Annotated in this window: 92 protein-coding genes, 9 tRNA genes, 1 other RNA gene, 1 pseudogene and 1 other annotated feature (2 of these 104 only partly in view); of the genes and pseudogenes, 26 read left to right on the top strand and 77 right to left on the bottom strand. The window is 45.4% G+C overall.

Annotation, left to right across the window (positions count from 1 at the left end):
- Positions 1 to 353: the 5' portion of a PTS transporter subunit IIBC gene (locus tag ACQQ6X_RS23590; protein ID WP_305167293.1), read on the bottom strand. The gene continues 1,312 nt to the left of window position 1, outside the view; only the first 353 of its 1,665 coding nucleotides appear in the window; the start codon lies at positions 351 to 353; its stop codon lies beyond the left edge, outside the window.
- Between the two features lie 242 nt (positions 354 to 595).
- Between ACQQ6X_RS23590 and ACQQ6X_RS23585 the strand changes: the two genes are divergently transcribed.
- From ACQQ6X_RS23585 to ACQQ6X_RS23540, 10 genes are all read left to right on the top strand, one after another.
- Complete coding sequence (locus tag ACQQ6X_RS23585; protein ID WP_305167292.1) at positions 596 to 1,603, top strand: LacI family DNA-binding transcriptional regulator; 1,008 nt, start codon at positions 596 to 598, stop codon at positions 1,601 to 1,603.
- 154 nt (positions 1,604 to 1,757) lie between these two features.
- Entirely contained in the window at positions 1,758 to 4,040 is a 2,283-nt protein-coding gene (locus ACQQ6X_RS23580) for a glycoside hydrolase family 65 protein (RefSeq protein WP_305167291.1), read from the top strand.
- A gap of 25 nt (positions 4,041 to 4,065) precedes the next feature.
- Positions 4,066 to 4,731 carry a beta-phosphoglucomutase gene (gene pgmB / locus ACQQ6X_RS23575; RefSeq protein ID WP_305167290.1) on the top strand — a complete coding sequence of 222 codons (666 nt, stop codon included), beginning with the start codon at positions 4,066 to 4,068 and terminating at the stop codon, positions 4,729 to 4,731.
- A gap of 164 nt (positions 4,732 to 4,895) precedes the next feature.
- Positions 4,896 to 6,374, top strand: a complete 1,479-nt coding sequence (locus ACQQ6X_RS23570) for a spore germination protein (RefSeq protein ID WP_305167289.1) — start codon at positions 4,896 to 4,898, stop codon at positions 6,372 to 6,374.
- Between the two features lie 4 nt (positions 6,375 to 6,378).
- Positions 6,379 to 7,533 (top strand): Ger(x)C family spore germination protein, encoded by a 1,155-nt coding sequence (locus ACQQ6X_RS23565; protein WP_305167288.1) that lies wholly within the window; start codon positions 6,379 to 6,381, stop codon positions 7,531 to 7,533.
- Between the two features lie 18 nt (positions 7,534 to 7,551).
- Positions 7,552 to 8,652 (top strand): GerAB/ArcD/ProY family transporter, encoded by a 1,101-nt coding sequence (locus tag ACQQ6X_RS23560; protein ID WP_305167287.1) that lies wholly within the window; start codon positions 7,552 to 7,554, stop codon positions 8,650 to 8,652.
- Positions 8,653 to 8,844: 192 nt separating this feature from the next.
- Positions 8,845 to 10,500, top strand: a complete 1,656-nt coding sequence (locus ACQQ6X_RS23555) for an SWIM zinc finger family protein (RefSeq protein WP_305167286.1) — start codon at positions 8,845 to 8,847, stop codon at positions 10,498 to 10,500.
- On the top strand, positions 10,497 to 13,460 hold the full coding sequence (locus tag ACQQ6X_RS23550; protein ID WP_305167285.1) for a DEAD/DEAH box helicase: 2,964 nt from the start codon (positions 10,497 to 10,499) through the stop codon (positions 13,458 to 13,460). The genes ACQQ6X_RS23555 and ACQQ6X_RS23550 overlap by 4 nt, the downstream gene beginning before the upstream one ends.
- A gap of 146 nt (positions 13,461 to 13,606) precedes the next feature.
- Complete coding sequence (locus ACQQ6X_RS23545; protein ID WP_305167284.1) at positions 13,607 to 13,951, top strand: hypothetical protein; 345 nt, start codon at positions 13,607 to 13,609, stop codon at positions 13,949 to 13,951.
- 702 nt (positions 13,952 to 14,653) lie between these two features.
- Positions 14,654 to 15,589, top strand: coding sequence for a bifunctional helix-turn-helix transcriptional regulator/GNAT family N-acetyltransferase (locus ACQQ6X_RS23540; RefSeq protein ID WP_305167282.1), 936 nt, complete (start codon positions 14,654 to 14,656; stop codon positions 15,587 to 15,589).
- Positions 15,590 to 15,711: 122 nt separating this feature from the next.
- Here ACQQ6X_RS23540 and ACQQ6X_RS23535 read toward each other — a convergent pair.
- Both ACQQ6X_RS23535 and ACQQ6X_RS23530 read right to left on the bottom strand, forming a co-directional pair.
- A pseudogene (locus ACQQ6X_RS23535) lies at positions 15,712 to 16,177 on the bottom strand (transposase); the annotation flags it as partial.
- A 23-nt stretch (positions 16,178 to 16,200) separates the two neighbouring features.
- Positions 16,201 to 17,082 (bottom strand): LysR family transcriptional regulator, encoded by an 882-nt coding sequence (locus ACQQ6X_RS23530; protein ID WP_305167281.1) that lies wholly within the window; start codon positions 17,080 to 17,082, stop codon positions 16,201 to 16,203.
- A 122-nt stretch (positions 17,083 to 17,204) separates the two neighbouring features.
- Between ACQQ6X_RS23530 and ACQQ6X_RS23525 the strand changes: the two genes are divergently transcribed.
- The 9 genes from ACQQ6X_RS23525 (at position 17,205) to ACQQ6X_RS23485 (ending at position 29,798) form a co-directional block, all read left to right on the top strand.
- Positions 17,205 to 18,164 (top strand): NmrA family NAD(P)-binding protein, encoded by a 960-nt coding sequence (locus ACQQ6X_RS23525; RefSeq protein ID WP_305167280.1) that lies wholly within the window; start codon positions 17,205 to 17,207, stop codon positions 18,162 to 18,164.
- A gap of 200 nt (positions 18,165 to 18,364) precedes the next feature.
- Positions 18,365 to 18,886 (top strand): ClbS/DfsB family four-helix bundle protein, encoded by a 522-nt coding sequence (locus ACQQ6X_RS23520; RefSeq protein WP_305167279.1) that lies wholly within the window; start codon positions 18,365 to 18,367, stop codon positions 18,884 to 18,886.
- Between the two features lie 75 nt (positions 18,887 to 18,961).
- Complete coding sequence (gene udk, locus ACQQ6X_RS23515) at positions 18,962 to 19,597, top strand: uridine kinase (protein WP_013368919.1); 636 nt, start codon at positions 18,962 to 18,964, stop codon at positions 19,595 to 19,597.
- A 234-nt stretch (positions 19,598 to 19,831) separates the two neighbouring features.
- The gene (locus ACQQ6X_RS23510) at positions 19,832 to 21,397 is read left to right on the top strand and encodes a response regulator transcription factor (protein WP_305167278.1); all 1,566 of its coding nucleotides are present in this window, start codon (positions 19,832 to 19,834) and stop codon (positions 21,395 to 21,397) included.
- Positions 21,398 to 21,440: 43 nt separating this feature from the next.
- The gene (locus ACQQ6X_RS23505) at positions 21,441 to 23,255 is read left to right on the top strand and encodes a cache domain-containing sensor histidine kinase (RefSeq protein ID WP_305167277.1); all 1,815 of its coding nucleotides are present in this window, start codon (positions 21,441 to 21,443) and stop codon (positions 23,253 to 23,255) included.
- Positions 23,256 to 23,589: 334 nt separating this feature from the next.
- Complete coding sequence (locus ACQQ6X_RS23500) at positions 23,590 to 24,882, top strand: ABC transporter substrate-binding protein (protein WP_305167276.1); 1,293 nt, start codon at positions 23,590 to 23,592, stop codon at positions 24,880 to 24,882.
- 101 nt (positions 24,883 to 24,983) lie between these two features.
- Positions 24,984 to 25,880: a carbohydrate ABC transporter permease gene (locus tag ACQQ6X_RS23495; RefSeq protein WP_013368915.1), complete on the top strand. Its 897-nt coding sequence runs from the start codon at positions 24,984 to 24,986 to the stop codon at positions 25,878 to 25,880.
- Positions 25,877 to 26,701, top strand: coding sequence for a carbohydrate ABC transporter permease (locus ACQQ6X_RS23490; protein ID WP_305167275.1), 825 nt, complete (start codon positions 25,877 to 25,879; stop codon positions 26,699 to 26,701). The genes ACQQ6X_RS23495 and ACQQ6X_RS23490 overlap by 4 nt, the downstream gene beginning before the upstream one ends.
- 52 nt (positions 26,702 to 26,753) lie before the next feature.
- On the top strand, positions 26,754 to 29,798 hold the full coding sequence (locus tag ACQQ6X_RS23485) for a glycoside hydrolase family 2 TIM barrel-domain containing protein (protein ID WP_305167274.1): 3,045 nt from the start codon (positions 26,754 to 26,756) through the stop codon (positions 29,796 to 29,798).
- A gap of 161 nt (positions 29,799 to 29,959) precedes the next feature.
- Here the strand turns inward: ACQQ6X_RS23485 and ACQQ6X_RS23480 are convergent, their stop codons facing one another.
- The 3 genes from ACQQ6X_RS23480 to ACQQ6X_RS23470 all read right to left on the bottom strand — a co-directional run bounded on the left by ACQQ6X_RS23480 (position 29,960) and on the right by ACQQ6X_RS23470 (position 32,961).
- On the bottom strand, positions 29,960 to 30,847 hold the full coding sequence (locus tag ACQQ6X_RS23480) for a GNAT family N-acetyltransferase (protein WP_305167273.1): 888 nt from the start codon (positions 30,845 to 30,847) through the stop codon (positions 29,960 to 29,962).
- Between the two features lie 164 nt (positions 30,848 to 31,011).
- On the bottom strand, positions 31,012 to 31,950 hold the full coding sequence (locus ACQQ6X_RS23475) for a YwqG family protein (RefSeq protein ID WP_305167272.1): 939 nt from the start codon (positions 31,948 to 31,950) through the stop codon (positions 31,012 to 31,014).
- A gap of 117 nt (positions 31,951 to 32,067) precedes the next feature.
- Positions 32,068 to 32,961, bottom strand: coding sequence for an AraC family transcriptional regulator (locus tag ACQQ6X_RS23470; protein ID WP_305167271.1), 894 nt, complete (start codon positions 32,959 to 32,961; stop codon positions 32,068 to 32,070).
- 129 nt (positions 32,962 to 33,090) lie between these two features.
- Between ACQQ6X_RS23470 and ACQQ6X_RS23465 the strand changes: the two genes are divergently transcribed.
- Complete coding sequence (locus tag ACQQ6X_RS23465; RefSeq protein ID WP_305167270.1) at positions 33,091 to 35,349, top strand: glycoside hydrolase family 127 protein; 2,259 nt, start codon at positions 33,091 to 33,093, stop codon at positions 35,347 to 35,349.
- Between the two features lie 115 nt (positions 35,350 to 35,464).
- Here the strand turns inward: ACQQ6X_RS23465 and ACQQ6X_RS23460 are convergent, their stop codons facing one another.
- Both ACQQ6X_RS23460 and ACQQ6X_RS23455 read right to left on the bottom strand, forming a co-directional pair.
- Complete coding sequence (locus tag ACQQ6X_RS23460) at positions 35,465 to 36,568, bottom strand: RDD family protein (RefSeq protein ID WP_305167268.1); 1,104 nt, start codon at positions 36,566 to 36,568, stop codon at positions 35,465 to 35,467.
- A 22-nt stretch (positions 36,569 to 36,590) separates the two neighbouring features.
- Entirely contained in the window at positions 36,591 to 37,463 is an 873-nt protein-coding gene (locus tag ACQQ6X_RS23455; protein ID WP_305167267.1) for a LysR family transcriptional regulator, read from the bottom strand.
- A gap of 135 nt (positions 37,464 to 37,598) precedes the next feature.
- Between ACQQ6X_RS23455 and ACQQ6X_RS23450 the strand changes: the two genes are divergently transcribed.
- On the top strand, positions 37,599 to 38,588 hold the full coding sequence (locus tag ACQQ6X_RS23450) for a zinc-binding dehydrogenase (protein WP_305167266.1): 990 nt from the start codon (positions 37,599 to 37,601) through the stop codon (positions 38,586 to 38,588).
- An 86-nt stretch (positions 38,589 to 38,674) separates the two neighbouring features.
- On the opposite strand, the gene ACQQ6X_RS23445 is transcribed toward ACQQ6X_RS23450, so the two are convergent.
- From ACQQ6X_RS23445 to ACQQ6X_RS23435, 3 genes are all read right to left on the bottom strand, one after another.
- The gene (locus ACQQ6X_RS23445; protein WP_305167265.1) at positions 38,675 to 40,066 is read right to left on the bottom strand and encodes an MATE family efflux transporter; all 1,392 of its coding nucleotides are present in this window, start codon (positions 40,064 to 40,066) and stop codon (positions 38,675 to 38,677) included.
- Between the two features lie 276 nt (positions 40,067 to 40,342).
- Positions 40,343 to 41,713: an MFS transporter gene (locus ACQQ6X_RS23440; protein ID WP_305167263.1), complete on the bottom strand. Its 1,371-nt coding sequence runs from the start codon at positions 41,711 to 41,713 to the stop codon at positions 40,343 to 40,345.
- Between the two features lie 27 nt (positions 41,714 to 41,740).
- A complete protein-coding gene (locus ACQQ6X_RS23435) occupies positions 41,741 to 43,684 on the bottom strand; it encodes a glycoside hydrolase family 127 protein (protein WP_305167262.1) in 1,944 nt (647 codons plus the stop codon).
- 193 nt (positions 43,685 to 43,877) lie between these two features.
- Here ACQQ6X_RS23435 and ACQQ6X_RS23430 point away from each other — a divergent pair, with 193 nt between their 5' ends.
- Positions 43,878 to 44,753 (top strand): helix-turn-helix transcriptional regulator, encoded by an 876-nt coding sequence (locus tag ACQQ6X_RS23430; protein ID WP_305167261.1) that lies wholly within the window; start codon positions 43,878 to 43,880, stop codon positions 44,751 to 44,753.
- A gap of 99 nt (positions 44,754 to 44,852) precedes the next feature.
- A complete protein-coding gene (locus tag ACQQ6X_RS23425; RefSeq protein WP_305167260.1) occupies positions 44,853 to 46,250 on the top strand; it encodes a phytase in 1,398 nt (465 codons plus the stop codon).
- A gap of 139 nt (positions 46,251 to 46,389) precedes the next feature.
- On the opposite strand, the gene ACQQ6X_RS23420 is transcribed toward ACQQ6X_RS23425, so the two are convergent.
- The 7 genes from ACQQ6X_RS23420 to ACQQ6X_RS23390 all read right to left on the bottom strand — a co-directional run bounded on the left by ACQQ6X_RS23420 (position 46,390) and on the right by ACQQ6X_RS23390 (position 57,966).
- The gene (locus tag ACQQ6X_RS23420; protein ID WP_305167259.1) at positions 46,390 to 50,130 is read right to left on the bottom strand and encodes an alpha-L-arabinofuranosidase C-terminal domain-containing protein; all 3,741 of its coding nucleotides are present in this window, start codon (positions 50,128 to 50,130) and stop codon (positions 46,390 to 46,392) included.
- A gap of 260 nt (positions 50,131 to 50,390) precedes the next feature.
- Entirely contained in the window at positions 50,391 to 51,383 is a 993-nt protein-coding gene (locus ACQQ6X_RS23415) for an SPFH domain-containing protein (RefSeq protein WP_305167258.1), read from the bottom strand.
- Between the two features lie 21 nt (positions 51,384 to 51,404).
- Positions 51,405 to 52,199, bottom strand: a complete 795-nt coding sequence (locus ACQQ6X_RS23410; protein ID WP_305167257.1) for a TPM domain-containing protein — start codon at positions 52,197 to 52,199, stop codon at positions 51,405 to 51,407.
- Positions 52,196 to 53,230, bottom strand: coding sequence for a TFIIB-type zinc ribbon-containing protein (locus ACQQ6X_RS23405; protein ID WP_305167256.1), 1,035 nt, complete (start codon positions 53,228 to 53,230; stop codon positions 52,196 to 52,198). The genes ACQQ6X_RS23410 and ACQQ6X_RS23405 overlap by 4 nt, the downstream gene beginning before the upstream one ends.
- Positions 53,231 to 53,255: 25 nt before the next feature.
- On the bottom strand, positions 53,256 to 53,915 hold the full coding sequence (locus tag ACQQ6X_RS23400; protein ID WP_305167255.1) for a PspA/IM30 family protein: 660 nt from the start codon (positions 53,913 to 53,915) through the stop codon (positions 53,256 to 53,258).
- A gap of 570 nt (positions 53,916 to 54,485) precedes the next feature.
- The gene (locus tag ACQQ6X_RS23395; RefSeq protein ID WP_305167254.1) at positions 54,486 to 56,870 is read right to left on the bottom strand and encodes a phosphoketolase family protein; all 2,385 of its coding nucleotides are present in this window, start codon (positions 56,868 to 56,870) and stop codon (positions 54,486 to 54,488) included.
- Positions 56,871 to 57,174: 304 nt separating this feature from the next.
- Complete coding sequence (locus ACQQ6X_RS23390) at positions 57,175 to 57,966, bottom strand: GntR family transcriptional regulator (protein WP_305167253.1); 792 nt, start codon at positions 57,964 to 57,966, stop codon at positions 57,175 to 57,177.
- 247 nt (positions 57,967 to 58,213) lie between these two features.
- Here ACQQ6X_RS23390 and ACQQ6X_RS23385 point away from each other — a divergent pair, with 247 nt between their 5' ends.
- Entirely contained in the window at positions 58,214 to 59,365 is a 1,152-nt protein-coding gene (locus ACQQ6X_RS23385) for a glycosyltransferase (protein ID WP_305167252.1), read from the top strand.
- 217 nt (positions 59,366 to 59,582) lie between these two features.
- Here the strand turns inward: ACQQ6X_RS23385 and ACQQ6X_RS23380 are convergent, their stop codons facing one another.
- The 26 genes from ACQQ6X_RS23380 to ACQQ6X_RS23255 form a co-directional block, all read right to left on the bottom strand.
- On the bottom strand, positions 59,583 to 60,533 hold the full coding sequence (locus ACQQ6X_RS23380) for a ring-cleaving dioxygenase (protein WP_305167251.1): 951 nt from the start codon (positions 60,531 to 60,533) through the stop codon (positions 59,583 to 59,585).
- Between the two features lie 73 nt (positions 60,534 to 60,606).
- Positions 60,607 to 61,005 (bottom strand): DoxX family protein, encoded by a 399-nt coding sequence (locus ACQQ6X_RS23375; protein ID WP_305167250.1) that lies wholly within the window; start codon positions 61,003 to 61,005, stop codon positions 60,607 to 60,609.
- Between the two features lie 69 nt (positions 61,006 to 61,074).
- On the bottom strand, positions 61,075 to 61,302 hold the full coding sequence (locus ACQQ6X_RS23370; protein WP_305167249.1) for a DUF896 domain-containing protein: 228 nt from the start codon (positions 61,300 to 61,302) through the stop codon (positions 61,075 to 61,077).
- A gap of 227 nt (positions 61,303 to 61,529) precedes the next feature.
- Positions 61,530 to 62,246, bottom strand: coding sequence for an SMI1/KNR4 family protein (locus ACQQ6X_RS23365; protein ID WP_305167248.1), 717 nt, complete (start codon positions 62,244 to 62,246; stop codon positions 61,530 to 61,532).
- A gap of 155 nt (positions 62,247 to 62,401) precedes the next feature.
- Positions 62,402 to 62,818 (bottom strand): DUF4280 domain-containing protein, encoded by a 417-nt coding sequence (locus ACQQ6X_RS23360; RefSeq protein WP_305167247.1) that lies wholly within the window; start codon positions 62,816 to 62,818, stop codon positions 62,402 to 62,404.
- Positions 62,819 to 63,340, bottom strand: a complete 522-nt coding sequence (locus ACQQ6X_RS23355) for a hypothetical protein (RefSeq protein WP_305167370.1) — start codon at positions 63,338 to 63,340, stop codon at positions 62,819 to 62,821.
- 14 nt (positions 63,341 to 63,354) lie between these two features.
- Complete coding sequence (locus ACQQ6X_RS23350) at positions 63,355 to 64,605, bottom strand: pentapeptide repeat-containing protein (RefSeq protein ID WP_305167246.1); 1,251 nt, start codon at positions 64,603 to 64,605, stop codon at positions 63,355 to 63,357.
- 77 nt (positions 64,606 to 64,682) lie between these two features.
- Positions 64,683 to 66,098, bottom strand: coding sequence for a contractile injection system protein, VgrG/Pvc8 family (locus ACQQ6X_RS23345; protein ID WP_305167245.1), 1,416 nt, complete (start codon positions 66,096 to 66,098; stop codon positions 64,683 to 64,685).
- Positions 66,095 to 66,769, bottom strand: coding sequence for a hypothetical protein (locus ACQQ6X_RS23340; RefSeq protein WP_305167244.1), 675 nt, complete (start codon positions 66,767 to 66,769; stop codon positions 66,095 to 66,097). Before ACQQ6X_RS23340 ends, ACQQ6X_RS23345 begins: the two co-directional genes overlap by 4 nt.
- Before the next feature lie 685 nt (positions 66,770 to 67,454).
- A complete protein-coding gene (locus tag ACQQ6X_RS23335; protein ID WP_305167243.1) occupies positions 67,455 to 67,865 on the bottom strand; it encodes an exosporium protein C in 411 nt (136 codons plus the stop codon).
- A gap of 428 nt (positions 67,866 to 68,293) precedes the next feature.
- Positions 68,294 to 68,524, bottom strand: a complete 231-nt coding sequence (locus ACQQ6X_RS23330) for a hypothetical protein (RefSeq protein ID WP_305167242.1) — start codon at positions 68,522 to 68,524, stop codon at positions 68,294 to 68,296.
- On the bottom strand, positions 68,524 to 68,874 hold the full coding sequence (locus ACQQ6X_RS23325) for an NAD(P)/FAD-dependent oxidoreductase (RefSeq protein WP_305167241.1): 351 nt from the start codon (positions 68,872 to 68,874) through the stop codon (positions 68,524 to 68,526). Before ACQQ6X_RS23325 ends, ACQQ6X_RS23330 begins: the two co-directional genes overlap by 1 nt.
- Positions 68,875 to 68,959: 85 nt before the next feature.
- Positions 68,960 to 69,265 (bottom strand): NAD(P)/FAD-dependent oxidoreductase, encoded by a 306-nt coding sequence (locus ACQQ6X_RS23320; RefSeq protein ID WP_305167240.1) that lies wholly within the window; start codon positions 69,263 to 69,265, stop codon positions 68,960 to 68,962.
- A gap of 247 nt (positions 69,266 to 69,512) precedes the next feature.
- Complete coding sequence (locus tag ACQQ6X_RS23315; RefSeq protein WP_305167239.1) at positions 69,513 to 72,851, bottom strand: DEAD/DEAH box helicase family protein; 3,339 nt, start codon at positions 72,849 to 72,851, stop codon at positions 69,513 to 69,515.
- 24 nt (positions 72,852 to 72,875) lie between these two features.
- Positions 72,876 to 74,087, bottom strand: a complete 1,212-nt coding sequence (locus ACQQ6X_RS23310; protein ID WP_305167238.1) for a restriction endonuclease subunit S — start codon at positions 74,085 to 74,087, stop codon at positions 72,876 to 72,878.
- Complete coding sequence (locus ACQQ6X_RS23305) at positions 74,080 to 75,573, bottom strand: type I restriction-modification system subunit M (protein ID WP_305167237.1); 1,494 nt, start codon at positions 75,571 to 75,573, stop codon at positions 74,080 to 74,082. Before ACQQ6X_RS23305 ends, ACQQ6X_RS23310 begins: the two co-directional genes overlap by 8 nt.
- Before the next feature lie 254 nt (positions 75,574 to 75,827).
- Positions 75,828 to 76,192: a transfer-messenger RNA gene (gene ssrA, locus ACQQ6X_RS23300) on the bottom strand.
- A gap of 258 nt (positions 76,193 to 76,450) precedes the next feature.
- Positions 76,451 to 76,930 (bottom strand): SsrA-binding protein SmpB, encoded by a 480-nt coding sequence (gene smpB, locus ACQQ6X_RS23295; protein ID WP_305167236.1) that lies wholly within the window; start codon positions 76,928 to 76,930, stop codon positions 76,451 to 76,453.
- Positions 76,931 to 77,190: 260 nt separating this feature from the next.
- Positions 77,191 to 79,797, bottom strand: coding sequence for a ribonuclease R (gene rnr, locus ACQQ6X_RS23290; protein WP_305167235.1), 2,607 nt, complete (start codon positions 79,795 to 79,797; stop codon positions 77,191 to 77,193).
- A gap of 189 nt (positions 79,798 to 79,986) precedes the next feature.
- Positions 79,987 to 80,220 (bottom strand): preprotein translocase subunit SecG, encoded by a 234-nt coding sequence (gene secG / locus ACQQ6X_RS23285; RefSeq protein WP_063212525.1) that lies wholly within the window; start codon positions 80,218 to 80,220, stop codon positions 79,987 to 79,989.
- A 329-nt stretch (positions 80,221 to 80,549) separates the two neighbouring features.
- Positions 80,550 to 81,836, bottom strand: coding sequence for a phosphopyruvate hydratase (gene eno, locus ACQQ6X_RS23280; protein WP_063212524.1), 1,287 nt, complete (start codon positions 81,834 to 81,836; stop codon positions 80,550 to 80,552).
- 63 nt (positions 81,837 to 81,899) lie between these two features.
- Positions 81,900 to 83,444 (bottom strand): 2,3-bisphosphoglycerate-independent phosphoglycerate mutase, encoded by a 1,545-nt coding sequence (gpmI, locus tag ACQQ6X_RS23275; protein WP_305167234.1) that lies wholly within the window; start codon positions 83,442 to 83,444, stop codon positions 81,900 to 81,902.
- Position 83,445: 1 nt separating this feature from the next.
- Positions 83,446 to 84,198, bottom strand: a complete 753-nt coding sequence (gene tpiA, locus ACQQ6X_RS23270) for a triose-phosphate isomerase (RefSeq protein WP_063212522.1) — start codon at positions 84,196 to 84,198, stop codon at positions 83,446 to 83,448.
- A 59-nt stretch (positions 84,199 to 84,257) separates the two neighbouring features.
- A complete protein-coding gene (locus ACQQ6X_RS23265) occupies positions 84,258 to 85,439 on the bottom strand; it encodes a phosphoglycerate kinase (RefSeq protein ID WP_064797356.1) in 1,182 nt (393 codons plus the stop codon).
- Positions 85,440 to 85,562: 123 nt separating this feature from the next.
- Positions 85,563 to 86,573, bottom strand: a complete 1,011-nt coding sequence (gap, locus tag ACQQ6X_RS23260) for a type I glyceraldehyde-3-phosphate dehydrogenase (protein WP_149035007.1) — start codon at positions 86,571 to 86,573, stop codon at positions 85,563 to 85,565.
- Positions 86,574 to 86,665: 92 nt separating this feature from the next.
- The gene (locus ACQQ6X_RS23255) at positions 86,666 to 87,703 is read right to left on the bottom strand and encodes a sugar-binding transcriptional regulator (protein WP_063212519.1); all 1,038 of its coding nucleotides are present in this window, start codon (positions 87,701 to 87,703) and stop codon (positions 86,666 to 86,668) included.
- A gap of 260 nt (positions 87,704 to 87,963) precedes the next feature.
- Here ACQQ6X_RS23255 and ACQQ6X_RS23250 point away from each other — a divergent pair.
- Together ACQQ6X_RS23250 and clpP are read left to right on the top strand one after the other, a co-directional pair.
- Positions 87,964 to 88,038, top strand: a tRNA-Arg gene (locus ACQQ6X_RS23250).
- A 209-nt stretch (positions 88,039 to 88,247) separates the two neighbouring features.
- Positions 88,248 to 88,844 (top strand): ATP-dependent Clp endopeptidase proteolytic subunit ClpP, encoded by a 597-nt coding sequence (clpP, locus tag ACQQ6X_RS23245; protein ID WP_013368815.1) that lies wholly within the window; start codon positions 88,248 to 88,250, stop codon positions 88,842 to 88,844.
- 111 nt (positions 88,845 to 88,955) lie between these two features.
- Here clpP and ACQQ6X_RS23240 read toward each other — a convergent pair whose 3' ends face one another.
- From ACQQ6X_RS23240 to ACQQ6X_RS23080, 33 genes are all read right to left on the bottom strand, one after another.
- The gene (locus tag ACQQ6X_RS23240; protein ID WP_305167233.1) at positions 88,956 to 90,062 is read right to left on the bottom strand and encodes a PdaC/SigV domain-containing protein; all 1,107 of its coding nucleotides are present in this window, start codon (positions 90,060 to 90,062) and stop codon (positions 88,956 to 88,958) included.
- A 237-nt stretch (positions 90,063 to 90,299) separates the two neighbouring features.
- Positions 90,300 to 91,055, bottom strand: a complete 756-nt coding sequence (locus ACQQ6X_RS23235; protein ID WP_305167232.1) for an SIMPL domain-containing protein — start codon at positions 91,053 to 91,055, stop codon at positions 90,300 to 90,302.
- A 277-nt stretch (positions 91,056 to 91,332) separates the two neighbouring features.
- Positions 91,333 to 91,602, bottom strand: a complete 270-nt coding sequence (locus ACQQ6X_RS23230; protein ID WP_013368811.1) for an HPr family phosphocarrier protein — start codon at positions 91,600 to 91,602, stop codon at positions 91,333 to 91,335.
- Between the two features lie 136 nt (positions 91,603 to 91,738).
- Entirely contained in the window at positions 91,739 to 92,683 is a 945-nt protein-coding gene (whiA, locus tag ACQQ6X_RS23225) for a DNA-binding protein WhiA (RefSeq protein WP_013368810.1), read from the bottom strand.
- A 5-nt stretch (positions 92,684 to 92,688) separates the two neighbouring features.
- Positions 92,689 to 93,675 carry a gluconeogenesis factor YvcK family protein gene (locus ACQQ6X_RS23220; RefSeq protein WP_149035003.1) on the bottom strand — a complete coding sequence of 329 codons (987 nt, stop codon included), beginning with the start codon at positions 93,673 to 93,675 and terminating at the stop codon, positions 92,689 to 92,691.
- A 12-nt stretch (positions 93,676 to 93,687) separates the two neighbouring features.
- Entirely contained in the window at positions 93,688 to 94,587 is a 900-nt protein-coding gene (gene rapZ / locus ACQQ6X_RS23215) for an RNase adapter RapZ (protein WP_305167231.1), read from the bottom strand.
- A gap of 62 nt (positions 94,588 to 94,649) precedes the next feature.
- Entirely contained in the window at positions 94,650 to 95,600 is a 951-nt protein-coding gene (locus tag ACQQ6X_RS23210; RefSeq protein ID WP_063212512.1) for an ROK family glucokinase, read from the bottom strand.
- A gap of 405 nt (positions 95,601 to 96,005) precedes the next feature.
- Complete coding sequence (gene trxB / locus ACQQ6X_RS23205; protein WP_063212511.1) at positions 96,006 to 96,959, bottom strand: thioredoxin-disulfide reductase; 954 nt, start codon at positions 96,957 to 96,959, stop codon at positions 96,006 to 96,008.
- Between the two features lie 39 nt (positions 96,960 to 96,998).
- Positions 96,999 to 98,768, bottom strand: coding sequence for a tetratricopeptide repeat protein (locus ACQQ6X_RS23200; RefSeq protein ID WP_305167230.1), 1,770 nt, complete (start codon positions 98,766 to 98,768; stop codon positions 96,999 to 97,001).
- Between the two features lie 224 nt (positions 98,769 to 98,992).
- The gene (gene hisJ / locus ACQQ6X_RS23195; RefSeq protein ID WP_305167229.1) at positions 98,993 to 99,817 is read right to left on the bottom strand and encodes a histidinol-phosphatase HisJ; all 825 of its coding nucleotides are present in this window, start codon (positions 99,815 to 99,817) and stop codon (positions 98,993 to 98,995) included.
- 35 nt (positions 99,818 to 99,852) lie between these two features.
- Positions 99,853 to 100,590, bottom strand: a complete 738-nt coding sequence (hisIE, locus tag ACQQ6X_RS23190) for a bifunctional phosphoribosyl-AMP cyclohydrolase/phosphoribosyl-ATP diphosphatase HisIE (protein ID WP_064797359.1) — start codon at positions 100,588 to 100,590, stop codon at positions 99,853 to 99,855.
- The gene (hisF, locus tag ACQQ6X_RS23185; protein WP_149034997.1) at positions 100,587 to 101,345 is read right to left on the bottom strand and encodes an imidazole glycerol phosphate synthase subunit HisF; all 759 of its coding nucleotides are present in this window, start codon (positions 101,343 to 101,345) and stop codon (positions 100,587 to 100,589) included. Before hisF ends, hisIE begins: the two co-directional genes overlap by 4 nt.
- Positions 101,346 to 101,356: 11 nt before the next feature.
- A complete protein-coding gene (hisA, locus tag ACQQ6X_RS23180) occupies positions 101,357 to 102,088 on the bottom strand; it encodes a 1-(5-phosphoribosyl)-5-[(5-phosphoribosylamino)methylideneamino]imidazole-4-carboxamide isomerase (RefSeq protein WP_064797361.1) in 732 nt (243 codons plus the stop codon).
- 93 nt (positions 102,089 to 102,181) lie between these two features.
- Positions 102,182 to 102,811: an imidazole glycerol phosphate synthase subunit HisH gene (hisH, locus tag ACQQ6X_RS23175; protein ID WP_305167228.1), complete on the bottom strand. Its 630-nt coding sequence runs from the start codon at positions 102,809 to 102,811 to the stop codon at positions 102,182 to 102,184.
- Between the two features lie 3 nt (positions 102,812 to 102,814).
- Positions 102,815 to 103,423: an imidazoleglycerol-phosphate dehydratase HisB gene (gene hisB, locus ACQQ6X_RS23170; protein ID WP_013368799.1), complete on the bottom strand. Its 609-nt coding sequence runs from the start codon at positions 103,421 to 103,423 to the stop codon at positions 102,815 to 102,817.
- Positions 103,407 to 104,720 carry a histidinol dehydrogenase gene (hisD, locus tag ACQQ6X_RS23165; protein ID WP_305167227.1) on the bottom strand — a complete coding sequence of 438 codons (1,314 nt, stop codon included), beginning with the start codon at positions 104,718 to 104,720 and terminating at the stop codon, positions 103,407 to 103,409. Before hisD ends, hisB begins: the two co-directional genes overlap by 17 nt.
- A gap of 63 nt (positions 104,721 to 104,783) precedes the next feature.
- Positions 104,784 to 105,428 carry an ATP phosphoribosyltransferase gene (gene hisG / locus ACQQ6X_RS23160; RefSeq protein ID WP_305167226.1) on the bottom strand — a complete coding sequence of 215 codons (645 nt, stop codon included), beginning with the start codon at positions 105,426 to 105,428 and terminating at the stop codon, positions 104,784 to 104,786.
- On the bottom strand, positions 105,425 to 106,630 hold the full coding sequence (locus tag ACQQ6X_RS23155; RefSeq protein WP_305167225.1) for an ATP phosphoribosyltransferase regulatory subunit: 1,206 nt from the start codon (positions 106,628 to 106,630) through the stop codon (positions 105,425 to 105,427). Before ACQQ6X_RS23155 ends, hisG begins: the two co-directional genes overlap by 4 nt.
- A 227-nt stretch (positions 106,631 to 106,857) precedes the next feature.
- Positions 106,858 to 108,009, bottom strand: a complete 1,152-nt coding sequence (locus ACQQ6X_RS23150; RefSeq protein WP_305167224.1) for an acyltransferase — start codon at positions 108,007 to 108,009, stop codon at positions 106,858 to 106,860.
- A 147-nt stretch (positions 108,010 to 108,156) separates the two neighbouring features.
- Positions 108,157 to 108,651, bottom strand: a complete 495-nt coding sequence (locus tag ACQQ6X_RS23145) for an acyltransferase (RefSeq protein WP_305167223.1) — start codon at positions 108,649 to 108,651, stop codon at positions 108,157 to 108,159.
- Positions 108,648 to 109,301 (bottom strand): pyrophosphatase PpaX, encoded by a 654-nt coding sequence (gene ppaX, locus ACQQ6X_RS23140; RefSeq protein WP_305167222.1) that lies wholly within the window; start codon positions 109,299 to 109,301, stop codon positions 108,648 to 108,650. The genes ACQQ6X_RS23145 and ppaX overlap by 4 nt, the downstream gene beginning before the upstream one ends.
- Positions 109,298 to 110,353 (bottom strand): prolipoprotein diacylglyceryl transferase, encoded by a 1,056-nt coding sequence (lgt, locus tag ACQQ6X_RS23135; protein WP_305167221.1) that lies wholly within the window; start codon positions 110,351 to 110,353, stop codon positions 109,298 to 109,300. Before lgt ends, ppaX begins: the two co-directional genes overlap by 4 nt.
- A 43-nt stretch (positions 110,354 to 110,396) precedes the next feature.
- Positions 110,397 to 111,335, bottom strand: a complete 939-nt coding sequence (gene hprK / locus ACQQ6X_RS23130) for an HPr(Ser) kinase/phosphatase (protein ID WP_063212498.1) — start codon at positions 111,333 to 111,335, stop codon at positions 110,397 to 110,399.
- Between the two features lie 336 nt (positions 111,336 to 111,671).
- A complete protein-coding gene (locus ACQQ6X_RS23125) occupies positions 111,672 to 112,796 on the bottom strand; it encodes an ABC transporter ATP-binding protein (protein WP_019685783.1) in 1,125 nt (374 codons plus the stop codon).
- Between the two features lie 103 nt (positions 112,797 to 112,899).
- Positions 112,900 to 114,042: a PucR family transcriptional regulator gene (locus ACQQ6X_RS23120; protein ID WP_305167220.1), complete on the bottom strand. Its 1,143-nt coding sequence runs from the start codon at positions 114,040 to 114,042 to the stop codon at positions 112,900 to 112,902.
- A 156-nt stretch (positions 114,043 to 114,198) separates the two neighbouring features.
- Positions 114,199 to 114,271: transfer RNA gene (locus ACQQ6X_RS23115), tRNA-Lys, on the bottom strand.
- A 7-nt stretch (positions 114,272 to 114,278) separates the two neighbouring features.
- Positions 114,279 to 114,364, bottom strand: a tRNA-Tyr gene (locus ACQQ6X_RS23110).
- A 9-nt stretch (positions 114,365 to 114,373) separates the two neighbouring features.
- A tRNA-Phe gene (locus ACQQ6X_RS23105) sits at positions 114,374 to 114,446 on the bottom strand.
- A gap of 77 nt (positions 114,447 to 114,523) precedes the next feature.
- Positions 114,524 to 114,600 (bottom strand) — tRNA-Asp (locus ACQQ6X_RS23100).
- A gap of 18 nt (positions 114,601 to 114,618) precedes the next feature.
- Positions 114,619 to 114,694, bottom strand: a tRNA-Thr gene (locus tag ACQQ6X_RS23095).
- A 4-nt stretch (positions 114,695 to 114,698) separates the two neighbouring features.
- Positions 114,699 to 114,774: transfer RNA gene (locus ACQQ6X_RS23090), tRNA-Val, on the bottom strand.
- A 10-nt stretch (positions 114,775 to 114,784) separates the two neighbouring features.
- Positions 114,785 to 114,861, bottom strand: a tRNA-Met gene (locus ACQQ6X_RS23085).
- A 31-nt stretch (positions 114,862 to 114,892) separates the two neighbouring features.
- A tRNA-Ser gene (locus tag ACQQ6X_RS23080) sits at positions 114,893 to 114,984 on the bottom strand.
- Between the two features lie 143 nt (positions 114,985 to 115,127).
- Positions 115,128 to 115,343 (bottom strand) — a sequence feature (23S ribosomal RNA rRNA prediction is too short); it runs 27 nt beyond the window's last position.

Below are 115,343 nucleotides of genomic sequence, written 5' to 3'. Positions count from 1 at the left end.
TGGGTAGTTGCTCCCTCTTGGGTTAGCATCTTCGACGATACGCCCAAAATCGTTCCTGTTGAAATATTGATGAGAACAAAGGCAATTAAAGCCGCAAAAGCTCCGCCCGCTCGTTCCTTAGCCCAAGAGCCACCAATCGCCACGGCAAATAGAATGTGTAAATTGTTGATAATACCCCAACCCAGATTCTCCATGACCCCGCCGACAGTCACCCAGAAATGAATATCGCCAGCCAACATCGCCACTACTTTACCCAGTGAAATCATAATCCCGGCTGCTGGCATGACAGCAACAACCACAAGAAGTGCCTTCCCAAGCTTTTGCCAAAAGTCAAATGATAGAAGTTTTTTCATGCTCGTTCATTCTCCATCCCTTATAGTATGTATAGCATGGGTAATACTCAATAAATATTATGCAATCGGTTGCACAATTATTATAATGATATCGCTTTCTATTAGCAATACCCTGTTTGCAACTTCTTGGCTAATTACGATGGAAAAACTCGAAAAAAACCTCGAATTTGTTGATTTTCGAGCAATATCGTATGATAGAACATAATATTTTCTGCTTGAGATAGCAAAAGGAGACGAAGACGATGGCAGTAACCATCAAAGATGTCGCAAAACGTGCTAAAGTTGCTACTTCCACCGTATCCCGTGTCATTCAAGACAGCCCCAAAATCAGCGAAGCCACCAAGGCACGCGTCCGCAAAGAAATGAAGGCGCTTGGCTATGAACCCAACTACTCAGCTCAAAGCCTGGCTAACCGTGTCACACAGTCGATAGGCATTATTATGCCTGAATCGGATGTGGCGATCTTTCAGAATCCTTTCTTTCCGGAAAGCCTGCGCGGGATCAGCGAATGGGTAAACGAGCACAACTATACACTGTCGATTGTCACAGGCAAAACGAGTGATGAATTGCTATCCCGCGTAAAGCTGATGACACGAACCGGACGCGTTGACGGCTACATTGTCCTGTACTCCAAGCAAAAGGATAGCATCGTGGAGTATCTTCACAAAGAAAAAATCCCCTATACCGTCATCGGCAAGCCTCAGCAGTTTGTCAGTGAAACCACCCATGTAGATAACGATAACTACCAGGCTGCCAAGGATGTGGTCACGTATTTGACGGGGCTGAATCATGAGCGCATTGCTTATGTTGGCGGTGACCAGGAACACGTCGTGAATCTTGAAAGACTTCGAGGCTACCAAGATGCGCTACGAGAGGCGGGCTTGCCTCTACCAGAAGAATACGTGGTCAGGGAGCCTTTTAATCTGGACGATATGCGCACGCTATTGCAGGCTACCCCGCCGCCTACGGCGATGATCGTTAGCGACGACCTTGTAGCCATGGCCGTACAGAAAATGCTTGCTCAGTTAGGCGTATCCATGCCAGAGCAGCTGTCCATGGTGAGCTTTAATAACCTGATGCTGGCTGAGCTGATGAATCCCCCTCTTACTTCCGTGGATATTGATATCTTCAGCCTTGGTTATCAGGCTGCCAAAAGTCTGATCGAAAAAATTGAAGACCCGAAAGAATTGACCAAGCACATCATTGTCCCCCACCGAATTGTAGAGCGCAAATCAAGCCAGACACTATGAATCTCTAAGAAATGAACAAGAACTGATTTTGTGGATATCCATAAAATCAGTTTTTTTGCGTTGACAGGGCAAACGGTTGCACTATATACTGAACTCGCTCATATATTGGTTCCGTTCAAACAACGATCTCATTTTCCGAGAGGGGTACGCAATCATGGTTTACAACCGATTATTTGACGTAGATAGTTGGAAGCTGACAACACACACTCTACATAGCACACACATGCGATTACAGGAAAGCTTAACGTCCATAGGCAATGGCTATATGGGCATGCGCGGCAATTTTGAAGAAGCTTATTCAGGGGATCATCATCAAGGGACGTATATCTCCGGTATTTGGTTCCCTGACAAAACCAAGGTAGGCTGGTGGAAGAACGGCTATCCTGAATATTTCGGCAAGGTCATCAATGCCATGAACTTCATTGGCATCCGTCTGATTGTAAACCAAGAGGAAGTAGACTTATTTACGGCACACATCAGCGATTTTGTGCAGGAGCTGGACATGAAGCAAGGAATCCTGCGGCGCGCCTGTACTGTGAACGATCAGGTTCGTATCACTACAGAGCGTTTTCTGAGCATTACCACACGTGAATTATGCCTGATTGATTATCAGGTCGAAAATATAAGCGATCAGCCTTTAAGCATCGAGCTTGTTCCTTATTTGGATGGCAATACGAAAAATGAGGACACCAACTATGACGAGGTATTTTGGCTGGAAGAAGCCCGTGAGGTTCAAGAGCAGTTCATCAGCCTGTCCGCAACGACGATAGATAATCCCTTCGGTATTCCGCGCTTTACCGTAAACGCTACCATGGGTATTGTCACCGAAGGACAGGATGAGCAGACGACGGAAGAGGGCTTTTTATATGCTGCACGCCACTATCAATACAACGTCTCGCCAGGCGATCGCATCCAACTGCAAAAAATTGTGGCCGTCACCACTTCACGCGATATGGAAAAGGATGCATTGATTCCGCAAGGTGAGCGCATCGCTGTGGAAGCTGTGAACAAAGGCTACACCTCTCTTAAACAAGAGCATATCGACGCTTGGGCCAGACGCTGGGACAAGGCAGATGTTGAAATTGAGGGGGATACGGAGGCCCAACAGGGAATACGTTTTAACATTTTCCAGCTGTTCTCTACGTACTACGGTGAAGATGCCCGTCTGAATATCGGACCGAAGGGCTTTACGGGCGAAAAATATGGCGGTGCCACCTATTGGGATACAGAGGCATATGCCGTACCTATGTATCTGGCGCTTGCCGATCCGGAGGTAACGCGAAATCTGCTGCTGTACCGTCATCAACATCTGGAGGGTGCCAAGCATAACGCAGCCCAGCAAGGGCTTCGCGGGGCACTGTATCCTATGGTCACTTTTACAGGCGTGGAATGCCATAACGAATGGGAAATTACCTTCGAAGAAATCCATCGTAACGGTGCAATTGCCTATGCCATTTACAATTACACCAATTATACGGGGGACTTGACCTATCTGCATGACTACGGAATCGATGTACTGGTCGAAATTAGCCGCTTCTGGGCCGATCGGGTTCATTTCTCCAAGAGCCGTCAGCAGTACATGATCCACGGGGTTACCGGGCCAAATGAATACGAAAATAACGTTAATAACAACTGGTATACCAATACGCTGGCTGCATGGGTTCTAAAATATACGTTGTCTGTCTTGCCTCAAATCTCGACTGAGAAATCGCAGCGCCTGGCAGTTACAGCCGATGAGCGTGCACATTGGCAAGATATCATCAACAACATGTATTATCCTTATGATGAAGAGCGGGGCGTCTTCGTACAGCACGATACCTTTATGGATAAGGATTTGCAGCCTGTATCCGCTTTGCATCCTAGCAATCTGCCACTTAATCAGAAATGGTCATGGGATAAAATCCTGCGTTCCTGCTTCATTAAGCAAGCGGATGTACTGCAAGGGCTCTATTTCTTTGGAGACCAGTTCACGCTGGAGGAAAAAGCGCGCAATTTTGCATTTTACGAGCCAATGACCGTTCATGAATCCAGTCTGTCTCCTTCGATTCATGCCGTGCTTGCCGCTGAACTCAAAATGGAGGATAAGGCAGTCGAAATGTATAAACGGACGGCTCGTCTGGATCTGGATAACTATAATAATGACACCGAAGACGGACTTCATATCACTTCCATGACAGGAAGTTGGCTGGCGATTGTACAGGGATTTGCCGGGATGAGAACCTATAATGAAACACTCAGCTTTTCCCCTTTTCTGCCGAAGGACTGGAACAAATATACGTTTAAAATCAATTATCGCGGCCGCTTGCTAAGTATTCTCGTACAGGAGAGTGAAGTAGTCATTACCCTGCTGGACGGAGAACCGCTGACACTGGAATTGTATGGACAGCCGACGCACATTACCAGCGGGCAGCCGTTAATGGCGAGCAGTGCTTCATAAATGAACCAACCAGGGAGGTAAGCAAATGAAGGCAGTCATTTTCGACTTGGACGGAGTCATTACAGACACCGCTGAATACCATTTTCAGGCATGGGGCAGCTTGGCGGAAGCGCTCAGCATCCCTTTTGATCGGGAATTTAATGAACAGTTAAAGGGAATCAGCCGTGCGGAATCGCTCGACAAAATTCTGGCACGTGGTAACCTGTCCAATACGTTTTCAGAAGAAGGCAAGCAAGACCTGGCCGTACGAAAGAACACCGAGTATCAGCGGCTCATCTCGGCTTTAACTCCCGCAGATGTCCTGCCGGGCATTCAGGCACTTCTGAAGGAGCTTCGTGAAGCAAAAATTGGCATCGCGCTGGCCTCTGCGAGCAAAAACGCAGCGTTTATACTGGATCGGCTGGAGCTGGCACACTATTTTGATAGTGTGGTGGATGTCACAGCCATTCGGAATGGAAAGCCTGACCCGGAAATTTTCCTCGCCGGAGCTGCCAATCTGGGTGTTCGACCTGCCGACTGTATCGGCATAGAAGACGCACAGGCTGGCATTCAGGCGATCAAGAGCGCCGGGATGTTCGCGGTCGGTGTAGGCACGCCTTCGCAAATGCAAGAAGCCGATATCGTAGTAGCGACTACAGCCGAGCTTTCTTTGAGCATGCTGGAGGACCATTTTTACGAGTTTAAAAAGTGATCTCATTCTGAATTAAGTTTATATAGCGTTAGGTATGACTAGAGACGAACACCATGAGGTGTTCGTTTTTGCTTTTGCTGAAAAAGGGCTGATGAATATTTATCACTATTTTACACATATTACATGCATATCATGCTTTAGGCTTTTTGAAGGGGGAAGCGTCAGTGGCAAGATCACTCGAGGCAAAATTAGATTATCTTGAAAAGACTCTGGGTCATCTTCCTGATATCGTCTTCAAAAAAATGAATGTGGGCCAAACGGGAATTCATGTCATTATGATCTATCTCTCTGGTATTGCGGATATAAGTCTGATTAACGAACAAATCGTCAAGCCGCTCATTTTAACTGGAGTCCGTGAAAGCCACTCCCAAGTGAATCCTGACAAAATAAAGGAAGAATTAATACAGCAGACAGCATTTACGATCGATATGAAAGAAGGGACAGACCTTGAGACGTGTGTAAGCAAAGTGTTATCGGGCAATACTTGTCTGCTGATCGAAGGAACGGATGATGTTTTTTTTGCTTCTACAGGCAAATTCCCTTCGCGAAGTGTTGATGAACCCAGCACCGAAACTTTGGTAAGAGGGCCAAGGCAGGGATTTATTGAGGATTTGGAAAGCAACCTGGCCATGGTCAGACGACACATCAAAGATCTCAGTTTTAAAATAGATAAAATAACTATAGGGAGGAGATCTTCTCGGACATTAGCAATCCTGTACATATCAGATATCGCAAATCCGGAGCTAGTGCAAGAAGTTAAACGAAGAGTTGAAACGATTGATGTGGACGATGTTTCTGATACCGGGGTTATTGAGCAATGGATCGAGGAAAGTTCATTGTCTCCGTTCCCACAGATTCAAGCCTCTGAACGCTCGGATAAAGCTATAACGGCTTTAATGGCAGGGAGAGTTGTCATTATGCTAGATGGCACCCCTTTTGTCTTAATTGCTCCCATGACCTTCTGGATGCTGGCTCAATCCCCAGAGGATTATTATGAGCGGTTTCCCTTAGGGACATTTTTCCGCATGCTTCGTTTAACGGCTTTGTTCATTGCAACATTCCTGCCTTCGTTGTACGTTGCACTCATTTCTTTCCATCCTGGGTTAATCCCGCCTGAGCTGGTCATATCTATTGTTGCGGCAAGGGAGGGGATCCCCTTTCCCGTTTTTGTGGAAGCTTTAATTATGGAGGCATCATTGGAAGTATTACGTGAGGCAAGTCTGCGTCTACCTAAAGGGATAGGGCAGGTCATTGGGATTGTAGGTGGTCTTGTTATTGGACAAGCAGCTGTTGAGGCGGCGGTCGTAAGTCCTATCCTGATCATTATCGTTGGTCTTACGGCCATCGCGTCCTTTGCGAGCCCACAGTACAGCGGCACTATCGGAATCCGGCTCCTTCGTTTCCCCATTATGATGATGGCAGGGGTTTATGGGCTATATGGAGTCATTTTAGCCTTTATTTGTTTAGGCGTACACATGGTTCAGATCAAAAGCTTTGGCGTTCCTTACATGTCACCGCTAGCCCCAGTTCGACTAAGAGATCAACAGGACACCTTGGTTCGGGTTCCTTTTAAATACCTAAGAAAACGTCCTATCATGCTAAAAACACAGGACGAAACACACTCTAACAGGAAAAGGAAGTAAGCCTATGATCTCTTCCCCCTTTCTGCTTCGTCGAACCCTATGGGTACAAAAATGCTTTGCCGCATGGATCGCATGTGCTCTTCTCGCCGGCTGTTGGGATAGTAAAGAGATCGATACCTTGAGTATTATCCAGGGTGTCGCCATTGATACGGATCAGCAGGACAAGCTGGAACTTACCTACCAGCACTTAATAGCGCAGAAATCCAGAAGAAATATGTACACCAACGTAACCACTTTAGACAAGGATTCCATTCAGTCTGCTTCCAGGGAACAGGCCAAGCAGGTATCCCGTGCTCCTTTATATAGTTTTATTCGCTTGATTTTAATTAGTGACGAAGCTATACAAAAAAGAAGAATCGACCAATTGTTGGATACGTTTACTCAATCCTATAAACCAAGTCGAAAATCACTTGTTATGATCATAAAAGGCAATGCAAAAGAAGCGCTCAATAAGATCGGCAAGCATCAAGAGATCCCTTCTATTGACCTTGAGGCATTAGCTAAAAATAGCGATTTAAACTCAAAAATACCTTCTAGAATAACATTAGGGGAAATTTCTACTAAAATCTCACAAGGAGCTGACTTTCTCATCCAATACATAGAAACCGATGGAGGCAACCACTTTTCAGGAGCAGCTCTGATCAGCGGCAAAACGAAGAAGTTTGCCTATAGGGTAGACGAAGAGGATGTCAGCGGAATTAACTGGCTGCTTGGAAAAACAAAAGATTCCATTATTAAAACAGAGATGTCCAAGTCAAACCAGTCGATGGTGTTTGACGTTGAGGATGTCCACACAAAACTTATTCCCCACTTGAATGGGCAGGATCTCTCATTCACAGTTCGTATTCAAGCCGATACCAAACTTAATGAAAGCACGGTTAATTCTGTAGACTTCCTGAAGGAGTCCTTCATCCAAACTGCCAAAGAAGCGGTGCAGGATCAAATCAAACAGACCGTATCCCATTCACTAAATACTCTCCAGAAAGAAATGAAAGCAGATGTAGTCGGTTTTGGTACAAAGGTAAAAGTAAATTATCCCGCTTACTGGGAGCGGGTAAAGGAAAATTGGCAAGATACATTCAGTCAAATACCGATCGATGTTAAGGCTAAAGTACAGATCAAGCGAACTGGTGCTTATACAAAAGAAGAGGGTGAGTAAATGTCTAACATACCTTCCATGAAAAAGGAAAAAATATCTACCCTGCAAGCCTTATTCACCGTCACCTCCACTGTATATGCTGTGGGTATTGTCAGCTTACCAAGAACCATCGCGGAAAAGACGAAAACGCCCGACGTGTGGCAGGGACTTTTGCTGGCAACTCTACTTGGGATCGTCGTTATTTTTATCCACGTTAAATTATGTCATCGATTTCCAGGAAAAACGTTCTATGAGTTCAATCCTGTGATTGCAGGTAAACTCCTCGGCTTTCTGATCAATATCGCATTTATTGTATTCTGCATGATGATCTGCTCTCTTGTATGTAGAATGATGGCGGAGTTCCTCAAAGGTCTTGCGCTGGAGAGAACGCCAATAAGCATGATTCTCTTGCCGTTTCTTCTGCTAATTGGTTATTTAACCTGGGGCGGTCTCCATGCAATGGTTCGATTGATCGAGCTTTTTTTCCCTTTAACCTTTATTGTTTTTCTATTGTTGATCGTTTTTAATATCAACCATTTTAATCTTGATAATTTGCGACCGGTTTTCCATAAAGGATGGCGTCCGATCTTTGAGTCACTTAAAGTTATCCCTTTCTCTACAATGGGTTTTGAATCCATCCTTATCTTAACTAATGTGATGGCCAATCCACAAAAAGCATGGAAGGCTGGTTGGATCGGCTACTCGATTGCAATGGGTTTGTATATTTTGATGGTAACGATGGTTGTTGGCTGTATGGGGGTTGAAGAAGTTTCCCGATTGCAGTGGCCGGTCGTTTCTTTTGCACAGCAAATTGAATTCCCCGGCGCGTTTCTGGAACGATTTGAAATATTATTTATCATTTTGTGGACGATCAAAATTTTTATGACGGCCTCAAATTATTATTTCTATATTGTTACCGGGATCAGCCAGCTCACCCAAAAGTGGAACGGGTATATCTGTTATCTCCCGTTAATTATATTATTTTGCCTGAGCATATATCCCCAAAATTTCATTGAAATAGGCAACTTCGATAAAATAATCGGTTATTTTGGAATTGTTATAAACGCAGCAGTACCCTTGGTGCTTCTCGTCATCTCTATGGTTTTCCATCGAACAGAAAAAACGGATGAGAAACAGTAAAAGATATCTCCTCGTTCTTCCCAATGGCTCCTCCCCTTATGCTAAAGCGTAAGGGGTTTTACTTTTTAACCAGCGGTAATTCTACGAAATTTTCCAACTGCCTCCTCCACTCAAATTTACATTCGTGAACTGATATAATGGAAGAGTTAAGCTATTTCCAGATCAACTATACTCTCTTAGGAGACTAATCATATGAAACCAGCCTATCTTATGGATGATATACAGTGGCAGCAGCTTATTCAGAACGTGGCTGACCATTTTAATGATGTGACAATCAAACGAGGTTTCCAGTATTTCAAGCAGGGAAGGGTAAAAGAATTTGCAATGCCTGATGCCGACCATATCGCGGCTGTCGTGGATGGGAATGAGCTCTACGAGGTGGACCTCCACTTGAATGCTTTTGCAGCCAGCAGATGTACATGCCCTGTTCACACCAACTGCAAGCATATGATCGCCGTATTGCTGAATTACGCGAATGAACAGGAACGTTCTGTACATGCATTAGTGAATGCCCATTCGGCTGGATTCACACGGTTGGCTGCCAAAGCAGACACCCGTACCCCACCTGCTTCCCGGTCGAACCTTTCGCTAGAGCACAACGAAGCAACAAGAGATGCTCTCAGTAAAAAAGCAAGCAACATACCGGACATGCCCATTTCGGAATGGCATGATGTGTTCGATCAGTGTATCGCCCTGAATCATGTGCACACCCAAAATTCTCAATATGTTCAAAGCGCTCTAGCTTCGATCTATGCGGTGAAGCCACCGCTGTCAACTGGCATGCAGCAGCTATATGGACTGCATGCTCATCTGCGTGTACTGGAAAAGCTGGTGCCTCAGGCCCCCATGACGGGTTATCCTACTCATACCTATATGGGCTACTACACCCAAATCGCCGCAGATGAGCTTAAGGAGGCGATCGAGCGTGATTTTGAAAGTCCACTGGAGCCGACCGATGAACCGATGCACGAAGCCCGTATGGCAGAAACCTTAGCCTATTTGCGCCGAAAAATGCTGACAGAGTCGCGAAACGGTACTTATTTTTCGGACGCATATTATCAATTTTGGCTGTACTGGGTGCATCCTGTAAGGCAGGATTCTAGCATATATACAGAGGAGCTACAGCATTTACATGCAGCTGAGGAAGACCTTAGTGCAACGCTGGCACGGCTTCCATGGATGCTGGCTCAGAGCTGGATGTATGTATACCAAGCGCAGGATCAAAAAGCCTGGGAACTGCTACAGGAGGCAGAACGAGCTTTTCCACTAAAAATCTCCTCTGGCCAATTGCTGTTGTTCTTATACGCGTTGCGACAGGCTGAAGATTGGGTACGTCTCAAAAACGGACTGCGGCATATCGGTCCCCTGCTCCACAGTCATCGGGATGATCATTTACAGGATTATATGCATTATTGGGAGCTGGTTTTGCAGCACCTTCCAGATGCAGAAGAGGACATGTGGGATACGCTGATGGGTATGCTTCCATTTGCCGGGGGGATGTATGAAGAGGCCCTGCTTGCTCATGAAAAATGGCGACAATGGATCGACTATCAGCTAAGTATACGCAGTGAACCTTTAAGTTTTCGGGTGAGCGTGCTGCAACCGATTGAAAAGAATGCACCCGAGTTGCTGCTGCCCTTTTACCATCAAGCGGTAGAACGTTATGTGCTGGAAAAAAACAGATCCAGCTATAAAGCAGCAGTTAAGCTGTTAAAGCGATTGTTCAAGCTGTACAAAAAAATGAAGCAAGAAACACGCTGGGAGCTGTTCTTCACGACCTTTACCAGCCGTCACAGCCGCCTGCGGGCGCTACAGGAGGAATTGCGGAAAGGGAAATTGTTATCATGAGCCAATATACCGAATCAATTACGGTGCATATCCAATTAACTACCTATGGGGATGCGCTAATCTATGGTGATTCCTCCATGAACTATGGCATTTCCGGCCAAATGTTGAAGCAACGTTTGTTTGCTTGGCATGAGGCTTCATTTTACGGCACCGAACTGGAGATTCAGCATGTTCAAGACACCGATATTATCGTGCTGCCCTCGGAGCAAGTGATTCCTTTTCTGTCTGAGCAGGAGCTGCTGAAGCATATCGAATGGATCTGGGACGAGGCCAATGCCCCGTGGCTTCGGCTGATCCCTCTATTGGCTCACTGCATTGAGGCAAAAGCCTATGTACCCAGCTTTACGTCGTCTCAGGCGGGAAAGCTGCAATGGGAATGGGATACAGATGCCTTGGCAAATATCCAACCGGCAGAGCTGGCTTTGCTGGACCGATTGGATCAGAACGAGCGCGCTGGGTTGATAGCGGCGTTCTCAGCCGCTATATTTCAGCGCTGGTACGGCACCGAAGCGGAAGCCGCTGACCTGCGAAGAGAATATCCGATTCTCTTCGCCTCTAATCGCCAGGTCGCGGCCGGTCTGGACGCTCAGGCATGGCTGATCGCCATTGGCTGGAAGGCTGATACCGCGCCTTTCCGCCCGCTTCTGCAACTACTGGAGCCAGAGCTGGAGGACGACGAGCCGGCCTGGCAGCTCAAGCTTGTGTTGCAGGACAAGCAGGACCCGGCCTTGCTGGTGCCTGTACAGCTTGCCGATGATGGTTACGCATCCGGTTCATGGCCTGATGCGTGGACGGCACATGTGCGTGAGCGCTCAGGCGGATGGCTGGAACGCTTGACCGCCATGTTGCCCGCAGGGCAGCGTGCCGGAAGCCGCGGCGATATACTGAGTCGCCCGCTCACCGACGAAGCAGCGTGGCAATTCCTGACGACCGACAGCCAGCGTCTGCTGGAAAGCGGTTGGCAGGTACTACTGCCGGCCTGGTGGGAGGCAGCCACCCGCAAGAAGCCAAAGCTGCGGGCCAAGGTTCGCCCAGGCGAAGGGGCGGAAGCGCGTGCGAAGGGCGGCTCGCTGTTCGGACTGGACTCGATTGTCCAGTTCGATTGGCGTGTGGCCATCGGCGATGCCGATCTGAGCGAGTCGGAATTCGCCGCGCTCGTGGCTCGCAACGAGCGCTTGGTACGCTTCCGCGGCCAATGGATCGCGCTCGACCCTGCGCTGCTGGCGCAAATCCGCCGCGCCATGGACGGGATCGACAGCGCTCAGGGATTGTCCTTTCAGGACATCCTGCAGCTGCATCTGCTCGGCAACACTGACGAGCCTGAAGGCGACGCCTCGGGCGAGCAGCCGGAGGACCCGGCACGCTTCCGGCTGGAGGTCGAGCTGAACGCTCATCTACTGAAGCTGATCAGCCAGCTCGGACGGCAATCGGAATGGCCCGCTCTGGATGTACCGGACGGGCTGCAAGCCGAGCTGCGGACGTATCAGCAGGACGGGTACGCATGGCTTGCCTTTTTGCGGCGCTTTGGATTGGGCGCCTGCCTGGCCGATGATATGGGACTTGGCAAAACGGTGCAGTTTATTACTTATTTACTGCACCTACAGGAAATTGCCACCGAGACGGGTGTGCGCTCCAGTTCCCTATTGATTTGCCCGACTTCGGTGTTGGGCAACTGGCAGAAGGAGCTCAGCCGCTTCGCTCCTTCCTTGAAGGTCATGCTGCACTATGGAAGCAAACGAGAACAGGGAGATCAGTTCCGCGAAAAAGTCGAGCAAGCTGATGTTATCCTGACTTCTTTTGCTACAGCAGCTTTGGATCAAGAGCTGCTGCAAAGCATGACCTGGGATTCGCTCTGCCTGGATGAAGCGCAAAACATTAAAAATGCACAAACCAAGCAATCCACTGCTGTTCGCAGCTTCCCTGCACGTCATCGTATCGCGTTGACAGGAACACCTATTGAAAATCGGTTGTCCGAGCTATGGTCCATTTATGATTTTATCAATCCAGGTTATCTGGGCAGTTCACGCGCTTTTAGCAATCGTTTTATGAATGCTATTGAGAAAGAACATAACGAGCAGCGCACGATGGATTTGCAAAAGCTGGTTCAGCCTTTCATGCTGCGGCGCAAAAAGAAAGACCCTGCGATACAACTCGATTTGCCCGACAAGAACGAGATGAAAACATACATTCACCTCACCTCTGAGCAGGGCGCGCTCTATGATCAGATTGTTAAAGAGTTGATGGAACGGATGCAAAAGCTGGAGGGAATCGAGCGCAAAGGAGCTATTTTATCAGCTCTGACCCAGTTGAAGCAGCTTTGTGACCACCCTGCTCTCTTGACCAAGGAGGCGCTACCGGATGCAACAGCTTCTGGTTATAGTCAATCCGATCTTGAAGCGATCATTAGTCGATCATCCAAGCTGGAGCGCATTCTTGCTATGGTCAAGGAGCTGCGGGAGGAGGGCGAGCGCTGTCTTATTTTTACGCAGTATATTGGTATGGGGCAGATGCTTCAGCAGGTACTCTCTCTGGAGCTTCAAGAACCCGTGCTTTATCTGAACGGCAGTACATCCAAATCTGCACGTGACCGAATGATTGAGCAATTCCAATCTCACACGCTTCCTCCTGACGAGCAACCGTCCGTGTTTATTTTATCGCTCAAAGCCGGGGGCGTGGGCCTCAATCTGACAGCTGCCAACCATGTCTTTCACTTTGATCGCTGGTGGAATCCGGCTGTTGAAAATCAGGCTACAGACCGAGCCTACCGGATGGGACAAACCAAAGATGTGCAGGTCCATAAATTCATCTCGCTCGGCACGCTGGAGGAACGCATTGACGAAATGCTGGAGAGCAAGCAGCAGCTCAGTGACCAAATCATCACCAGTACCGAGGGCTGGATTACAGAACTGTCTACAGAAGCGTTAAAAGATCTCTTCACGTTACGACGCGATTGGGCATAATGAGGATCCAAATCGAGCTATAAGGTATAGGGAGTACCCGTTTGAGTTCGTTATATGCCTATTTTAAGGTAGAGTAGTTTATAGCACGGTCCAACACTCCTTTGTGTGCATTTAATATCTCATCACAACAAAGGAGTTGATTTTTAGTGGCTATTCGTCCTCCAAAAACGCTGAAATCTACGGGCAGAAAAGTTCCTATTACGAGATATCGCAATGTGAGCCCAACACAAACCCTTACTCGATTTACGGTTATCTGGGCTAACAATGATGGTGTACCTTTTAATACAACCGGATTTTTCGCTACACTTCGCCGTTTAGATGGAACTTTCGTCCAGGCTGCAGGCTTTGACAGTTTTGGTACTGCTCGATTCAGCAGGGTCCGCACACCTACGAACCAAGCTTATGTTCTGCGCACCTTTAGAGACGACGGAACGCTGTTCCGGGTTAGATCCGTCCCTGCTGGCGTATCCTCATTTGTCGTTATCGGTTAAGGTCGTACCGAACGCAAGCCTAGACGTAATTAAAAAAAGAAGCCAGCAACAGAGCATATCTGTACTGACTTCTTTTTTTGTTTACTACCTATATCTGAACTCCAACGAATTGCTGAGGAATAGTACTATTGACGAATGGATGCGGTTCTGATAATCGGCTCCGTAGACAGCAGCTCTCTTGAGGCGGACCCGGTCAGTTCCAAGGCTGGAATGAGGCCCAGCGGCTCCAATCGGGGATTTTGGAAAGCATTTAGCTCTTGAGCTTTTAAAAAGAGGCGCGAAAGCCTATATGTGGGCAAGAAATCCTGATTTTGTAGCAGCTACAGCAGAGGTTGCGAAAAAATATAAGAAGCCTGAGAAACAACCTGCTTTCAAAAGATCGTTTCTCAGGCTTTTATCATTCTGTGAACAATGGACTGACGTACTCGGATGCCTGACCAGATGTTGTCCTTTTCGTCAGTGATATGAATAAAACTGGAAGAATGCTTTTCTCGCTGAACAGACAGCGGGCTTATACTGTCGAATTGTTCAGAAGCGTCACGTACATATAAAGCTCTTTAGTAGTTCCGATCTCATGATGATTTTTTGGAAGGGCAGGAGTGGAGCGAATTAAACACCTGACTAAGTCAGATAAAATAATTGACTTTGTCAGACATCTCCATTATCATAATATTCCAAATAGTAATTTCAGGAGGTATCCTTATGAATTCAACCTACACGTCAATAGTTCATTCCATTCGAAAATTCAATCGTTTTTATACAAATGTTCTTGGACTGTTAGAGCAGTATTTGCTGGATAGTGAATTTTCTCTATCTGAAGCTCGTGTATTATACGAACTGAATAATATCGAGAATTGTACGTCGAAAAAGTTGATCGAAGCCCTAAGAATGGATTCAGGCTATTTAAGCAGGATGATGAAACGATTTGAGGCGTTTAACCTGACTTACAAAGTGCGGTCTGCTGAGGATGGGCGATTATATTTTCTCTATCTCACCGATAAAGGACGGGAGACGCTTGCCAGACTGGACGCGCTTTCCGACCAACAAATTTCCCAAATGGTTGACAAACTGCAAGTACATAACCAAAAAAAGTTGGTGGAGGGCATGGAGATGATCGAAAGTGCTCTAACTGACAACCCTGTTTCCACAGAAGAAAAAGTTAGCATACGTTCAGAGATTAGAGCTGGAGATATTGGTTATCTGATTTACCTGCACGGCAGGATATATGCCAAAGAATGCGGATACAATCATGTATTTGAAGGATATGTCTGCAAAACCTTTTATGAGTTCTTGGAGAACTATAGTCCGGAAAAAGACAGGATATGGCTTGCTGAAGCAAACGGAATAATAATTGGCGCTATTGCGATTGTCGGCCATACATCAGAAAAAGCTCAATTGAGATGGTTTATTTTACATCCTGACTTTAGAGGAATGGGGCTTGGGAAAAGGCTGCTGAGTCAAGCGACACAGTATTGCAGGGAAAAAGGTTATCGGCAAGTTTATCTGGAAACAACGGAAGACCAAAAACATGCGATTCATATGTATACACAAGCAGGTTTCAGATTTAAGAAGGAATACCGCAGCAGTGCATGGGGCGTTGACCATGTTGAGCTTACATATGAGTGGAATTTGTCATAATCATTTGCGAGAGCTTAAAATAAAAACACCGCTTTGGTATTATCCCTTTCAAGTAGACAAGATAAAAAACATCTGGTTGTTGGTCATCCCCCTGTCAAGTAGACAGGACTAAAAAGACACTTTTAAGCAGCCGTTTCTCGGTAGTCAACCGGGGAACGGTTGTTTAATTTTTTCTGGAATCTACTTTGGTTATAAAATGAGATATATTCACATACCTGTTGTTCTGCCTCAGCAAAGGTTTCGGGTTTGCTTAAATAAATCTTTTCTGTTTTCAGGTGAGAAAAGAAGGACTCTATGCAGGCATTGTCTAGACAGTTTCCTCTCCTGGAATGGCTTCCAAGGATTCCGAGCTTTTAAGCTTGCGGTTAAACGGTTTCGAGGTATACTGAAAACCCTGGTCTGAATGGAGAATAACCCCCTCTAGCCGACTGAATTCCCCATTTTCTCATGAGTCGGTATACCTTTTTTGTGGTTGACCAAGAAGCCTTCCTTACGTAAAGCGGCTGTCATACGCAGATAACCAAAATAGGGATGAAGACGGTGGATAGACAACATACGAGACTCCGGAAGTTCTTCCTTTTCTTTACGCTATTGTGAGCGAAGAACTGGGTTCAGGTGAGTAATTCTTTTAAAGTTGAAATCCATCGTTTTACTTCTAAGCGCTCTTCACCTCGAAGACAAGCAACACCATAAATCACTTCTTCAGTGTAGCTTAAAGGAACAAACGAGATCTCGTTATCCTCAACAACCACGAAATTCGGCAGAACCGAAACACCAAGATCACTTTTTATCATGGTGTTTATTGTATTTATGGTATCCCCGTAGGTAAAACTTGAATCAGGACAATTCTCAATAATTTTCCTGTGCATGCTTTTTAGTGTTGGAGGGGATTGGTGCTCGTTAAATAAAATGATCGATTTATGATTTAATTGTTCGAAGTTTAGTTCACGTTCATTCGCAAGAGGATGATTTTGGGGCAAAACACAAACATACGAGCCTTTAAGAACGGGGTAAAAGCAAAAATCAATGTCCTTTCCTAAATTATCTTCTGTAGTAAATATAATATCAAACTTTTGGTTTAATAAGTCATCTTTTTCTCTAGTCAAATTGGATTTTTTTAACTGAATTTGAATCTGTGGATATTTTTCCTTAAATCGCTTAATAATATCCGGCAAAACTTTCTTCTCAAAAACAGTCTCCGTGTAGCCAATGATTAAGGTACTATCATATTTTTCCGAAAGTCGTTTTGCTTTCTTTATGGATTGGTCTAATCTAAATAGAAGCCCTTCAATATCTTCATAAAAACTATTGCCGGCTACAGTCAAATTGACAGTTCTTTTGTTCCGAACAACTAAAACGATTCCCAATTCATTTTCTAAGCTTTTGATGTTGTGACTCACAGCAGGTTGTGTCAAATTTAATTTATTCGCAGTTGTTGAAAAGTTAAGTGTCTCAGCAAGAGAAACAAAGCATTTTAGTTGTTGAATATTCATTTGAAACACCCTTTTAGTAATAAATGTTTTTTATAAATCATAACATAAGGTAATTACACACTTGCGTCAACCTATGATATTCTTTCCTTGTGAAAATTATCACTAGGGAAGAAGGTATAAAAATGCGTTATATTATTACAGGAGTAGATGGTCAATTAGCAAGTCGCGTAGCAGAAACTGTTCTTGAAGAAGTAGATGGTCACAATCTAACTTTCACTTGCATGAAAAAAGATAGAATTCCCAAAGCTAGGGTTCAACGATGGGAAAATGCAGGAGTGAAAATCTTTGAAATCAATTATGATGACATTCCATCAATGGATCGAGCATTCAAAAATGGTGATCGTATCTATATTGTCTCGGGCCTTGAAGTAGGCAAAAGAGTACAACAACACAAAAATGCGATTGATACGGCAATTAAAGCAGGAATCTCTCACATCACATATAGTTCTTTTATTGGTGCAACGGATCCAAAATATGCTCACGTTTTTGTAACTCCAGACCATACAGCGACTGAAAATTATTTAAAGTCAACAGGTATTACCTATAATGCAATGAGAAATAATTTATATTTAGAGAACTATCTGACCATGTATCCTATGTTAGCACTAATGTCTGATAATAAATGGTTAAGCACTGCTGGTGAAGGCCGAGCCACTTTAGTTCACAAAGATGACTGTGCAAGAGCCGCAGCCGCAGCTCTCCTGGGAAAAGGCGAAGACAACAAGGCTTATAACATTGTAGGGTCAGAGTCTGTTTCTGTAAGAGATCTTTGTAACCTAATTAAAGAAATTTCTTGTAAAAATCTTGAGTACATTCCTGTTAATCCAGAGCAATATTATGAATACCTGAAAAAGTTACACATTCCCAAAGAGATTACGGGCGATTTCTCTCAATCACCTGTTCCATTTTGTGGCGAAGATCTCATGACAACTGATGCTAGCATTAAAGAAGGTCTTTTAAACGTCGAGTCTAATGCAATTGAATTATTGACTGGACAAAAACCAAAGACAGCTAAAGATATTGTCGAAAAATATAAATATATTTGGGAAGAAAATATCCAAAACTGGCGAGACATGAAATAAAATCTTTAAACACCATCAACGCCGTTCTGCGCCAAGTAACGGTGCATTCTCTCTGTGCAAATCAATTGTAAATGCCAGGTATGAGCCCGCACAATGCGGGCTCAATATTTTTATTTCTGAATAAGACATACGGTTGTCATATTGAGAATGGTACATATAAAGGAGTTAGTATCACCCATATCATGTAAAGGAGCGATTAGATGTCTAGCTACGATTACGCTTCCAAATTGGAGTTAAAAGAAGCCATTCATGCGTCTTACTTATTGTTCGACAATGAGTTCCAAGAGATCGACGAATCCCTCAAGGATACTCGAATAGCCGAAGTAGATAAAACACCTGCCGAAATGATTGCCTACCAGCTCGGATGGCTTGATCTTGTCATGAGCTGGGACAGAGACGAACGGGAGGGAAAAACCGTTATCATGCCCGCCCCGAATTACAAGTGGAATAGACTAGGCGAACTATACCAAGCATTCTACAAGACCTATTCCCATCACTCTCTATATGAATTACGCAATATGCTCAAGCTGGCTGAGCAGACATGGCTGGATTGGGTGGACACACTCAGTCATGAAGAGCTGTTCACCCAGGGCATTCACAAGTGGACAGGGACTAATCCAAATTGGCCTATGGCGAGGTGGATTCATATCAATTCCGTGGCACCGTTCAAAACATTCAGGGCCAAGATCCGGAAATGGAAGAAATACAACGTGCAACATTGATGAAAAAAAGCGTGCATTGTGCTACAATACTTGAGTTGTATCGGGATACATTTAGGGAAGGGTAAGTGAAACGCCATGCTAATTATTGGTATTGCCGGCGGTACAGGTTCCGGTAAATCGACGGTCGCACGCGCCGTCGTTGAGCGTCTGGGATCTAATAAAGTGACTTTCATATCTCAGGATAACTACTATAAAGACCATTCACATCTGAGTTATGACGAACGTGCTTTGGTCAACTATGATCATCCGTTTGCCTTTGACAACGACTTGCTGATTGAGCATCTCCAATGTCTGAAAAAAGGACAAGCGACTCAAGCGCCCGTATATGACTTTACGGTTCATGCCCGCTCCACGGACGAGACGGTAGAGCTTCTGCCCAATCATATCGTTATGTTGGAAGGTCTGCACGTACTGTCAGACGAAAAGCTCCGCAGCCTGCTTGATATTAAGGTATTTGTGGATACGGATCCTGATGTGCGCATTCTGCGTCGGGTTCTTCGCGATATTGAGGAACGTGGGCGCACCATCCATTCGATCCATGATCACTATTTGACGACGGTTAAGCCAATGCACGAAGCATTTATTGAGCCTTCCAAGAAATACGCCGACCTGATCCTGCCTGAGGGCGGACACAACGAGGTTGGCATTCAACTGCTGTCTATTTTGACTGAAAAATATTTGGCAGGAGATCGGACCTGGGGTACTGTATAAATAATCCCGGTTGTCCAGGCTGTCGAGATCTTCTCGACAGCTTTTTTGGTCTTTTATAAACCATTGGAACTAAATTATCTTTGGAATCGCCGTGTCGTTTATGTTAGCATGTAAAGATTGAATGCTTTGATTTTAGCTAAAGTTGGAAGCGTTATCAAATGTGTCTGTCAGATGATCAGGCCCTCGCCTTAATGGCGTCTTTTTTGAATAGATATAATTATGGAGAGTGCTGCCATGAATGAGCTATGCAACATTTTGATTGTAGATGATGAGATATTGGTACGGCAAGGGATCAAACATCATTTGTCGTGGGAGCAATACGGATTTCGAATTGTAGGTGAAGCCTCCAATGGGAAAGAAGCCCTGGAGCTGATTGAAGCCTTGCGTCCTCATATTGTCATTACAGATATCGTAATGCCGATCATGGACGGCGAAGAGCTGACACGCATCGTCAGACAGAACTATCCAGATATCGAAGTCATTGTGCTCAGCAGTTACGGCGAGTTTAACTACGTGCGCTCCACCTTTCAGCAAGGAGTGGCTGACTATATTTTGAAGCCCAAGCTGGACACAGATGAGCTGCTTCAGGTGCTCCAGCGAACGGCCCGCAAAATTCCATCCATTCAGTATCAGGAAGATGCTGGTGGTAATCAAATTACGATAGACCATGTGATTGAAAAATTGATCTCCGGCTATAGCATAGATTATGACGCTGAGCTGCTGAAGCAAGCATTTCCTTATACCCGTTTTGCGCTCATAGGCATAGAACAGTCGGCACAGCAGAATACAGTGCGCTCTACCACTACCTCTGCTTCGGACCTATTTCCCAAGCTTACAGATCGAGTAGCCTCTGCCTGTGGACACGTGGTTCTACGACAACTGCCATCTGATGTGTATGCGGCTGTCTTTTTAGCCAATCTGGAGCCGCGGGAATCAAACTCCTGGATGGCTGCAGTTAGAGAAGTGGCTCAAGATACGAAGCAGATTGATTCACAGACAGGCTGGGCGGTCAGTCATCTATTTGATGATTTTAATCAGATTAGCAATGTCTATCAGGATGAACTACCGAAGCTGCTAAGCTACCGCTTTTATTTCCCGGAGACAGCACTGCTCATAGAAGATGAACTCCCTCAGCCTGTTCAGGTAAACAGTTCGTTTAATTTAAAACAGTTTACGGAAGAGATGAAGCGCGAGCATTTTGAGACAGCTTTTCAGGATTTAAGATCCTATGTAGCGGCCATGTCCGGCAACTATACCTCTACCGCTTTTGAGTTCAAGTCACTGCTCGGAAATATCGTGTTCAACATTACGATTTTGCTCGGGAATCAGGGTTATGATATGAAGGAACTGGATGCGGCCAAATATTCCTATTTCAAAAAAATTAATGATGCCCCTCATGTACATGAAGCCGTGCGGTTGCTGGAGACTTTTTTGGAGGAAGCGAACAGGCAGATCATGGCCAAAACACAGCAAGCAAGTAGTGCAGGCATGAAAAAACTGCTGGAGTATATCGAGGAACATCATGCTGAAACACTCAATTTGACGACACTCGGGCAATATTTCCATTTCAATCCCTCTTATTTGTCCAGTTATTTTACGGCACATCATACAGAGGGGTTTAGCGAGTATCTGAACAAAATTCGGGTTGAAAAGGCTGCTGAATTACTGCGGTCGGGTACGCTGCCCATTTCAGATATTAGCAGTACAGTAGGCTATTCGGACCCCAGCTATTTTACTAAAGTGTTCAAGAAACTGAAGGGGTACTCGCCCAGCCAGTACCGCCGGGAGCATCTCCATTAGAGAGCAAGCGCATATCTGCGAGCAGAAAAGAGATAGATAGCATATGAAAAGATATATTCACAAGATCAAATATCAAGGTCTGTTCTTCAAAATCTTTATTGTTATGGTGGTCAGCATCACGGCGGTGTCCTTGCTGACCTCTTTGGTGACGATTCGAATGTCTGAACGACTCTTCGCTGAAACATTCAGTATTACGAATGCCAAGGTGCTCAGCCAGATTCAGTCCAGCTTTGAATCCTTCAATGACTCTATCGTGAATGCTGTAACCCACGCTTCGGAAAATGGAACCGTCAAAAACTATTTGACTGGCGGCCAATCCGACTCGATTAATTCGGCAAGAATTTACTTTGGTATGGCACAACAAATGAAGCAAATTAAATCGAACGTCGATGCTTATGATGTCGGTGTCACTGTAACAGGCATGAACGGACGGAGCTTTTACTCCGATTCGTCCTATTGGCCTGTAAGTGCGGAACAGCTTAAAAGCAGTGCCATTACAGCCCGAAGCGTGGCACGACCTGCCCAGCTTATGTACCAGATGGATACGGAGTTGTTTCATCGACAAATGAATAGCACTACACAGAAGCCAACTCCCTATATTATCGCATCCAAAGTATTTATGGAGCGAACGAGCGGCACCGTGTACGGTATGATCTATATCGCTATCCGAGAACCGGAATTTCGGCGTTTTTATAACAATTTCACGAGTAACGGTAATGACGTGCTGATCTTGGACAAGACGGGACTGATTGTATCCAGCAACCGCCAGGACCTGATCGGACAGCGCTCTAGTGAGCTGCTGGGTTATGCCACCAAAATCAATGAACAGGGTCTGAACTATATTAATGCGGACGTGATGAATAAGGAGAGTATTGTCCTTTCCAACTATATTCCTTCATTTGATTTTTATCTGGTGAACATGATCGATAGACAAACCGCGATTGGGCAAATTATTGACGTTAAATCTGTGGTATGGATCTGCATCGCCATTGTACTGATTGCTTTGGTGATTGTTTTTCTCATTTCCCGCCGCCTGATCCGTTCACTGACTCGGCTGGTCAAGCAAATGTCGACGATACGCGAGAAAAATTTTGATAATTATATCCCGGTCACAGGCAGCTACGAGGTCAGACAATTAAGTCATGCTTACAACTACATGCTCGATGAACTAAATGATTATATTCGCAAGCTTTTAGAAACGCAAAAAGGCCAACGAAATGCCGAACTTGCTGCACTACAACGACAGATTAATCCACATTTTCTGTACAATACATTGGCTTCCATAAAAATGCTAGTGCTCAAGGGAAACAAGGAAACCGCCGCCGAGACGATTAATGCACTCATTTCCCTGCTGCAAAATACCATCAGCAATGTGAGCGAAACGATCACTATCGATCAGGAAATGGCCAACATGCAAAATTATGTATTTATTAATCATGTGCGCTACGGGCAGCGAGTACAAGTGAACTATTTTGTATCACCCGATTGTCTGGAGTATCATGTGCCCAAGCTCATCATTCAGCCTTTTATTGAAAACTCTTTTTTCCATGCATTTAATGAGAAAAATACAGGGAACATCTATATTCTGGTGTCCAAAACGGAGGATACTTTGATCTGTGAGGTGGTTGACGATGGAGACGGTATGGATTTGGATGGGCATACAGCGCAAGACGGACTGCCGAATCCTAAGAGCAAACGCCAACTATTTACGGGCATCGGCATCCAGAATGTACACAACCGCATTACCCTTCTGTATGGAGAAGAATATGGGGTGACCATCTCCAGCAAGAAGGGCGAGGGCACCAAAGTTAGAATGACCCTGCCACTGATCGTAAAACCCGCCCCTCCTACTTCATAAAAAATATAGACTGAACTAAACAAAGAAGGTGGAACAAGAACGGAGTGGGCGGAATGGTGCTGTACGCGATGGGAAACGCCATCCGGTCGCGCAGTGGCGCTTCGTGAACAACTTTAGTTCAGTCTATAAAAAATACCTAAACCTAAAGAAAGTACAAATGTAAGCGGTGCCTTTTTGGATAAATCATAATAATAAGACCAATCTGTATAAAGATATTCCTAACTGCCAGCAAAGCAAGGATGATAAACTAAATTCATAAACAAGGTAACCGCTTTCAAGAGAAGTTTTACATCATGGTTAGCCACATATAAAAAAAGAGTAGGGGTTGAATAAAATGAAAAAAATGTCTTTCCTTCTGCTGATTGCAAGCTTGATCTTGCTCTCCGCATGCTCCAGCAATTCTGAAAAAGCAGCTACTACGACTACAGATTCAGGCAAGAAAGAAATTACAGTCTGGGCTTGGGACCCGAACTTTAATATCGCAGCCCTGAAGCTGGCAAAAGATCGCTATGTTGCCAAACATCCAGATGTAACCGTAAACATTGTTGAATATGCTCAAAACGACATCGTACAAAAAATGAATGCTGGCCTCAACTCTGGTTCTACCAAAGGATTGCCGAACGTGGTCCTGATCGAGGATTACCGTGCACAGAACTTCCTGCAGGCTTATCCAGATTCTTTCCATGATATGAGCAGCACGATCAAAGCCTCCGACTTCGCTGATTATAAAATCGGGCCGACCAGCTTCAACGGCAAGCAGTACGGAGTTCCTTTCGACTCTGGTGTGATGGGATTGTATGTAAGAACCGATTATTTGGAACAAGCCGGCTACAAAGTGGCAGACCTGACCAATATTGATTGGGACAAATTTATTGAAATCGGTAAAGCTGTAAAACAAAAAACAGGCAAAGATATGCTGACTCAAGATCCGAATGACCTCGGTCTGATCCGTGGTATGATCCAATCTGCAGGTTCTTGGTACCTGAAGGAAGACGGCAAAACACCAAACCTGGCTGGTAACCCAGCTCTAAAAGAAGCACTCTTAACGTACAAAGCCTTGTTCGACGCCAACATTGTTAAAATGAATGCCGACTGGAGTCAGTTCCTGGCCGCGTTCAACAGCGGTGCAGTTGCTTCCGTACCTACAGGTAACTGGATTACACCTTCGATTAAGGCTGAAGCTTCGCAATCCGGTAAATGGGCTGTTGTTCCTTTCCCTAAACTGAAAAATATACCTGAATCCGTGAATGCTTCCAGCCTCGGCGGCAGCTCCTGGTATGTCCTCAACTCGGACGGTCAAGATACCGCTGCTGATTTCCTGAAAGAAACATTTGGTTCCGATCCGGAGCTGTATCAAGATATGCTGAGCAAAATCGGAATTGTCGGTTCATTGAACGCAGCTTCCAGCGGTAAAGCTTACGACGTGGAAGATGCTTACTTCGGTGGCGACAAAGTATACAAGAAGTTTGCTGATTGGACTAAACAAGTTCCAAAAGTCAATTACGGCCTGCACACGTATGCCATTGAGGACATCATGACCGTTGAAATTCAAAACTACCTGAACGGAAAAGATGTAGACACAGTTCTGAAGGACGCTCAAGGACAAGCGGAAGCACAGCTTAAATAAGACAGTCCATCTAGCCAAGGCTAAACAATAAAACGATAAGCACTTAAAACCTTGGGCTTGCGAGTTCAAGGTTTTATTGCTGCATAGGGAGTTGACATGGTATGAAAACAGCCGCGCCCAAAATGACTACAACACGTCTTAAAGCAGGTATGACAGGATGGTTGTTCATATCCATCGCAGTAATCATGATTGCCGCTTTTTATTTTTATCCGATGATTCAGGCGCTCATCTTATCCTTTAAGACGGGTACAGGTTCTAATCTGAGCTTTAACGGCATTGATAACTACAAGCGTCTGTTCACCGACAAAATGTTCATCACCGCCGTGAAAAACACGTTTATCTACTTAATTTTCCAAGTACCTTTAATGGTCATTCTGGCTCTGTTTATTTCCGTATTGTTGAATGATAAAAACCTCAAATTCAAGGGCTTTTTCCGCACCGCCATCTTCTTGCCGTGTATCACATCCCTTGTAGCCTATTCGGTTGTTTTCAAGTATCTGTTCTCATCTGACGGTTTGGTGAACTCCTTATTGCTGAATCTGCACGTGATTGGCACGCCAATCCAATGGATTACAGATCCTTTCTGGGCCAAAGTAACGATTATTATCGCGATCACATGGCGCTGGACCGGGTACAATATGATCTTTTACCTGTCGGGTCTTCAGAACATTGATAGTTCTATCTACGAAGCAGCCCGTATTGACGGAGCTTCCCCGATTCGGCAGTTTTTCAGCATTACCGTTCCATTGCTTAAGCCAATTATCCTGTTCACCTCGATTACATCGACGATTGGTACACTCCAGCTCTTCGATGAAATTATGAATATTACCAAAGGTGGTCCAGGTAACGCCACATCTTCTATTTCGCAATATATCTATAATCTGTCCTTCAAGTATTCATCCGACTTTGGTTATGCAGCGACCGTATCTTATTCCATCGTCATTATGATCATTATCTTGTCGATTATCCAGTTTAAAGTGGCAGGTGAGAAAAAATGATGAAAACAAAAAGAGCATTTACGTACGCCTTTCTGATTCTTGTGTCATTCATTTCGATTTTTCCGTTCCTGTGGATGGTATCCAGCTCCACGAATCTCTCGGTCGATGTGACCAAAGGCAAGCTTCTGCCGGGCTCCCATCTGATGGATAACATGCACAATCTGCTTGAACAAGTAGACATCGTAACAGCACTGAGCAATTCTGCAAAGGTTTCCATTTCAACGACGTTGCTGGCTATGCTCATTGCATCATTGGCTGGCTATGGCTTTGAAATTTACAGAAGCAAAGCAAAAGATGTGGTCTTCAATATCCTGCTGATGTCGATGATGATTCCGTTTGCGGCCATCATGATCCCGCTTTACCGGATGTTCGGCGGCATTTCTAATGTGATACCGTGGATCGGCATTGATACACTCTCTTCGGTCGTTATTCCGACCGTAACTACGGCGTTCCTGATCTTCTTTTTCCGTCAGAGTACCAAGATGTTTCCCAAGGATCTACTGGAAGCCGGTCGTATGGATGGATTATCCGAGCTGGGTCTGTTCTTCCGGGTGTATATGCCTACGATGAAAACAACCTACGCCGCTGCCGCGATCATTACATTCATGTCCAGCTGGAACAACTATCTCTGGCCTCTGATTGTGCTGCAAACGCCGGAAAATCAAACCATCCCGCTGTTGATCTCGAACCTTGGCTCCAGCTATGCGCCAGACTACGGCGTGATCATGATCGCCATTGTTCTGTCCACACTGCCGACTGCACTGGTATTCTTCCTGATGCAGAAGCATTTTGTTGCAGGTATGGTCGGCTCGGTAAAATAACAGATTGCTATGTACGGCCTTCATTCAATTTTAAAAATAAGGAGTGTTCGCCTTGACCATTCATACCCCTAGTTTGGACTGGCTCACCGATGTGACCAAGTTCGCGGTAAATCGTTTGCCAGCCTATTCCGATCACAAATATTACGCTACGCTTCAGGAAGCAGAGCACCAGGCCGATATGGCCTGGCGCCACAGCCTGAATGGGAGCTGGAAGTTCAACTATGCGACGAATCCAGCCACTCGCCCAGCAGAATTCTATGCCCCCGACTTTGAGCATGGCGGCTGGAGCGATATTCAGGTGCCGGGTCATATTCAGACGCAAGGCTTCGGCCAAATGCAGTACGCCAATACAATGTACCCATGGGACGGACATTCGGATGTTCGCCCGCCTCATATTCCACAAGACCACAATCCGGTCGGCAGCTATATCAGAAGCTTTGTTTTGCCCGAAAATATGGCTTCTGACACGCAGCCTGTGTTCATTTCTTTTCAAGGCGTCGAGTCAGCCTTCTATGTATGGCTGAACGGGCAATTTGTCGGCTATAGCGAGGACAGCTTTACACCGTCTGACTTTGAGCTAACCCCCTACCTGCAAGCTGGCGAAAACAAGCTGGCGGTCGAGGTATATCAAAGAAGCACAGGAGCTTGGCTGGAAGATCAAGATTTCTGGCGTTTTTCAGGTATTTTCAGAGACGTATATCTGTATACGATCCCTACTGTTCACGTACGCGACCTTCATGCCAAGGCCGATCTGGATGCTACCTACACACAGGGCTTGCTAGAATTGAAGCTGACTTTGGAACAACCAGCAACAGCCCATACAACTGTCGATGTGAAGGATGCTGCTGGTCATATCATAGCTTCCTTAAAAGCTGACTTTACAGATGGCACCGCTTCATTGTCGGCTACCTTGGAGCAAGTAGAGCGCTGGAGCGCGGAAAAGCCTTATTTATATACGTTGTTCATTCAAATTTATGATGCCGATGGAATACTTGTCGAGGTGATCTCACAAAAGGTCGGCTTCCGCAAATTCGAGATGGTGAACAGGGTCATGCATCTGAACGGCAAACGCATCGTCTTTAAAGGTGTAAACCGCCATGAATTTAACGCTCGTACCGGACGTGCGATTTCCCGTGAAGATATGCTGTGGGATATTCGGACACTCAAGCAGAACAATATGAATGCTGTACGTACCTCTCATTATCCGAATCAGACGCTGTGGTATGAGCTGTGCGATGAGTACGGGATATACGTGATTGACGAAATGAACCTGGAAACACATGGTTCGTGGCAAAAGCTCGGCGCGGTCGAGCCTTCGTGGAATATTCCGGCCAATCTGCCTGAGTGGCAGGATATCGTTATGGATCGTGCTATTTCCATGCTGGAGCGGGACAAAAACCATGCATCCATTCTGATCTGGTCCTGCGGAAATGAGTCGTATGCAGGTGAAGTGCTGCGCAATGTCGCCAACTATTTCCGGTCCACCGATCCGAGCCGTTTGGTGCACTACGAAGGTGTGTTTCACAATCGTACGTACGATGATATCAGCGATATGGAGAGCCGCATGTACGCCAAGCCTGCAGATATTGAGCAATACTTGAACGATAACCCACATAAGCCGTATATCAGTTGTGAATACATGCATGCGATGGGCAATTCCGTAGGCGGCATGCACAAGTATACCGAGCTGGAGAACAAATATGAGCTGTACCAAGGCGGTTTCATTTGGGATTATATTGATCAGGCGGTCATGAAAAAAGATCGCTATGGACGCGAGTACCTGGCAATCGGCGGTGACTTTGACGACCGTCCAACAGACTATGGATTCTGTACGGACGGGATTGTCTATGCAGACCGGAAGGTTTCACCGAAGATGCAGGAGGTCAAATTCCTGTACCAAAATCTGAAGCTTACCCCGGATCAGCGCGGCGTAACCATTCGTAACGAGAACCTGTTCGAGGGCACGGGGGAATACGAGCTGGTGTACAGCCTGCTGCATGAGGGTCAAGAGATCGCACGAAATGTAAGTCCTGTGGATGTGGCGGCTCAGACCGAAGCCTATATTCCACTGACGTTCCCAAGTACGGACGGGAAGCCCGGAGAATATGTCATTCACACGGCGCTTGTACTGAAGGAAGCAACGCTCTGGGCTGAGGCTGGTCATGAAGTAGCCTTCGGACAGCATATTTTCATTGTGGAAGATCCAAGTCCGCTGAAAGCCCCAACAGGTGAAGCCCTACGAGTGGTGCATGGCGATGTCAATATCGGCGTTCACGGTATGGATTTTACCATCATGTTCTCCAAAGGAGCAGGCAGCCTGACCTCACTTCGCTACGCTGGACGTGAGATGATCGCTACGCCTCCTGCTCCGCTGTTCTGGCGGGCGACCACAGACAATGATCGGGGAACCGCACTTGGCTTTGAAGCTGGCGGCTGGTTCGCTGCAAGTCTGACACGTAAATGCGTGGGCATCGAGGTCACGGAAGAGCAGACAGACCGTGTGACCGTTACGTTCCGCTACACCCTAAGCATTCATGCCGACGCACAGGTAACGGTAGCCTACACCGTCTTGGCGGATGGTAGTCTGAACGTAAAATCCACCTATGAAGGAGTATCAGGGCTGCCTAACCTGCCGATCTTTGCCCTTTCGTTCAAGGTTCCGGCGGACTATCGCCATCTGGACTGGTATGCGATGGGACCGGAGGAGAATTACATCGACCGGGCCTTCGGCGCGAGACTCGGCGTATTCCGCAACGAGGCTGCGGATAACGTGTCCGGGTATGTCGTGCCACAGGAATCCGGCAACCGTACAGGCGTGCGTCGGGTCGATATTACCGACGATTCCCAGCGAGGTATTCGCATTACCGCACCTGCCACCGCACCAGTGGAATGCAATATTTCACCGTATACAGCGTTTGAGCTGGAAAGTGCAGGCCATCTGTATGAGCTGCCCAATGTGTATTACACCGTTGTCACCGTAGCTGGCAAGCAAATGGGCGTAGGCGGCGACGACAGCTGGGGCGCTCCGGTGCATGAGGAATATCAAATTCCGGCCGGTCAAAAGCTGGAATTTGAGTTTACCGTGCAGCGGGTATAAATAAACTCACCGTATAGACAAGTATATGTAATAAAAGCCCTTCCGCTGCTTCCCTGATGGGAAGCCGGAAGGGCTTTAGCATTTTTTCATTCCAATCGTACTGTCAGCAGAAATAAAATCCTAGACTGTCGCTGTTCCATTAAACAACGTGTCCCGCTAGTTTAATGCTTTAAATTGTTTTCGAGAGCCTGCATAGAGGTCACATAGTAATTAAACTCGGAAGCTACCACAAACCCTATGGATTGATAGAGATTCAGCGCACGTCTATTGCTTGTCACGACTGCCAGGCGAATTATAGAACATTTCCGCTCCAGTATAAGTTGGACTGCACCAACAAGAATTTTTCGACCGAATCCTTTACCTTGTTGAGATGGAAGGACACATAAGTCATGTATTACAGCAGTATCCCTATTCAGGTAATTCACTCTTATCATCCCTATGAGTGTAAGACTGTCTAAAGCAATGTAACTCATTCGTTCAGGTTCTTTCGTACGAGCAAAGTAGCTTCTAGTCCAAGACTCCGAATCTCCAAAAGCTTGTGATGAACAAGTGACCATAAAACCCAAATCCCGTTCTTCCGCTGATCGCAAGATTATGTCCGTACCCTGTAGCATATCCTCTTTTAATTGTGTTAAACTCATTAAAAATTCCGACGTACGGAAGCTTGCCCCTAAATGCTTAATAAATTCAAGCCCTGGTTGTGAATTGGATGGGACTCGAAAGCGGCAGGATTGAATTAGCTTTGTTTGCATTTCGAACATCGCACGTTTCAGCAGAGCATTGAATACACCTTGACGTCGAAAGTCTGGGTGAACCATCCCGTTCACATTAGCTTCAGTTCCATCAGAAGTATACCAACTAATAAAACCAATTAACTTATTATTGAAAAAGCATAAGTAAGCCTCGTCTCCGGCTATGGCTTTAAGACTTTCTACGCCCACCCTTAAACCGGAGCTGTCATAGGTCCTGCAAATTTGCTCCAGCGTTCGAACACGTTCGATTTCAGCGTTTGAGAAATCCTTCATTTTGCTAATTTGATATTCTTGCATGTAGTGTTGACCCTCATGAAGAAGGAAATACGCAGTCTATGGACGAGTAGGCGCTATCCTTCTAAAATCTGTCCACTTATTCATGTTTACCATTGTGACCGCCTCCTGATGATGAATAACTCGCAGTTCCAGCATTTAAGTATAGGCAACCCTGCTGCACCTGGCTAGCTTGTAGCCAGATTAACATACGTTCGCGTGAAATCAAGGTTTTGCAGGTCTCTTTGATCTATAAAAAATTCCAAATACCCTGCGTCCCACCAGCACATACCGACCTCATCCAAAGAAGAAACCGAGAGCAGAACATGCCAATTTTCCGAAGCTAGATCGTGCTGTTTCCGGTTCGCCTGGTATTCTTGCAGCTGAGGCAGCACTTCGGATCGCAAATGCTCCGCATACTCCGCACTTCCCCTATGCATAGCTTGCTCGGCTTCCTTATGGATCTGATCCTCACTCTTATGCCAATTAAACAGTAGTTCCTTTAGCCCGTTTCGGCACAGATAAGCATCGCGCCGAGTGTTCCCGGCAAAAGACTGATGCTGCCCCCACACCGTGTCGCTATGTTCATATAGAAGCTCATACAGCTCTTCATGCTCATCTAGCAGAATATCTCCCAGCTCACCCTCCGATGGCAGCGTCAAGATCGGCTGAAAAGAAATAGCATACGAGGTGAAACCCCTGTTCTCAGCACATACTTCAACCTTCCCGGTCGGCGGTAAGGTTCTCTTCAAAGCGTTGCTGTCACCATTATAGTAAAAGACTTTATGGTCAATATCATAAGCTGGCTCATCCAGCCCAAGAAAAAAGTATAATATGCCCTGATGAGGCAACCCCTCGTATGGGGAAAAAGGCATTTCACCCAAATTGATTTGAGCAATAAACGTATAATATTCTCCATCTGAATCACACGGCCACTCGATCGAGGGTGGCAAATCCGGGTAGCCCGCAATTCGGCTATTGCCAACACGCTCGTAATTTTCCTCATGCTCTAGATGAAATTGTATAGCAGCTTGAGCTTCCTGATTGATCTCTTTTTTTAATTCTTCATCAAGTGAATGCTCTTCGAGTATTCGAGTCAGTTCATCCCTTAATGGTGGTTGCAGCATCTGGGCTCGCCCCTTTTATCAAAGAATTATGTATTGATTGCTCTCATTTAATCTCTCTTAAATCAGATTATCAAATTATAGTCTGATAAGCTATGCCTGCCATGAAGCGGAAATGGACTAGACATTGTTCATAAATGTTTTGTGATAGGCATTCCGATACTGTGAAGGAGTCATATGGACGCTCTCTTTAAACAATCGCATAAAATACTTCTCATCGCTGTATCCTGCTTCTTCCGCCACCTGCTTAATGCTCATATCTGTACGGGAAATCAATTCCTTAGCTTTGTTGATTCGAATGCTGTGAATGAACTCCAAGGGACGCATGCCTGTATTTTGCTTGAACAAGCGAGATATGTAATCCTTGTTGTAATTGAACTTGCGAGCCAGATCGGATACGGTCAGCGGTTCTTCAGCATGAATTCGAGTCCACTCGATAATCTTGTTTATGCTCACATTCCCTTGCGAATGGACGGGATTGGAGATCAAGCGACTGAGAGCCAGTTCAGAGATCTCGATCAACAGTGAGGTGAACAAATAATTCGCACTGTGATACGTAAGATAATGCGAGTTGGCAACATGCAAAATCTGATTGACGATAATATGAATCCGATCTCCGTTATCGGCCTGTACACTTTGCGGCAAATAGATATCGCGCATCACGCCATGACGTTGCATAAGCCCGTCCATAACACTTGTTTCCTGCTTCATCTCCTCATTAGATAATACATTCGGGGTCGCTGGAGCATCGAAATGAAACCAATAAAATTTAACCCCCGGCAAAGACTCCTGGTATCCTCGGTGCGTACGACCGGGGTACAGCAATAGAATATCCCCTTCCCCTATTTCAAAATTCTCCTGTTCCTCCTGTATATATACCGTCTCTTGGACACCAAGGATCAACTCAAAGTTCTCAATGGAACGGCTCATATGCTTCCATGGCACCTCGGAAACGAACTCGCCTGCCGAGATCAGCTGGATCGGAGTATCTACATTCACTTTCAGATAGGTCATGTTATTTCCTCCTTTGGTTCAGCTCGGATTTGTCCACCTATTGTATGGTTAAGCTACTGACATACCACGGTTGCAATGCTAAGGTAGTGGAGAAATATACACTTTCATCTTAGCTAAGGAGCGATGATTTTGAAAGCACAAGCTTTTGACTTGCATAAAGTAAGCATTGATTCCGGCCCACTTCACCACGCTATGGAGCTGAATGCAACCTATCTGCTGAGCTTGGAACCTGACCGTTTATTGTCGCGTTTTCGTGAATATGCGGGACTGGAGCCCAAGGCCGCTCACTATGAAGGCTGGGAAGCACGCGGCATCAGTGGACATACACTCGGTCACTACCTGTCTGGCTGTTCGCTAATGTTTGCCTCCACAGGCGACAAAAGATTGCTGGAACGAGTAAACTATGTGATTGACGAACTGGAAATATGCCAAAACAGTCATGGAAACGGATACATTTCCGGCATCCCGCGCGGAAGGGAAATTTTCGAGGAGGTTAAAGCCGGGGATATCCGCTCCCAAGGTTTTGACCTTAACGGAGGCTGGGTTCCGCTATATACGATGCACAAGCTCTTCGCAGGCTTGCGTGATGCCCACCTGCTCGCTCATCATCCCAAAGCTTTAGCGATGGAAATCAAACTCGGCGACTGGCTGGCGAATGTATTTCAAGGGCTGAACGATGAGCAGGTGCAACAGGTGCTTCATTGCGAGTTTGGCGGCATGAACGAAGTGCTGACCGATCTGGCGGAACATTCCGGGGAAAAGCGCTTTTTGAACCTAGCGGAACGCTTTTATCATGGAGAAGTGCTGAATGATCTGGCAGACGGACGTGATACGCTGGCAGGAAGACATGCCAATACACAAATTCCTAAGGTCATTGGTGCAGCACGGCAGTTTGAAATGACAGGCAAACCTCTATATGCGGACCTCTCCCGCTTTTTCTGGGATCGGGTGGTTCACAAACATTCCTACGTGATTGGCGGCAATAGCTATAATGAGCATTTTGGCGAACCTGGCAAGCTGAATGATCGTTTGGGCGAAGGTACCTGTGAAACCTGCAACACCTATAATATGTTGAAATTGACAAGACATATGTTTGAGTGGGACGCTTATGCGGCCTATGCCGACTACTATGAACGAGCGATGTTCAATCATATTTTGGCTTCACAGCAGCCTGTCGATGGACGGGTGTGCTATTTTGTATCCCTCGAAATGGGTGGACACAAGTCCTTTAATTCTCAATATGACGATTTTACATGCTGCGTGGGGTCCGGTATGGAGAGTCACTCTATGTACGGCACGGCGATTTATTTTCATACATTAAACACACTCTATGTCAATCAGTATGTCCCTTCTACCTTGACGTGGGATGAGATGGATGTACAGCTCAAACAAGAAACTCTCTTTCCGCAAAATGGGCAAGGAACGCTGCGTGTCATAAGCAAGGAGCCCAAGCTCTTCACGATTAAGCTAAGATGCCCTCATTGGGCGGAGCAGGGAATGAAGATTAAGATCAACGGAGAAGAGTATGCCGCAGAGGCTTGTCCTACCAGTTATATTGTCATTGAACGGGAATGGAACGACGGGGATACGGTCGAGTACGATATTCCTATGACAGTAAGAGTTGAAGAAATGCCGGATAATCCGCGCCGAATTGCATTGATGTACGGCCCGCTTGTGCTGGCTGGAGATCTGGGTCCTATTGAACAGGAGTTCAATGAGGAACGTCTGCTGGCATCTGTTCTGATCGGATCGGCCGATTCCCTGACAACCAAGCTGATTGCTGACAGGAGCGAGCCGAATACATTCCATCTAAGCGATCTGGGTTATATCGGAGACTTGCAGCTTCGTCCGTTTTACCAGGTCTATGACCGTTCCTATACCGTCTATTGGGATCTCTTTTCCAAGGAGGAATGGGCAGCAACAGAGGCAGAATACCGCACTGCGTTAGCGTACCAGCTTGAGCTGGAGCGACTTACAGTCGACGTTGTGCAGCCTGCCGAAATGCAGCCGGAACGGGATCATTCCTTCACTGGAGAACACGTAGGCCTAGGGTCCATTTATAATCGCAAATATCGCGACACATGGCCTGGGGGCTGGTTCTCTTTTGTCATGAAGGTTCTCCCGGATGAGCCTGTCCAGTTGGCGGTCACTTATCTGAAGGACTTGAGCCGCTCTCATCGCGACTTTGACATCACTGCCGATGGTCAGAATTTAGGAGAAGGCAAGCTGGAATCCGAGGAAATGAGTAAATTCGAGACGTTTACCTATGAGCTGCCTCTGTCTGTGACGAGCCAAAAGCGTGAAGTTACGATTCGATTCACAGCCCAGCCACAAGGCAAGGTAGCGAAGGTGGCCGGATTGCGAGTGATCAGACATTCTATTGTATGATCAAATGATCTATATAAATCTACTATAGCGCCGCCACGCAGGCGGATAGTGCTTCGCTTGTACAGCACTATTCCGCCTGCTCCGTTTTGATGTTAGTGGCTGCTTCATGTTCGCTTTACATCATATTCATTTCACGGAAACTGTCTCTAATCTTGCGCAGCTCTTGCTGTGCTCGGCCATATCGGGAAGCGTAGGTCCAAGCAAGCACTTGATGATAATGCGAAGGGGTTTCGATGGTGGTCACATTATACATAACCGGAATCCCGTCCACTTCTCCTTTTAGGGTGAATTCAATGGCTGGGTATCCATTCACCGCCCTGTCAGAAGCGCTCCCCAATTCGGGGTCCGTAATTTCTGACACCAAATGATCTTCAATAATCCCTTTATATTCTTGAAGGGTCATACTGCTGTCAAAGTCGCTTTTCGGTTCAGACAATACCATCAAATATCTATCGGTGAATTCATTTTTAATGGAAATATCCGCTTCCTGATTCATCGAGTTATCTCGTGACCAATTCCACGGAGCCGTAACTGCAAACTGATTATCCTTACTGGTAAATACCTCAGGCTTCACGATTTGAGCAATGAGCGTAGAAATTAAGGACACCGCAAAAACAACCGAAATGATCGTCATCAGGATGATTGCCCCTGCAAAAATCCCGGTTTTCTTTTGGCTCACCTTCCCCAAATCCCGTGTCCTAACTACATATGTATTGGCAGCCATATCTCCAATCCGTTGTTTCCGAGGTGTCACCAGCACACATATACCGGCAGGCAGCCCCCAGAAAAGCAGCGGATTTGTATCCACCATTTGTATGAGTGTACGGATCAACGATTTAATCATGCCTGGCGGCCTTCCTTCTCCATTCACGACCTGAATACGAAGTACAAACTTGCCCAGCGTATAGCCCGTAAGTCCTTCCAGCAACAGATAATAACAGAAAGAGCCAACCATGAAGAGAATCACTACCATACCCATATTGGGGCTTTCTGTTTCAGCTACTTTTTTCGCTATAAAATAGACCAGCCCTCCATACCCAAAAACGATAAGAATGAAGTCAATCATCCAGGCGGCCCATCTTCTGAAAAAGATGGAGGACCCGTATGTCTGCGATAATGACGCCATCTTATCCGGTTCTCGTCGATGGTAGCCGCCATTCCTCATAGGTTCTCCCGACGCTGATGCAGGTGGACTTTTCGATAAATTAATTTCTTCCAAATGATACACCCCTGATGTCAATTTAATCCCAGTTTAGTATAGCATCCTTTTTCATCCAGTGGAGCAAGCCTGACAGCGCACTAGAGTATACCGAATCCCGCCGATGAACAAACCACACCTCTAATTTACGATAGGTTTCGGGTAAACGATGTGAAGCAATCCTTCCCGTCTCCCTCGCCTTTGCAATTGATGAGTGTGGAAGCATAGATACCCCCAGACCAGAGGCTACACCACCCAAAATAACTTCCAATGTCCCGAATTCCATAATCTGATACGTATCCACACCTGCATCGCTCAGAAAGCTCTCCGCTCTTGCCCGATGTGTGCAGCCTACATCGAAGAATAGCATAGGCTTGGCAAGCAGCTTGCTCATATCGCTTTCTCCCGGTTCCGAAATAAGCACCAACTCCTCTTCAAAAGCCGCCACATGCTCTATATTCGGATCATCGACAGGACCATAGACGAATGCCCCATCTAATTCGTAATTTAGTACCTTTTGTACAAGAGCATGCGTCCCCCCGGTCATCAGCGATAGCTGCACATCAGGGTACTGAGCGTAATATCCCGGCAATAAAGTCGTTAGATGCGTAACCGCAGTCGTCTCAATCGAGCCCAATCGCAACGGTCCCGCAGGCTGGTCCGAATATTGGGTAGACTTCTCTGCCTCGTCGAGCAAGGTCAGTATGGATTCTGCATACTCCAGCAGATTCTCTCCTGCCGACGTTAGCGTCATTCCGCGATTAGATCTGCGAAATAGCGGCACGTTCAATTGTGCCTCAAGCTGCTGAATCCGCGAGGTTACATTGGACTGGACATAGTTCAACACTTGCGCAGCCTTTGTGATACTGCCTTCGCGAGCAACCGCCCGAAAAATTTTCAAATCACTGCTTTCCATATATACATCACCTGCTTGGTATGATCATTTATGATATTGACGTTCGATTTTGTTCATTTTACTGGATGCCTGCCGCTCTGTACAATTCAAAGTACATGCAAATGCATCTAAAACCCGACCACAGGAGGCTTTAAAATGAAAGCTGTAATCCATACTGACAAAAACGGCCTTGAGGGCCTGATGTATAAGGACGTTACGGACAGACAACCAGGACATGGCGAAGTGGAGGTCAGACTCAAAGCTGCAGGCTTGAACCATCGGGATCTGTTCCTCATGGCGGATCGAACCGCCAACGATGCTCCACTCATTCTCGGATCGGATGGAGCAGGCGTGATCGAAGCTGTAGGCGCTGGCGTTCCAACCTCGCTGGTAGACACTGAAGTAATCATCAATCCATGTATCGGATGGGAGAAAACACGCCACGTTCCCTTGGTTCCTGCCATTCTGGGCGGTCCTTCAGACGGGACATTGGCCGAATCGGTTATCATTCCCGCTCAAAATGCCGTCAGCAAGCCAGCTTACCTGTCTTGGGAAGAGGCAGGGGTACTGCCTCTGTCTGCCTTGACCGCTTTCCGCGCGCTCTTCACTAGAGGCCAACTACAGCAGGGGGACCATGTCCTCATCCCCGGTATTGGCGGCGGGGTAGCCACGTATGCCATGCTTATGGCCTTAGCGGCGGGTGCACGAGTCAGCGTCACATCACGCAGCGAAGCAAAACAACAAGCTGCCCTCACCCATGGCGCTCATCATGCATTCAACAGTGATAGCGATTGGAAAGAAAGCATGAACGGAGACACCGTGGATCTGATCCTCGACAGCATCGGACCCGCTACGTTCGACAAATATCTGGATGTCATCAAACCGAATGGTCGGATCGTTACATTTGGCGCAAGCTCAGGTGATCAGATAGAGATTCCGCTTCGTTCCATATTTTTTCCACAGATCAGCATCATCGGTACCTCTATGGGCAGCAGCGAGGAATTCGCAGACATGCTCCAATTCATGGAGCGCCATTCCCTTCATCCCATTATAGATAGCGTCTTCCCTCTACAAGAGACAGCGCAAGCCTTTTACCATATGCAGCAGGGAGCACAGTTAGGCAATATAGGGATTAGAATGGAATAAAGCGTACGTAACTTTAAACCTCTATAAAAAAATCCACTACTATAAAGCACCTCATTCCGAGGTCAATTTTATAGTAGTGGACCTATTCAGTCGATCAAACGATGCTGGACCCATTTGCTGCCGCGGAAGCGCCAGAGGAAAACGATCCCCCGCACACCCCATTCAATATCCATGGCCAGCCAGACACCCACAATCCCCAAGTTGAACACAATGCCCAAGACATACCCGAGCACTACCCGACACAACCACATGGACAGCATCGAGGTGAGGGACGTAAATTTGGAATCCCCCGCCGCCCTAAGTGCAGAGGGTGTAATAAAGGCGATGGACCAGAGTGGAATCTGGGCCAGCGTATTAATCAGCATGACCATAAAAATGTCATCTACAATTTCAGCAGGTGGATGAAACAGCCCCACCATCGGCTTGAACAAAGGCATTAGGATTAGTCCCATTACAATAAACGAAGCGGACGACAGCCAAATAAACGATTTGGTAAACTTGCGGGCATCGTGTACATTCCGCCGTCCCATGCATTGACCAACCACGGTCACAATCGTAAGAGCCAATGCATTCGCAGGAATTTGGAACACGTTAGCCAGGGAGGAGCAAATAGCATTCGTCGCCAATGCATTGGTCCCCAGGCTCACAATGAAAATTTGAGTTAAAATTTTACCTCCATTGAAAAACATCTGTTCCGCTGCAAAAGGAAGACCAATAAACAGGATCTTTTTAAGCATGGCCAGATTAAAATAAAGCATATCTCTAAGCTGAACACGCAGGTCGTCATCCACCCTGACCAAATAGATCAACGCGCAGGCAGCCCCTGCATATCTGGACACATTCACTGCAATCGTCATGCCCAGCACACCCATATCCAACAAATTAATAAACACGACATTCAGCAGCACGTATGAAAAGTTCATGATAAGCGAGAGAGCCAGCGACGCCCTCGTCTTGCCGATCCCTCTCAGCGCTCCACATACGGCCTCAACGATCGCAATTCCCACAAAAGATATACAGCTTCCCAGTAGATATGCCTTGCCGTTAGCCAATACATCAGCCGAAGCGGAGCCAAACAGGACGCTTAAAATGGGATTGTACAACAGGATCATAAACAGACTGATGCATAAGGCCAACAAGGAAACGGAGGATATCGTACCGGAGGTTGCTTTAGAGACCATAAGGTCATTACCGCTCCCCTTATACTGCGCCACAACAACCGTACCCCCGGTAGACACAGCCACAAACACATTAATTAGAAAAATATTTAATGAATCAATCATATTTACAGCACTGACCGCCGCCATCCCCGACGAGCTGATCATGGCTGTGTTGACCAAATTAAGACCCACGATAAAAGCCTGATCAATCAGAAGCGGGATAAACAGGGCAATAATCTGCCGATAATCAATGGACTCTCCTGAAAAATGCCGATTCAGAAAGCCATGCGTTCTCATCCTTACACTTAGTTGACTCATATCATCACATTCTTTTTTTCAAATTGAAAAAAACCCTTCAACAGAAGAGTCTTTCATGGCGAAAAAATGTATAAAGTTGCAAGGCTAGATGTCTCTGGCTCTTGATTCTGTACACTTTTCTCTACATAGAAGTATCACTCTAAAAGAAAATTCTGTCAATGGCTTTACTCACATTTAAATAGAAAAAAACTTCAAAACCTGCTTTCTGAGCTGAGCAGGTTTTGAAGCAGGATTATACTATCCCCTGGTGTGTATAATCCTTTGTTAAGAGAACAATCATGATCTTCTCGCAATTAAATCTTGCTGAATAGAAGCCTCATTCTTTTCGAATTTCTTATAGAAAGACATAGGAATAATTCCGATCAAGAAGACGATAAACGGCAGCCAGATGAAGCTGAACTGAATGCCAGACAAAGCAGTCGGGGTTTGGACCTTTCCGGCAATATAACCTGTGCTATCCATCACCCATGCTGGCAATAATCCGCCAATTCCGCTACCTGCCTTAATACAGAATGCGCTTCCAATGGAAGTCAGGAATCCACTTGCCCGAATTCCATTTTTCCATTCCCCATAATCAACCGTATCGGACAACATGGCAAATGGCATCGAACACGCAAAGCCTGATCCTAATGCACCAATGATCCAGCCCGCAATAATAAGGGTTAAGTTTGTACTTCCCATTAAAATCACGACTTGACCTAGTGCAGCTAAGATCAATCCGATAATCATGATCGTATTTTTACTTAATTTTCTGGCAAACAACGGAATCAGGACCATGGAGATTAATTGCAAAGACGTCAATCCATTGATTAAAGGCACCAAGTCCTTACTGTCCAGATTGTATTGCAGATAAAAAATGAGCGTGGCAGAACGAATGTTCAAACCGATCCAGTAACACAGGTTAGCAGCTACAACGAGCATCCACGGCCAGTTTCGCTTGATAGCTGCAAAGCTTTTGGCAATCGGGACAGATTTCGTTTTTACAGCCGCATTTTCGCGTAAATCGGCAAACGCTATGAAAAACATAATAATCGCCATGATGCCAAATAAAACGAGTGTTAGAGAAAATCCCTTCTGGTCATTCCCCTGTCCAAAGAAGGCTACCAGAGGTAAAGTGAATGTGGTGGCGATGAAGAAGCCCACATTTCCCCCGACCATACGGAAAGAGTTCAAAACCACGCGTTCATTGGAATTGGTGCTCAGGTTAGGCAGAATAGATGTAATCGGTGTACTGATTCCCGTATACAGAATACCCGCTATGATATAAGTGATGGCCGCGTATGCAATTTTCCCCGATTCACTCCAATTGGGCGTCGTAAACGTAAGGACCATGAACACGGCAAACGGAACAGCTAACCATAGAAAATAAGGTCTGCTCTGGCCGTATTTCGATTTGGTCCGGTCAATCAGGATGCCCCAGATCGGGGCATCAATGGCATCGATAAAACGGGTGATAAATAGTAATGTCCCGGCAATCCCGATAGAAAGACCAAATACATCCGTATAAAAGTATAATAGATAGCTGGAAATGACACAGTATAGTAGATTGCCTGCCGTATCTGTTAACGAATAACTGATTTTACGATGAAAAGGAACGGTACTGGTTGCTTTCTCAGGTGGTTCCGTACTCACAATTCTCGTACTCATGATCTTTCCTCTCCCCATGCGAATGAATTATGATTCATAAACCCATACACGCATTTCCCCTTTGGCCCGATTGCACCAGGCGTAGTAAGGAATGGCGGTAATTTGTTGAGGAACAAGTTCAGGGGGCTCCGAGCTGTATAATGCATTTGAAGCTTTTACCCGATATCCCTCTAAGGTCAGCTTTACAATGCCACCCAGCAGATTTTCAATAAACTCTTCTGTAACGGGTTTATCCTTGGGTAATCTCAATCCTGCCAGGTTCGCCCCATTATCAGCCTCTTCCAGACAGTACACGACCGGGCCGCGTTGAAGAGCAACTTGCTGCTGATTCATGGAGACAAGCGGGTTGCTCCGAATGCGCTCCACCGGCATAGCCAAATGCAATGTGACCACATCGCCATCCTTCCAAGTGCGCTGAATCTCTACATAGCCTTTTTCCAGATGGTCTAGCGATAGGACTTCCCCATTCACCTTGACCTCTGCCTGCTTGCACCACCCTGGGATTCGCAGTGCCCATTTAAATGCAGTTGGATCTGCTACATGGATCGAAAGAGCAAGCTCCGCATCCCACGGATAATGATGGGTTTGTGTAATTTCAACCTCTTGACCAGATAAAGTCACGTTGACCTTGCTGGCAATATACAGATGCGTATACAACGTATCCTCGGTCTGGGTGTACATATTGTCTTCCACCGATGCAATCATTCGCGCTAAATTAGGTGGACAGCAGGCACAGAAAAACCATTTTTGCCGCTCTGTTTTTACATGTTCCTGATCTTTTCTCGAATTTTGAAAAGGATTGACTTCCAGCGGATTCACGTAGAAAAACCGTTTTCCGTCCAGGTCCATTCCGCTGATCGTTCCGTTGTATAACGCACGCTCCAGGACATCAGCATATTTCCGGTCCGGCGTTAACCGCAGCATGCGATTAGCCCAGAAAGCCAGCCCTACAGAAGCGCAAGTTTCGCAGTACATGCTGTCATTGGGAAGATCGTGATGGCAAGTGAATGCTTCCGCGTTCACCGTAGATCCGATTCCGGCGGTAATGTACATCTTATGGTTCGTGACATCATCCCATAGCGTTTCACAGGCTTGTAACAGAGAGGCATCTCCCGTTTTGGCAGCTAGGTCCGCCATCGCAATATACAGATACACTGCTCTTACCGCATGGCCGACAGCCTCTTTTTGTTCCCGTACAGGTTGGTGTGCCTGCTGATATTCGAAGCCTAGGCCGAAATTAATATTGTTATCATCATTCCAGGTAGGCTCTGTTTGAATATGTTTTCTCTTTTCTTGCTCCTCCACAAAATAAATAGGATGCTGTCCCCGCTGTTCGATAAAATATTGCGCTAATTTAAGATATTGATCCTTAGCCGTTACGTCGTATAATTTGATCAAAGCCAGCTCAATTTCTTCATGCCCCGGATAGCCTTTTCGTTTCCCTTCTTCCGTACCAAAAGTCTGCTGAATCAGGTCTACGTATTTCTCCATAATGTTGAGGAATTTCGTCTTACCCGTCGTTTCATAATAAGCAACAGCCGCTTCTATAAAATGTCCCGCACAATACAGCTCATGATTGTCCCTTAAGTTTGTCCAGCGATTGTCAGGTTCCTTCAGCAAATAGTACGTATTCAGATATCCATCCTCAGCTTGAGCTCTCCCTAACAGATCAATGACTTCATCCGCGCGCTCTTCCAGCGCAGAATTTGGATGATCCCTTAAACTAAAGGCAACCGTCTCCAGCCATTTGGCAAGATCACTGTCCTGGAAAACGGTTCCATAATACTCCCCACTGGATTCCCCGGCTGCAATTCTAAAGTTCTCAATCGCATGACTGGGTTCTGTATCTGGTAATTCATCATTTAATGCTTGCCACTGATAAGGAATGACCTCTTCCGCTACAACCTGCTTATACTTTTTCCAAAATGAATCATCAACGATGACATGCTTTACTGGCTTTGCCGTTTTCATTGGATAAACATCCCTTCCTGAAAATAGAACGCTTTCATTTTTTTAAAAATAAGGATAAAGTAAGGATAATATCGAACAAGCTGACCTAAGTTCCTCTTGCTACAGTCCTTATTTTATCAACCTGAATTTATAAAAAAAATCGCGATCTTTAACTAAAACTTATACGATTTCACACACAAAGGAGCTGACTTCCATGAGCAAAACAGGCTTTCTATCTTTCCTTGTTCCTCCATTGCCTTATTTCATAGAGGGGAATTTTACTACATACCACAAAGGGGATTGGCACCCGAATCGCTATAACTTGGGTTATTTTGACGTAATCATTATTAAAGAAGGACTACTGCACATCGGTGAGGAGGACGAGTCATGGAGAGTACCTGAAAATCATGTGCTCATTCTTGAACCGGATAAACACCATTTTCCCATCGAGGCATGTACAGAACAAACCTCTTTTTACTGGTTTCATTTTCAAACCAATAGCATGTGGTGCGCCCAATCCTCGCCTGATCTTATTATCCCTAGCACCCCCATTCCTGAGTTGCATTTTCATTCAGAACATACCACCATCCATCTCCCCAAATATCAAAAACTAGTTAATCCCCATGAGCTGTTCTCTAAATTGGACTATTTACTAGCCTCTACTTTAAAAACTCGAAAGCTGGCTCTATGGGAGACTCAACAAACATTTGTGAATATTTTTCAGAGTTTGGAATATGATGAGAATTATAAAAGTAGTTCTTCCAAGTTAGCTGAACAAATCGAAATATTTCTAAAACAAAACTACAGAAATGCCATCACGAATAAAGACCTAGAGGCACATTTTCACGTACATCAAAACTACCTTGCCAGATGCATGAAGACCACCTTCCAACGCACGCCGCTAGAGTATTTAATGGACTACCGTCTGGATCAAGGACGCAGTCTTTTGCTGCAAACCGACTGGTCCGTCCAACAAATTACGGAGGAAACAGGATTCTCCCAAGCCAGTTATTTTTCTAAGTGTTTCAAAGAAAGGTTTGGAATGTCACCGAAGAATTACAGACAACAATACTGGAAACCAGCCAACTGAATGTTTACGTCGCCTTTACATTTTGATGGTTTTATTTTGATAATGTCGCTTTATACTGAGTCGGTTATATCATTTCTACTTCGGAAAAGGGGCATACATATGAAGGCAACTAAAATTGCACTATTAACCTTGTTGACCGGGATTCTAGTATCACCTGCTATGACCCATGTGGCAGTGGCTCAGCCCACGGGGTACGAATCCCTTCGTACACAAGCAGATAAATTAGGGGCAAAAATTACATGGGACAGTGATGACCATTCAGTGTTGATCAAGCTGAAAAATGGCATTGTTGGAACCTTTACCGTCGGTGAAAAGCAATATCGTCTAGCTGGTCAAACTGGAAAAGCAGACCGGGAAATCAAGATGATCAATGGAAATGTATATCTTCCTACAAAAGTGATTACTGCGCTTGAAGCAGAGAACAGTAAATATGCAGATCCCAAGGATGCAGTTCCCACCTATAAAGTGCTCCCTTCTGTCGAAACCGAAGCCGTGGAGAATGGAGAAGATGCAGCTGACGACCCTGCGATCTGGCTCAATCCGGTTGATCCGGGTAAGAGCAGAATTTTAGCTACCAATAAAGGCGGCGGAATTTTAGTCTACGATCTGGATGGCAAGCAGCTGCAAAACATGAAAGTCGGAAAAATGAACAACGTGGATCTTCGTTACGGTTTCACATTGGGCGGCAAAAAAGTCGATATTGCAGGCGCAACCAATCGCACCAACAACACGATCGATATCTTTGCCATTGATGGTGTATCAGGAACATTAACCAACGTGGTTGACAAACCTATTAAAGCAACCATGAAAGAAGTATACGGATTCAGTTTGTATCATAGTCTCAAGACAGATAAGTTTTATGCGCTCGCTTTGGGCAAAGAGGGTGAATTTGAGCAATATGAGCTGACGGACAATGGAAACGGCAAAATTGCTGGCAAGCTTGTCCGTCAGTTTAAGCTGGCTACGCAATCTGAGGGCATGGTTGCTGATGATGAATATGGTACGCTCTATATTGCTGAAGAGGATTACGCCATTTGGAAATATAGTACCGAGCCAGACGGTTCATCCAAGCCGCTGCGACGTGTTGATATTGCAGATGGACGTAGACTTCACGATGACATAGAGGGACTCACATTGTATTACGGCAAAGACGGCAAGGGGTACCTCATGGCCTCCAGCCAAGGCAACAGCAGTTATGCCATCTATGAACGACAAGGCGACAATGCATATATAAGCAATTTCACAATCGGTGATAGCCCTACCGTAGATGGTACGTCTGTCACAGACGGTATTGATGTTCTTGGCTACGGGTTAGGCAAGAATTTCCCTCATGGCATCTTCGTTGCACAAGATGACGAAAACCTCGAAAACGGCAAGAAGTTAAATCAGAACTTTAAAATGGTGCCTTGGGAGCGAATTGCCACAGGTGCGCCTACCCCGCTAACGATGGACGATGGCACCAATCCGCGTGAATTGGTAAACAGAAGCAGCAAGTAATGCCCTTCAGGAAAAGCGAATTAACAACGCTCTGACTTGAACCATAAAAAACCCGCTCAGTGAGCGGGTTTTAACTTTTCATAAGAATATGTCCAGTGTGTGAAAAATGCAAAACTCATCGCCTAACTTCTTAGGGGTACTACGCCTTTAGATCCAGTACCAGTACATTTACCGAGTTAGCTGGTAATTGTAAGAGGACAGAATTTGTATGCAGCGTAATCTGCTGTTCAGTAGGCACTATCTTTTCATCATTTTTCTTATTCACGTTCGGTATATGAACCAGCGAGGAATCGCCGGTTAGTGTAATCAGCTTGGCGATCGACTCGACACTCATATCTTGTAGATCCAGCTGTGTCGCCTTATCTACGTTGTCGGCATTCACAAGCTTCACATATACATGTTCAGCATCTTGGGTCACTGAATGAAACACGTCTCTGTTGTAAGCCTCCAGCTTGTAATCCAGTACTTTGCTGGTGGTTTTGCCGTCCGTGTATGAGCAAATCAGGTTGTTACCCGTTTCTCCTCCATAGTTCACCGTAATGGTGTAGTCGGTGTTGTCGGTCAGCTCTTCATAGCTCGCCGCTCTCAGGTTGCCCGCCGCGGTACTGGAAGAGTAATCCCCCATGGTATAACCTTCTATCCCTTGCTTGTAAACCTTCACGCCAGTAGCATTGCCGCCATAGCCAATCGCATATTCGATGACGTTCCTTTTCTCAGCGGTAATATCCGTGAGACCTGCACCCACATAGAAACCGTCCGTGCCAGAAAGGCGGGAAGCAACCACCTCTACCTTGTAGTTGTTCCAGCTGTCGTTCAAGATGTACAGACCATTCAGACCGCTATCCTGGGCTTTGAGGACAAGCCCCTTGTCTTCCTCCACCGTAGATCCCACGGAACCGGGAATGACTTGCCAGGCTGGATTCAATTCCTTGGTAAAATCTTGATCCAGCAGCACACTGCCGTCCTTGTTGGAGGTAACCGTCACACGCTTAACCACAATCTCGGCGTTGCCTGTCGCGATTTCGATTCCACCCTGAGGAATGAGGTCGATCGGCTTTCCGTTTTTGTAAGTAGAGAACGAAGTGGCCAATACTTTATTCCCCAAATACTGGGCATACATTTGCTGCACATAATAGTTTGGCGTAAACCATACGGTTTCGTCATCAAACCAGATACAATCCGGTGTCCATCTGTAGGTTCCGTCCGTCAGGACTTTGTTAAACAGCGGCGCATAGGCAGCCAGCCGGACGACATCGGCATTATTTTCGAAGCCTGTCATCACTGCTGCTTCTGCGACTGCGCCTGCCAATGTATTTTTATCTGTCGAGGCATATTCCCCAACAAAAACCTTCGACGTTTCTTTCCAGTTGATACTGCCGTCCGCGTTATAAGCCCGATAGTAGTAATTATAGCGGTCCACATTATTCAACAGGTACTCATTAGAACGGTAATAGTGTTCATCGGCAATGGTGTCCATATAGTCTTTTTGCTTTTCATACCAGGTTACAGTCTCTTCCATCACCTGGGTACCGTCTGCAAAAGCAACCTTGGCTGAACCCTTCAGATTACCGCTCAGGAACTTCCAGCCCTGCTGATAGGCATCATCGTCTGCTTGAGCGCCAACCGTGGAGATGATATGCAGCTCATGTTCCGGATAATTTTTCTCCATGTACTCATCAATCGATGTCTTGAACACTTCAAAGTTGGCGAAGAACTCTGTGCCCCAGTTTTCATTCCCCACGCCCAGATAACGCAGATCGAACGGTGCTGCATGGCCCATTTTTTTACGCATGGCAGCCCATTCATTATGTTCAAAATCAACGCTGATCGCAAAGTCGATCAGGTCCGTAAAATTCTTGATATAGTATTCTCTTAGTGCGCCACCAGCCGGGTGAGCATAATCCGAGCGGGCTTGGCAAAGCACACCGCAGGCCATAACCGGAAGCGGAACTGCATTGAGGTCTTCTGCCAACTGGAAGTATTCCATATAACCAAGACCCATGGTCATCATATAGCCCCATACATTAAAATTTTCCTTGCGCAGCTCGATATCCCCAATGGATTCCTTCCAGTCGTATACATTTTCCCATATAAACGATCCTTCGGAAATACAACCACCTGGAAAACGCAAAAACTTCGGATGCATGCCGACCAGTGCGTTCACCAGATCTTTTCTCAATCGGTAGTTAGGGTTGCCCTGATAGTTAGCGTGTGCTGATGGGGATTGCTCTTCCTCGCCTGCCCCCCATACATCTTGTGGGAATAAGGAGACCATATCAATGGAAATGTCCCCTTCAAATGTAAGTGCCAGTTGTCCCAGAACTGTAGCTGTACCTGTCAGCACCAGCTTGGACTGCACACCGTACTTTTTCCACGTGTTGCCACCCTCTACTTGTATGGTTACCGAATCACTGATGTCCTTTTCCTTCGAGTCTTGAAGTTGCAGTGTGATGGTACCCGCCGATTCGGCCTTGGCCCAGATGGTGAACTCATACTTGGCCCCCTCCTGGATGGACATGGCACAATTCTGGTTAGAATCAGAAAAGCCTTTGTTCCGAATCGTTGCCCCATCCGCTACCGTCACATAATAAGAGTTCACATCCTTGTCTTTTGCGCCCAAAAACTCATTTAATCCACCGCTATGTTGTGGAGTCATCTTGTCCGTATCACCAGACCAGGCGAACAGTGGATTGCGGTTCCGTCCTGTAGAGCAGCCGCATTCACCCGAAGCATGGGAATACGTATCAAACTCGAAGGATTCAAAAGAACGATTTTGCACAAGTTCTGCATAAATCCCGCCATCTGCCGCATTATTGATATCTTCGTAGAACAAGCCGTACATCACTTCGCTGACATCCACAACTTCCTTATTCCCATGAATGGTCAGTGTGTACGGAGGCAGTTGTTCCGGGAGAACGGATACTTCAAAGCTTTCTTCAATCCGGCTTGAACCTCTGGTCAAGAGAGCCGTAACAGTGACCCCCTGTGCGGAAGTAATCGCCTGAACCTGTCCATTGTCAGAAAGTATACTAGTTTGGCTGGATTTCCAGGTCACTTCTACTCTTCCACCCATCAAAACCGTTGGCAGAGGTATGTCTTTGGTTATAATTGTCGTCGGAAATGATAAATACTTATCGCGGGCAAGCTTCACGATCTCCTCATCTGTCAATGAATCGCACATGACCTCAATGACTTCATCCGCCGTCAAGCCTGCTTTATAAATTCGGAAGTCCGAAACCAAGCCAGCAAAGTCTACATCTGCTGCATGTTGGGAACGACCGATAAAATTGTTGCTATAGTTGGTCGTATCTGCAAACGTTTCAAACCATTTGCGCAGCTTAGCATAGTTACCACTGGAGGTTTGGCTGATGGAACCGTCTGCTGCCACTTCACCATTGACATATACGACCGGGCCTGCACTGCTTAATGTACCGCCTTTTGTGCCGATTACAGACAGAGCGATGTGCATCCACTCATCCCTGACAAAGCCTCTTCCTGGGTCTACGGATAAATCAGCATCAGTGAAGAGAGTTCCGCGCAGATTCCGTGTCATAAACATATAAGGCCCTGTATGGGATTTACCAAAGTCAAAGACACGTTCCCACATATCTGTGAATCTGCCAAAGTTCACCCAAGCCGTCACTGTAACACCCGTGTTATCGCTTACATCTTTAAATAAATCGGAAGGAAGCTGAATATACGATGTTCCGTTGGGTCCCCCCTCAAGTGCCAAAGCCGCTCCTCCGGTAGCATGGGAGATTGTAGGTGCTGCTGTGCCTGAAGCAATCCCGTCATTACCTTGTCCGGAGCTATCCTTGCCGACGTTCTCTGCATCATCAAACTTGTACCGCGCAATGATTTGATCTTGGAATTTGGTCATCTTTATGGCTCCTATACCTATAGTTTATTAATGTAATTACTAATTAGTTAATATAAATACGTATTATATAGCTATAGTACCTTATCCTGTGTACCTTTTTCAATCCAATAAATCAGATTTATAAAGAAAACACTTGAACAAACTGCATTAAAAAAGCAGTCATCACAGAGAATACTCTGTAACAACTGCTGTTTGGTTTATGAAATTACTTAGCCAGTCGCCAATTTCCTGAAAAGAAACCGTTCAGCGGTTGGCTATGGCTACCCGTTCAATTTCTGTCCACAATTCGGACAAAAGTTAGCTCCCTCGTTTTTTGTGCCACAATTTGGACAAAAATTAGGTCTTTTACCGTCACCAGAAGAAGTGGGAGCATTGGATGCAGGCTGGGTTTCAGCCGGGGGCTGCTGGCTTGGGTTCAAATTTTTCATCATTTCATTCGCTATATTCATCCCCATCATCATACTCGCCATGTCCGAAGCAGCACCGCCGCCCTTTACATTCCCCGATGCCATACCGTCGGTCATCGTCACTTGTTGGTACTTTTGTAGATTCCCGATCATTTCGTGAGAAGCTGTCTTTGTAATCATATCCTGAATTTCCTGAGGATAATTGAAGCTCATCACATGAAAGCCTGTAATCGTCATTCCGTTGTCCATCATTTGCATATCCAGATCTTCTTGAATACCCTTCGAAATATCGGAGGCATTCGCCTGTAAATTAAACATATCCTTGCCTTCTCTGCTGATCCACTTCATCAATAACTGATCCAACACGGAAGTAATGCGTATTTTAACATCCTCAACAAGATAACTGTCCTTTACCCCGGCAATCTTATCAATAAGCGTAACATAATCGTTTACTTTAAAATTAAATGTGCCGTTGGCACGAATCGGCATCCCGCCTGGCAGTTGGGGAGTAGGGATCAAAACCGGATTTTGTGTTCCCCATTTGACCGTAAACTCCTTCGTATTAACGAATAAGACCTCCACCCGCATACCGCTGTTAAAGCCGAATTTAAACCCTTTTAATGTTGATAGAAACGGAATAATATCCGAGTCCATGTTATACGACCCTTCATTCTCAAAAATGCCCTCGATCTTGCCGTTATTGACAAAAATCGCGTCCTGACCGGAGCGGATAATTAATTTACTACCTTTTTTAATTTCACGATTGCTCCATTTCCAAAAAATCATGTCATCCCTAAATTCTTCCCATTCTACTACATTTGCAAATTGATTTCTGAAGAATCCCATGTGCTGTATCCATCCCTTCCGTTAAAATGATCCTCTGCTGCCGCTATGCGAATGACCTCCGCTGGTGGTTCCGCCTCCTCCGCCAGATGAGCTGCTGCTACTGCTCTTTTCAATTTTCCGCTTCGTTGTCGTGGTGTGAGTGTACAGATCCTGATGTGCCAGAACCCCTGACGTGCTTGCATCCTCGTAGGTCTGTCGATTTACCGTAACCCGTCCGCCGGAATTGGAAACCATCTTACCTACAATAATCGACGCCAATCCCAGCGCAATAGCCAAGTGAAGCCAGCCTTTGAAAAATATACTGTCCGGATTCACCCCTGGACGGACGGCTAAATATTTGTACGCGCCGAGAATATACTTTTGAAATGCAAGCCCATAGTTGCCGTTCGTCAGATCCGGGGTAATCTCATGGCGGATTTTAGTGAGTCTGTCGTCATCCAGATACCGCTCTGCTTTGTAGAATCCAGCTAAATAAACCTCTCTATTTCTCATATCCATCGTTAAAATGACTGCATTTCCATGAGATCTGTCATACCCTGGGCCATGGTCGTCATAAAAATCCTGCGTCATTTTCATAACATCCATATTGTCGGGATTGTTGGTCGTATAAATAATAATGTCTGTTTCTCTTTCGGCTCCGTATTGGTTAGCCATCGTGTTCAACACATCATACTCTTCCTGATTAAGCAGACCCGCCTCATCATAAATCAATGGCTTCATTTCTGTCGTTGCTGCTTCGCCCTTCATTTCCATAGGAACTGCCAGAAAAACGGCAAAGAACAACAAAACGGCCACAATGGCTCTATATCTGTTCAATAGAATTCTCCCCCCATGATTAGCCAAGTTATGAACCTTAATGAAAAGAGAGTTATGCCGAAAATGCCTGCAAACCAAGCTGTCACTTTGAACTTGCTAATCGGGGGCTTACCAACTACCTTGCCCGTCTGACCGTTCATCGCAAACGTATGCTCCAATTGATTGTAGTCATAGTGTATAACCCATACCGGAAGCAGGACATAATCCGCTTGTTTTAAGGTAGTATCAATTTGCTTTTCCGTGTAACTCACGGACGTATACTCTGACACCGTAGACTGGATATAAGCATCAATATATTCCTTCACTTTGTCTTTTACCCGCGGGAATAGTTCTTCTTCGTTATAACTATACTTTTCCGCAATATAACCCGCCAGATATGGCGTTTTAAAAGGTTTGAGCTGATCATACGGAAAAGGCTCCAATTTATCCATCAGCTCATCATTCATTTTCTCCGCAGCATCAATCGGAACCTTCACATAATTCAAACGAATTTTCCGATATACATCAAAATGCTTCGTTTCTGTGTATTCGTAGTCTCCGCTCGTATAGGTTCTTACTTGGGTGCCTTCACCTTGAACCTCAATTTGATTATGTAGGTCATATAACCAGAAGGGGACATACATACCGGTTATTCCCTTGATTCGGTCGGCTATCATAAATCGGTTCGGTGTCAGACGGCCATTCTTGCACCATTTTTTGAACGCAGCTATAGCTTCTTCCTTGCTGATTGAAAAAGGAATAACCTGTGCCGGAGCCAGCTTCCCGGTCAGCCGATCACCCAGCACCACGGCAGAGCCACAAAAGCTGCACACCGTTGCACTCGTCTCCACCTCGGTCATAATCACTGCCCCGCAGTTATTGCAATGATACTCATGGGCCTCATATTCTGAAAAAACACGATTGGTCAGAGGATCAGGAATCGATTCGATGTTGTCCTCTCTTCCACAGCTATGGCATGATAACATGCCTGTCTCACTGTCAAAGACCATGCCGCTGCCGCAGTTGGGGCATTTGTATTCGATAACTGGCATCTGCTCACCTCATATCTAAAAACTATTATGGTTCTTTGGGATTGATTTTTTCCTTGATTGCAGCCAGCTCATCTTCTGCATCGGTACTCTTCTCATATTGTGCAAACAACGTGTCCAAGTCGTCCTTTGTCCCTGTTCGGAGCTCGGCTATCGCCATCGCTTCATCATATGCCCTGTTCACCTTTTCTTCCAAGGTCCCGAAAACAGAGTCATGGTCGCCCATAGAATTTAAGGTTTGCTGTACTTTGGCAACCGCCAGCTTTCCTTTAAATTCAGCATGCCGCAGTTCCAGTTGTCCTATATCGGACACCAATTTCTCCTGCATTTGTTTCATATGTACGGCGTTTGCCGAAGCTAATTCATAGGATGTCTGTAACGATTCCAGTTTCTCTGCCTGCAAGACTTTACGCTCCAAAAACTTTCGAGCATCCTCTTCATTGCCTGCTTCCACAGACTTACTTGCATAATGCTGGAGCTTTTTGATCTCAGCCCTACATTCATCCAGTGCTCTTTTCGCTCTTTTCTCATCAGCCAGCACCGAGGCGGTTTCCGCTTTCACCTTGCCCAGATCACTGTTCAAGTTTTGCATATAATCATCAATGGTCTTCTCCGGATCACCCGCTTTATCCATTAAGGCGTTGATGTTCACCTTCATAATATCCTTGAACCTTGATAAAATTCCCATGGCAACCTCCTTTGAAGGGCTACATTCCCCCATATCATACCTCAAATCCGGTTAAAAATGTTCATCATTCATCATAGCTATATACCGGACCTATCGAATACTTTTGGCTATTATTAAAAGCGAAGGGTTCAAAAACCCTTCACAGATTTTTGAACCCTTCTCATTTACTCTTGTAGATTATAGCCCCTCATAGGACTTGGGGATCTGCACCCTTCAATCCAGCAGTTCCAAACCCAATAACAGGCACCTTAGTGCTATCATTCAATACCTTTTCCGGAATTGGATCGTTCATATTAACAGCCTCCTTTATTATTCTCTTATACCGTAACACCTCTTCAATGCTCAGACAAAAACAGCGTACCAGTTCGGTTCCCCATATATTTATTACCCACCAGCTCGTGACTTTCCTATTAAATTTTCTATATGCTGCATTAAAAAGTGCCTGATCCCCGTTGAAATCATACTTGAAGTCAAGGGGTCAGGCACTTATATGCTACTACTACATTATATATTTCACTTCATGCTTGACTGCTTGGTTGTCCAACACAAAGCCGAAGTGTACTGTGATTTTTATTTCAAGCCTTCCCATACCCAGTTCTCTACCTCTGGCAGGTCAATGCCCTCTTCACGAATAAATTGATGATGTTTCTTAACCATTGCATCCATTTCATCCACAATACTTGCGTACTTACCAGCGTCAGGTAAATTTAGAACAGCTTCCTTCACTAAGTCAAAACGATCCATTTGGTTCAATACACGCATATCAAATGGTGTCGTAATATCGCCATTTTCACGGTAACCATGTACATGCAGGTTATGGTTGTGACGATCAAAGAACAGATCTTTGATCAGACCTTCATAACCATGGAAAGCGAACACAACTGGTTTATCCTTTGTGAAAAATTGATCAAACTCGGCGTCAGATAATCCACGAGGGTCCAATTTTTGGCTTCTCAGCTTCAGCAAATCTACTACGTTGATGTAGCGAATCTTCAAGTCAGGCAGTTTTTTATGCAAGATCGAGATTGCAGCTAAGCTTTCAATCGTTGGCTCTGTACCGGCAGAAGCGATGACAATATCAGGCTCTCCACCTTGGTCTGTACTTGCCCAGTCAATAATCTTCAATCCTTTGTCCACCAATTCTTTCGCTTCATCAGCAGAGAACCATTGTGGGCGTGGGTGTTTGGACGAAACAACCAAATTGATCTTTTGACGGTCATTTAAAATAGTGTCAAAAACAGCTAGCAGAGAGTTGGCGTCTGCGGGCAGATACTCACGGATAAATTCTGGTTTCTTATCGGCCAGATGGCCCAACAAACCTGGATCTTGGTGTGTATACCCATTATGATCCTGTTGGAAGACCGTTGAAGTTGCTACAACATTCAGTGACGGGATATCTGCACGCCATCCTTGGTCCGTTGCTTTACGCAGCCATTTGAAGTGTTGAGTGATCATCGAGTCAACCACACGCAGGAAGGCTTCGTAACTTGCAAAGAAACCATGACGACCTGTTAACACATAACCTTCCAGCAATCCTTCCGCTTGATGCTCGGATAATTGGGAATCAATGACACGACCATAAGATGACAAGAATTCATCATTAGGCTCAATAATTTGATCCATCCATTGGCGTTTGGTTACTTCAAAAACAGGAGCCAAGCGGTTAGACATCGTTTCATCAGGTCCAAAGATTCTGAAATTGCGATTCTCTTCATTTAAAACAACCACATCTTTAACGTATTTACCCAAAACCGACATATCTTGCGCAATCACTTTACCAGGCGTGGAGTTATCCAGCGCATAGTTACGGAAATCTGGCAATTTCAAGTCTTTAATGAGGTTACCCGCATTCGCAACAGGGTTCATTCCCATTCGTTTATTGCCTGTAGGCAGAATTTCGGCAATCTCAGCTTTTAAACGGCCGTTTTCATCGAATAATTCCTCTGGTCTATAGCTATTCAACCATTCTAATAAAGCAGGTGCGTGCTGCATATTTTTTTGATCAACTGGAATTGGAACCTGATGGGCACGGAACGAATTTGTATTCGGTACGCCGTCCCATTCCTTTGGACCTGTCCAGCCTTTAGGTGAACGGAAGATAATCACTGGCCACGCCGGACGAGTAAGATCATTATTTTCACGCGCATTCTTCTGAATAGCTTCAATCTTCTCGATGGCAGTATCTAATACTTTCGCCATTTCTGGATGCATGTGGTTAGGATCTTCACCTTCAACAAAAAACGGTTCCCAACCCAAACCTTTAAAGAACGAGGTTAACTCTTCCTTTGATTGGCGAGACATGATCGTTGGGTTACTAATTTTGAAGCCATTTAAATGCAAGATCGGCAGCACTGCGCCATCCGTGATTGGGTTGATAAATCTGTTAGAGAACCACGAAGCCGCTAATGGACCCGTTTCAGCTTCACCATCCCCAATAACAACAGCCGAAATCAAACTCGGATGATCCAAAATAGCACCCACACCATGAGAAAGAGAATAGCCCAGCTCTCCACCTTCATGGATAGATCCAGGTGTTTCAGGAGCAGCATGTGAAGCAATACCACCAGGGAACGAAAATTGTTTGAACAGTTTCTTCATGCCTGCGATATCCTGCGTGATTTGCGGATAGATTTCAGTGTAGCTTCCATCAAGATATGAATTGGAGACCATCACCTGGCCGCCGTGACCAGGGCCTTCAATGTAAAGCATGTTCAAATCATATTTATTAATAACACGATTAAGGTGAGCATAAATAAAGTTTTGGCCTGGAATCGTGCCCCAGTGTCCAATAGGCTTCACCTTTACATCCGAATCTTTCAAAGGTTCTCTCAACAAAGGATTGTCTTTTAAATAAAGCTGACCTACTGAAATATAGTTGGTTGCACGCCAGTAGGCATCCAGTTTTTTCAAATATGTTGGAGATGAGTATTCTGCTAACACGGGTGATAAGGCCATGATGTCCACTCCCTAGTAATTTGTTTTGTAATCTTGTTTGTAATTTATTTCCGGAAATTTCATCTACATGTACATCATAACGCTACGCCGATTAAATTCAACCTTTTTCACAAGTGATACGGTCCAATTTTGTGAAATTTTGAACATACTATGAAATATAAATTAAAAAGACAGTAAAATAGCTCTTACATTAAAATATATAGAAGTTTAAACCAATAAAATTTGTGTTAAATGAAGGATTCGCAGACTCTAATTCTTTTTCAAAAGCATATAAAAAAGACCGGAGAATTCTCCAGTCTTTTCGTTAGTGTACCGATACAAAGGTATTAAATTTTAAATATTTGTAATGAAATCGCATATGTGAAAATTCAAATGGCGTGCCGTTATCCAAAAAGAAAACACCCTCCATAATGCCCACGGGCTCGTTTTCTTTCAATTGTAGTAGCTCTTGGTCATCCTCTTGAGACGGCTCTGCAAAAATAGATAAAAAGGATTTGGTGACGGCCAAGTTTCGCGAGTCCTCTAAATAATTAAAAATAGAACCCTCAATAATCGTCTGATTTAAATCTTGGACAATTTTAATGGGAATGTAGCCCGTTTCGATCATAAAGGGATCGTCATCAAACAGACGTAAGCGAACGATTTTATAAACAAAATCATGAGTATCCAAGAACAAATCGCGCTGTAGCTCTTCTGTCGGTGGAACGACCTCAAAGCTCAATACTTTGATTTTGGGCTTTTTGCCATGCATTTGAAAATTATCAGTAACTCCTAGATTAGAGCCTTCGTAGTTAAAGATAGATTCATTTCTTATGTATAATGGATTAATAAATGTCCCGGAACCCTGCTTTTTGAAAATAATTCCGACACTCTCCATTTTAGTCAGAGCACGCTTTATGGAACTACGACTAACCTGGTAAGTCTCACTAAGACTACGTTCATCTGGCAATCTCATATCGGCAAACTTTCCAGCGAAAATTTTCATTTTAAGATCGTCAATAATTTGCTTATAGACAAATTGTGTCATAAAGTACTCCTCTTTCAGGTCTTCTATAACTCCATATATTTTACCATAAACATGCCCATTTGATCTCATGTTTGTTTGCGTCCCTTTTACTTTACATCCTTATGCATAATACTTCCATGACATATACATCACACCACTGAACATATCTACAAAATAGCCAAAAATACAGAAGTCTCACCTTAACATGCGCATAAGACCAAGCCTGTTTCACACCTTCAAGGGTGTTTGACTAGACCAGGCTAAAATCCTTGAATACATTGTTATTATTTATCTTGTTCAAACGTGTTCTAATAAAAATGGTGGGGGGGAGATCACATTGGCTATCCGCTATAGCGTCATCATTCCAACCTATAATCGAGCTCAGCAATTGCTGCTCACACTCACTTCATTTGAAACACAGACTTATCCGAAGCAACTATTCGAAGTCATTGTAGCTGATGATGGTTCTACAGATGGAACGAAAGAAATGGTCGAAGGCTTCAAAGCATCCTATCCTCTTACTTATGTGTCACACCCGGAACAGCGCGGTCGATCTGCCGTGCGAAATTTGGGAATGCGCCGTGCCAAAGGAATGTACATTATTTTCTGTGATGCTGATTTCTTGGTGCTGCCTCATTTCATTAAAACCGTGAGCCGTTATCACCGCAAGTATCCCAAATCTGTGCTTTCAGGCATTCCTCACTCGTGGGACGATGCATTTACCCATTATCACCCTGACTTTTCTGTGGAAGAAAAAGAACATTGCCGGAGCATACTTACACAATCAGGCTTATGGAATCCCGGCTTTGAAACAGCGCATGAAATTACTCCGATCATCACCCCTGAGGATATCCTTCATCAAACAGGTGCACTGTCTAAAGTCATTAGCCCCACAAGGGTTCCCCCCAGTACTCAAAAACAATTTGCCTCCACGGACGTAGCGCCCTGGATGCTGCTGGTTACTCGTTGTGTGGTCATCAGACGCAGCCACTTGATTCGTATTGGAGGTTTTAATGAACGATTCGTGTTATATGGACTCGAAGACTGGGATCTTGGCTATAGGCTGCATCGCTTGAAAATCCCCTTTTATTGCATCAAAGAGGTGGTCGGGTATCATCAGGAACATCCAACCCATCTCAGAGGTAACGTTTTAAATACGGAAAATTTGAGAATCATGTATGAAACTTACGGGTTCCATGACTCCTCGTTAAATTTATTCGCTCTAATCCCTCCATCCGAGGATTTTGAGACCTACAAAAATACGCTGCGAGTATTGCGCAGGGGACTCCGTTCCAGGTTAACACGTTCATCGGCCATGTTGTTGAGAAGGACATTACGCATGGCAGCCAAGCAGTTTTATTATCACAATAATACCCCAGCATACCAACAATCATTACGAGTGATAAAAAAGAAAGCAGAAAACCGGAAAAGCCGAGTCGCCCACGTGTTACGAGAAATGCTGGTAAAGTCTGAAAGGTTGGTGGAATAACAAAAGGATGGAAGATCACGAGACACATACCTGGAAGCGGATTTTGTCTGGTAGATTATTCCGTAAATTAGTAGTCAAATCATAAATAAGTTAATCGCGAGGGATTCCAATTTTTCAGGTGGCAATCCATCCAATGAAAAATCCACAATCGAATGAGATTGTGGATTTACGTGACTTCATCTGGATGCAAAACAGCAGCTATTTCGTTTTATTTCGTTTACTTTTGTTTATCTGTTAATGTTCTCACTTCAATAGGATGCAGGTTTGCCTCGATCTGAGCCCGCTGTGGTTCATACCACTCTGGCAGCATTAATTTCTGCCCCAAAGATTCAGCAGGCTCATCGTTAGCAAATCCCGGTGGATCAGTAGCAATTTCGAACAGTATGCCGCCCGCTTCTCTGAAATATATCGCATTAAAATATTGGCGGTCGATGATTGGAGTTGGCTGATAGCCATAATGCTGAACTGCGCTTCTCCACTCTTCATGTTGCTCGAAATTTTTTGCGCGCCATGCAATGTGATGTACCGTGCCTGCTCCACCGAAGCCTAAGCCCATTTTGACGAGCGGAACATCCACAATGTTGCCGATTTCTCCAGCGGACTGATAACGAGCATATTCGGCGTCTTCATCGATCTTCGTAAATCCGAGTATGCTCTCCAATGCATCCATCGTTTTCTGTGGGTTGGTGCTAAACAGCACGGCGCCTCCGAAGCCCTTAATTGCTTTATCGGCCGAAATACCACTGTAAGACCAAGTACTGTTCGCTCCCTCTGCACGTTCAACAAGTTCAAGACGCAGGCCTTCATTATCCTCGAATTGAAGATACTGTTCATTAAAACGGCTTGTTTTCGTCACTTGAATATCAAAGCTTTGCAAACGATGCTGCCAAAAATCAAGCGAACCTGGCGGTACCACATACGAGGTTATGCCCACCTGACCACCTCCGATGCGCCCTTTGGGAGTTCCTGGTGCAGGGAAAAAAGTAATGATCGTTCCGGGGCTTCCTGCCTCGTTACCAAAGTACAAGTGGTAAACCTCAGGGGCGTCGAAGTTGATGGTTTTCTTCACTAACCGAAGCCCAAGAATACCTGCATAGAAATCGACATTTTTCTGCGGATTACCGGCAAAAGCTGTAATATGATGGATACCTGTCGTTTGAAGTGACATATGAAACCCTCCTTTTAATTGTAGAAATCTTATATTTCGTCATTGGTCATTTTTAATGGCCTAAGTTCATGTATTAATGAAGTATTGCATCGATGGAATATGAACCTGCTCCTGTCAACGCAATCCCGATTACGACAGCAATAAGGACCAGCGGATATTCATATCCATTAGCGGTTGCCCAGATTCCGTTTTGACCATGTACTTTGACAATCGCTCCAAGCATCGTCATCGTAATCAACAATGCAGCCAGTGGAGTGAGCAGTCCTACAGTAAATAGAGCCCCTCCCAGCAATTCCATCAACCCAGCAGCCACAGCCATCAATACCCCGGGCTTGATTCCGATGGATTCCATCCAACCGCCAGTACCTTTTGGACCATAGCCGCCAAACCAGCCAAAAAGCTTCTGAGCCCCGTGCCCCACAAATAACAATCCAACCACCAAACGTATTAACAACAATCCACTCGCCAACATAAAATCACTCCCCATATTATATTTATCATTTAGAGATTTTTAAATTTAAGATATCGGACAAAATTAAAATCATGGCTTAACAATTTTGGCCTGCTCTCTTCTAAGTTTTTCAGGAGTCACATCATCTCCATTTGGATCGTAAATCGTAGCATTCAAGAGAATGCTTTCTACAGATCCCCGAAAGGTTTGAAGGTATTCTTTGCGAAGATCCATTTGTTCCGTTTTTTCATTTTCAGTTAACCCGACATCTTTTGCTTTGTTTGCAAGCTGGTTAATTCTTTCTAAAATCGCAATCATGTGTATACCTCCCTATTCATAATTTGCTGTTGTTTTATCTTTAATTTATTTATCTTGATATAAAGATATAATATTTTTTTGTTCTTGTCAACCCTTTATTAAAAATGATTCTTTCTTTGGTTGCTTACATAGAAAAAAAAGCAGCTGCCACAGAGGATGCTCTGTAACAACTGCTTTATGACATTTCAAGTTCTCATCGTCAGCAATTTAGAAAAGGTGATCCCCTATTATCCTTCAAGCCCTATTAAGATCCATTCATCGACTACATCCCAAAAATTAAGATTGTATTCTGGCTCGTCTTTTGCCGACCACAAAGTAGCATTATCATTTTCACAATTATTATAATCTATCGCAACATATGTGCCCATTCCATTACTGAAAAATCCAAATGAAGTATTTAAATTAATTTGCAAGGGTTCATCTAGGTCTTCAATAATACTCCATTCAAAATTATCATCGCCTAGAAAGGATACTTCTTCCAAGCACACTAACCCCATTGATCCACTAGCATAGCAATAAAATCCATTGTGTACATTTTCATAAAAAGAACGAACAGATACCGGAAGTTTGTCCCATGCTTTTTTTAATTCGTTATTTACGTTTTCTGTTTGAGGTAATCTTCCTTCATAATAAGCAACTTGACCTGAGTTATCTTTTACCGTATACAACACAGATATTCGCTCATTAACTTCAATAAGCTCAACATGTTCCAAATACTCTTTCAAATATGAGATTGTATTTCTCAATTCACTTCCAACATACTGCTCCCATCGGTGAAGAATAAGTTTAATTCTATTTTCAGTACTCTTTTCTTCAAATATTTTATACCATTCTTGCGTAAGTATATCCAAATCATGTAGGTCACTATCACTTATCAGCTTTACAGATCCATTTCTTTTCTTAGAATATTTTTTTAGATAGTCCAATTTGCTGTTTTGTTCCATCTTACTATTAGCCCCTTTTTAAGCATTTAACTTCCTCTATAAGATAGCCTCCTCATCTAGATATCCATTCTGATACAGATGCGAAGCAACCTTCAGTTTAAATGTATACACGACCCGAAAGCAATTCCGGAAACTAGCAGCTTTAAAACAGACCCTTAATCCAGCTCCTGTCCATCATTTTCAATTTGAATATGACCACAATACAGACACTGATGAGTACAGTTTTGTGTCAAGGCGGGCTGTCCTTCGATCTTTACATCACTTTTCCCGTTCAACCACGGCATGGTCAGGACTGGAACACACGGAGCTTTCTTCACGCCATAGATGTCCACCATTTCACTGGCCTGTACGGCCGGATTTAAAGGACTGGAGCAATTCCCAAAAGACTGAATGTTCACTCCTGGAACATAATCTCCAATGTTCATTTGTGCTTTGTTTTTTACGTAGACGCCATGGCTAAAAGGTCTTTTCAAACGGGTAGGTTGTGTGCCATAACTACAACTCAAGATCGCTCCTGCCACGACATAGCCTTTTTTTGCACCCGTTCCCGGTTTCACTTGGGCTTCTTCCACTTACTCCATCCTCCTTAGTGCTTCCATCTCGACTCTTTGCACTCGAATGCCTGTAAAAGATCGGCGCAGCAGGCTCTCTGCCACAGCCAAATGGATATAGATATGAGGTTCGATCAGTCCCTCAATCCGAAAAACAGGGGGCTCTATCTCCCCCTGTCTTAGTATCAAATGCTTCAATGTACCACTGGGGTACCATTCCGTTTGTGCGGACAAACAGTCTACCAGCGGCGGACGAAGCACCCAGTATACCTCCTGTCTAGCCTGCTGGAAATCAGTAAGGATGGCCGCTTTCCATTTCAGTCCTGGCATATATTTCTCCAATAATACTTTCAACCGGTCGGACACCAAGGGTAAGGGAAATTCCAGAAAATCCGGGTATACTGTTCGTGGATCGGTATGTACAGCCAAAAAAAGCGGATCATCCTGCTGTTGCTCTCCCTCAGCTTCCCTCAGGATTTCTTCTACTTGCAAAGGAGATAGCGCAGCAGGCTCCACCCGATGTTTTACCCGTTCGTCTATCATCAGTCGAAAATATCTCAATGCAGCCACTCCCTTTTGCTACCAATATTCCTCACCTGCGTAGACCACTCCAAACCAATAGCTTCTCTGCGCTGTTCATCGGTAAAAATGACTCCTTGTACATTGGCACCTGTAAAATTAGCTCCGATCAAACAAGTCCCTTTAAAGGATGCCCCTGTCACATTTGCTCCAACAAAGCAGGCATCGGTTAGATCTGCACCGTCCAAGGACGCTTTTTGTAGTAACGCCTCTTGAAAAATGGCCCCTCGCAACTGTGCATCATGAAAACGGGCTCCTTGCAAGCTCGCCCCTGTGAAATCTACACTAGAAAAACCCAATGGCTCCCAATCCAATGAAGCGTCTGATCCATATCCAGCGTTACCCATAACGACATCCAATATGGCCCCTTTCATCGAGCATCCGCTAAAATTGGCTCCATGAAGCAAACTGTATGTCAAATCAATTCCATTTAACTCACTTTCCTGCCACACTGTTCCTACCAGAACACAGCCATGTAGACGGCTATGCTCCATCCTGATTCGGCGAAAAGCTGTATAACGAAAATCCAACAGGCTATAATCCCCATCCGATAAATGAACTTGAGTCAAAGCCTGATAGCTGTACGCATGTTCCTCTTTTTCCTCCAACCACGACCGAATCTCATTCGCCTCCATGACTCTGCGATCTTCTCGATATACCGATACACTATGATCCATATATTCGCCTACACGAATCTCGAATGTCTCTTCTCGCTCCAGCTCTTGAAATTCCGATAAGTACACCGCCTGTTTCATTGCCGAGCGCACCACATTCACAACAAGCGCATGAATGTGTACCGCTGCTTCCAACATAACCTGCTCCCATTCAAGCTCTGATAGAGAAACTTGCTGCTTCTCTACCTCCCTTCGCAATTGTCGCTGCAAATCGGTCCAGTAGGAATATGCCCAGCTTGTGTTCCATTCAAAACGGATCGGCTGCGGATCAAGCATCCATAAAGCATCGGAAACCTCTACGAGATAAGCAGGTCGCTCTTCCAGCCACGTAGTACGTAGCATAGAGTACGTGATATAACCAATGCTTCCTTTTCTTCCTTGCAGCTGCTCTTGTCGAATGTGCCGGCAATAGCCCCGAAACTCTTCGATACAGGCTTGAATCCGTTGCTCCTGCGCCACCTTGAACTTCAATGCCCAGTCTCTGCGAATGAGAAACCACGCCTGATTCAATATAGCTCGCCATTGCGGTTCTAACTCGTCAATAGGCTTCTCCATTTGTACTCAATCACCACCTAAAGCTCTCTATAAATTCATATCTTCAGGCTGGCGCCAATCATCCGCTGCCCTATAGCCTAATTCGACTTCACTTCACTGCCCTTCATGTCCGCTGACCCACTCAATTGAATATGACTGCCATTGCAATCCATACGCAGCTCGCTGCCTGCGGACAAATTCATCGTTTTCCCTGCCGACAGGCTCAGATTACCTCCCGCCGAGATACTTACCTGTTTATTGCTCACAATATGAATGCCTTCCTTGTCGTCCAGCTTGATAAAAATAGCGCCGTCTTTCCCCGTCACGACCAGTTCATCCGGTCCCAAACGAATTTCTTTTCCATGAGGTGTTCGCCATATTTTCATCTGCGGATTGGAAAACTTGTTATGCCCGCTTCCTCTCTCTGCACGTCGGACTGCACTGCCTGCTACCCCATCTTCTTCACGGCTGCCCGGAAAATAGAGTGAAACCGGATCCCCTTTTTCCGGCATCACATACCAACCTGTATGCCCTCCGCCGCTATACACCGTCGAATAATTGAACCAATGCGCTTGATCGACCGCCTGCTTCTCGTCGCAATCCAGATGGATACGCACCTGATCCTGACGCACATCCACGACCACTCCGCCTAACGAAGCGCCCGCCAGCTTTTCCTGATAGTAACCTTTCTGCCGTAAGCCTTTGTACGAGGCAAGCACATATTGATGCCGCAACAGCCCCTGTCTCATTTCCGTATAAGCCTCAATGACATACAAACTGTGTCCCTGAAAGGTCAACTGAGCGCCCAAATCCAGTACCTCGTCTGTCTCCACCTCATAAAAAATAAAATCATTTTCGTTCACCTTTGCCTGCTCATTTTCCTGAAAGTAGCGGAAAGGCAGCATCTGCTTGCGTACCGTATAACGAGTATGATCCAACACGGCCTGTGCAGGGCTGTCCTCAATGCCGAAATAAAATTTGGGACTGTCAAAACGGGACACAGGCATCAGGCTCGTATGATAGCGGGAAGCCATGCGTCTTAAAAAAGCCCAATCCGTCTCCTGATACTGGATGGCAATCCGTCCAATAGGCTCTCCACCGGTCGCTCCATCAATCACATCCAACCCCTCATAATCCTTACCAATCTGCTCCAGCATCTGAGGAATTGTCATTTTGGTATATTGAAAAGAACGTGTGCGTTGCTGGATATCCATCCGATACGTATGGGAAATGGCCTCTACCTCCAGATAGTACACATCCCGCACAACCTTCACTTCGACCGATAGCGCAATCCCGCTGAATAGAGGCTTACTTTCACCCGATTCATTCTGCTGGCTTACCTCAATAATCGTGTTCTTTTCCGTCGTTTCCACATAGCTGTCCTGCATGTCTTCCGGGATGATCCCTGTAAAATAGAGCCGAGTATGCTCGTTGATTTTCTTCGTGAGGGTAAGCTGCTCCAGCTCAACCAACTCGTAGGGATGGATTTGGATATTGTCGTAGCCCAGACTCATAGCGAATCCGCTCCTCTCTCAAGCGTAGGATGTAAAAGCAATGAAACTGCATGGAGCGAATGTACTGTGTTTTCCGCTACAGGCAGCCATACCTCCATGTCCGATTCCATACAGTTAAACGTTCCCATCATCACCTGTCCTGCATGGTTGAACAGCAAGATTTCGTTGTACAAATTTGTATCCACGCCTGCAGCAACAAAACGGATCACCCCAATGGACAGACCGGAATGATTTACGATCACTTGAGTGCCCAACCAGTTACGAATAGGTTGTACAGCTCGCAAAGTGTCCGCCATTTGCTCCACAAAATCAGGAAGTTCCTCGTCCGCCAAAAATGATTCTGTCCGACTAAAAGTAATATTCACCGTCCCATCCTCTGAGGTGTAAATGGCCTCTGGACGATATTCCGAAGGATACTTAAATTTGGCCTGCTCCAGTGGCATCAAACTAAAAGATTTCGGCACGCTTACCTGCATTTGTCCGTCCAAAATAACCCTCAATTCAAGCGTAATGAGCTCATCACCTAACCGCAACGCCTGATTTCCCCCGAAAACGGATTGATCTTGATCGGATATAGCAGTTTGGGAAAGGATCGTATTTTCGTTATTAGATGCAACATCATAATTAAGCTTATTTTTGAGACTTACAATATGCTCGTCCATATAATTCATAGGGTTAGTCCCTTCTTCTTAAAAAAGATAAGTATTAATTCAAAATATAAAAGCAAAAGGGCATATTTAACAATAACCCATCTTATGTATGTATCGGCCAGAATCGAGAGTTTGTTTACAGAAAGAACCATAGCATGCGTTATTTTCAATGTATATTTCTGAAATTAATATGGAGAAGACGGATGATAGGAATGTACTATGGATCGGATTGAATCCTTCCTTGCTCAGAATGAAAGCAGGTATTATGACTTGGAAAGGCTGTCTCTATAATAAAAATGATTTTATCAATTGGTTTGAATAATCAAAGTTTGTGAGGTTTAAGTTACACTTAGTCCGCAATCGACCCGATAAAAAGCGAAAACCCGCTCAATGAGCCGTTTTTTTAAATGGGGGCGAACTTACACTCTTAAAAAAACTGTATGTAGAATATGCCAAGGCTAAAGGAGATGTAAGCTAGGGCGATCGATTATGGGCGATAAAACAATAGACTACTTTGGCTTATGCCACTGTAATACTTCTCCATCATGGCTATTGTATCCAATACTTACATCGCAATCAGCTATTATGTTGTGCTTTCATTCAGATTGTAAGCGGATGGTAGTTAAAAGAGCCAGATTTCATACACTCTAAAAAGAGCTGTCTAGGAAACGGAGATTTCCGTTTTCCTAGATAGCTCTTGCCTAGATTAAGGAGATACTGCCAACCCGCTGAAAACAATCGGACCGATAACCGTTGCGGTTGTACCAGCCGTTAAATTCTCAACAGACAGTGTATAGGAGTGGGCACCCGGTGTTACATTAGGATCGACCATTTGTATGGGAACCAAATAAAATTGTTCAGAGTCGGCGGATTCAAAGCCTTCTCGCGAATAGGAAATAACTTGCCCATCACGGAAAATCCGGAATAAAACACTGCCCGTATTAAGATCTCCGCGAATACCTACCACCGCTTTCAGCTCTACAAAGTTAGGGACGCTCGGAATTACCAAGTTGAATTGGGCAATTCCTACACCCGCCGGAGTAAGTGGAATCGGAATCGCTGCACCATCCGTAACCCGTGTTGGCTCACTTACGTTATAAGCTAGAATTTGTGCCATTTTTTATCAACTCCTTTATATATGAGATAATATAATCTATGACAGAGAGATATAAATGGTATGGACGACCTTCCTCCTTCAATTACCATTATGGCTATTCGTGCTACTTGGTGGACAAAACATAAATACTAGTTTGATCCCCCTTCGCCTTTAACCTTTCCTGAAAGAAGACATCTTGTAAAACTGCATTGAAAAGGCCTTTTTCGCCCGGCCCGTTGAAAACAAAAAGAACTCACCCTTTCCGCCGATGAAGACGAAAAGAAGCAAGTTCTTCAAGAATACGTTGACCGTGTAGTTATTCAGCCATCAAAGGATATTAACCGCTTTGATGTTGAAATCACGTACAGGGTTTTTAACAATGGAGGCGAACCGTGGCTGTTCAAAACCACAATTCGCCGATGCGTGTTTCCTGTGTGAGAGCCAAACAACTATCCATCTTTATACACTATGCCTGCCAAGTTGATCAGTAAGTGCCTTCGCGGCGGAATAACCGGAGCTCCAGGCCCAGGCTCTTGATCAATCTTCGCCTCCTTCAGCAGGACGGAGACAATTTTCTTGTGTAGAAAACCGACGAAGGACTCCGCGACCGTTCGGTGCGCGAACGTCCCCCAGTTCGTCTCCAGAAATTCGATAACCTCTTCCTCCGTGCGGTTCGGCATCAAATCGATGGATAGGGTAACGGTGTCCCCTTTCGCGAGATGAACGGCTGCCTTCCGCTAAGCTGTAGGATCGTTGGACCGGAGAAGCCATAATCAGTGTAGTGTATTTCGCCTGTTTCACTGCGGGCGACTTTGCCGTTCACGAGGATGTCGGCTCGTCCTTGGAGTTTGATGCCGCATAGTGCCTTCTGATATATATATTTCACTTTCAATTGTACGAGGGCCGGAACAGGCTCCACCAAAGAATGCCCCATTCGTTGGGCAATTGTATACCCAGACCCATCCGTCCCCGCATTCTGGCCGGTAAGACCGCCCGTACAAAGAAACAGATATTCGCTAGTATAAACCACCTGCTCCTCTGTTTCCGTTCGACATGTAATTTTAAATCGCGGATGATCTGCTGATACGGTGACATCGGGTACATTAAACCCTCTTTCAATTTAGTAAGCGGCAGCCCGAGCACATGAAAGAAAGACCGATGCCGAATTGTTGCAACACAGGCAGCGTAAATTCAGCCTGACTGCTGTAATACTTGCGCGATAAGGCTACCGCTTCGTCATCCTTACCCATCGCAGTGGAATCGTTCGTAATATTACAACGACCGTCGCCTGTCATGGAGATTTTCTTCCCAATCCGGTCGTTCCCCTCCAGAATGGCGGTATCAATACCTAAATCCCGCGCAGTAACGGCGCCCATGAGTCCTGATGCGCCTGCGCCGATTATAATTAACTTGTGGTGCAATCAAGTCTGATCATCGTGCGCAGTTAGTCAATGTACTCCTTGTCCAATGGATTTATATATAGAAATGTGATTTTTTAAAAGATATTGTACTTATTAATTTTAACATAGGATTATGTACCGCATAATCCCGCTAAAGTATTCCTGACACCACGCCCTATTACAGTTATGCCCTAAATATGAACTATAATTGGCGTCATCATATAAGCAAGGATTCACCTGGTATGCAAAAAGACTTTGTAAATAGCCCTCAAGATATATCCTCCGCATTACGATTAATATGATCGATGATATCTAAAATTCCACGAGCTTTTGGAAGCTGGTCCTTGAACACAACCATAATCCCACCTACTGAACTAAACGGATCTTGCTGCAATACTTGGCGTTCTAATGTGCCATTCTTAACGATGTAATCAATGATCAACTCAACAAATTGCGTTTGTTGTAAGTTTAAAATCTGTTCAGAAATAAACGTTGAAAATGCTTTAACAGCAGCTTGGCGGTCAAGACCGACAATTTTACGAACAAGCTTTGTGACAGGGGTATCCCCATAGTCTTTTTCGTACTGTTCTTTGGAACCAAGTTCACTCCACAAAATTTGCTCTAAGTATTCTACATCTTGCTTCGTTAATGGTTTGTTGTTACGCAGCTTATAAATCGCTAATGTATCCTCATGTTGATGCTCTTTTAAGTAATGCTCTACCTTTTTACGATAGCTTTGTAAGTCATTCACATTATAAATCGACGTATTTTCTGCAACAGTCATCACTTCATCCTTGAAATCAGTGTAATAAATTTTCTGGTTTGAACGTTCAATATAGCGAATTAAATCACGTAGTGCAACACGAACCCTTTCTAGATCAGTAAGCGAAACCTCTTCCCAGAATTCCATCGTTCGTACGTCATCAATCACATCTTTTTGTGCTAATACTTGTGGAATTGTACCTAGTTTTGAAAGTGCTTCTGCAGTATCAATAACCCGGCGAATAGACTTTGTAGCATTATTTGACTGCAAGCTCGCTAGTTCAATTGTCAGCATCAACAGGTCGAAGCGTTTGGCCAGCTCATCATCTTCAATCGGTGCAATTAACGGAGAAATTTTTTCTTTCACTTCATTGGTCTGTACCACCGATAACGCTTGCCAGCTCTCCTCATTTTGATACTTGTGCACATATTGTAAGTATTGACGCACTCGGAAGTTCCCATCATTTAATGCTCGAACGTCCGATACGATTTCCTTCAATAGCTGTTCGCGATAAGATATAAACGGTGCCTCTTGATATTGAAGCGATTGTAATTCACGTACAATGTCAACCTTTGTGTTAAATAGCCTTTCCGTTAATGTTTGAGTTATTTTGGCCTCTTCACCTTTTTCATTCACACGGAAATATTCAAAATTTCTTAAATAATCAAATATTAAGAAGTAGCCCTTATCCAATCCTGGTCCAAATAAGTCTTTACGGAGACGTGTTCCGCGACCGACCATCTGCCAGAACTTCGTTTTTGAGCGCACCTTTTTGAAGAAGACTAAGTTTAATACATCCGGCACATCAATTCCCGTATCTAGCATATCAACCGAAATCGCAATTTGTGGCATCTTGTCCGGGGTTGAGAAGTCATCAATAAGCGTCTGATAATATTCCACACTATAGTCGATTACCTCGGCAAAATCACCATCGTTTTCAGGGAATTTCAAATCGAAGCGTTCTTTAATGGCCATCGCATGCTTGTGGTTTTTGGCGAAAATAATAGTCTTTCCTAACTTGTCTCCACCTTCAACCTTCAAGCCATATTCCATTAAGTCATTTAACACGTGATCGATTGTGTTCTTGTTAAATACAAAATGATTAATGGCTGAGCTATCAATATCCCTTACTTGCGGTTCATCTTCAAAAATCTCTTCAAATTCTTCTTTTTCGTCCTCGGATAAATCATCATAACGAATACCATCATCTAAAATTTTCAACGTGGTTTCTCGCGTGCGATAATCAACTAAGTAGCCATCCTCTACAGCCGTCGCTAATTCATAGGCAAAGGTCGGTACACCGTTTTCTAAATCAAAAATCGTGTACGTATTTTTATCAAGTTCATCCTTTGGCGTTGCGGTTAAACCGACAAGCATCCCATCGAAATAATCGAAAATGCTTTTATACTTCTGATAGATTGAACGGTGTGATTCGTCAATAATAATTAAATCGAAATGCCCTATCGTAAATAAACGGTTGCCGTCCTTACGCTTCACTTCATCAATCGCATTCATCATCGTTGGATATGTCGAGAACACCATACGAGCAGCTTCAGGGTTCGAATTTTTTTCAAGCATATTGCTTAATGATAAGTTCGGAAGCAGTGTGTTGAAGTTACGAAAAGCTTGCTTCACTAGAGATGTACGATCCGCAAGAAACAGTACATTTTTTACCCAATATTTTTTCGTTAACACATCGACTAATGAGATCGCTGTACGTGTTTTACCACTGCCTGTTGCCATTACGAGTAAGCCTTTTCGTTGGTTGTTACTGAACGTATTACAAATCGCTAGAATCGCTTCTTTTTGATAATATCGGTTCGTAATATCATCATCTATTTCAATATTCGTTAAAGGCTGCTTGATTTGACGACGGTCGATTAACAATTGTAGCTCATCTTGTGTATAGAAGCCTGACACTTTACGTGCTGCATAGTGATCATGCCAAATATGCGTTTCAAAGCCGTTTGTATAAAAGATGACAGGTCGTATCCCCTGCACCTGCTCTACACAATCTGCATACAGTTTTGCTTGGTTGCGCCCTTCTTTGGGATCACGTGAAGCACGTTTTGCTTCAACAACAGCTAAAATTTTACCGTTTGTACCGCGTAACACATAATCCACGTAACCTTCGCCTTTTGCATTTGGCATACCTGTTACCGGATATTCTATCTCAACGTTTTTGCCAATTTCCCATCCAGCTAACTTTAAGTCTAAATCGATATAGCGTTTACGCGTCTCAAACTCTAAAATCGTATCGACATCAAAATTGTAATCTCGTTGTGAATCTACACGATTAGCCGTTAGTTGTGCCCGGAGTTCTTCATTCTGCTTGCGAAGCTCTTCAAGTGACTGATCCTTAGCACTTAGCTTGTCATATAAATCACTTAGTTCCTCTGGACGCTCTCGCTTGTATACTGCATCATACAATAACGCTTCATCAAACGTAGATGCGGTATGTTCCTCGGCGTAACAATAATCAATCCATGCCACAAACTGATGTAAATTATGTAAAGACAACACCGCTTCATCACGAGTAATTGCCACATTCGTATGTACAGCTGCATTTCCAAGCTTCACCACATATTTCATCATCGGCAACAGTTCTTCATCAATGATGCCCAAAAAGTGACGATTATGAATCAAGCTTGAGAGGTTATCTTGATAGGGTATTCTCACATCGTTATCAAACTGATAGACCCATTTCACCGCAAGCTCGAGCGCACGGCGCGATAAAATCGCAACCGTGGCTGGGCTAACTTGCATCGCCTTTTCCGCTTCATAACAGGCATTGGCAAAGCTAGTGAATAACTGTTTGTACTTTAAAAAATCGAAGTTCAACATATACTTTTCTCCTATGCTAGATAGTTATTGTTCTTGGAAGAGCTCGCCTTTGAAGGCTTTTTGGAGTAGGGAATTGTATAATATTTCATATGAAGATAGGCTGTTAATAAAATCATTTCTTATCTTTTCTAAAGAAATAATTTTATTAACAAATTCCTTCTGTAATTCAATAGGAGGTACTACAATTAGAAGCTCATTTAAATTTTTCTTAGATATATTAGGCATCGACCCTGAACTACCCGATGCTAGTTTACTTAATTCTTTTTTCATTGAATTGTTATTCAATAATCTCCATAGATAAATCGGTTCTATCAAAGTTATATTCTTAATAATTAATTTAAATATTAAGTCAGAAAACATCAGTTTTGAAGACGTTTCAAATATATAGGAACAAGCCCCAACTAACTCTTTTGTATTCTTTCTTGTTAAAAGGATATCCCCGACATTCACTTCATACTCACTTTTAAAAGGTGTCCCATCAAGTAACTTTTTATTTTCTTTAAAGTTATACCTGCCTCCTGTAACAGCACTTAGTTTCAAAACTCCTGGTTCATTATTAGTAGCTGGTTCTTTACTAGCAACAGGGCTCCACCCTGTTTGTATGTCCGATATAACATTTTTTATTGGCATCTGCTTGAATTTTTTTATATTTTGAATTGGATCTCCAAACATCTCTAAAAACAAACTTTGTGTTAATTCGTCTAATGCTGTGATTTGGGATTGGCGTTTTTCTATAATATTATTGAGATTTTCCAATACGATAGCTGCCTGTTTTTGCACTTCAATACTAGGGATAGGGACCTTAATTTCTTCAACTATTTTTTTAGAAATTTCTTTAAATGTAGCACCTCTTCCAAGGCTATTTAAATATTCAGTTTTATCTGACAACCAATAAGCTAAATATTTTGGAAACACTTTATTCTCGTCACAAACAATATTTTTGAATCCTTGATTTGTACAGAATTCACTCCCTGCTATCGCGACCTTACCAATTGGCGCTCTGGAAGTAAGTAAAATTGTATTTTTAGGAAGTAAAGGTATACTCTTTTTACTCCTAGCTTCTTCAGTGATCTTTCTTTCAGAATGATATACATATTCCGGTTTTATACCATTGATCTCTGCAGGGGTATACCAGTTTATATCCCCCAGAAAGTTTTCACTATTCTTAGTATCTGGAGTTGTACCTGAATAAACGGTGGCTACATCTTTAATTTTTTGAAATTCTATTTTACTCATCCTCTAACAACTCCTTAAGAGCATTAAGGTCATTAAGAACTTCTGTCTCAAGTGTTAGAATTTCATTAATAATAACTTTAGGCTTTTTATACTCCACTTCCTCATACTCAATCTCCTTATACTTGTTAATCGACAAGTCAAACCCTTTCTCACGAATCTCATCCACTGACACAAAGAATGATTGCTCTGTACGTTTACGTTTTTCTTCACCTTGTAGGTTACTGAACCGTGCAATAATATCATCAATATCGTTCTCTTTGATTGGTACACGTTTATCATCTAACGAGTATCCATCTGCTTTCATATCATAGAACCATACGTGATCCGTTCCACCTGTACCTGTTTTCGTGAAAATCATAATACCTGTTGAAACTCCTGCATACGGCTTGAATACGCCACTTGGCATTGAAATGATCGCTTCTAACTTATTGTTATCGATAATTTCTTTACGAATGGCTTTATGTGCATTTGAACTGCCGAACAAAACGCCATCCGGTACGATCACAGCAGCACGTCCACCGGCCTTTAGCGTACGTAAAATAAGCAACACGAATAATAGCTCTGTTTTCTTTGTTTTTGCTACTTTTAACAAGTCATTCGATACAGCATCATAGTCTAATGATCCTTTAAATGGTGGATTCGCTAGTACTAATGTGTATTTATCCTCATCTTTATTTTCCTCAGATAGTGAATCACGATAATCAATATTTGGAGCGTCTACCCCGTGCAACATCATGTTCATAGCCCCAATACGTAACATCGTTGTATCCATATCGTTACCATAGAACATGTGGTTGTGGAAATGCTCATTTAACCCTTGTACTAAAAATAAGTCTTGATGGTTCTTTCGTAAATATTCACTTGCTGAAACAAGGAATCCCGCTGAACCCATTGCCGGATCAATAATGATATCTTCTGGTGACGGCTTCATGAGTTCTACCATCATATTGATGATATGACGTGGTGTACGGAATTGACCGTTTGTACCCGCTTGTTGTAGCTTCGATAATAAGTACTCGTAAATGTCCCCTTTTGTATCGCGCTCTTCCATTGGGATGCTATCAAGTGCTGTTACTACTTTTTGTAATGTAGCAGGCTTATTAATTTGAAACATTGCATCTTTCATGTACTTTGAGAATGCAGATTCTTCTTTACCACCTAACGTTTTGATGAATGGGAAAATCGTACTCACCATTACTTCATACATTTCTTGGGCTGGTAAGTTCTTAAACTGTGTCCAACGCATCATTGGCCAGTGTTTCTTTTGCACTTCATTGAAGTCTGCTGGCATTTCCGAGAAAATCCCTTTATATTCAAGCCCTAAAAATTCTGCTTCGTTTTCTTTCTTAAGTTCGCCTTCATCTAGGCCTTTAATGAAGAGTAAGTATGTTAATTGCTCAATATTTGTTAAAGGGTTTGTATTTCCCTCTGTCCATAATGTTGTCCACATAATATCGATCTTGTTTTTGATCTCACCTGTAATCATATTGTAACCCCCATTATATTAAGGCACCTATTGCAGACACCTTCTCTTACGGTCTATTTTATACTAAATGTGTGACCAGTGCCTTTTGATTATAATCAATCATCTTGTACTATGTAAAAATCTGTTATAGTTCATTTTCAGCTCTAGTTCTTCTTTGAACAAGTCCTTGACGATTCCTTGTTGTTTCTACATCTAAATTACATTTCATCACTCATTATTAATAAATAAAACCCGCTCAATGAGCGGGTTTTTTTAAATGGAGGCGAGGGGAGTCGAACCCCTGTCCGAAGATAACGACACATAAGCTTCTACGGGTGTAGTCACAGTTTTGATGTCACCCGAGTATCGCCCCGTAACCGGCTATACGTTGGGTCAGCCTGATTGTCTTCTTCAGCACACCCCAGGCGGAGATGTGACAGCGTATCCCACTATAGGTTAGCCCCTACATCCGGCACATGGGCGATGCAGGAGAGGAGCACGCTCACAGGTTATTAAGCTGCGAAAGCGTAGTTGTTTTGTTGTTTGCCGTTTAATAGGCTTTAGCGTTGATGAAGTGGACGCGTCCCCACTACCCGCTACCCATGCTCGAACTATCCCCGTCGAATCCATAAACGCCCCCTTATTATAAAAGGGCTCCACGGATAAATCCGGAAATACCGGAGCATAAGTGCATAATATCAAAAGCTGAATGCTAAGATTCAACACACACTCGAATCAAGTTAAATCCAAGATCTTTAAAAACTTACTACTACGTTAGTATAACATATTACATGTCATAACGAAACGGATTGAAGCCATTGTAGCTCGATAAAATAGCACCATTACAGGAACAAGTAACTTATCCACGTAATTTGTACCATCCTAATCAGCAGACAGCTTATCTCGCAATTTTTTGCTTCTCGCGTAGAGCACGTTGGATGTCACGCTGTGCATCCCGTTTGGCAGCTGTTTCTCGCTTATCATACTGCTTTTTACCTCTACCCAGTCCAAGCAGCAGTTTGGCATAGCCGTTGCGAATATAAATCTTCAGCGGCACGATGGTGTAGCCTTCCTGTTTGGACAGACCAATAAGCTTACGTATCTGCTCTTTATGCAGCAACAGCTTACGCGTACGCGTCGGATCGGTCGGATTGTTACGATTACCTTGTTCAAAAGGGCTGATATGCATATTGTGAATATGAATTTCGCCATTACGGATCGTAGCAAAAGCATCGCTTATATTAGAGCGACCATTTCTCAGAGACTTAATCTCCGTTCCCGTTAACACCATGCCCGCCTCGTAGGTGTCCTCAATAAAATAGTCATGGGAAGCTTTTTTGTTCTGGGCGAGCACTTTCCCGTCTGCCTTCTTACCCATGAATACCACTCCTTAACTTAATTCAATCTAGAAATTCAGCTACAATGAGCCACTCTAGAAATATATTGTAACAAATTTCAGATGGTAAAAGCAAGAAAGATCAAGCCTTCTACATTTTTACTTACACGAATAGCACACTAAAATCAAGCGGCTTCTATCTATTACTACAGACAGAAACCGCTTATATACCTAAGCCTCCATTTAGCATCGTCCACTGCTCTTGAGAAGCTCTAGTCGCCTAAAAAGTAAGTTGTTTCAGCCTACTTCTTCTTTTTCCGTACAAACGCAGCGGTGCTATTCCCACCGTTGCCACCCTTTTTTTTCCGCTTCCGACGTGGACCTTCACCGCCTGATCTAGCATCACTACCTGGGGTAGCTGCATCTCCAATAAATATCCCGCTGGCGGACGTCTTTTTCCGTCGCTTGCTTGTGCCCGTTACCGGCGAATTGTATCCACCTTTGCCACTACCAAAGCCGAAGCTGCCTGTCGAGCCTGTTCCAGCACCGTTTCCACCACCACGACCTGTGCGACCTGCGATGCTGATACCTCCGTTGCCGCCCTCTTTGGGCTTCCCAGCCGCCTCACGACCGCCTTTACGCTCTCTACCAGCCTTTTCCTTACCGCCCTTGCGGTCATGTCCTTCTCGTCCTCTGCCTTTACCACGGCTCTCGCCACGTGCAAAATCTCCGCGTTGTCCAGAGCCACCCGTTCGTTCACGGCGTTGTCGCTGCTTCATATCGACGAGTTCAAAGTCAATCGTGTAGTCATCCATATTTACGCGCCCGACACGAACCTTAACCTCATCCCCAATGCGGAATACCTTGGAGGTGCGTTCGCCGATCAAGGCCATGTGCTGCTCATCAAAATGGTAAAAATCGTCCGTAAGCGCACTCAGACGTGTCAGCCCTTCGACTGTGTTGTCCAGCTCAATGAACATCCCAAAGCTGGTTACACTGCTGATAATTCCTTCGAATTCCTCGCCGACCTTATCCAGCATATATTCAGCCTTTTTCATCTGCTCTGTATCACGTTCTGCGTCCACAGCTACACGTTCACGCTCGGAAGACTGCTGTGCAATATCAGGCATACGTGCAGTCAAATATTCCTGTCTCTCGGCTGTTAAAGCCCCACCATTCTCCAATACCTCACGAATGACACGGTGAATTACCAAGTCAGGGTAACGACGAATCGGCGATGTAAAATGAGAGTAATACTCCGCAGCTAGTCCAAAGTGTCCTGTAGACTCCGCATCATACTTAGCCTGCTTCATCGAACGCAGCATCATCGTGCTAAGCACCGTTTGCTCCTTCGTGCCCTGAATATCTTCCAGTAACGTTTGGAGTGCACGCGGATGAATGGAATTTCCCCGACCTTTGATATGATGACCAAAATTAGCTGCAAAAGCCATAAAGTTTTGCAGCTTCTCTGGATCAGGGTCCTCATGAATCCGGTACAAAAACGGTACCTTGAGCCAGTGAAAATGTTCGGCTACCGTTTCATTGGCCGCCAGCATAAACTCTTCGATAATTTGTTCGGCTATCGTACGATCCCTTTTCACAATATCGACAGCTTTGCCTTCATCATCTACAATCACTTTGGCCTCATCAAAGTCAAAATCAACCGCACCCCGGCGCATCCGATTCGCACGCAGCTTCAATGCTAATTCCTTCATTGTGTGAAACACATCAACCAGGTCCTTGTACCGTTCCATCAGTTCTGCATCTTCCTCTTCGAGGATTTTGCGAACGTTAGTATAGGTCATCCGTTCCTTCGTTTTAATCACACTGGTGAAAATATCATGTTTTACGACCTTCATATGCTCATTGAATTCCATCTCACAGGATAAAGTCAGTCGATCCACCTGAGGATTCAATGAACAAATTCCGTTTGAAAGTCGATGAGGAAGCATCGGAATGACACGGTCAACCAGATACACGCTACAGCCGCGGTTATATGCCTCCTGATCCAGCTTGGAGTTCTCACGCACATAATACCCTACATCGGCAATATGAACGCCCAGACGGTAGTTCCCGTTCGGCAAGCGCTCTACATTAACCGCATCATCGAGGTCTTTGGCATCCTCACCGTCAATGGTAACAATGATTTTATCGCGCAAATCACGGCGTCCCTGACGTATAATCTCTTCTTCCGTAATCGCATCAGGAGCCTGATCCGCTTCTGCCATCACTTCATCCGGAAAAGCTTCCGGGAGCTGATGCTTGCGAATAACGGACAAGATGTCAACGCCCGGATCATCCTTATGGCCCAGCACCTCCAGCACTTCACCTTCCGCCGCTGCCCGTCCTTCCGGATAGCTCACAATGCGCACAACGACTTTTTGCCCGTTTACGGCTCCATTGAAGCTGTCCTTAGGAATAAAAATGTCCCGGTTAATACGTTTATCATCGGGCAAAACAAAACCGTATGCTTCGTGGCTCTGAAACACACCGACGACCTGAAGCACTGCGCGCTTCACGATTCGCACTACTTCTCCTTCTAAACGGCCACCCGCAGGTCCCTTTGACGTCACTCTTACCAGTACCGTATCTCCATTCATTGCACTCTTTAAGTCGTTGGCATGAATGTATACATCCGGGTGCTCCCGGTCCTCTGGAATCAAAAAAGCAAAGCCCTTGGCATGAGCCTGCAAGCGCCCGCGCTGCAAATCCATCCGTTCTGGAACACCATAACGGTTTGTGCGGGTCAGCAGAATTTTCCCGTCTTCCTCCAATGCGTTCAAGAGCTTAAGGAATTCGCGAAACTCTTCTGCATCCTTAATTTCAAAATGTTGTTCTAGCTCCTGGTATGTCATCGGCTTGTATGCGGTCTCGCGCATAAAATCAAGTAGTTGTTGCTCTGTTATCATAATTTTGTCCACCTCGGGTGACCTTTAATTTTCAGTAATAAATCCGCATGTTCCTTGTTCCTGAATACAAGACTCTTAATATACTCATACCCTAGTATACACGAATTCAATCGAAGGCATCCCTGCCTGTACAAAATCCAAAAAAGCCCCCGTTTCCTGTGAAACGAAGGCTTAAGGTTTGTATTTATCTTATTTTGCAAAAAATGCAACCATAACGGCAACGATCATAAAACATGCACCTAAAACGGCAGTAATGCGTTGTAAGATCAAATCCATACCGCGAGCTTTTGTCTTGCCGAACAGATGCTCAGCACCGCCAGAGATGGCACCGGACAAACCTGCGCTTTTCCCCTTTTGCAGTAACACAACTGCAATAACAGCAATCGAGAACACAACGAGCAGCACTTTCAAAAAGATTTCCATGAAAAATCCACCTCCTGAGCTTATACATCTGTTTTGCAAAACAACACAGCCTCTTTTATGAAAACACGCACTTATCATGCTATAAATAGCCGGAAATTAACGCAAAACACTATTTTCATTCTACCACAGCTTCCAGTAGATAACAACAGCTACAACAAGACATCTAGCCATCAGCCTCTGTAGATTATATATGCATTATTTATAACAAAAAACAGATCTGCTCGCCATATACGAGCAGATCTGTTTTATTCATGCGTAAAAGCTTCAAGCATTCTGGCACTATGATCCTAAATCATAGACCCGAGGTGCTATCAGCATTTTTAGCAATATTATTTTTTCAGGTTGTAGAAAGATTTCAGGCCGTGGTATTGAGCCAGTTCACCCAGTTGATCCTCAATGCGGAGCAATTGGTTGTACTTCGCAATACGGTCAGTACGGGAAGGAGCACCTGTCTTGATTTGGCCTGCATTTGTTGCAACAGCGATATCAGCGATTGTGCTGTCTTCGGATTCACCGGAACGGTGAGAGATTACAGCTGTGTATCCTGCACGTTTAGCCAATTCGATAGCATCGAATGTTTCAGTCAGCGTACCGATTTGGTTTACTTTGATCAGGATGGAGTTACCGATGTTTTCTTCAATACCTTTAGCCAGACGCTCTGTGTTAGTTACGAACAGGTCGTCACCAACCAATTGGATTTTGTTGCCCAGTTTTTCAGTGAGCAATTTCCAACCTTCCCAGTCGTCTTCGGAGCAACCATCTTCAATAGTGATGATTGGGTATTTATCAACCCAAGAAGCAAGCAGGTCAACGAACTCAGCAGAAGTGAAGGATTTGCCTTCGCCTTCCAGAGTGTATTTTCCATCTTTGAAGAACTCAGTGGAGGCAACGTCCATACCGAGGAATACGTCAACACCTGGTTTGTAACCAGCTTTTTCGATCGCTTCGATAATAGTGGACAGAGCTTCTTCATTGGATTTGAAGTTAGGAGCAAAACCACCTTCATCACCAACAGCTGTGTTCAAACCTTTGGAATTCAGTACGGATTTCAGGTTGTGGAAGATTTCTGCACCAACACGCAGAGCTTCTTTGAATGTAGGAGCGCCTACAGGCAGAACCATGAATTCTTGTACGTCAACGTTGTTGTCGGCATGAGCGCCACCGTTAACGATGTTCATCATTGGTACTGGCAATTGTTTAGCGTTGAATCCGCCCAGGTAAGTGTACAATGGCAAGCCCAGAGCTTCAGCAGCAGCGCGAGCTACAGCCATGGATACAGCCAGAATTGCATTTGCACCCAGTTTACCTTTGTTTGGAGTACCATCCAATTTGATCATCAGTGTATCGATTTCTACTTGGTTCACAGCATCCAAGCCGATTACTTCAGGAGCAATAATTTCGTTCACGTTTTTAACAGCTTGCAGAACGCCTTTACCCAGGTAACGGGATTTGTCGTTATCGCGAAGCTCTACAGCTTCGTGAGCGCCTGTGGAGGCACCAGAAGGAACGATAGCGCGACCAATCGCACCGGATTCCAGATATACTTCAACTTCAACTGTAGGGTTACCACGGGAGTCGAGGACTTCGCGAGCGTACACGTCAGAAATAATAGTCATTTGTACTTAATCTCCTTTGTAATTCATAATTTATTGGCCAAGCCTATACTTATTAAATCAAGCTTACTTGCGGGATGCAATCATAGATTTTCCTGTCATTTCCGCAGGTTGCGGAAGCTGCATCAAATCCAGAAGCGTTGGAGCTACGTCAGCCAGAATTCCATGCTCACGCAGAACAATATTTTCATCAGTCAAAATGAATGGAACCGGATTCGTTGTGTGAGCGGTGAACGGACGTCCCTGCTCATCAATTTCCATATCCGCGTTACCATGGTCAGCGATGATAATTACCACGCCGCCTTTGGCTTTAACTGCATCTACAACACGTCCAACACATTCATCCGTCGTCTCTACTGCCTTAATTGTTGGTTCCAGCATACCGGAGTGTCCAACCATATCCGGATTGGCAAAGTTCAGGATAATCGCATCATGCTTGTCGGCTTCGATTTCCTTAACAGCAGCATCCGCCACTTCGTACGCACTCATTTCAGGCTTCAGATCATATGTAGCCACTTTAGGCGAGTTGATCAAAATACGAGTTTCGCCAGGAAGCTCCACATCGCGTCCGCCACTGAAAAAGAAAGTAACGTGCGGATACTTTTCTGTCTCAGCAATACGCAATTGCTTTTTGTTGTTTTGTACCAGCACTTCGCCAAACGTATTGTCCAGGTTTTTCGGTTCATAGGCAACAAATCCTCCGACCGTTTCACTGAACAGGGTCAGGCAAACAAAGTGCAGATCCTTAGGCCATTTCGGCCCACGGTCAAAACCACGGAAATCTTCATTGGTAAATACTTGAGACAATTGAATCGCACGGTCAGGACGGAAATTCAGGAAAATAACAGAGTCATTGCTTTCGACCAGCCCTACAGGGCTTCCATCAGCCTTCACAATAACTGTTGGCTCCACGAATTCATCGAATACTGATTTTTCATACGATTCCTTCAATGCTTCGAGTGGGTCAGTATATTGAGGACCTTCACCGTATACGATTGCACGGTAAGACTTCTCAACACGTTCCCAACGTTTGTCGCGGTCCATGGCATAATAGCGTCCTTGTACGGTCGCGATTTGGCCAATGCCCACTTCCTGAATTTTAGCGATCAGTTGCTGCATGAAGCCTACGCCGCTGTCAGGCATAACGTCGCGTCCATCCATGAAAGCATGAATGTACACTTCAGTTAATCCTTCTTTTTTAGCCAGATCCAGCATCGCAAACAGATGGCTGATATGGCTATGCACACCCCCGTCGGACAGAAGTCCGTACAGATGAAGCTTAGTGTTGTTCTTCTTCGCATGCTGCACAGCTTTAACCAGTGTTTCATTGTTGAAGAACTCGCCTTCACGGATGGACTTCGAAATACGAGTCAAGTCTTGATATACAATTCGGCCTGCGCCGATGTTCAAGTGACCTACTTCGGAGTTACCCATTTGTCCTTCCGGCAGACCCACTGCTTCGCCAGAAGCCGTCAAGGTTGCATGTGGATACTGTTTTAAATACCGGTCGTAATTCGGTTTGTTGGCCTGTGCAACCGCATTGCCTTCCACAGTGTCACGCAGTCCGAATCCGTCCATAATAATTAAAGCTACCGGTTTTGGTGCTGTCATCTTACTTCGCCCCCTCAACAAGCGCGATGTACGACGCCGGTTGAAGACTGGCACCGCCCACGAGCGCGCCGTCGATATCGCTTTGACCCAGGTACTCAGTAACATTTTCAGGTTTTACACTGCCACCGTACTGAATACGTACAGCATTTGCTGTATTTTCATCGTACAGCTCTTTAATCAGACTACGGATGTAGGAAATCACTTCATTCGCATCCTGCGAAGTAGAGGATTTGCCTGTTCCGATAGCCCAGATTGGCTCATAAGCAACCACGACTTGTGCCGCTTGATCCTTAGCCAGACCAGCAAAAGCTGCTACAGTTTGTACTTTGACAACTTCTTTGGTTTGACCTGCTTCACGTTCTTCCAGCTTTTCGCCTACACATACGATTGGAGTCAGGCTGTGACGGAATGCTGCATGAATCTTTTTGTTCACTGTTTCGTCTGTTTCGTTGAAATACTCACGGCGCTCAGAGTGTCCGATTACAACGTAATCTACACCCAGGTCTTGCAACATTCTGCCGCTGATTTCACCTGTAAACGCACCATCTTCTGCAAAATGCAGATTTTGTGCGCCAATTTTAATAGATGTACCTTTTACTGCTTCAACCAGAGCAGGAAGATTTGTAAATGGAGCACAGATAACGCTCTCCACTCCTGCAACCTCTGCTTTACCTTTGATCTCTTCGATGAAGGTTTTAGCTTCTGGTACGGTTTTAAACATCTTCCAGTTACCCGCGATAATCGGTGTTCTCAATGGTTTCAACTCCTAACTATTAGGTGCCCTAAAGCCTTTATTACGCGCAATGCGTTTGATTATTTATCGTTAAGTGCAACAACACCTGGAAGTGCTTTGCCTTCCATGAATTCCAGGGATGCGCCGCCGCCAGTGGAAATATGATCCATTTTGTCAGCCAAGTGGAATTTTTCAGCTGCTGCCGCAGAGTCACCGCCACCAATGATGGTGTATGCATCTGTTGTTGCGCATGCTTCTGCTACTTCACGAGTACCGCCAGCGAAAGGCTCGATTTCAAATACACCCATTGGTCCATTCCAAACAACCAATTTGGAGTTTTTGATAACATCTGCATAGATTTTACGAGTTTTCGGTCCGATATCCACGCCTTCCCAATCTGCAGGAATGCCGTCGATATCCACGATGTTTGTGTTAGCTGTAGCACTGAAATCGTCAGAAATAACGATATCCACAGGAAGGTAGAAGTTTTTGCCGAGCTTCTTCGCTTTTTCAATAAATCCAAGAGCTACGTCCAGTTTGGATTCATCCAGCAAAGATTGACCTACTTCATAACCTTGAGCTTTGAAGAATGTATAAGTCAAACCGCCGCCAATAATTACGTTATCTGCAATGTTCAGCAGGTTGTCGATGACATCGATTTTGTCTTTTACTTTGGAACCACCAATAATGGCTGTAAAAGGACGATCTGGATTGGACAGAGCTTTACCAATGACAGACAACTCTTTTTCCATCAGCAAGCCGGAAACAGCCGGAAGGAAATGCGCGATACCTTCTGTTGAAGCATGAGCACGGTGTGCTGCACCAAATGCATCATTCACGAAAATGTCAGCCAGTTCAGCAAATTGCTTAGCCAGTTCAGGATCATTTTTCTCTTCTCCTGGGTAGAAGCGTACATTTTCAAGCAATAGCACATCACCGTTTTTCAGTTCAGCTACTTTCGCTTTAACAGCCTCACCAACTGCTTCATCCACCTTAACAACAGGCTTATTGAGCAGTTCTGACAAACGCACACCAGCAGCAGTCAGACGCATGGATTCAACCACTTGACCCTTTGGACGTCCAAAGTGACTTGCCAAAATAACTTTTGCACCTTTTTCAATCAGGTAGTTAATGGTTGGCAAGGTTTCGCGAATACGCTTGTCATCTGTAATTTTACCATCCTCAACCGGAACGTTAAAATCTACACGAACAAACACCCGTTTTCCATTCAGTTCTATATCACGTACGCTCTTTTTGTTCATCTCCATATTCCTCCGCACCCTTATAATTTTACGAAACAGGAATTTAAGGCACATTTTGATATATAAAGAGCGGAAACAATAACACCTGTTTCCGCTCTATGATGTTGCTGGATAAGAAAATTCTTATTTAGCCAATTTAGCGAAGTATTCCAACGTACGGATCAATTGTGCAGTGTAGGACATTTCATTGTCGTACCAAGCTACAGTTTTAACCAGTTGTTTGTCGCCAACAGTCAGAACTTTAGTTTGAGTTGCATCAAACAAGGAACCGAAAGTCAAACCTTTGATGTCAGAAGAAACGATTTGATCTTCAGTGTATCCGTAAGTTTCAGGATCGGAAGCTTCTTTCATCGCTGCGTTGATTTCTTCAGCAGTTACGTTTTTCTCCAAAACTGTTACCAGCTCAGTCAGGGAACCTGTTGGTACTGGAACGCGTTGAGCTGCACCGTCCAATTTACCTTTCAGCTCAGGGATAACCAGACCGATTGCTTTAGCAGCACCAGTAGTGTTAGGGATGATGTTTTCAGCTGCTGCGCGAGCACGACGGAAGTCACCTTTAGCATGTGGAGCATCCAAAGTGTTTTGGTCGCCAGTGTAAGCGTGAATGGTAGTCATCAAGCCTTCAACGATACCAAATTTGTCTTGCAGTGTTTTAGCCATAGGAGCCAAGCAGTTAGTTGTGCAAGAAGCACCGGAAATTACAGTTTCAGTTCCGTCCAGAATTTCATGGTTTACGTTGTAAACGACAGTTTTCATGTCGCCAGTAGCTGGAGCGGAGATAACAACTTTTTTAGCGCCGCCTTTCAAATGTTTCTCAGCAGCTTCTTTAGTTGTGAAGAAGCCTGTGCATTCCAGAACGATGTCTACACCCAGGTCTCCCCAAGGCAGTTCTTCAGGGTTGCGATTAGCCAAAACTTTAACTTCTTTACCGTTTACTTTGAAGAAACCGTCATGTACTTCTACTTCCCCTTGGAAAGTACCTTGTGTTGTATCATATTTCAACAGATGTGCCAGCATTTTGGAATCTGTCAAGTCGTTAATTGCTACTACTTCAATACCTTCCACGTCTTGAATACGGCGGAAAGCAAGGCGTCCAATACGTCCGAAACCGTTAATACCAACTTTAACTGTCATGAGTGAGTTCCTCCCAAAGTTCGTTTAGTTTAATTTTATATATTCAAGACAGACCCGAAAGCCCGTCAAGACAACACAATTAAAAAATCATATTAATTCCTTAAATAACGGCTTACAATCTCGGCAGCAGCGCCTTCGTCGGTGACAAGAATGTCTTCCTGCCCGAAACGGAGTACTGCATGAATAGCAGCCGCCTTGCTCTTGCCTCCAGCCACACCCAGCACCGTCTCCGTACGCCTGATGTCCTCCAATCGGAGTCCAAGCGTCAGCATTCTGTGAACAACGACGCCGTCTTCGTTAAAATAATAGCCAAACGATTCGGCAACCGCGCCCTCATTGCTGATCTGGGCAAAGGTTTCAGGGTCAAGCTTGCGTCTGTGGGCCATTGCTATGGCGTTGCCTATCCCGTGAATGATAATACGACTCTCTCGAATCAGGCTCAATATATCCTGAATATTCGTATCCTCAAGCAAGGAGTTGTAAGCATGATTGCTGAGCAAATCCGGTACATGGAGCAGACGGTATTGAGCGCCGACCTTGCGAGCCATCGTGGAAGCAATTGTATTTGCCTGCATTTCCATGCTCTCTCCCAAACCTCCGCGTGCCGGAACGAACCATCCACCCTTAAGCGGGCCGTTAGCAGGTAATGTCAGTTGTTCCGCTACATCTGCAATCGTCGTGCCACCTGTTACAGCGACCACGTCCTCGTCATCCATAACACTCAGCAGCGCCTTTGCGCCCGCACGGCCCAGTTCCTGCTTCGCTAACGGTGAAGCGTCCGAATCCCCTGGAACGACAACCACCTTCCTCAAGCCATAGGCTTGACGAATCTGATCCTCCAATTGGGACAGGCCGAACAAGTTGTTCGCTATCGGCTCCAGCTGTTCTAGCAGATCCAGTCCTGCTTTGCTCACCTTCATGCCTACACTCTCAATCTCAATTAACCCTTGCGCTTTAAGGAGATCGGTCTCAGCGCGCAGTACGCGCTCGGTCATGTCCAGTGAAGCTGCCAGTGTTCTGCGTCCAATCACTTCGGACAACATAATCTGATGCAGGATCGTGTACCTTTTTTTCAAAACATCCATGAGGTCGGGCAGAAGCTGCTTCTGTATTTCTAATATCTTTCGCATGCTTTCCACTCCCGCACACTTCTAAGTTCTATCTCTATGCTATATCTCTAACTGGTCTTAAAATGTCCCGGGATAACTTTTTAAGTCCCACGTCTATCTTAACCAATATTTGCTTCACATGCAAGTCTATCTGATCCTATATTTCTCAACTTTTTATGTGAATATGCGCACGTAATAAAAGCTTGCAATTCAATGCCGTATATCATATAATCATCTTTGTTTCCAATTAATTAGTTGGTTGCTTGTTGTGATTCATTTGTGCGCCCGTGGTCCAACGGATATGACGTAGGCCTCCGGAGCCTGAGATCGAGGTTCGATTCCTCGCGGGCGCGCCATTTTATACAATTGACTAATTGTTCCATATAATATTTTTAACCAACAAGAGCGCTAAGTGCTCTTTTTTTTAATCAATAGTTTGACTTTCTTTGACTTTTTGTTTGAAATTGTTTATCATGTGGTTAATACGGTAACAGTTTATAAAAGGGATATGTAATTTGGCATATCCACCAAATCCACTAATGATATTTAAGGGAGGTTTTTTGACGTGAGCTATGTTCCTATGGTAGTAGAGCAAAGTAACCGCGGCGAACGCGCCTATGACATTTATTCCAGATTGTTGAAGGATCGCATTATTTTGTTGGGCTCGGACGTCAATGACGTTGTAGCCAACTCAATTATTGCACAAATGCTGTTTTTGGCTGCTGAAGATCCTGAAAAAGACATTCACTTGTATATTAACAGTCCTGGCGGTTCCATCACAGCTGGTATGGCCATTTTCGATACGATGCAATACATTAAACCTGATGTATCTACAATTTGTGTAGGTATGGCTGCTTCCATGGGTGCTTTCTTGCTGAATGCAGGTGCCAAGGGCAAACGTTTTGCCTTGCCAAACAGTGAAATTATGATTCACCAACCACTGGGTGGGGCACAAGGACAGGCAACGGATATCGAAATTCGCGCCCGTCGCATTTTGAAAATGCGTGACAAATTGAATCGCATTCTCGCAGATCGCACAGGTCAACCACTGGAACGCATCGAAAAAGACACAGACCGTGACTATTTCATGTCCGCTGATGATGCCAAAGAATACGGTATTATTGATAAAGTGTTAACTAGCTCCTCTCCAGAAGGTGTATAAGAAAAGTAATTTACCTCTGAATAGCTGGTAATTAAGAAGGCTGCCTCAGGATTTTTATATCCAGTAGGCAGCCTTTTTATTTACTATTAATTTTTAATATAGATAATTCATTTATTGAGTCTGTCCCGCAAAGGGCTTTCCGCCCTGAGGCAGCAGTTGAGCAAACGAGTAGGTAAACTCCGGAATTCCATACGCGTATGGTGCATATTCGTACAAATCAAACACGATGGTTACGCCACTGTTGGTCACATAAAAATTCTGATCTGCTGCCAACTCTTTAAATTTGTCAAAACCCTCTCCACCCTGGAGCCCATCAACCTTTTTCTTCAAATCAACATTAAGGAACTTTTTGTAGTTCGGATTTGCCTTTAATACGTCAGATAATTGCAGCAGCTTACCATCAGCAAGCGAGAATGTGTATCCTTTACGTGCTGTCATGCCATGTGCGCCGCCTGTATACGAGTAGTCCTGCATAATCACACTCAGAATACCCTCTTTGTTATAGGCAATCGCAAAATCATTCCCAAACTCATACGGTCTGTCTGTTGTAGCCCCTCCCTCTGCCATCATCTTTTTGCCTGCTGCCAATACTCCCTCTGCATGCTTTTTAAGCACATTATTAATGGCCTGTTGAGCCTCAGGATTCAGTTGACTCCCGCTGATTTGCGGGTACTTAATCTTATAAGACACCTTTGCATTACTCGAAGCTGGAAGCGTTTGAGATGCTATTGTGATTGGATTTTGCTGACTTTTATTTAATGTTACTGTTTTCTGAGCTGCATTCCACTGCGCATCGATACCTAGATAGTCTTTCAGCAGACTCATAGGAATGTACAGCTTCCCGGCGATCATTTTGGCGTCCATACTACGCGTGATGATTCCGTTCACATTGCCATAGGCATCTGAGGAGGAGACCACGATATAGAGTTTGTTGTACCCACTACCCACGGTATATGCCGCTTCTTTGGTGTCATAGCTTACCGGAATTCCCAAGCTGTCGCGCAGGGCTGCCACAGGAAGGAGCGTGTTCCCGTTGAACTGGATTCCTTTGGTGGCTAATGTTTTGCCATTCCATTGAATAGAGATTGCCGGTTGTTGTGAAGTTGTTAACTGCTTGGTCGATGCTGCCTCAATATAGGAAACGGGAACAACCGTCACCCCTGCTAAAATTCCCGCTGCTAGCAGAGCTGAGCCCCATTTTTTCGTATGCTTGTTCATCGTAAGTATTCCTCCCATTGTAAATCTGTATCATCTATGTGCTTCGATCACTTTTCTTATTATATCTATACCCTGTTGTATGTAGTTTACAATCTGTACACTCACTGATTTCAATCTGTACACCTAACAGCCATTAGCTATGACAGACTCATTACAAAATGGTTTCAATAGACAAAAGAAGCCAACAAGTCATCCTGCAATGTTGCAGGTGCTTGCGGCTCCGTTTAATGTTCTATACTAGTTCATCTCATACTGGGCTGATACTTGGACTTTCACCGTCACTTGACCGGACTGAATCTGTGTTCCACCACTCATATCCATAAGCGATTTGGACATGGCATTCTCACGTTGTGTATAAACCTGAGCTTCCCCGCCGTCCACTGTCACATTCACCAGAGCTCCTAACCCGCGTTTAGCTGATTTTGCTACAGCACTGGCTTTGGATTGAGCGTTATCCAACGCTTTTGCAATAGCCGCTTCCTCATAGGTGGAAGGATCCTCAACGGAAAACTGTACATTATCTACGTTGTTTGCTCCTGAGTTTGTAGCCTCATCCAGCAGCTGCCCGATTTTATCCAAATTGCGGTATTTCACTGAAAGTGTATGGTTGGCCATGTAGCCTTTGAGCTTCTGTCCTTCTTTTTCGTTATAGGTATAGTTAGGTTGTACAGAGAACTGACTTGTCTGAATATCGTCTGCACTAATGTTCCATTTTTCTTTCAACAGCTGTGTGATCTTGTTTATTTTTGCAGCATTGGCTTTTTGAGCAGCAGCAGCAGTATTTCCTTCCGATTGCACACCGATAGAGAGATAAGCGATATCTGGCTTGGCCATTATTTCACCACTTCCACTCACGTTGATTACACCATTCGCCGTCGCAGCCGTTGCAGCATAAGCGCGATCAGCTCCCGTCCATAGCCCTCCTGCTATTCCTCCGACCAATAATGCTCCCGCAAGAATTGCTGTGCTCACTGTTTTTGTCCAAACTTTCATTATATTCAACCTCTTTCTTTGAAAATGTATGTACCTTCCAGACGGAAAAGACGGGAAAAGGTTGCAATCGAGCAGTTAAATTTCCGAGACAGAGCATTACCACAGAGGAATCAATTAAATGTAGCTTGGACTGAACGCAGTCGCTATATGCAAAAAAATATACATAAATAGCTTATATGATTAGGCTTGCTGAGCTTATTTTCTAGATACAAAAAAAGCCCCAAAGGGGGCTTCTCGCTAAGAGCATACATCATATTATCACAAAGCAAATGTTCGATTATTGATTTTCCAGCTCTACCTTACTAACCAGACTTACTAAAGCGTTTACAGCCTGTTCGGCGTCCGCACCTTCGGCACTAATGTTGATTTCAGTACCTGTACTGATGGCGAGGCTCATAATACCCATGATACTCTTGGCATTAACCTTTTTGTCTTCTTTTTCCACAAAAATCTCAGATGAATATTTATTCGCTTCCTGTACGAACAACGCAGCAGGTCTGGCGTGCAGTCCTGTTTTCAAGCGTACGACTACCGGATGTTTTGACATGTTAGCTTACCCCCTCATCAAATAAATCTGGACGCTATTTACTCCATTTTATTTATCACATTATAACATTAACCCGGGACAGACACTAGAAAAAAAACTAAAAAAACCGGGGCTAAGAGCCCCACAACCCCTCTTTTTACGGAATTAGGCCGTTTTCCCCTCTGATTTTGTCAGCCATCTCGTCAATTTTGCGAAGTCGATGATTTACGCCTGATTTACTCACGACTCCTTTGAGCATTTCTCCGACTTCTTTCAAATTCAAATCAGGATGAGCGAGCCGAATTTCTGCCACTTCACGCAGTTTATCCGGCAAGGTTTCCAACCCCACTTCCCTCTCCAGCAGCTTGATATTTTCAATTTGCCGGACAGCAGCTCCGATCGTCTTGTTCAAATTAGCTGTTTCGCAATTAACAATCCGATTTACGGAATTGCGCATATCGCGCATAATGCGTACATCTTCAAATTTGAACAAGGCTTGATGGGCCCCAATGATACTGAGCAGCTCAATGATCTTCTCGCCTTCCTTGATGTAGAGAATAAAGCCCTTTTTACGCTCAATACAGCGGGCATTGAGATGAAATTCATTAGCAAGATCCACTAGCGCCTGACAATGCTCCTCATACATCGAGGAAATTTCAAGGTGGTAAGACGACCCCTCTGGATTATTCACAGAGCCACCTGCCATAAAGGCCCCCCGCAGATAAGCCCGCTTACAACAGTTTTTCCGAATGATATCACGATTAATCCCGTCAGTGAACAAGAAACCTTCTGAGACAATATAAAGCTCCTTTAGCAGCTCTTGTACACCATTGGGAATACGGACAATGTACACATTATTTTTTTTCAAGCGCATTTTTTTCCGTACAAGCAGTTCGATGTGAAGTTGAAAATGCTTTTTGATCAAGGAGTAAATCCGCCTTGCAATCGCGGCATTTTCTGTGGACACGTCCAATATCACCCTTTTATTCGACAGTTGTACGGATCCGAGCATACGTATGAGCGCAGACAGCTCCGCTTTTTCACAGCAGGGCTGGCTTTCAATCATTGTAAGCTCTTTTTTCGTTTGTGCCGCAAAGGACAAGGGACTCACCTCCTTCTTAACATCCAGTTTTGTACCAATTGGTAAATATGCTGGCTTAATTTGTCGGCATCATGCCGTAAATACGTACGGAACAGTACTAATGTATCTGCCACTACTTTATAACCTCGATCAGCCAGCTCGCCCATGTCTACTTGAACGGGCTTAGCTCCCTGCTCGGCATACATCTCCTGTACTTGAGGTGGAATTTCCCCGTTATTTACTATGACATAGTCGAAGAGATGATGTCCTACATGTTCATAGATCGCTTGCAGGTGATCCCCCACCGTATAGCCATCAGTTTCCCCTGGCTGTGTCATCACGTTGCAGACAAATATTTTAATAGCATCTGATTTCACCACAGCCTCAGCAAGCTTCGGTACAAGCAAATTTGGCAAAATGCTAGTATATAGACTGCCGGGACCAATCAAAATCGCATCGGCTTCATTAATAGCCTCTACGGCCTCAGGCAACGGCTCCACGTGAGTCGGTTCAAGAAATACACGTTTGATTCGTCCGCCCGCTTCCGGGATTTTGGACTCCCCAGTGACTACCGTGCCATCCTCCATCTCGGCGTTCAGCACAACGCCTTCCTCAGCCGCCGGAAGCACACGCCCCCGCACAGCAAATACACGGCTAAGCTCACGCACCGCCGTTACAAAATCCCCTGATATATCAGTCATCGCTGCTAGGATCAGATTTCCCAGACTATGGCCTGACAATCCTGATCCGGCACCGAAACGGTATTTTAGCATATCTGACATGACTGGTTCCACGTCAGCCAAGGCAGTCAGCACATTGCGGATATCCCCCGGAGGGGGCATCTGCAGCTCACTGCGCAATATCCCGGAGCTTCCGCCATCGTCAGCGACTGTAACAATTGCCGTAATATCCAGCGGCTTTTGCTTCAAGCCCCGCAGCATGACGGACAAGCCGGTTCCGCCGCCCATAACAACAATACGCGGGCGCTCCCGTTGTGATCCGGTCTCTTTCATGATTTCACCTCATTAATGCCGGTCCCGATCAGCATCCCGATGCGAAACAGAAACGGATTCTGTCTCGCTGGCACCTAGCATTTTTCCTAAATACTCCGATATTGCAATAGAACGATGCTTACCGCCAGTACAGCCAATACCGATAATGACCTGGCTTTTACCTTCTTTGCGATACTGCGGAATCAAAAAGTGCAACATATCCAGCAACTTGGTCAGGAACGCCTGAGTCTCAGGCCATTTCATGACATAATCATATACATCGCTATCCTGTCCCGTGTGTGGACGTAGTTGGTCCACATAGTGGGGATTCGGCAGGAAGCGCACATCGAATACAAGATCGGCATCAATGGGAATACCATACTTGAAGCCAAAAGATGTAATGTTCACAGACAGCATGCTGCTCTCCAGATGGGAAAATCGTGAAATAATTCTCGCCTTTAAGGTTGCAGGCTTCATCACACTGGTATCGATAACCTGTGTAGCGGAGTTTTTGAGTTCTTCCAACATCTTACGCTCCAACCGAATCCCATCCAAAGGCATACCATCTGGAGCAAGCGGATGCCGACGACGGCTTTCTTTGTAACGCTGTACAAGAACACCGTCATTTGCATTTAAAAATAAAATTTCACAATGAATTGTAAAATGTTCTTTAATATAATTTAGCGATTCCGACAAGGCGGTAAAGAATTCCCGTCCGCGTAAATCAATGACAAGAGCCACCTTGCCTATTTTACCGTTAGACTGCTCAATCAACTCGGCAAATTTGGGAATCAGCACAGGGGGCAAATTATCAACGCAGAAGAAGCCCAAATCCTCAAGGCTCTGCACCGCAATGGTCTTCCCTGCGCCTGACATCCCTGTAATAATAATGAGCGTTGCCCACGGCGCAGCATTTTTTACATTGTCTGTCATATGGACTTCCCTCTCCTTTTGCTTCTTCGCTCTATGCCAGTATTCGAACTATCAACTGTGGATTAGGAGCGTAGCAGCAACCCTGCAGCCCCTACGATACCCGCGTCATTGCCTAGTACCGCTGGTACGATATATACCCCTTGTTGAAGCGGTTCAGGTGCCAGCTTGGCGTATACGCGACGCATCTCTTCAAACAAAAAGTCGCCTGCTTTAGACACACCGCCGCCTATAATAAACAACTCCGGATTAAGCACAGCGGCAACCGCTGCCATGGATTTCCCCAAATAAAAGGCAGCCCGGTTCACAATACGCAGCGCCACTTCATCCCCGGCTTTAGCAGCATCAAATACTTCCTTAGCAGCAATGTGTTCTTCCAGCGCCAGAGAGGTGCGGTCGCCACGTTCCACAGCATCCTTGGCCATACGAATAATGCCTGTTGCGGAAGATACCGTTTCCAAGCAACCCATTTTGCCGCATCCACACTGAATAGCCTCCAGATCAGGTACGACACTGATATGACCAATTTCCCCAGCCATGCCTGAGAAACCTTGATATATTCTACCGTTTATAATGATACCGCCACCTACTCCTGTTCCCAGGGTATAGCATACGCAGTTTTCTATGCCTTTGCCTGCACCAGCCCAAGCCTCACCTAGCGCAGCAACATTCGCATCATTGTCTATTTTCACAGGCTTGCCAATCCGGTTCTCTAGGAGCGCACGGATCGGTACGTCACGAAAGCCAATATTAGGAGCGAGGACAATAATACCATCACGAACATTCGTAAAACCTGCAACACCTGCACCGACACCCTTTAGTTGATCCCACTCATAAGGAGATTCCTCAACAATGTGCCGCACATATTTTTCGATATTACCAATGACAACGTCTACACCTTTATCGGTTTCAGTTGGTCCCTCATATGTGTGCAAAAGCTGTCCGTTTTCATTACAAATGCCGACTTTAATCGCGGTACCGCCCAAATCGACACCTACATAGATACTTTCAGACATGTTCCAAGCCACCTTTTATGTTTACTTAAAAATCTGGTATGAAATATAGCTTAAAATTCCTGCCTCATAATAGTATTCCTACGTTCCAACTATAATTGAAGCCCCCGTTACGGTCAAGGACACTTGCCTGTTGAAAAATGTACGATTAGCTGAACTTTTAACCTCATGCCCCCATAAGAAAAACGTCTATTGACGTACATTCAAGGAAGCCAGCCACGCTTAACGGAAATTTTTCTTGCGATTATAGAATTGTTCAGCTCCGCTGAAAATTAAAAATTCTATAATCATAAAAAGGAGAAAGCCTGTGCAAATGCACCAGGCTTTCTCTTACTGTACCAAAAGATCCGGCTTGGACGAGGTTTCTTTAGCCCTCATATTAGCCACTTTGTGTATTATGGACACTCTTTATTGATCCAGTGATTCGCTCCAGTCGTGGACAGCGCTGCCTTCAAGATACTTTTCGCAATCCATAGCCGCCATACAGCCCGTTCCCGCAGCCGTAATGGCTTGGCGATAACGATTATCCTGCACGTCCCCACAGGCAAAAACGCCCGGGATGTTCGTTTCCGTCGTACCCGGCTTCACTTCAATGTAGCCGTGTTCATCGGTATGAATTTGTCCGTTCAGGAAGCCTGTGTTTGGTGTATGGCCAATCGCCACAAACACGCCATCTGCCTCGATCAGTTCATCCTGGTTGGTCTCATTATTGTGTACTTTCAAGCCCTTTAAGCCAGTTTCTCCAGTCACAACTTCCAGAGGAGTCCGGTTTAATGCCCAATGTACTTTTTCATTCTCACGTGCCCGGTCCTGCATAATTTTAGATGCCCGCAACTCGTCGCGACGATGGACCAAGGTTACGCTGGAAGCAAAACGGGTCAAAAAGCTCGCTTCCTCCATGGCCGAATCGCCACCGCCGACTACGATAATCTTTTTCCCGCGGAAAAAGAAGCCGTCGCAAGTTGCACATGTACTAACTCCACGACCTACATTGTCCTGCTCACCTGGAATGCCAAGATATTTGGCGGACGCACCTGTAGCAATAATAACCGACTCCGCTTCAATGATGCCTTTACCCTCTACCTTCACTTTAAAAGGGCGCTTGCTAAAATCGACTTCCTCTACCCAGCCGGAAGTAAACTCAGCACCAAAACGTTCGGCCTGCTTGCGCATGTTATCCATCAGTTCAGGTCCAAGGATACCCTGCTCAAAACCCGGGAAATTTTCAATTTCAGTCGTTGTGGTAAGCTGCCCACCGGGCTGCATTCCTTCGATGATCAGCGGATTCATGTTGGCGCGTGCCAAATAAATAGCGGCTGTGTAACCTGCAGGACCTGTACCAATAATTATGGATTTATACATACGTTTGTTGCCTCCTTTAAGTGATGTTTGGAGCAGGTCCTAGACCTGCTTTTTAAACGTGGAGAGCGGCTGCTTTAGCTTCTGCTTGATACCACACACGCTGTCAATTTGACGTGCGTAGCGGCTTACCGTCGATACGGAAATACCGTAGCGGTCGGCTACTTCCTGATAGGTGACTGAATGATGATGCATCTTGGCTGTCAAATATTCCAGCGCAGCTGCCCACCCCTCAGTATGCTGAACCATCGGAACTTCTGGAGCAAGCCGATCCAAATACTCCAGCCAAAGTGATCTCAAATCATGCTGCATAGCCGGATCGGATGACTTGTTCGTGACGGTCAGTACTTTATCGAGCACGGCCTGCCATTGTGGATCAACTGGCGAAGCAGAGCTATCACCTTCAGTTGCATATGGAGCCTTTTCAGCCTCCAACCGCTCAGGATGCTCTGTATCCGTAGGTGTATTCTGCTCATTCCGCTCTGCCAGCTCTTGCAATACTTGCAAAGCACGGCGTTTGAGTTCACTATCCTGATCCGGATCTTCTACAAAGGACTCCAGTGCCTGGCGAACCTCATCGTCACCAATCAGGCTTAACGCCTGAATGACCTGAAGCTGAGTCGCCCGGTCTCCGTGGCGCAAGGCCCAGAAGAAAGATGATCGGATTAGCGGATCCTTCTTCATACTGTCCGGTACCTGCTCAGCGCCAAACTTCTCCCACATGCGGAATTGCTCCTCAAACGGGAGATGATAATGATAGCTGAGCACTTGCAGCGGTGTACCTTCCTGCTGAAGCTCTTCTAATCTGGACAGGAAAAATCTCGGAACCTCCGAAGAGGCATCCTGCTTTTGCAAATGACTCCATAACCGCCGAGCTTCCGCATATCTTCCCGTATTACTGGCAGCTACCGCCGTGTAATGGTACAAAGAGGCGTCCGCTTTGTTCTCTCCACCGCCATGAAGCAATCTACGGAAATGTCTGTAGGCCTCCTCATGGCGTCCGAGAATCCCCATAGTAGTCGCCAGCTTGAATACCTGCTCCTCCTGAAACGGTATTGTGACCGCCAAGGTTTGAACCAGACGATCCAACTCCGGACCGCCGCCCTCGTGCTGATAAAAAATCGCCAAGTTGCACAATGCGTGTAAATTACCCGGCTCATCCTCCAACACTTGAATAATGGTAGCCTTAGCATTTTGGAACAATCCCATGTAGTAATACGCTAGCGCCAGATTATTCCGCGCAGCGAACATGTCGGGTTGCTCCTCAGAAATTTGCTTAAGCAGTTGGGCTGCCTGAGCAAACTTTCCTTCCTCCAGCAGAACACGGGCCTGATCATGCTCGACCACTCCCTGCCGGGCCTTAATACGGTTCAGCTTCGTTGGACGGTCCAGCTCATAATAGAGCAGCTCCATCATTTCCTCGGCTTCATCAAGAAACTGGCCTTCTTCGTCCTCCTCCAGGTACGTGACCAATGCTTTTTCCGCTTCTTCAAACTGCTCCATATTAGCGTAATTATTCGCCATATAGAAATAACATTCTGTCATTGACGAGTCTACGTCACTCAGAACAGAGGATAGGATCTCATTTGAACCTGCATAATCCCCCATCTCTGATAATATACCCGCCATATTGCAATGATTCACCGGATTATCCGGTTCATATTCAACGGCTTTGCGAAAATATTTCAATGCCTTGTCATAATGATTGCGATCAAGCGAGCGCACAGCTTTCTCAAAAAAGAAAGATGCGTCGAAACGCAAAGCAATAATCTTAGGGCTAGGTTCCGAAACTCGCAGATGTTTCCCTTTCATAAATAACCAAGGCACCTCCTTTAAAAGTAACTGACATGTTCATACCCTTCAGTATACCACAACTTCAAAACGACTTGACAGTCGATCCTGCCTTATTCCAAAAAACGGTTTCGTGCTCGTACCCCGATAGATACATATGCAAAAATACGCTAAATAGCCGAGCGCATTTTCCCTGTGTGAAAGGTGCGTTCGGCTAGTCACTGGATACAACATTTAATATAGTATTATAACGTCAGCGGAACCCGCGAACGTTCACGTTGCTCAAATACAGCAAGCTCGCGATAGCCAACCTCATATAAAAGCGCGCGCGCCTTCTCCAGGTGCTCAGCCAGCTTTGCCGGATCATGGGCATCCGAGCCGATGGTTAAAGGGATACCTAGCGTAAAAGCCTCCTCCAGCATGCGACGGCTCGGGAACATTTCAGCACAGGGTTTGGAAAGCCCTGAGGCATTCAGTTCCATAGCCCGACCGCTGCGGGCTACGGCTGAGAGTGCGGAGCGCTCCAATTCACGCAACTCCTCCTCTTCCTCTGGCTTCGGATGATAGCCGAAGCGCTTAATGACATCCAAATGACCCATGATGTCATACAAACCGGTCGCAGCTGCCTTGGAAACCGCGTCATAATACGAGCGGTACACCTCCAGCACATTTTTACCTTCCCAATGGTGTACCTGACGGAAGTCGGTGACATCCCATTCACCGAGAAAATGAACGGAACCAATTACATAATCCCATGGGTATGCATGGATGATACTTTCGATTTCACGTTCCCATCCCTCGATGTAGTCGCCTTCCAAACCAACACGAATATCAATTTGCCCTTTATAGCGCTCCTTTAGATCCAAGCATTCTTCCACGTAACGGGGCAGCTCATCCATAGGCATCGCCATCTCTGGATAATAGTTGGCCGGTTCTACATGCAGCAGCGGCATATGATCGGACAGACCCAGCTGATCCAGCCCCAGTCGAATCCCCTGCTGTACATACTCCTCCAGGCTTCCTATCGCATGCCCGCAGCGGGAATGATGCGTATGATAGTCAATTTTCATGCGGCCCTCCCCTTTCATACAATGCAGCACATGTCCTAATCACGACGAGGGCGTTCATGACGGCGATTCAGCTCAGCCAGCACGTCATCGAGTGGTAGCTTGCGCTCCTGCAACAGCACCAACAGGTGATAAATCAAGTCGCTGACCTCCAGGCGCAACTCCTCATTATCTTTATTTTTGGCTGCAATGATGGTCTCGGAGGCTTCTTCGCCAACCTTTTTCAGGATTTTGTCTACACCTTTGTCAAAGAGATAAGTCGTATAGGCTCCTTCAGGACGTGTCTCCTCGCGTTCCTTAATAATTGCCTCCAATTGGGCAAGCACCTCAAAACGACCTTCTGAAACACTGGAAATCGCATCGGTACGATTTGTCAACTGAGCTCCTGCATTTCCTACCGCAGGTGTTACGGCTGTTCCTGGCGCGGAAATATCACGAGAAAAGCAACTCGTTGCGCCTGTATGACAGGCAGGACCGCTTGGAATGACACGCACCAATAGAGCGTCGCCGTCACAATCCAGCTGGATGGAAGAGATCTTTTGCGTATTCCCAGAAGTTGCCCCCTTGTGCCACAGCTCCTGTCTGGAACGTGACCAGAACCAGGTCTCTCCTGACTCCAAAGACAGCTTCAGCGACTCGCGGTTCATATAAGCCAGCGTCAACACCTGAAGCGTAGCATCATCCTGCACAATCGCCGAGACCAGCCCTGCCTCATTCCAGCGGACATTATCCAATATCTGCTCCAGAGATAGCTGTTGGTTCAATTCACTGCTCATCGTATCTCCACTCCTCTGCGCTTCAAATCCCGTTTCAGCTCAGGGATTCCGATTTCTTTATAGTGAAAAATCGTTGCTGCTAATCCAGCATCCGCCTTGCCTGACGTAAACACGTCATAGAAATGCTCCTGTTTGCCTGCACCGCCGGAAGCAATCACTGGAATCCCTACGGTATCCGAAACCGCGGAAGTCAGCGGCAGGTCAAAGCCATCCTTGGTTCCGTCTGCATTCATGCTGGTCAGCAGAATCTCACCGGCCCCCAGCCGCTCTGCTTCCTTAGCCCAGGCCAAGGCTCGAATACCCGATGGCGTGCGGCCTCCGTGCGTGTATACTTCCCATTCGCCCCACGCCTCATTGTACTTGGCATCGATGGCAACAACGATACATTGTGAACCAAAGCTGCGCGCACCTTCCGCAATCAGCTGCGGGTTACGAACAGCCGCCGTATTTACGCCGATTTTATCAGCGCCAGCACGCAAGATGCGTTTCATATCGTCGACATGGGATATCCCGCCACCTACGGTAAAAGGAATGGCGATTTCCCCGGCTGTCTGGCGAACTACTTCTTCCATTGTGGCACGGCCTTCAACCGAAGCGGAAATATCCAAAAATACGATTTCGTCCGCCCCTTCCCGGTCATAAAGCGCAGCCAGTTCCACCGGATCACCCGCATCGCGTAAGTTCACAAAATTAACGCCCTTAACCACCCTGCCATCCTTTACATCCAGGCAGGGAATAATACGTTTAGCCAGCATGCCTACTCCCCCTATGCCTTTGCTACAGCTTGTACGGCAACCTGTAAATCAATGCTCCCTGTATACAATGCTTTACCCACAATAGCACCACCTACGCCTTCGTTCGCATAGGTGCTCAGTGTGATTAGATCATCCATCTTGCTGACACCACCGGATGCAATCACGGTTCGGCCACTGCTTTTGGCAAGCGCTGCGATCGCCTCCACATTCGGACCCTGCATCATACCGTCGCGGGAGATATCTGTGAAAATAAATGTCTCCGCTCCCTTGGAGGCCAGCTCAGCAGCTAACTCATCTGCTCGGACCTCCGAGGTTTCGAGCCATCCTCGTGTGGCCACATAGCCATTCCGCGCATCCAGACCGATGGCGATCCGATCACCGTAGGTACCCAATACCGCTTCCGTAAAAGCACGATCCTCAATAGCTGCCGTACCCAAAATCACCCGGCTCACGCCCAGCGACAACAGCCGCTCCACATGCTCGCGCGTACGTAACCCGCCGCCCACTTGCACGGGCACTTGTACAGCAGAAGCGATCCGTCCAATAAGCGCATCGTTCACGGGTTGGCCTGCTTTGGCACCATCCAAATCAACTAAATGAATGTAGGAGCCGCCCAAACGCTCCCATTCTCGTGCTACTTCCACCGGATTTTCGTTGTATATCGTCTCCTGGTTATAATCTCCTTGCACCAGTCGTACACATTTGCCATCGCGAATATCAATCGCCGGGTATATCGTGAACAATGTATGACCTCCTTATGAGCTAATCAACAGCTATATATCCTGGTACCCATCAACGCCCAAAATTAGGCTTATCAACAACTTACGCTCAAGTAGTTATGCCTGCTTTTCAGCTTCCGCCAATTCCAAAAACCGACGAAGTAGACGCATTCCCATTTCTCCGCTCTTCTCCGGATGGAACTGCATGCCGTATACCTGTCCTCTGCCTACGATAGCAGTTACAGGTCCGCCATAGTCGGTTACTGCCAACAGGTCACTTTCGATCTCCGGCTTTGCATAATAGGAATGCACAAAATACACATGCCCTTCCTCCAAACCCTGCAATAACGGGTGCTCTGGCTGGGTGATACGCAGACGATTCCAGCCCATATGCGGCACTTTAACGCCCAGATCAGGAGCAAACCGAACGACCTCGCCTGGTAAAATATCAAGCCCTTCGTGACTGCCGTATTCTTCACCACGAGTGAACAATAGCTGCATTCCCAAACAAACACCGAGCAGCGGTTGTCCAGCACCTGCAACTTCCTGAATCACCCGATCTAATCCGCTGGAACGCAGATGCTCCATCGCATCCCCAAAGGCCCCTACACCCGGCAAAATCACACCGCTGGAGGCACGAATCACTTGAGCGTCTCCTGTCACTACAGCCTCATAACCAAGGCGCCCAACCGCCTTGCTCACACTATGCAGATTTCCTCTGCCGTAATCCACAATGGCAATGGACATGGACTACAGCACTCCCTTCGTTGAAGGCACTCCTGTCACTCGTGGATCAATGGAGGTCGCCTCATCCAATGCACGGCCCAAGGCTTTGAACACCGCTTCAATCATGTGGTGGGTATTTTGCCCGTAATGCACAATGACGTGTAGCGTCATACGCGCCTCCAGCGCAAATTTCCATAGAAATTCATGCACCAGCTCTGTCGAGAAGCTGCCTACCTGCTGAGACGGATACTCTGCACGATACTCAAAGTGAGGTCGGTTACTCAGATCAATAACAACCTGCGCGAGCGCCTCATCCATCGGTACAAAGACGCTGGCATAGCGCTTGATGCCTTTTTTATCACCCAATGCTTCCAGCAAGGTTTGCCCTAGACAGATCCCAATGTCCTCCACGGTATGGTGATCGTCGATATCCACATCCCCTCTGGCCTGTACGTTCAGATCAAATTGTCCGTGCTTCGTGAACAAATCCAGCATGTGATTCAGAAAAGGAACATCCGTCTCAATCTCTGCTTGCCCTGTACCATCTACTGCAAATGATAGCTGAATATCTGTTTCGTTCGTTTTCCGACTGACACTGCCTGTACGCTCTGCTTTGTTATTTTCGTTTCCCATCGCCATCCACCGCCTTCTTCTCATTGTCCAATCGAACTTGTATCGCCCGTGCGTGGCCTTCCAATCCTTCATGCCGAGCAAGCTGCATAATGGTCTCTCCGTTGCGCAGCAGCGCTTCCTTGCTGTAATAGATCATACTCGACTTCTTGATAAAATCATCAATATCCACTGGCGAGGAAAAGCGCGCCGTTCCATTCGTTGGAATAATATGATTAGGTCCGGCAAAATAATCGCCTACCGGCTCCGAGCTGTACGCCCCCAGAAAAATAGCTCCTGCATTTTCGATCATCCCCAGATGCTCCATCGGCTGCTCTGTCATGATCTCCAAATGCTCTGGCGCAAGCCGGTTGACTATACGGATGCCCTCTTCTAAATTGCTTACGACAATAATGGCTCCATATGCCTCCACCGATGCAGCAGCAATATCTCTGCGCGGCAGCTCCGCCAATTGGCGCTGCACCTCGACTGATACTTCTTCGGCCAGACGTTGCGAAGGCGTAACTAGAATGGCCGAGGCCATTTCGTCATGTTCCGCCTGTGAAAGTAGATCAGCTGCTACATAAGAGGGGTTCGCCGTGTCGTCAGCCAACACGACAATTTCACTCGGTCCCGCAATACTGTCAATATCCACTGCCCCGTATACCTCTCGCTTCGCCAGCGCTACATAGATGTTGCCAGGACCGCAAATTTTATCGACCGGTTCAATACTATGTGTCCCGTATGCAAGAGAGGCAATAGCCTGTGCTCCGCCAACCCTGTACATCTCCGTTACACCAGCCTCTGCTGCAGCTACCAGTGTGTAGGGGTCGATCCCTGCCTTGCCACCTGTCGCCGGGGGCGTCACCATGACGATCTCCGGTACTCCAGCTACTTGAGCTGGAATAACATTCATTAATACCGAGGAAGGATAGGCGGCTTTACCACCCGGAACATACACGCCTACACGTTTCAACGGTCGGATGATTTGACCGAGCAAGCTACCATCTGGCTGTAAATCCATCCACGAATTACGCTTTTGCTTGATATGAAAAGCACGTATATGGTCGGCTGCTTCTCGAATCGCCTGTATAAATGAAGGCTCTACTTTATCATAGGCTGACTTCAATTCTTCATCTGTCACACGAAGCTGCTCGGCTGTCAGCGATACACCATCAAACGTTTTCGTATACCGCAGGACAGCCTTATCCCCCTCTTGGCGTACCGATTGAATAATGGTACGTACAGCCTCATTTTGCTCAGGTGTGCCGTAATCTACTTCTCGTTGGAGACTGAAATCACGGGCTGCTACGATCTTCATTTGCTCATTCCCCCTTACCTGCAGCTTGCTTGCAGAATGCTCTTTAACCGTTGCGCCGTTCCTTTAATCCTTCGGTACTACCTCCGTTGGAATCACCTGATGCAATCGATCACACAATGCCTGAATTGGACCATTTTTCATCCGGTAACTGACCCGGTTGGCAATCAAACGACTGGTAATATCCAGTATGCTGATCTGCTCAACCAATCCGTTCTCCCGCAAGGTCTGACCTGTTTCAACCATATCTACAATGCGGTCTGCCAGACCAATTAACGGCGCCAGCTCGATGGAGCCATTCAGCTTAATGACCTCCACCTGCTGACCTTGCTCGCGAAAATACTGGGAAGCCACATTCGGATATTTGGTAGCGACCCGCTGACGAATACCTGGTTGCCAATCGGGTAAAGCAATCACCGACATCCGGCAACGGGCAATCCCCAGATCCAGCAGCTCATATACATCTTTGTTTTCTTCCAGCAAAACATCCTTGCCCACAATACCGATGTCAGCTGCACCGTATTCTACGTACGTAGGAACATCGACGGGCTTCGCCATAATAAATTCCATCCCCAGCTCAGGCAGTGGAATGACCAGCTTGCGCGTTTCGTCCACATCCAGTGGAATGGGAACTCCTGCCCGGCGAAACAACTCGGAAGCCTGCTTATAAATCCGTCCCTTCGGCATGGCTACCTTCAATGTTTCCGTCATGGCAATTCTCTCCTTTGTACTGGCTGTCTTCCTACGGCTGTATAGCTATATACCTCTGCGTACAAATCCTGCTGCTCACGACGTCGATCTTCTGGCCCTCCTGTGAGTCCTGTCACCACAGTAAAACCCTCTGCACGCAGCTGTGCCGCTGCAGATAATGCCTCCTGTCGTCCCTGCTCGTCATAACGAATAAGTACAGGACGCTTCGTTTCAATTGCGATACCATCCACACCATCGACGATTCGGTTCGTCTTCAATGCGAATCCCGTTGCCGGGACAGAGCGCCCAAACTGCTGAAGCAGATTGTCATAACGACCTCCGTTGCAAACCGGGAACCCGATTTCGGCTGCATAGCCCTCAAAAGTCATTCCTGTATAATATGAAAAATCCCCGATCATGGTAAGATCAATTAGCACATGTTCAGATACGCCGTACGCCTCCAGCACTTCCCACACCTCGCACAGATGAGCAATGGATTGAAGCGTCTTCTGTTCCACACTAAGGCGGGTAGCCTGCTCGCAAATTTCCTTCCCGCCACGCAGCCGAAGGATGGCCTCCAGCTTATCCCGATGCTCAGGGGCCAAACCCAAAGCTTCAATCGCCGTTCGAAAGCCGACTACATCACGACTGAGCAGCAGTTCTTTTAGCGCCTGCTGTTCAGCCTGGCGACCCGGAATGATCTCTTCAAACAATCCATTCAAGAATCCCACATGTCCCATGGCAATTTTAAAAGAGGTAACACCCGCTGCCTGCAATGATGCAATTGCCAATGCAACAACTTCTGCATCAGCCTCAGGTGAATCATCGCCTACCAGCTCCACGCCTGTTTGAAAAAACTCTGCTTCTCTTCCTGCCTCTTCCTCAATCGCTCGAAATACATTGGCGTGATAGGAGAGTCGAAGAGGGACCTCCTCATCCTTAAGCAACGAAGATACCACCCGTGCAATTGGAGCCGTCATATCAGAACGAAGTACCAACGTAGTTCCTCGATTGTTGAGCAATTTAAACAGCTTCCGATCAGAAGTAGAACTAGCTACTCCCACTGTATCGTAGTATTCCATCGTAGGCGTCATAATCTGGCGGTAGCCCCAACGCTCCATGCATGCGAGTACATTCAGTTCAATGGCCCGCAGCTTCAACACTGCTCGTGGGAGATAATCCCGAACCCCTATAGGAATCTCGAATCCTTTTGGCTTAGACATCTCTATCACCTCATGATTTCACGGTATCTTTATCATGGTAAAGTGCTAACAAACTAAAGTATATTCGATATATTATCATGCCCTACTTAGGAACGTCAACCAAACGAAACAGCCCATTTTACAGATTAGACAAGTCGCTGCCCCTCACCATATTTTATCCAATGTAAAATGCATGAATCCTAAAAAAAGACTGTCAGCCTTAAGCCAACAGTCCAAATCAGAACATTTTAACAATTCACCTGCTCATCTTTACTCTGGAACGGAAACTTCGGAATTGTACCCAATCCGATCCATGAACATGGTACATATCGAAAAAACAACGTCACAATCAGCCATGATCCAAGCAGCGCCAACAACCATCCGCCAGCAACAGAAAAGACATATTCTATCGGTGTACCATGCAAATCCAACTTGCGATACACTCGTAATAACGCCGGGTGAAGTAAATAAATACCAAAAGAACATGCTCCCAGCCAACTGATTAACATTCGCAACCTATCACTAGAATGACGATATAATAAAACCGATAACTGAAACAGCACCAGTGCAGATACGAGAGCATAGGCATTATGTAGCAGTTCATAGACCAGCGAATCTGCATATATGGCTTTGCGGTATGCTACAAACCATATTTGTACATACACGATCCCTAGTAATAACCAGGCCACCCACAAGGCCCACCAGCTGATCAATCGACCGCGACCCATTACCGTGCCTGGACTTGGAAAAAGCCACTTTTTAAACCCTTCATATCCAATCGCTACAGCGGCCCCCAAGGCAAAGTAACTGAAATACGTAATCGCAAGGCTTCCTCTCTCCTCTTGCCAAACGTATTTGTTCAGCAGAACGAAACCCCATTGAATGACCAATCCTACCACCAAAATGACAACGGCTACTTTCCGTGGACTCGATATCCATTGACGCAAACGCTGTACTCCCCACAACAACAGTGGAAAGACCAAATAAAATTGGATGATGATGATGACATAATACAAATGCGTATACGCCTTTCCTGTTAGCAGCACCAGTGGAAGATCACCAAGTGGCATCAACCCACGTGCCACCAAGGTCAAATAGTACATAAGAGAAAATAAAATGTATGGCAACACAATAAACATGATTCTTTTTCGAAAAAACAAAAGCATACTCTTTCCACGAAGCGGCCGATCGACATAATTGTAAAATAAAACAAAACCGCTCACAAAAATAAACACAGGCACCGCAAAGCTGCTAAACACATTTAAAAATAAAAAAGGATAAAACAATAAAGAATGACGCGCATCAATCAGTGCCATTGAAGTCGCATGAATAGTAACGACGGCCGCTATCAATATTCCCCGGTAAATATCAAGCTCTGGTATACGTTCTTTTTGGATCAAATCAACACGCTCCCATATCGCCTTGCAAATATATCTATGATCAATTGTTAAACACAACTAACGTGCATTACCCCACTTATTATACAGAAAAACAGCACAAGAAAGACCCCTTAATATATAAGGGGCCTTTCTTAAGGTACTATTTTACTACTCATCCACACCAGAGCGTCTTAAATCACGCAACGGATTACCACCCACAAACGCACCTGCTGGCACGTCTTTATGCACGACCGCTCCGGCTGCTACTATAGCTCTATCACCGATGGTAACCCCCGGCAAAATGGTTGTATTCGCGCCGATCAGCACATGATCCCCGATTACCACCTTACCGATGCGATACTCCTGTATAAGGTATTCATGAGCCAGTATGGTTGTGTTATATCCAATGACCGAATTGTTGCCAATCGTAATATGCTCCGGAAAAAAAACATCTACCATCACCATCAGGCCAAAGGCAGCATGTTTCCCCACCTTCATCCCCAGTATTCTGCGGTAAATAGCATTTTTCAAAGAAAGCACAGGACAATACCGGGCAATCTGTATAAAAATGAAGTTCTTAATGCCTTTCCAAGGGCTCACCGTCCGATAAATTTGCCACAACGCATTGGGACCTTCTACAGGATAGCGGTTCACCTTTCTCACGATACATTGACACCTTGCAGCTCCAGCTTTAGCAGATCCCTCATATCATATAGCATATAGTCTGGCCCATATCCGCGCAGAGTTTCTTCACCCTTGAGCGACCAGGCTACCCCCGCAGATTTCACACCTGCCGCCTGAGCTGACAAAATATCAAAGGAGCTATCTCCAACCATCAACGCATGTTCCGCTTTAGCATTCAGACCTGCCAAGGCCTTGAGTACTGGCTCCGCGTGAGGCTTCGGATGTTTCACATCGTCTACCGTCACAATGTAATCCATAGACGAAGTCAGATCAAACAGGTTAAGTACACGCATCGTGGATGGTCGTATCTTGGTTGTCACAACCCCTAGCTTGATTCCTCGTGCACGCAGTTCCTGAATAACCTCAATGACATGTGGAAATGGCTTCACCATTTGATCATGATGAATTTGATTATAGGCACGGTAGTCTTTAACCAACTCAGATACATCCGTTAATCCCGTGAAAGTACGGAGCTGATCGTCCAGCGTTCCTCCCATATGAGGAATAATATGCTCTCGCGTCAGCGGATCAGCATCTGGATGTTTCAAAATGTGTAGAAATGTGCTGATAATCAGCTCATTCGTATCCATAATGGTACCGTCTAAATCAAACAAAATCGTATTTATCATAGATGCTCCTTCTTATCCTCGTCCGTGTCTTCCTTAGATAGTTTATCCACCGCGGCTGTTGGAGAAACCGCATCCTGCCCAGGACGGGACATCTGCTCTGGCGTCACATCAGGGACCTGATCAATCCCCGTCTTGCTAGAGACAATCGGGTCGCTGTATCTTGCAACGGCCGAGCCCTTCCGACGACGAACCAAGATGAAAATCACGGCAGCTACAATGATGAAAATAGCAAGCAACTGTGAAATCCGTACGTTGCCGTAACTCGGGTCTAAGTATCCTGGTTCAAACCCTAGCCACACCATAGGGGACCACAGAGCATTCAGAAAGGAAGCCAACCAATCCGGTCCCTGAAAAGCCAAGCTGTCTGTCCGCACTCGTTCAATGAAGAAGCGGCCGATCGAGTACCAAATGAAGTAAAATGCAAACAATTCACCCGCACGTACAAATTTCATCCGGCGAATCACAAGCAGTAAAATCACACCTACGATACTCCACAGCGACTCGTACAGGAACGTAGGATGGTGGAATACTCCATTAACATTCATCTGATTCACGATAAAATCCGGCAAATGCAGTTGATTTCGCAAAAAGGTCTCTTCCGTTGGTCCACCATAGGCTTCCTGATTGACAAAATTACCCCAGCGTCCAATCGCTTGACCAATCAATAGACCCGGCGCACAAATATCAGCGATACGCCAGAAGTTATACCCTTTATAGCGGAAATAAATAACCGCACATATAATAGCGCCAATCAAGGCACCATAGATCGCGATACCGCCATTCCAAATTTTAAATACATCCCATAGATTATCCCGATAGTCTTCCCATTTGAAGGCTACATAATAAATACGCGCTCCAATAATGGCCGATGGAACACCCAGAAGCAGCATATCCATAAAAAATTCCTGCGGAATACCGAATCTTTTCCCTTCACGGATGGCGAGATATAAACCCACAAGCGCCGCCAGCCCCAAAATAAGCCCATACCAATGGACCTTAATTGCCCCGATTGAAAAAGCGATCGGATTCAGCAGTAATGTTGCCGTTGACATATGTTTCTCTCACTCCTTGTTCTTCCTTACAACCGAACGAAGCTTAATCCATCTCTTCCATATCTTCGGATATCGTAGCCGTCAGCTTATTGGTAAATTGCAGAGCTGCATTAACACCCATTTGTTTCAAGCGATAGTTCATGGCTGCCACCTCGATAATAACAGCCAGATTTCGGCCCGGACGAACTGGAATTGTAACGAGCGGAACATCTGTATCAATAATGCGTGTGGTTTCTTCATCGAGACCGAGACGGTCATACTGCTTGTCCTGTTGCCATGCCTCCAGACGGACAACCAATGTAATTCGCTTATTATTACGAACTGCACCAGCACCAAACAGCGTCATCACATTAATAATACCTACACCACGAATTTCAAGCAGGTGACGGATTAGTTCAGGTGCTGTTCCATGCAGCTGAAAGTCGGACGTCTGCCGAATTTCTACCGCGTCATCTGCTACCAAGCGATGCCCACGTTTAACGAGCTCCAGTGCTGTTTCACTCTTACCAATTCCACTACTGCCTGTGATCAGCATCCCCACGCCATACACGTCACATAACACACCATGAATAGTTGCCGTAGGTGCCAGCTTTCTTTCCAGAAAACCTGTGATACGACTCGATAAAATGGTCGTCGCCATATTGGTTCGCAATACAGGAATATCTCGCTCTGTACTTGCCTCCACTAACTCAGTCGGCACCTCAAGACCACGTGTGACAATAATACATGGAGTCAGCTCTGTACACAAACGCTCCATCCGATCCCGTCGCTCCTCAGGAGGCAGCATCCCCAGAAAAGCCAACTCAGACCTTCCCAAAAGCTGTACCCGCTCCTGTGTATGATATTCAAAATACCCGGCCATCTCCAGGCCTGGGCGATTCAAATCGTCCACGGTGATCAGTCTGCGCAGACCCTTTTCACCGGAAATAACCTCCATTTGAAACTGCTGTACAAGCTCGGATACCTTTACCTGTTTAGCCATTGTATTCTCCCCTTCATCTGCAAAGCCGGATTCTATACGCCATTTGATTTATGTAGCATTATTCTATTAACCATACAACCCCACGTAGTCTATCCTACGCGAGCCCACACTTCACTTGATTTAACAATAGGATTCCAGGCTACCCCTTTTTGACAGTCGGATGACCTTATGATTCCTCCAATGACGCTTATCTGAAACCAGACCTGCACCATTGTACACTCATCGTATCGGAATTTTCCATTGAATGCAATGCCGAAGCAAGTAGCTGTATTCGATATACAAAAGAGTCGCAGTTCTCCGCTTGGGAAAACTGCGACTCTCTTCCAGAGGCTGATCTTATTCGCCAACCAGAATGCTCAATTCCGATTCCTTATCAAAAATATGAACTTTGTTCATATCAACAGCCAACTTCGCTTTGACACCATCACGAGTATTGGAACGTCCGTCTACACGGGCAATAATCGTGTCGTTTCCGGCTCCGCTCAGGTACAACAGCATTTCATGACCGAGGTTTTCCGTTACATCCACAGTGGATGTAAAGATCGTGTTCGGAGAAGCCTCCAAGAATACAGGCTCTTCATGAATATCCTCAGGACGGATGCCCAAGATCACTTCTTTGCCAATGTAGCCTTTCGCTTTCAAAATCTGTCCCTTACCTTCAGGTACAAACAGATCCAGGCCTGGTGCTGTGAAATGCAATGCACCTTCTTTTTCAACCAGCTTACCTGAGATAAAGTTCATCGTAGGAGAGCCGATAAAACCAGCTACGAACAGGTTCACCGGGCGGTTGTACAGTTCATCCGGAGATGCCGCTTGTTGAATGATACCATCCTTCATAACTACAATCCGGTCACCCATCGTCATGGCCTCAACCTGATCATGTGTTACATAGATAACGGTCGTTTCCAAACGCTTAGCCAGCTTCGTGATCTCCGCACGCATCTGACCACGCAGCTTAGCATCCAAGTTGGACAGCGGCTCATCCATCAAGAAGACTTGTGGGTCACGCACAATCGCACGTCCCAAGGCAACACGCTGACGTTGACCACCTGATAACGCTTTCGGCTTGCGATCCAGCAGATGCTCAATATCAAGGATTTTAGCCGCTTCACGTACGCGTTTATCAATTTCTTCCTTCTTAACTTTGCGGAGCTTCAAACCAAAAGCCATGTTTTGGTATACATTCATGTGCGGATACAAGGCATAGGATTGGAATACCATCGCGATATCGCGGTCTTTTGGAGCCACATCGTTCACAACACGATCACCAATGTACAATTTACCGTCTGAAATTTCCTCCAGACCAGCGATCATACGAAGCGTAGTGGACTTCCCACAACCGGAAGGACCAACCAATACGAGAAATTCTTTATCTTGAATGTCCAAATTGACATCAACAACCGTAGCTTTTTCTGCACCCGGATATTTCTTGAAAATATGCTCTAAACGTACGCCAGCCATAGCTTTTGCCTCCCCAAGATCAAGTTTTGAAATCGAATACATTTTCTACTTGTATCTTACCCTAGTCCCCAAAGCATGGCTATTCGCAAACTGCACAAAAATGCTATTTCCTTTTTGTCACTTTGTACAATAACAGATATAGTTTGATTAAAACCGCATCATTAAACGTCCGCACATCCAATCCGGTCTCCTGTTTAATCTTGTCCAAACGGTAAATCAACGTATTTCGGTGAACATATAGACGCTTAGCTGTCTCACTCACATTACAATCGAGTTGAAAAAAGATATCCAAAGTAGCCATTGTTTCGGAGTCTTCCAGTATGACAGATGATTTCATTACCTGCTCCAAAAATAGCTCACGTTGTTCCTTGGGAATACGATTTAACAGTCTCTCCAAATGCAGCTCCCATGAAAGGTGGATGTGCTCTGTTACATGAAAAATTTTACCAAGACGGATCGTCTCCCATAATAAATTCAACTCGTTGGGAAAACTTTGCAAAGGGATGGAGGGCTTAGAAATCGCCAAATGAAATACACCGACCCATTCATTCGCGATAAGCTCATATAATCCCAAGCTAAAAGCCGTAAGAACCTCCTCCAGCGGTTCCACAAAGTCTGCATCCCTGGACTCAGGATCTTTATCCCGTTCATCGTCTGATCCTAATAAAAGCTCTTTTTTAGCTAGAATCAGCCAAGATTGTTCGTCTAATGGAGTAAGCAGCACATCTCCTCCAAAATAGCTCGCTAACAATCGATGAAGCTGGGGATACGTAATAGCTCCATCCTGAGTTCCCTCGCCATTTAGCAAAAACGGCACCATACACGCTGATAGTGAATCACAAAGCTCCAGCTCAGCAGGAACCTCTTCTTCACTGTTTAGGTTGGCAGCCTGCTGTATGAGCCATTGTCCAAAACGATTCATCCGCTCTTCCTCGCTATAAGCCGGGGTGATCGACAATTGTGGACCATTCTGCCAGACTTGCTCCATGTTCCCAAGCAGCGCTTCGATCAACTTCCGTTCTCGATCCGTCAAATATCTGGCCTCTACCGCAAAAGCAGCCAGTACACCTGCTGATGCACGAAACGGAAAATACAATTTATTGTCACTGACAAACGATCTATCCGGCATAACTGAATCGGCTGTTTCTCCTTCTGCCATCATTTCTGGGCACCAAGGTACTATGGTAAAAGGCGCTTGAATTATATTCTGAAGCTGTTGCTGAATCCATTCTGTATTCAAAGTCACGCGATCACCACTTCACTTTTTTTTAGAATATAGTTAACACCAAGCGAACATAATGAACTCATTATAACCTGTCGATACCTTAAAATAAAAAGCCATATAAAAACATAACTAAAAACAATACAAAAAAGCCATCAACTATAAGTTGATGACTTCTGATGAGCCATGAAGGACTCGAACCTTCGACACCCTGATTAAAAGTCAGGTGCTCTACCAACTGAGCTAATGGCTCGTAAAACTGGTGGAGGATGATGGATTCGAACCACCGAACCCGTAAGGGAGCAGATTTACAGTCTGATGCGTTTGGCCACTTCGCTAATCCTCCATATAAAGGTGGCTCGGGACGGAATCGAACCGCCGACACGAGGATTTTCAGTCCTCTGCTCTACCGACTGAGCTACCGAGCCATATCCATTAACAAAAAAATAAAGTGCGGAGGGATACCCCTTCCCACTTTAGTACGGCAAAATACTAAATTGAAAAATGGCGGAACTGACGGGATTCGAACCCGCGATCTCCTGCGTGACAGGCAGGCATGTTAGGCCTCTACACCACAGTTCCCTATATTTTTCAAAAAAATGGTGCCGGCGAGAGGACTTGAACCCCCAACCTACTGATTACAAGTCAGTTGCTCTACCAGTTGAGCTACACCGGCACGATGGTGGAGGCTGAGGGGATCGAACCCCCGACCCTCTGCTTGTAAGGCAGATGCTCTCCCAGCTGAGCTAAGCCTCCTGGGTATGTATGGTAGCGGCGGAGGGGATCGAACCCCCGACCTCACGGGTATGAACCGTACGCTCTAGCCAGCTGAGCTACACCGCCATAACATAATAATTTACTAGCTTGTCCTAAATGGCGGAGAGAGAGGGATTCGAACCCTCGCACCACTTACGCAGTCTAACCCCTTAGCAGAGGGTCCCCTTATAGCCACTTGGGTATCTCTCCAAATAAACGGACTCGCTTAGCAGTATTCTACAAGATATTCAAATTATCAACAAAGTAAATTTAAATATCAAGCATAATTCCAAGGTGTTACACCCTGAAAACTGGATCCGAAACTTCCTTGCGTCTTATCTTAGGATAAGCCCTCGACCGATTAGTATTGGTCAGCTCCATGCATTACTGCACTTCCACCCCCAACCTATCTACCTCGTCGTCTTCAAGGGGTCTTACTAATTGGGAAATCTCATCTTGAGGGGGGCTTCACGCTTAGATGCTTTCAGCGCTTATCCCTTCCGTACATAGCTACCCAGCGGTGCTCCTGGCGGAACAACTGGTACACCAGCGGTACGTCCATCCCGGTC

The sequence above is a fragment of the Paenibacillus ottowii genome (assembly GCF_050516475.1).
Taxonomy (GTDB): domain Bacteria; phylum Bacillota; class Bacilli; order Paenibacillales; family Paenibacillaceae; genus Paenibacillus; species Paenibacillus ottowii.
Note: the sequence above shows the minus strand (reverse complement) of the source record. Positions and strands in the feature narration are given on the sequence as shown.

Excerpts from the sequence above, each read along its gene's own strand:
- ACQQ6X_RS23585 (WP_305167292.1), top strand. The coding sequence starts at position 596 with ATGGCAGTAACCATCAAAGATGTCGCAAAACGTGCTAAAGTTGCTACT.
- ACQQ6X_RS23580 (WP_305167291.1), top strand. The coding sequence starts at position 1,758 with ATGGTTTACAACCGATTATTTGACGTAGATAGTTGGAAGCTGACAACA.
- pgmB (WP_305167290.1), top strand. The coding sequence starts at position 4,066 with ATGAAGGCAGTCATTTTCGACTTGGACGGAGTCATTACAGACACCGCT.
- ACQQ6X_RS23565 (WP_305167288.1), top strand. The coding sequence starts at position 6,379 with ATGATCTCTTCCCCCTTTCTGCTTCGTCGAACCCTATGGGTACAAAAA.
- ACQQ6X_RS23560 (WP_305167287.1), top strand. The coding sequence starts at position 7,552 with ATGAAAAAGGAAAAAATATCTACCCTGCAAGCCTTATTCACCGTCACC.
- ACQQ6X_RS23555 (WP_305167286.1), top strand. The coding sequence starts at position 8,845 with ATGAAACCAGCCTATCTTATGGATGATATACAGTGGCAGCAGCTTATT.
- ACQQ6X_RS23550 (WP_305167285.1), top strand. The coding sequence starts at position 10,497 with ATGAGCCAATATACCGAATCAATTACGGTGCATATCCAATTAACTACC.
- ACQQ6X_RS23540 (WP_305167282.1), top strand. The coding sequence starts at position 14,654 with ATGAATTCAACCTACACGTCAATAGTTCATTCCATTCGAAAATTCAAT.
- ACQQ6X_RS23530 (WP_305167281.1), bottom strand. The coding sequence starts at position 17,082 with ATGAATATTCAACAACTAAAATGCTTTGTTTCTCTTGCTGAGACACTT.
- ACQQ6X_RS23525 (WP_305167280.1), top strand. The coding sequence starts at position 17,205 with ATGCGTTATATTATTACAGGAGTAGATGGTCAATTAGCAAGTCGCGTA.
- ACQQ6X_RS23520 (WP_305167279.1), top strand. The coding sequence starts at position 18,365 with ATGTCTAGCTACGATTACGCTTCCAAATTGGAGTTAAAAGAAGCCATT.
- udk (WP_013368919.1), top strand. The coding sequence starts at position 18,962 with ATGCTAATTATTGGTATTGCCGGCGGTACAGGTTCCGGTAAATCGACG.
- ACQQ6X_RS23510 (WP_305167278.1), top strand. The coding sequence starts at position 19,832 with ATGAATGAGCTATGCAACATTTTGATTGTAGATGATGAGATATTGGTA.
- ACQQ6X_RS23505 (WP_305167277.1), top strand. The coding sequence starts at position 21,441 with ATGAAAAGATATATTCACAAGATCAAATATCAAGGTCTGTTCTTCAAA.
- ACQQ6X_RS23500 (WP_305167276.1), top strand. The coding sequence starts at position 23,590 with ATGAAAAAAATGTCTTTCCTTCTGCTGATTGCAAGCTTGATCTTGCTC.
- ACQQ6X_RS23495 (WP_013368915.1), top strand. The coding sequence starts at position 24,984 with ATGAAAACAGCCGCGCCCAAAATGACTACAACACGTCTTAAAGCAGGT.
- ACQQ6X_RS23490 (WP_305167275.1), top strand. The coding sequence starts at position 25,877 with ATGATGAAAACAAAAAGAGCATTTACGTACGCCTTTCTGATTCTTGTG.
- ACQQ6X_RS23480 (WP_305167273.1), bottom strand. The coding sequence starts at position 30,847 with ATGCAAGAATATCAAATTAGCAAAATGAAGGATTTCTCAAACGCTGAA.
- ACQQ6X_RS23475 (WP_305167272.1), bottom strand. The coding sequence starts at position 31,950 with ATGCTGCAACCACCATTAAGGGATGAACTGACTCGAATACTCGAAGAG.
- ACQQ6X_RS23470 (WP_305167271.1), bottom strand. The coding sequence starts at position 32,961 with ATGACCTATCTGAAAGTGAATGTAGATACTCCGATCCAGCTGATCTCG.
- ACQQ6X_RS23455 (WP_305167267.1), bottom strand. The coding sequence starts at position 37,463 with ATGGAAAGCAGTGATTTGAAAATTTTTCGGGCGGTTGCTCGCGAAGGC.
- ACQQ6X_RS23450 (WP_305167266.1), top strand. The coding sequence starts at position 37,599 with ATGAAAGCTGTAATCCATACTGACAAAAACGGCCTTGAGGGCCTGATG.
- ACQQ6X_RS23445 (WP_305167265.1), bottom strand. The coding sequence starts at position 40,066 with ATGAGTCAACTAAGTGTAAGGATGAGAACGCATGGCTTTCTGAATCGG.
- ACQQ6X_RS23440 (WP_305167263.1), bottom strand. The coding sequence starts at position 41,713 with ATGAGTACGAGAATTGTGAGTACGGAACCACCTGAGAAAGCAACCAGT.
- ACQQ6X_RS23435 (WP_305167262.1), bottom strand. The coding sequence starts at position 43,684 with ATGAAAACGGCAAAGCCAGTAAAGCATGTCATCGTTGATGATTCATTT.
- ACQQ6X_RS23430 (WP_305167261.1), top strand. The coding sequence starts at position 43,878 with ATGAGCAAAACAGGCTTTCTATCTTTCCTTGTTCCTCCATTGCCTTAT.
- ACQQ6X_RS23425 (WP_305167260.1), top strand. The coding sequence starts at position 44,853 with ATGAAGGCAACTAAAATTGCACTATTAACCTTGTTGACCGGGATTCTA.
- ACQQ6X_RS23420 (WP_305167259.1), bottom strand. The coding sequence starts at position 50,130 with ATGACCAAATTCCAAGATCAAATCATTGCGCGGTACAAGTTTGATGAT.
- ACQQ6X_RS23415 (WP_305167258.1), bottom strand. The coding sequence starts at position 51,383 with ATGGGATTCTTCAGAAATCAATTTGCAAATGTAGTAGAATGGGAAGAA.
- ACQQ6X_RS23405 (WP_305167256.1), bottom strand. The coding sequence starts at position 53,230 with ATGCCAGTTATCGAATACAAATGCCCCAACTGCGGCAGCGGCATGGTC.
- ACQQ6X_RS23400 (WP_305167255.1), bottom strand. The coding sequence starts at position 53,915 with ATGGGAATTTTATCAAGGTTCAAGGATATTATGAAGGTGAACATCAAC.
- ACQQ6X_RS23395 (WP_305167254.1), bottom strand. The coding sequence starts at position 56,870 with ATGGCCTTATCACCCGTGTTAGCAGAATACTCATCTCCAACATATTTG.
- ACQQ6X_RS23390 (WP_305167253.1), bottom strand. The coding sequence starts at position 57,966 with ATGAGATCAAATGGGCATGTTTATGGTAAAATATATGGAGTTATAGAA.
- ACQQ6X_RS23380 (WP_305167251.1), bottom strand. The coding sequence starts at position 60,533 with ATGTCACTTCAAACGACAGGTATCCATCATATTACAGCTTTTGCCGGT.
- ACQQ6X_RS23375 (WP_305167250.1), bottom strand. The coding sequence starts at position 61,005 with ATGTTGGCGAGTGGATTGTTGTTAATACGTTTGGTGGTTGGATTGTTA.
- ACQQ6X_RS23370 (WP_305167249.1), bottom strand. The coding sequence starts at position 61,302 with ATGATTGCGATTTTAGAAAGAATTAACCAGCTTGCAAACAAAGCAAAA.
- ACQQ6X_RS23365 (WP_305167248.1), bottom strand. The coding sequence starts at position 62,246 with ATGGAACAAAACAGCAAATTGGACTATCTAAAAAAATATTCTAAGAAA.
- ACQQ6X_RS23355 (WP_305167370.1), bottom strand. The coding sequence starts at position 63,340 with ATGATAGACGAACGGGTAAAACATCGGGTGGAGCCTGCTGCGCTATCT.
- ACQQ6X_RS23350 (WP_305167246.1), bottom strand. The coding sequence starts at position 64,605 with ATGGAGAAGCCTATTGACGAGTTAGAACCGCAATGGCGAGCTATATTG.
- ACQQ6X_RS23345 (WP_305167245.1), bottom strand. The coding sequence starts at position 66,098 with ATGAGTCTGGGCTACGACAATATCCAAATCCATCCCTACGAGTTGGTT.
- ACQQ6X_RS23340 (WP_305167244.1), bottom strand. The coding sequence starts at position 66,769 with ATGAATTATATGGACGAGCATATTGTAAGTCTCAAAAATAAGCTTAAT.
- ACQQ6X_RS23335 (WP_305167243.1), bottom strand. The coding sequence starts at position 67,865 with ATGGCACAAATTCTAGCTTATAACGTAAGTGAGCCAACACGGGTTACG.
- ACQQ6X_RS23330 (WP_305167242.1), bottom strand. The coding sequence starts at position 68,524 with ATGCCGAACCGCACGGAGGAAGAGGTTATCGAATTTCTGGAGACGAAC.
- ACQQ6X_RS23315 (WP_305167239.1), bottom strand. The coding sequence starts at position 72,851 with ATGTTGAACTTCGATTTTTTAAAGTACAAACAGTTATTCACTAGCTTT.
- ACQQ6X_RS23310 (WP_305167238.1), bottom strand. The coding sequence starts at position 74,087 with ATGAGTAAAATAGAATTTCAAAAAATTAAAGATGTAGCCACCGTTTAT.
- ACQQ6X_RS23305 (WP_305167237.1), bottom strand. The coding sequence starts at position 75,573 with ATGATTACAGGTGAGATCAAAAACAAGATCGATATTATGTGGACAACA.
- smpB (WP_305167236.1), bottom strand. The coding sequence starts at position 76,930 with ATGGGTAAGAAGGCAGACGGGAAAGTGCTCGCCCAGAACAAAAAAGCT.
- rnr (WP_305167235.1), bottom strand. The coding sequence starts at position 79,797 with ATGATAACAGAGCAACAACTACTTGATTTTATGCGCGAGACCGCATAC.
- secG (WP_063212525.1), bottom strand. The coding sequence starts at position 80,220 with ATGGAAATCTTTTTGAAAGTGCTGCTCGTTGTGTTCTCGATTGCTGTT.
- eno (WP_063212524.1), bottom strand. The coding sequence starts at position 81,836 with ATGACTATTATTTCTGACGTGTACGCTCGCGAAGTCCTCGACTCCCGT.
- gpmI (WP_305167234.1), bottom strand. The coding sequence starts at position 83,444 with ATGACAGCACCAAAACCGGTAGCTTTAATTATTATGGACGGATTCGGA.
- ACQQ6X_RS23265 (WP_064797356.1), bottom strand. The coding sequence starts at position 85,439 with ATGAACAAAAAGAGCGTACGTGATATAGAACTGAATGGAAAACGGGTG.
- gap (WP_149035007.1), bottom strand. The coding sequence starts at position 86,573 with ATGACAGTTAAAGTTGGTATTAACGGTTTCGGACGTATTGGACGCCTT.
- ACQQ6X_RS23255 (WP_063212519.1), bottom strand. The coding sequence starts at position 87,703 with ATGCGAAAGATATTAGAAATACAGAAGCAGCTTCTGCCCGACCTCATG.
- ACQQ6X_RS23240 (WP_305167233.1), bottom strand. The coding sequence starts at position 90,062 with ATGAACAAGCATACGAAAAAATGGGGCTCAGCTCTGCTAGCAGCGGGA.
- ACQQ6X_RS23235 (WP_305167232.1), bottom strand. The coding sequence starts at position 91,055 with ATGAAAGTTTGGACAAAAACAGTGAGCACAGCAATTCTTGCGGGAGCA.
- ACQQ6X_RS23230 (WP_013368811.1), bottom strand. The coding sequence starts at position 91,602 with ATGTCAAAACATCCGGTAGTCGTACGCTTGAAAACAGGACTGCACGCC.
- ACQQ6X_RS23220 (WP_149035003.1), bottom strand. The coding sequence starts at position 93,675 with ATGAAAGAGACCGGATCACAACGGGAGCGCCCGCGTATTGTTGTTATG.
- rapZ (WP_305167231.1), bottom strand. The coding sequence starts at position 94,587 with ATGACAGACAATGTAAAAAATGCTGCGCCGTGGGCAACGCTCATTATT.
- ACQQ6X_RS23210 (WP_063212512.1), bottom strand. The coding sequence starts at position 95,600 with ATGTCTGAAAGTATCTATGTAGGTGTCGATTTGGGCGGTACCGCGATT.
- trxB (WP_063212511.1), bottom strand. The coding sequence starts at position 96,959 with ATGTATAAATCCATAATTATTGGTACAGGTCCTGCAGGTTACACAGCC.
- ACQQ6X_RS23200 (WP_305167230.1), bottom strand. The coding sequence starts at position 98,768 with ATGAAAGGGAAACATCTGCGAGTTTCGGAACCTAGCCCTAAGATTATT.
- hisJ (WP_305167229.1), bottom strand. The coding sequence starts at position 99,817 with ATGAAAATTGACTATCATACGCATCATTCCCGCTGCGGGCATGCGATA.
- hisIE (WP_064797359.1), bottom strand. The coding sequence starts at position 100,590 with ATGAGCAGTGAATTGAACCAACAGCTATCTCTGGAGCAGATATTGGAT.
- hisF (WP_149034997.1), bottom strand. The coding sequence starts at position 101,345 with ATGCTGGCTAAACGTATTATTCCCTGCCTGGATGTAAAGGATGGCAGG.
- hisH (WP_305167228.1), bottom strand. The coding sequence starts at position 102,811 with ATGTCCATTGCCATTGTGGATTACGGCAGAGGAAATCTGCATAGTGTG.
- hisB (WP_013368799.1), bottom strand. The coding sequence starts at position 103,423 with ATGGGAAACGAAAATAACAAAGCAGAGCGTACAGGCAGTGTCAGTCGG.
- hisD (WP_305167227.1), bottom strand. The coding sequence starts at position 104,720 with ATGAAGATCGTAGCAGCCCGTGATTTCAGTCTCCAACGAGAAGTAGAT.
- hisG (WP_305167226.1), bottom strand. The coding sequence starts at position 105,428 with ATGACGGAAACATTGAAGGTAGCCATGCCGAAGGGACGGATTTATAAG.
- ACQQ6X_RS23155 (WP_305167225.1), bottom strand. The coding sequence starts at position 106,630 with ATGTCTAAGCCAAAAGGATTCGAGATTCCTATAGGGGTTCGGGATTAT.
- ppaX (WP_305167222.1), bottom strand. The coding sequence starts at position 109,301 with ATGATAAATACGATTTTGTTTGATTTAGACGGTACCATTATGGATACG.
- lgt (WP_305167221.1), bottom strand. The coding sequence starts at position 110,353 with ATGTCAACGGCAACATTACTGCTGAATCCGATCGCTTTTTCAATCGGG.
- hprK (WP_063212498.1), bottom strand. The coding sequence starts at position 111,335 with ATGGCTAAACAGGTAAAGGTATCCGAGCTTGTACAGCAGTTTCAAATG.
- ACQQ6X_RS23125 (WP_019685783.1), bottom strand. The coding sequence starts at position 112,796 with ATGGCTGGCGTACGTTTAGAGCATATTTTCAAGAAATATCCGGGTGCA.